112 protein-coding genes and 2 tRNA genes (2 of these 114 cut by a window edge) are annotated in these 115,343 nt (G+C 32.2%); 21 read left to right on the top strand and 93 right to left on the bottom strand.

Annotated features, from left to right (window positions below; translation table 11 throughout):
- Together WFZ85_RS04705 and WFZ85_RS04710 are read left to right on the top strand one after the other, a co-directional pair.
- Positions 1–1,743, top strand: the 3' portion of a protein-coding gene (locus WFZ85_RS04705; RefSeq protein WP_342695127.1) for a T9SS type B sorting domain-containing protein. It extends 3,357 nt beyond the left edge of the window; only the last 1,743 of its 5,100 coding nucleotides appear in the window; the start codon falls outside the window, past its left edge; the stop codon is at positions 1,741–1,743.
- Between the two features lie 2 nt (positions 1,744–1,745).
- A complete protein-coding gene (locus WFZ85_RS04710; RefSeq protein WP_342695128.1) occupies positions 1,746–2,663 on the top strand; it encodes an alpha/beta hydrolase in 918 nt (305 codons plus the stop codon).
- Between the two features lie 149 nt (positions 2,664–2,812).
- On the opposite strand, the gene typA is transcribed toward WFZ85_RS04710, so the two are convergent.
- A complete protein-coding gene (gene typA / locus WFZ85_RS04715; protein ID WP_342695129.1) occupies positions 2,813–4,609 on the bottom strand; it encodes a translational GTPase TypA in 1,797 nt (598 codons plus the stop codon).
- 152 nt (positions 4,610–4,761) lie between these two features.
- Here typA and WFZ85_RS04720 point away from each other — a divergent pair, with 152 nt between their 5' ends.
- Together WFZ85_RS04720 and WFZ85_RS04725 are read left to right on the top strand one after the other, a co-directional pair.
- Positions 4,762–6,480 (top strand): PAS domain-containing sensor histidine kinase, encoded by a 1,719-nt coding sequence (locus WFZ85_RS04720; RefSeq protein WP_342695130.1) that lies wholly within the window; start codon positions 4,762–4,764, stop codon positions 6,478–6,480.
- Positions 6,481–6,491: 11 nt separating this feature from the next.
- Positions 6,492–6,905 carry a response regulator gene (locus tag WFZ85_RS04725; RefSeq protein WP_342695131.1) on the top strand — a complete coding sequence of 138 codons (414 nt, stop codon included), beginning with the start codon at positions 6,492–6,494 and terminating at the stop codon, positions 6,903–6,905.
- 68 nt (positions 6,906–6,973) lie between these two features.
- Here WFZ85_RS04725 and rpsT read toward each other — a convergent pair whose 3' ends face one another.
- From rpsT to proS, 3 genes are all read right to left on the bottom strand, one after another.
- The gene (rpsT, locus tag WFZ85_RS04730; protein ID WP_342695132.1) at positions 6,974–7,225 is read right to left on the bottom strand and encodes a 30S ribosomal protein S20; all 252 of its coding nucleotides are present in this window, start codon (positions 7,223–7,225) and stop codon (positions 6,974–6,976) included.
- Positions 7,226–7,249: 24 nt separating this feature from the next.
- Positions 7,250–7,321, bottom strand: a tRNA-Glu gene (locus WFZ85_RS04735).
- A 78-nt stretch (positions 7,322–7,399) separates the two neighbouring features.
- On the bottom strand, positions 7,400–8,878 hold the full coding sequence (gene proS, locus WFZ85_RS04740; RefSeq protein WP_342695133.1) for a proline--tRNA ligase: 1,479 nt from the start codon (positions 8,876–8,878) through the stop codon (positions 7,400–7,402).
- A gap of 100 nt (positions 8,879–8,978) precedes the next feature.
- Between proS and WFZ85_RS04745 the strand changes: the two genes are divergently transcribed.
- From WFZ85_RS04745 to rimO, 3 genes are all read left to right on the top strand, one after another.
- Positions 8,979–9,878, top strand: a complete 900-nt coding sequence (locus tag WFZ85_RS04745; protein ID WP_342695134.1) for a hypothetical protein — start codon at positions 8,979–8,981, stop codon at positions 9,876–9,878.
- A 61-nt stretch (positions 9,879–9,939) separates the two neighbouring features.
- Complete coding sequence (locus WFZ85_RS04750; RefSeq protein ID WP_342695135.1) at positions 9,940–11,481, top strand: OmpP1/FadL family transporter; 1,542 nt, start codon at positions 9,940–9,942, stop codon at positions 11,479–11,481.
- A 130-nt stretch (positions 11,482–11,611) separates the two neighbouring features.
- Positions 11,612–12,913: a 30S ribosomal protein S12 methylthiotransferase RimO gene (rimO, locus tag WFZ85_RS04755; protein ID WP_342695136.1), complete on the top strand. Its 1,302-nt coding sequence runs from the start codon at positions 11,612–11,614 to the stop codon at positions 12,911–12,913.
- A gap of 56 nt (positions 12,914–12,969) precedes the next feature.
- Here rimO and WFZ85_RS04760 read toward each other — a convergent pair whose 3' ends face one another.
- The 11 genes from WFZ85_RS04760 to WFZ85_RS04810 form a co-directional block, all read right to left on the bottom strand.
- Entirely contained in the window at positions 12,970–14,511 is a 1,542-nt protein-coding gene (locus tag WFZ85_RS04760; protein ID WP_342695137.1) for an acyl-CoA carboxylase subunit beta, read from the bottom strand.
- Positions 14,512–14,620: 109 nt separating this feature from the next.
- The gene (locus WFZ85_RS04765; protein WP_342695254.1) at positions 14,621–16,063 is read right to left on the bottom strand and encodes an acetyl-CoA carboxylase biotin carboxylase subunit; all 1,443 of its coding nucleotides are present in this window, start codon (positions 16,061–16,063) and stop codon (positions 14,621–14,623) included.
- A gap of 80 nt (positions 16,064–16,143) precedes the next feature.
- Positions 16,144–16,629 (bottom strand): acyl-CoA carboxylase biotin carboxyl carrier protein subunit, encoded by a 486-nt coding sequence (locus tag WFZ85_RS04770; protein WP_342695138.1) that lies wholly within the window; start codon positions 16,627–16,629, stop codon positions 16,144–16,146.
- A gap of 150 nt (positions 16,630–16,779) precedes the next feature.
- A complete protein-coding gene (locus WFZ85_RS04775) occupies positions 16,780–17,325 on the bottom strand; it encodes a YceI family protein (RefSeq protein WP_342695139.1) in 546 nt (181 codons plus the stop codon).
- 10 nt (positions 17,326–17,335) lie between these two features.
- Positions 17,336–17,683, bottom strand: a complete 348-nt coding sequence (locus tag WFZ85_RS04780; RefSeq protein WP_342695140.1) for a hypothetical protein — start codon at positions 17,681–17,683, stop codon at positions 17,336–17,338.
- Between the two features lie 2 nt (positions 17,684–17,685).
- Positions 17,686–18,549 (bottom strand): DUF5777 family beta-barrel protein, encoded by an 864-nt coding sequence (locus WFZ85_RS04785; protein ID WP_342695141.1) that lies wholly within the window; start codon positions 18,547–18,549, stop codon positions 17,686–17,688.
- A gap of 12 nt (positions 18,550–18,561) precedes the next feature.
- Positions 18,562–18,945: an OB-fold protein gene (locus tag WFZ85_RS04790; RefSeq protein ID WP_342695142.1), complete on the bottom strand. Its 384-nt coding sequence runs from the start codon at positions 18,943–18,945 to the stop codon at positions 18,562–18,564.
- Positions 18,946–19,458: 513 nt separating this feature from the next.
- Positions 19,459–21,666 carry a B12-binding domain-containing radical SAM protein gene (locus WFZ85_RS04795; protein ID WP_342695143.1) on the bottom strand — a complete coding sequence of 736 codons (2,208 nt, stop codon included), beginning with the start codon at positions 21,664–21,666 and terminating at the stop codon, positions 19,459–19,461.
- Between the two features lie 78 nt (positions 21,667–21,744).
- Positions 21,745–22,137, bottom strand: a complete 393-nt coding sequence (locus tag WFZ85_RS04800) for a hypothetical protein (RefSeq protein WP_342695144.1) — start codon at positions 22,135–22,137, stop codon at positions 21,745–21,747.
- A gap of 17 nt (positions 22,138–22,154) precedes the next feature.
- Positions 22,155–22,571, bottom strand: coding sequence for an RDD family protein (locus WFZ85_RS04805; RefSeq protein ID WP_342695145.1), 417 nt, complete (start codon positions 22,569–22,571; stop codon positions 22,155–22,157).
- A 30-nt stretch (positions 22,572–22,601) separates the two neighbouring features.
- Positions 22,602–23,042, bottom strand: a complete 441-nt coding sequence (locus tag WFZ85_RS04810) for a hypothetical protein (protein WP_342695146.1) — start codon at positions 23,040–23,042, stop codon at positions 22,602–22,604.
- 192 nt (positions 23,043–23,234) lie between these two features.
- Here WFZ85_RS04810 and WFZ85_RS04815 point away from each other — a divergent pair, with 192 nt between their 5' ends.
- Positions 23,235–23,597 carry a helix-turn-helix domain-containing protein gene (locus WFZ85_RS04815; protein WP_342695147.1) on the top strand — a complete coding sequence of 121 codons (363 nt, stop codon included), beginning with the start codon at positions 23,235–23,237 and terminating at the stop codon, positions 23,595–23,597.
- 99 nt (positions 23,598–23,696) lie between these two features.
- Here the strand turns inward: WFZ85_RS04815 and WFZ85_RS04820 are convergent, their stop codons facing one another.
- The 13 genes from WFZ85_RS04820 to idi form a co-directional block, all read right to left on the bottom strand.
- Positions 23,697–24,071, bottom strand: a complete 375-nt coding sequence (locus WFZ85_RS04820) for a hypothetical protein (protein WP_342695148.1) — start codon at positions 24,069–24,071, stop codon at positions 23,697–23,699.
- Between the two features lie 464 nt (positions 24,072–24,535).
- The gene (locus WFZ85_RS04825) at positions 24,536–25,249 is read right to left on the bottom strand and encodes a DUF4369 domain-containing protein (RefSeq protein WP_342695149.1); all 714 of its coding nucleotides are present in this window, start codon (positions 25,247–25,249) and stop codon (positions 24,536–24,538) included.
- A gap of 103 nt (positions 25,250–25,352) precedes the next feature.
- Positions 25,353–27,212, bottom strand: a complete 1,860-nt coding sequence (locus WFZ85_RS04830) for a M61 family metallopeptidase (protein WP_342695150.1) — start codon at positions 27,210–27,212, stop codon at positions 25,353–25,355.
- 178 nt (positions 27,213–27,390) lie between these two features.
- Positions 27,391–27,666: a TIGR03643 family protein gene (locus WFZ85_RS04835; protein WP_342695151.1), complete on the bottom strand. Its 276-nt coding sequence runs from the start codon at positions 27,664–27,666 to the stop codon at positions 27,391–27,393.
- Between the two features lie 96 nt (positions 27,667–27,762).
- Positions 27,763–28,587 (bottom strand): sterol desaturase family protein, encoded by an 825-nt coding sequence (locus tag WFZ85_RS04840; protein ID WP_342695152.1) that lies wholly within the window; start codon positions 28,585–28,587, stop codon positions 27,763–27,765.
- 31 nt (positions 28,588–28,618) lie between these two features.
- Positions 28,619–29,221, bottom strand: coding sequence for an alpha-ketoglutarate-dependent dioxygenase AlkB family protein (locus WFZ85_RS04845; RefSeq protein WP_342695153.1), 603 nt, complete (start codon positions 29,219–29,221; stop codon positions 28,619–28,621).
- Between the two features lie 73 nt (positions 29,222–29,294).
- Complete coding sequence (locus WFZ85_RS04850; protein ID WP_342695255.1) at positions 29,295–30,206, bottom strand: DMT family transporter; 912 nt, start codon at positions 30,204–30,206, stop codon at positions 29,295–29,297.
- Between the two features lie 109 nt (positions 30,207–30,315).
- Positions 30,316–30,389: transfer RNA gene (locus tag WFZ85_RS04855), tRNA-Thr, on the bottom strand.
- 78 nt (positions 30,390–30,467) lie between these two features.
- Positions 30,468–30,734, bottom strand: a complete 267-nt coding sequence (locus WFZ85_RS04860; protein WP_342695154.1) for a hypothetical protein — start codon at positions 30,732–30,734, stop codon at positions 30,468–30,470.
- Positions 30,735–30,789: 55 nt separating this feature from the next.
- Positions 30,790–31,758 (bottom strand): type I phosphomannose isomerase catalytic subunit, encoded by a 969-nt coding sequence (locus tag WFZ85_RS04865; RefSeq protein WP_342695256.1) that lies wholly within the window; start codon positions 31,756–31,758, stop codon positions 30,790–30,792.
- Positions 31,759–31,772: 14 nt separating this feature from the next.
- A complete protein-coding gene (locus WFZ85_RS04870; RefSeq protein ID WP_342695155.1) occupies positions 31,773–32,222 on the bottom strand; it encodes a peroxiredoxin in 450 nt (149 codons plus the stop codon).
- 2 nt (positions 32,223–32,224) lie between these two features.
- A complete protein-coding gene (locus tag WFZ85_RS04875; protein WP_342695156.1) occupies positions 32,225–32,632 on the bottom strand; it encodes a 6-pyruvoyl trahydropterin synthase family protein in 408 nt (135 codons plus the stop codon).
- A 50-nt stretch (positions 32,633–32,682) separates the two neighbouring features.
- The gene (gene idi, locus WFZ85_RS04880) at positions 32,683–33,210 is read right to left on the bottom strand and encodes an isopentenyl-diphosphate Delta-isomerase (RefSeq protein WP_342695157.1); all 528 of its coding nucleotides are present in this window, start codon (positions 33,208–33,210) and stop codon (positions 32,683–32,685) included.
- Positions 33,211–33,371: 161 nt separating this feature from the next.
- On the opposite strand from idi, the gene WFZ85_RS04885 reads away from it, so the two are divergent.
- On the top strand, positions 33,372–34,481 hold the full coding sequence (locus WFZ85_RS04885; protein ID WP_342695158.1) for a bifunctional methionine sulfoxide reductase B/A protein: 1,110 nt from the start codon (positions 33,372–33,374) through the stop codon (positions 34,479–34,481).
- A gap of 30 nt (positions 34,482–34,511) precedes the next feature.
- Here WFZ85_RS04885 and WFZ85_RS04890 read toward each other — a convergent pair whose 3' ends face one another.
- The gene (locus WFZ85_RS04890) at positions 34,512–36,092 is read right to left on the bottom strand and encodes an NADP-dependent glyceraldehyde-3-phosphate dehydrogenase (RefSeq protein ID WP_342695159.1); all 1,581 of its coding nucleotides are present in this window, start codon (positions 36,090–36,092) and stop codon (positions 34,512–34,514) included.
- A 172-nt stretch (positions 36,093–36,264) separates the two neighbouring features.
- On the opposite strand from WFZ85_RS04890, the gene WFZ85_RS04895 reads away from it, so the two are divergent.
- The 3 genes from WFZ85_RS04895 to fic all read left to right on the top strand — a co-directional run bounded on the left by WFZ85_RS04895 (position 36,265) and on the right by fic (position 38,778).
- Positions 36,265–37,158, top strand: a complete 894-nt coding sequence (locus WFZ85_RS04895; RefSeq protein WP_342695160.1) for a hypothetical protein — start codon at positions 36,265–36,267, stop codon at positions 37,156–37,158.
- Positions 37,159–37,595: 437 nt separating this feature from the next.
- Entirely contained in the window at positions 37,596–37,955 is a 360-nt protein-coding gene (locus WFZ85_RS04900; protein ID WP_342695161.1) for a hypothetical protein, read from the top strand.
- A 265-nt stretch (positions 37,956–38,220) separates the two neighbouring features.
- A complete protein-coding gene (fic, locus tag WFZ85_RS04905) occupies positions 38,221–38,778 on the top strand; it encodes a protein adenylyltransferase Fic (protein ID WP_342695162.1) in 558 nt (185 codons plus the stop codon).
- Between the two features lie 341 nt (positions 38,779–39,119).
- On the opposite strand, the gene WFZ85_RS04910 is transcribed toward fic, so the two are convergent.
- The 4 genes from WFZ85_RS04910 to WFZ85_RS04925 all read right to left on the bottom strand — a co-directional run bounded on the left by WFZ85_RS04910 (position 39,120) and on the right by WFZ85_RS04925 (position 42,371).
- Entirely contained in the window at positions 39,120–40,679 is a 1,560-nt protein-coding gene (locus tag WFZ85_RS04910) for an NAD(P)/FAD-dependent oxidoreductase (RefSeq protein WP_342695163.1), read from the bottom strand.
- Between the two features lie 13 nt (positions 40,680–40,692).
- On the bottom strand, positions 40,693–40,959 hold the full coding sequence (locus tag WFZ85_RS04915) for a type II toxin-antitoxin system RelE family toxin (RefSeq protein WP_342695164.1): 267 nt from the start codon (positions 40,957–40,959) through the stop codon (positions 40,693–40,695).
- Positions 40,956–41,207: a hypothetical protein gene (locus WFZ85_RS04920; RefSeq protein WP_342695165.1), complete on the bottom strand. Its 252-nt coding sequence runs from the start codon at positions 41,205–41,207 to the stop codon at positions 40,956–40,958. Before WFZ85_RS04920 ends, WFZ85_RS04915 begins: the two co-directional genes overlap by 4 nt.
- Before the next feature lie 111 nt (positions 41,208–41,318).
- Positions 41,319–42,371, bottom strand: coding sequence for a DUF2891 domain-containing protein (locus WFZ85_RS04925; RefSeq protein WP_342695166.1), 1,053 nt, complete (start codon positions 42,369–42,371; stop codon positions 41,319–41,321).
- Positions 42,372–42,428: 57 nt separating this feature from the next.
- Between WFZ85_RS04925 and WFZ85_RS04930 the strand changes: the two genes are divergently transcribed.
- Positions 42,429–42,665, top strand: a complete 237-nt coding sequence (locus tag WFZ85_RS04930) for a hypothetical protein (protein WP_342695167.1) — start codon at positions 42,429–42,431, stop codon at positions 42,663–42,665.
- A 52-nt stretch (positions 42,666–42,717) separates the two neighbouring features.
- Here WFZ85_RS04930 and recQ read toward each other — a convergent pair whose 3' ends face one another.
- Entirely contained in the window at positions 42,718–44,913 is a 2,196-nt protein-coding gene (gene recQ / locus WFZ85_RS04935; RefSeq protein WP_342695168.1) for a DNA helicase RecQ, read from the bottom strand.
- Positions 44,914–44,999: 86 nt separating this feature from the next.
- Between recQ and WFZ85_RS04940 the strand changes: the two genes are divergently transcribed.
- From WFZ85_RS04940 to WFZ85_RS04960, 5 genes are all read left to right on the top strand, one after another.
- Positions 45,000–45,965 carry a KpsF/GutQ family sugar-phosphate isomerase gene (locus WFZ85_RS04940; protein ID WP_342695169.1) on the top strand — a complete coding sequence of 322 codons (966 nt, stop codon included), beginning with the start codon at positions 45,000–45,002 and terminating at the stop codon, positions 45,963–45,965.
- Positions 45,965–46,789 (top strand): twin-arginine translocase subunit TatC, encoded by an 825-nt coding sequence (gene tatC / locus WFZ85_RS04945; RefSeq protein WP_342695170.1) that lies wholly within the window; start codon positions 45,965–45,967, stop codon positions 46,787–46,789. Before WFZ85_RS04940 ends, tatC begins: the two co-directional genes overlap by 1 nt.
- Positions 46,773–47,123, top strand: coding sequence for a carboxymuconolactone decarboxylase family protein (locus tag WFZ85_RS04950; RefSeq protein WP_342695171.1), 351 nt, complete (start codon positions 46,773–46,775; stop codon positions 47,121–47,123). Before tatC ends, WFZ85_RS04950 begins: the two co-directional genes overlap by 17 nt.
- A gap of 173 nt (positions 47,124–47,296) precedes the next feature.
- Positions 47,297–48,037: an LPS export ABC transporter ATP-binding protein gene (gene lptB / locus WFZ85_RS04955; RefSeq protein ID WP_342695172.1), complete on the top strand. Its 741-nt coding sequence runs from the start codon at positions 47,297–47,299 to the stop codon at positions 48,035–48,037.
- A gap of 3 nt (positions 48,038–48,040) precedes the next feature.
- The gene (locus WFZ85_RS04960; RefSeq protein WP_342695173.1) at positions 48,041–48,271 is read left to right on the top strand and encodes a DUF5808 domain-containing protein; all 231 of its coding nucleotides are present in this window, start codon (positions 48,041–48,043) and stop codon (positions 48,269–48,271) included.
- Here WFZ85_RS04960 and WFZ85_RS04965 read toward each other — a convergent pair.
- On the bottom strand, positions 48,268–49,005 hold the full coding sequence (locus WFZ85_RS04965) for a CDP-alcohol phosphatidyltransferase family protein (RefSeq protein WP_342695174.1): 738 nt from the start codon (positions 49,003–49,005) through the stop codon (positions 48,268–48,270). The two genes, WFZ85_RS04960 and WFZ85_RS04965, sit on opposite strands and share 4 nt — an antisense overlap.
- A 105-nt stretch (positions 49,006–49,110) precedes the next feature.
- Here WFZ85_RS04965 and WFZ85_RS04970 point away from each other — a divergent pair, with 105 nt between their 5' ends.
- Together WFZ85_RS04970 and WFZ85_RS04975 are read left to right on the top strand one after the other, a co-directional pair.
- Positions 49,111–50,187, top strand: coding sequence for a putative type IX sorting system protein PorV2 (locus tag WFZ85_RS04970; protein WP_461782267.1), 1,077 nt, complete (start codon positions 49,111–49,113; stop codon positions 50,185–50,187).
- Positions 50,188–50,193: 6 nt separating this feature from the next.
- Positions 50,194–51,309 carry a lipoprotein N-acyltransferase Lnb domain-containing protein gene (locus WFZ85_RS04975; RefSeq protein ID WP_342695175.1) on the top strand — a complete coding sequence of 372 codons (1,116 nt, stop codon included), beginning with the start codon at positions 50,194–50,196 and terminating at the stop codon, positions 51,307–51,309.
- Here the strand turns inward: WFZ85_RS04975 and WFZ85_RS04980 are convergent.
- The 34 genes from WFZ85_RS04980 to WFZ85_RS05145 all read right to left on the bottom strand — a co-directional run bounded on the left by WFZ85_RS04980 (position 51,289) and on the right by WFZ85_RS05145 (position 87,408).
- A complete protein-coding gene (locus WFZ85_RS04980) occupies positions 51,289–52,677 on the bottom strand; it encodes an exopolysaccharide biosynthesis polyprenyl glycosylphosphotransferase (protein WP_342695176.1) in 1,389 nt (462 codons plus the stop codon). The two genes, WFZ85_RS04975 and WFZ85_RS04980, sit on opposite strands and share 21 nt — an antisense overlap.
- 49 nt (positions 52,678–52,726) lie before the next feature.
- Entirely contained in the window at positions 52,727–53,737 is a 1,011-nt protein-coding gene (locus WFZ85_RS04985) for a glycosyltransferase family 4 protein (RefSeq protein WP_342695177.1), read from the bottom strand.
- Complete coding sequence (locus WFZ85_RS04990; protein WP_342695178.1) at positions 53,709–55,052, bottom strand: O-antigen ligase family protein; 1,344 nt, start codon at positions 55,050–55,052, stop codon at positions 53,709–53,711. Before WFZ85_RS04990 ends, WFZ85_RS04985 begins: the two co-directional genes overlap by 29 nt.
- On the bottom strand, positions 55,052–56,125 hold the full coding sequence (locus tag WFZ85_RS04995) for a glycosyltransferase (RefSeq protein ID WP_342695179.1): 1,074 nt from the start codon (positions 56,123–56,125) through the stop codon (positions 55,052–55,054). The genes WFZ85_RS04990 and WFZ85_RS04995 overlap by 1 nt, the downstream gene beginning before the upstream one ends.
- Positions 56,122–57,240, bottom strand: a complete 1,119-nt coding sequence (locus tag WFZ85_RS05000; RefSeq protein WP_342695180.1) for a glycosyltransferase family 4 protein — start codon at positions 57,238–57,240, stop codon at positions 56,122–56,124. The genes WFZ85_RS04995 and WFZ85_RS05000 overlap by 4 nt, the downstream gene beginning before the upstream one ends.
- Positions 57,237–58,571, bottom strand: coding sequence for a hypothetical protein (locus WFZ85_RS05005; protein WP_342695181.1), 1,335 nt, complete (start codon positions 58,569–58,571; stop codon positions 57,237–57,239). Before WFZ85_RS05005 ends, WFZ85_RS05000 begins: the two co-directional genes overlap by 4 nt.
- Entirely contained in the window at positions 58,568–59,698 is a 1,131-nt protein-coding gene (gene rffA, locus WFZ85_RS05010; RefSeq protein WP_342695182.1) for a dTDP-4-amino-4,6-dideoxygalactose transaminase, read from the bottom strand. The genes WFZ85_RS05005 and rffA overlap by 4 nt, the downstream gene beginning before the upstream one ends.
- Positions 59,699–60,499, bottom strand: coding sequence for an acyltransferase (locus WFZ85_RS05015; RefSeq protein ID WP_342695183.1), 801 nt, complete (start codon positions 60,497–60,499; stop codon positions 59,699–59,701).
- On the bottom strand, positions 60,489–61,415 hold the full coding sequence (locus tag WFZ85_RS05020) for a glycosyltransferase family 2 protein (protein WP_342695184.1): 927 nt from the start codon (positions 61,413–61,415) through the stop codon (positions 60,489–60,491). Before WFZ85_RS05020 ends, WFZ85_RS05015 begins: the two co-directional genes overlap by 11 nt.
- Before the next feature lie 13 nt (positions 61,416–61,428).
- Complete coding sequence (locus WFZ85_RS05025; RefSeq protein WP_342695185.1) at positions 61,429–62,430, bottom strand: glycosyltransferase family 2 protein; 1,002 nt, start codon at positions 62,428–62,430, stop codon at positions 61,429–61,431.
- Position 62,431: 1 nt separating this feature from the next.
- Entirely contained in the window at positions 62,432–63,973 is a 1,542-nt protein-coding gene (locus WFZ85_RS05030) for a glycosyltransferase family 2 protein (protein WP_342695186.1), read from the bottom strand.
- A 12-nt stretch (positions 63,974–63,985) separates the two neighbouring features.
- A complete protein-coding gene (locus WFZ85_RS05035) occupies positions 63,986–64,789 on the bottom strand; it encodes an FkbM family methyltransferase (RefSeq protein WP_342695187.1) in 804 nt (267 codons plus the stop codon).
- Positions 64,786–65,928, bottom strand: coding sequence for a glycosyltransferase family 4 protein (locus tag WFZ85_RS05040; protein WP_342695188.1), 1,143 nt, complete (start codon positions 65,926–65,928; stop codon positions 64,786–64,788). Before WFZ85_RS05040 ends, WFZ85_RS05035 begins: the two co-directional genes overlap by 4 nt.
- Before the next feature lie 57 nt (positions 65,929–65,985).
- Positions 65,986–67,068 (bottom strand): glycosyltransferase family 4 protein, encoded by a 1,083-nt coding sequence (locus tag WFZ85_RS05045; protein WP_342695189.1) that lies wholly within the window; start codon positions 67,066–67,068, stop codon positions 65,986–65,988.
- A complete protein-coding gene (locus WFZ85_RS05050; protein WP_342695190.1) occupies positions 67,044–68,447 on the bottom strand; it encodes a hypothetical protein in 1,404 nt (467 codons plus the stop codon). Before WFZ85_RS05050 ends, WFZ85_RS05045 begins: the two co-directional genes overlap by 25 nt.
- A 12-nt stretch (positions 68,448–68,459) precedes the next feature.
- Positions 68,460–69,857 (bottom strand): glycosyltransferase family protein, encoded by a 1,398-nt coding sequence (locus WFZ85_RS05055; RefSeq protein WP_342695191.1) that lies wholly within the window; start codon positions 69,855–69,857, stop codon positions 68,460–68,462.
- A gap of 132 nt (positions 69,858–69,989) precedes the next feature.
- Positions 69,990–71,117 carry a UDP-N-acetylglucosamine 2-epimerase gene (gene neuC / locus WFZ85_RS05060; protein WP_342695192.1) on the bottom strand — a complete coding sequence of 376 codons (1,128 nt, stop codon included), beginning with the start codon at positions 71,115–71,117 and terminating at the stop codon, positions 69,990–69,992.
- A complete protein-coding gene (locus tag WFZ85_RS05065) occupies positions 71,118–72,158 on the bottom strand; it encodes an N-acetylneuraminate synthase family protein (protein ID WP_342695193.1) in 1,041 nt (346 codons plus the stop codon).
- Between the two features lie 7 nt (positions 72,159–72,165).
- Positions 72,166–72,834 (bottom strand): acylneuraminate cytidylyltransferase family protein, encoded by a 669-nt coding sequence (locus WFZ85_RS05070; protein WP_342695194.1) that lies wholly within the window; start codon positions 72,832–72,834, stop codon positions 72,166–72,168.
- A 93-nt stretch (positions 72,835–72,927) separates the two neighbouring features.
- Positions 72,928–73,935, bottom strand: a complete 1,008-nt coding sequence (locus WFZ85_RS05075; protein WP_342695195.1) for a glycosyltransferase family A protein — start codon at positions 73,933–73,935, stop codon at positions 72,928–72,930.
- 1 nt (position 73,936) lies between these two features.
- Positions 73,937–74,866 carry a polysaccharide biosynthesis protein gene (locus WFZ85_RS05080; RefSeq protein WP_342695196.1) on the bottom strand — a complete coding sequence of 310 codons (930 nt, stop codon included), beginning with the start codon at positions 74,864–74,866 and terminating at the stop codon, positions 73,937–73,939.
- Positions 74,863–75,564 (bottom strand): NAD-dependent epimerase/dehydratase family protein, encoded by a 702-nt coding sequence (locus tag WFZ85_RS05085; RefSeq protein WP_342695197.1) that lies wholly within the window; start codon positions 75,562–75,564, stop codon positions 74,863–74,865. Before WFZ85_RS05085 ends, WFZ85_RS05080 begins: the two co-directional genes overlap by 4 nt.
- Positions 75,565–75,606: 42 nt before the next feature.
- The gene (locus tag WFZ85_RS05090; protein WP_342695198.1) at positions 75,607–76,272 is read right to left on the bottom strand and encodes an FkbM family methyltransferase; all 666 of its coding nucleotides are present in this window, start codon (positions 76,270–76,272) and stop codon (positions 75,607–75,609) included.
- Positions 76,273–77,511, bottom strand: a complete 1,239-nt coding sequence (locus WFZ85_RS05095) for a glycosyltransferase family protein (RefSeq protein WP_342695199.1) — start codon at positions 77,509–77,511, stop codon at positions 76,273–76,275.
- 1 nt (position 77,512) lies between these two features.
- A complete protein-coding gene (locus WFZ85_RS05100) occupies positions 77,513–78,430 on the bottom strand; it encodes a glycosyltransferase family A protein (RefSeq protein WP_342695200.1) in 918 nt (305 codons plus the stop codon).
- Entirely contained in the window at positions 78,427–79,326 is a 900-nt protein-coding gene (locus WFZ85_RS05105) for a glycosyltransferase family 2 protein (protein ID WP_342695201.1), read from the bottom strand. Before WFZ85_RS05105 ends, WFZ85_RS05100 begins: the two co-directional genes overlap by 4 nt.
- Before the next feature lie 58 nt (positions 79,327–79,384).
- Positions 79,385–80,413, bottom strand: a complete 1,029-nt coding sequence (locus tag WFZ85_RS05110) for a glycosyltransferase family 2 protein (protein WP_342695202.1) — start codon at positions 80,411–80,413, stop codon at positions 79,385–79,387.
- A 6-nt stretch (positions 80,414–80,419) separates the two neighbouring features.
- Positions 80,420–81,484 (bottom strand): GDP-mannose 4,6-dehydratase, encoded by a 1,065-nt coding sequence (gene gmd, locus WFZ85_RS05115; RefSeq protein ID WP_342695203.1) that lies wholly within the window; start codon positions 81,482–81,484, stop codon positions 80,420–80,422.
- 3 nt (positions 81,485–81,487) lie between these two features.
- Entirely contained in the window at positions 81,488–82,306 is an 819-nt protein-coding gene (locus WFZ85_RS05120; protein WP_342695204.1) for an alpha-1,2-fucosyltransferase, read from the bottom strand.
- Entirely contained in the window at positions 82,306–83,481 is a 1,176-nt protein-coding gene (locus WFZ85_RS05125; protein ID WP_342695205.1) for a DegT/DnrJ/EryC1/StrS family aminotransferase, read from the bottom strand. The genes WFZ85_RS05120 and WFZ85_RS05125 overlap by 1 nt, the downstream gene beginning before the upstream one ends.
- Positions 83,478–84,410, bottom strand: coding sequence for a GDP-L-fucose synthase family protein (locus WFZ85_RS05130; protein WP_342695206.1), 933 nt, complete (start codon positions 84,408–84,410; stop codon positions 83,478–83,480). Before WFZ85_RS05130 ends, WFZ85_RS05125 begins: the two co-directional genes overlap by 4 nt.
- A complete protein-coding gene (locus tag WFZ85_RS05135) occupies positions 84,403–85,173 on the bottom strand; it encodes a class I SAM-dependent methyltransferase (protein WP_342695207.1) in 771 nt (256 codons plus the stop codon). Before WFZ85_RS05135 ends, WFZ85_RS05130 begins: the two co-directional genes overlap by 8 nt.
- 85 nt (positions 85,174–85,258) lie before the next feature.
- Complete coding sequence (locus WFZ85_RS05140) at positions 85,259–86,542, bottom strand: ABC transporter ATP-binding protein (RefSeq protein ID WP_342695208.1); 1,284 nt, start codon at positions 86,540–86,542, stop codon at positions 85,259–85,261.
- Complete coding sequence (locus WFZ85_RS05145; protein WP_342695209.1) at positions 86,542–87,408, bottom strand: ABC transporter permease; 867 nt, start codon at positions 87,406–87,408, stop codon at positions 86,542–86,544. The genes WFZ85_RS05140 and WFZ85_RS05145 overlap by 1 nt, the downstream gene beginning before the upstream one ends.
- Positions 87,409–87,747: 339 nt before the next feature.
- On the opposite strand from WFZ85_RS05145, the gene WFZ85_RS05150 reads away from it, so the two are divergent.
- Complete coding sequence (locus WFZ85_RS05150; RefSeq protein ID WP_342695210.1) at positions 87,748–88,485, top strand: tyrosine-protein phosphatase; 738 nt, start codon at positions 87,748–87,750, stop codon at positions 88,483–88,485.
- Here the strand turns inward: WFZ85_RS05150 and WFZ85_RS05155 are convergent.
- From WFZ85_RS05155 to WFZ85_RS05270, 24 genes are all read right to left on the bottom strand, one after another.
- A complete protein-coding gene (locus tag WFZ85_RS05155; protein ID WP_342695211.1) occupies positions 88,468–90,861 on the bottom strand; it encodes a GumC family protein in 2,394 nt (797 codons plus the stop codon). The two genes, WFZ85_RS05150 and WFZ85_RS05155, sit on opposite strands and share 18 nt — an antisense overlap.
- A gap of 1 nt (position 90,862) precedes the next feature.
- On the bottom strand, positions 90,863–91,642 hold the full coding sequence (locus WFZ85_RS05160) for a polysaccharide biosynthesis/export family protein (protein WP_342695212.1): 780 nt from the start codon (positions 91,640–91,642) through the stop codon (positions 90,863–90,865).
- A gap of 47 nt (positions 91,643–91,689) precedes the next feature.
- Entirely contained in the window at positions 91,690–93,633 is a 1,944-nt protein-coding gene (locus WFZ85_RS05165) for a polysaccharide biosynthesis protein (protein ID WP_342695213.1), read from the bottom strand.
- Positions 93,634–93,684: 51 nt separating this feature from the next.
- Complete coding sequence (locus WFZ85_RS05170) at positions 93,685–94,821, bottom strand: DegT/DnrJ/EryC1/StrS family aminotransferase (RefSeq protein WP_342695214.1); 1,137 nt, start codon at positions 94,819–94,821, stop codon at positions 93,685–93,687.
- Positions 94,822–94,833: 12 nt separating this feature from the next.
- The gene (locus tag WFZ85_RS05175) at positions 94,834–95,385 is read right to left on the bottom strand and encodes a sugar transferase (RefSeq protein WP_342695215.1); all 552 of its coding nucleotides are present in this window, start codon (positions 95,383–95,385) and stop codon (positions 94,834–94,836) included.
- A gap of 2 nt (positions 95,386–95,387) precedes the next feature.
- Entirely contained in the window at positions 95,388–96,026 is a 639-nt protein-coding gene (locus WFZ85_RS05180) for a NeuD/PglB/VioB family sugar acetyltransferase (RefSeq protein ID WP_342695216.1), read from the bottom strand.
- Positions 96,027–96,034: 8 nt separating this feature from the next.
- Positions 96,035–96,640: a sugar transferase gene (locus WFZ85_RS05185; protein ID WP_342695217.1), complete on the bottom strand. Its 606-nt coding sequence runs from the start codon at positions 96,638–96,640 to the stop codon at positions 96,035–96,037.
- A gap of 2 nt (positions 96,641–96,642) precedes the next feature.
- Positions 96,643–97,608, bottom strand: coding sequence for a sugar-transfer associated ATP-grasp domain-containing protein (locus WFZ85_RS05190; protein WP_342695218.1), 966 nt, complete (start codon positions 97,606–97,608; stop codon positions 96,643–96,645).
- Positions 97,609–97,643: 35 nt separating this feature from the next.
- Positions 97,644–98,768, bottom strand: coding sequence for a hypothetical protein (locus WFZ85_RS05195; protein ID WP_342695219.1), 1,125 nt, complete (start codon positions 98,766–98,768; stop codon positions 97,644–97,646).
- A 12-nt stretch (positions 98,769–98,780) separates the two neighbouring features.
- On the bottom strand, positions 98,781–99,998 hold the full coding sequence (locus WFZ85_RS05200) for a glycosyltransferase family 4 protein (protein ID WP_342695220.1): 1,218 nt from the start codon (positions 99,996–99,998) through the stop codon (positions 98,781–98,783).
- Between the two features lie 12 nt (positions 99,999–100,010).
- Positions 100,011–101,063: an NAD-dependent epimerase/dehydratase family protein gene (locus WFZ85_RS05205; RefSeq protein ID WP_342695221.1), complete on the bottom strand. Its 1,053-nt coding sequence runs from the start codon at positions 101,061–101,063 to the stop codon at positions 100,011–100,013.
- 22 nt (positions 101,064–101,085) lie between these two features.
- Entirely contained in the window at positions 101,086–102,222 is a 1,137-nt protein-coding gene (locus tag WFZ85_RS05210) for a glycosyltransferase family 4 protein (RefSeq protein ID WP_342695222.1), read from the bottom strand.
- Positions 102,222–103,139, bottom strand: coding sequence for an NAD-dependent epimerase/dehydratase family protein (locus WFZ85_RS05215; RefSeq protein WP_342695223.1), 918 nt, complete (start codon positions 103,137–103,139; stop codon positions 102,222–102,224). Before WFZ85_RS05215 ends, WFZ85_RS05210 begins: the two co-directional genes overlap by 1 nt.
- Positions 103,140–103,238: 99 nt before the next feature.
- Positions 103,239–104,354, bottom strand: coding sequence for a glycosyltransferase family 4 protein (locus tag WFZ85_RS05220; protein ID WP_342695224.1), 1,116 nt, complete (start codon positions 104,352–104,354; stop codon positions 103,239–103,241).
- Positions 104,355–104,363: 9 nt separating this feature from the next.
- A complete protein-coding gene (locus tag WFZ85_RS05225) occupies positions 104,364–105,368 on the bottom strand; it encodes a glycosyltransferase family 4 protein (RefSeq protein ID WP_342695225.1) in 1,005 nt (334 codons plus the stop codon).
- 11 nt (positions 105,369–105,379) lie between these two features.
- Positions 105,380–106,393, bottom strand: coding sequence for an ATP-grasp domain-containing protein (locus WFZ85_RS05230; RefSeq protein ID WP_342695226.1), 1,014 nt, complete (start codon positions 106,391–106,393; stop codon positions 105,380–105,382).
- Between the two features lies 1 nt (position 106,394).
- Complete coding sequence (gene asnB, locus WFZ85_RS05235; protein ID WP_342695227.1) at positions 106,395–108,287, bottom strand: asparagine synthase (glutamine-hydrolyzing); 1,893 nt, start codon at positions 108,285–108,287, stop codon at positions 106,395–106,397.
- 1 nt (position 108,288) lies between these two features.
- Positions 108,289–108,678 carry a serine O-acetyltransferase gene (locus tag WFZ85_RS05240; protein ID WP_342695228.1) on the bottom strand — a complete coding sequence of 130 codons (390 nt, stop codon included), beginning with the start codon at positions 108,676–108,678 and terminating at the stop codon, positions 108,289–108,291.
- A gap of 167 nt (positions 108,679–108,845) precedes the next feature.
- Positions 108,846–109,979, bottom strand: coding sequence for a CapA family protein (locus WFZ85_RS05245; RefSeq protein ID WP_342695229.1), 1,134 nt, complete (start codon positions 109,977–109,979; stop codon positions 108,846–108,848).
- The gene (locus WFZ85_RS05250; protein ID WP_342695230.1) at positions 109,976–111,082 is read right to left on the bottom strand and encodes a polysaccharide (de)acetylase; all 1,107 of its coding nucleotides are present in this window, start codon (positions 111,080–111,082) and stop codon (positions 109,976–109,978) included. Before WFZ85_RS05250 ends, WFZ85_RS05245 begins: the two co-directional genes overlap by 4 nt.
- Positions 111,083–111,084: 2 nt before the next feature.
- On the bottom strand, positions 111,085–112,251 hold the full coding sequence (locus tag WFZ85_RS05255) for an EpsG family protein (protein WP_342695231.1): 1,167 nt from the start codon (positions 112,249–112,251) through the stop codon (positions 111,085–111,087).
- Positions 112,252–112,308: 57 nt separating this feature from the next.
- Positions 112,309–113,409 (bottom strand): glycosyltransferase, encoded by a 1,101-nt coding sequence (locus WFZ85_RS05260; RefSeq protein ID WP_342695232.1) that lies wholly within the window; start codon positions 113,407–113,409, stop codon positions 112,309–112,311.
- Entirely contained in the window at positions 113,402–114,322 is a 921-nt protein-coding gene (locus tag WFZ85_RS05265) for a hypothetical protein (RefSeq protein ID WP_342695233.1), read from the bottom strand. The genes WFZ85_RS05260 and WFZ85_RS05265 overlap by 8 nt, the downstream gene beginning before the upstream one ends.
- A 1-nt stretch (position 114,323) precedes the next feature.
- Positions 114,324–115,343, bottom strand: the 3' portion of a protein-coding gene (locus WFZ85_RS05270; RefSeq protein ID WP_342695234.1) for an MBOAT family O-acyltransferase. It continues 417 nt past the right edge of the window; only the last 1,020 of its 1,437 coding nucleotides appear in the window; its start codon lies beyond the right edge, outside the window; it ends in the stop codon at positions 114,324–114,326.

The raw sequence follows: 115,343 nt of genomic DNA on the forward strand, positions 1-115,343 counted from the left end.
AGTATTTTTGCAAGAGTTGAAAATAGCAATGGCTGTTTTCGTGTGGCTAGAATTGACTTATTAGTTGCTGTAACCCAAATCCCAGCTAGCTTTGCAGTACCCAATCAATACTTGTGTGACGATTTTCTTGATCTTGTAAATGACGATAGAGATGGAATTTCAGGTCCGTTTAATTTTAGTAGTATTACTAGTAGCCTTTCGGCAATTTTACCGAGTACAGTTACCATTCAATATTACAAAACGGAAGCCGATTTTGATGCCGAAACCGATGCCTCAGGAAATTCTTTAGCCATAACAAACACTACAAATTATAGAAATATTGGGTTTCCAAATTCGCAGACCATTTGGATACGTGCCGAAAGTACGATAGACAATTCTTGTTTTGGATTTAAAACTTTTAACGTAGTTGTTGAACCGTTGCCAGTTGCAAACCCAGTAAATGCAAATAATTTAATTCGCGGTTGCGATGATGATCAAGATGGTATTTTTGGTTTTAATACTGCTGGAATTGAAGCCACTGTTTTAAACGGACAAACAGGCGTAAATGTTCGCTATTTCAGAGCCAATGGTGCACAGATAAATCCGTTCCCTAATCCGTTTTTTGTCACAGGTTCAGAAACGATAACAATTAGAGTTTCTAATAACACAACACAAACCACAGGGCAACCTTGTTTTGATGAAGTACAACTTCAGTTTATTGTGGACGATTTGCCCGAAGCATTTGCTATAAATCCAAATCTAACAACAGTATGTGATGATGAGCCAAATCCTATTAATCAGGACGGTCTTTTTGATTTTGACACTTCCACGTTTTTAAGTACAATCATTGGTGCACAAACGGGCGTTAATGTATACTATTATGACGAAAATAACGTACTCATTCCAAGTCCAACTCCAAATCAATTACCCAATCCTTTTAGAACTGCAACGCAAAATGTAAAAGTAATTGTAGAAAATCCAATTAACCCAACGTGTACAGCCGAAATCACCATTCCTTTCATCGTTCATCCTACTCCAAAAATAGACCAAGAGGAAACGGTAATTATTTGCCTTCCTGATACGCAAGCATCTATTGACGCTGGAATTTTAGATGGCACACCAACTACTAATTATTCTTACCAATGGTTCTTTAACAACGCCATCATCAGTGGTGAAACAAATTATACACTCACTGTAAATACACCAGGTATTTATAGTGTAATTGTAACTAATGCGTTTAACTGCTCAAAAACTCGAACTATTACAGTGGTAGGATCTGAAATTGCAACTATTGAAAGTATCGATGTAGTTGATTTATCTGATACCAATTCTATTTTAGTGAATATCACAGGTTCAGGACTATATGAATTTGCACTTGATGATGTTAACGGACCATACCAAGAAAGTAATTTTTTCCCTAATGTTCCTATTGGTTTCCACGAAATTTACGTACGCGACAGAAATGGTTGCGGTTCACTTGGTCCAATTTTAGTGGCTGTACTTGGCATTCCAAAATATTTTACACCCAATGCCGATGGATATAACGATACATGGAATGTAAAAGGCGTTAACGAATTGTTCAACTTACGTTCAACGATTTATATTTTTGACCGGTACGGAAAATTGTTAAAACAACTCGGAACGACTGGCACTGGTTGGGATGGAACTTATAACGGCCAACAAATGCCTGCTGATGATTATTGGTATTCTATTCAATTTGAAGATGGTAGAAGTGCTAAAGGGCATTTTACCCTTAAAAGATAAGAATGAAAACTAGTCTATTACTCGCATTTTTTTTGATGGCTATAATTTCAAACGCACAATTGGAAAAAGTATCTAGCGGAAGCATCCAACATTTTGAAAATTTCAAATCCAGCTATGTAGACTCTCGCCATATGGCAGTTTGGCTTCCTGATGGCTATTCGGATAAAATAAAATATGCGGTACTCTACATGCACGACGGTCAAATGCTTTTTGATGCGACGATTACTTGGAATAAACAAGCGTGGAATATTGATGAAATTGCTGGAAAATTAATTGCCGAAAACAAAGTTCGACCGTTTATTGTCGTTGGAATTTGGAATAATGGCGAAAAACGTCATCCAGAATATTTTCCGCAAAAACCTTTTGAAAGCCTTTCAAAAACCGAAAAAGATACGGTCACCGCACAACTTCAAAAAGCAGGAAGAACCAAAAAAGAATTTAAACCCTATTCCGATTTATATTTAAAATTTCTTGTAAACGAGTTAAAACCATTTATTGACTCTACTTTTTCAACGAAAAAGGACAGGACCAATACTTTTATTGCAGGTTCAAGTATGGGCGGATTGATTTCATTGTATGCCATTTGCGAATACCCAAAAATATTTGGTGGTGCTACTTGTTTATCAACACATTGGCCAGGAACTTTTCAAGTAAAAAACAATCCCATACCGGAAGCTTTTTATGACTATTTGGAAAAAAAGTTACCTAATCCAAAAAATCACAGAATCTATTTTGATTATGGCGATCAAACGTTAGATGCGCTTTATCCAACTTTGCAAAACCAAGTTGACACTATAATGACAAAAAGAGGATTTAGTAATCAAAACTGGTTAACACAGTTTTTTCCGGGAAAAGACCATTCAGAAAAGTCCTGGCAAGAGCGACTTCATATACCGCTTGAATTTTTATTGAAAGACTAATTCCTAGCCCGGATTGCAGTGGAAATCATCTTTATCCAAGCGTTTAGCTTTGATAAAGATATTGAAACGAAAAGCCGGATTAGCTCCAAAAAAAAATCCCAAACTCTAATAAATCAGAATTTGAGAATTTTTTAAATTGGATAACTATTTTAAATTTTAAAACGTTTTCTATCATTTTCATTCAAATAGATTTTGCGCAAACGAAGTGATTTAGGTGTTACTTCTACGTATTCATCTTTTTGAATATATTCTAATGCTTCTTCAAGCGAAAATTTAATGGCTGGAATAATCCTAGCTTTATCATCAGCACCACTTGAACGCACATTTGACAATTTTTTAGTTTTGGTAACGTTGACCGTCATATCATCTGAACGTGTGTTTTCACCAATAACTTGACCTTCATAAATATCTTCGTTTGGATCAACAAAGAATTTACCTCTATCTTGCAATTTATCAATTGAGTAAGGAATGGCTTTACCGTTTTCCATAGAAATCAATGAGCCGTTATTACGCCCAGGAATTTCTCCTTTATAAGGTTCATAACCAATGAAACGGTGTGCCATAATAGCTTCACCAGCTGTAGCAGTTAACAACTGATTTCTTAAACCTATAATTCCTCGGGATGGTATATTAAATTTGACAATCATTCGCTCACCTTTTCCTTCCATTGAAAGCATTTCACCTTTTCTAACTGAAACAAATTCCACTGCTCTTCCTGATAAATGCTCAGGTAAATCAATAGTTAGCTCTTCTATAGGTTCACATTTTACACCATCTATCTCTTTAATAATCACCTGTGGCTGACCGATTTGCATTTCATATCCTTCTCTCCTCATGGTTTCAATCAAAACAGATAAATGCAAGACACCGCGACCAAAAACCATAAATTTATCTGCAGACTCAGTATCACCTACTTTTAAAGCTAGATTTTTCTCTAATTCTTTAGCTAGTCTATCTTTAATGTGACGGGAAGTTACAAATTTACCTTCCTTCCCAAAAAATGGTGAGTCGTTAATAGTAAATAACATACTCATGGTTGGTTCATCGATAGCTATAGTTTGTAATGCTTCTGGATTTTCAAAATCAGCAATAGTGTCGCCAATTTCAAATCCTTCCACACCTACAATTGCACAAATATCACCAGCAATAACTTCTTGAACTTTTTTACGACCAAGACCTTCAAAAGTATGCAACTCTTTAATTCTTGATTTTAATATTTTTCCGTCTCTTTTCACTAATGAAATTGGCATTCCTTCTTTCAAAACACCTCTTTCTAAACGACCAATCGCAATACGACCAGTAAACGACGAAAAATCTAATGAAGTGATAAGCATCTGTGGCGTTCCTTCGGATACTTTTGGCGCAGGCACATTGGCCACAACCATATCCAGAAGAGGTTCGATATTTGTAGTCAAATTATCCCAATGATCGGACATCCAATTGTTTTTTGCAGAACCATAAACAGTTGGAAAATCCAGTTGCCATTCTTCTGCACCTAATTCAAACATTAAATCGAAGACTTTCTCATGTACTTCTTCTGGCGTACAATTTTCTTTATCCACTTTATTGATAACCACACAAGGTTTTAATCCTAAGTCGATAGCTTTTTGTAGTACAAAACGCGTTTGTGGCATTGGTCCTTCAAAAGCATCTACTAACAAGCATACACCATCAGCCATATTCAATACTCTCTCCACTTCACCACCAAAATCAGCGTGTCCAGGAGTATCGATAATATTAATTTTTGTTCCTTTATATACTACCGAAACATTTTTTGATGTAATAGTAATCCCTCTTTCACGCTCTAGGTCGTTGTTGTCAAGGATTAAATCACCGGTATTTTCGTTGTCACGAAACAACTGACAGTGATACATAATTTTGTCGACTAGTGTTGTTTTACCATGGTCAACGTGAGCAATAATAGCAATGTTTCTAATAGATTCCATCTGTGTTTTTTTCAAGGTGCAAAGGTACACTTTATTTTTACATAAAAAATTAGTTTGCCTTGATAATGGAAATGGACCAAAAGTTTATAAAATGTTTAATAAGTTTTGGTTGAAATTTTTATTCTAAAACGAATTTATATATATTTGGAGTAATGAAAAAGTATTCTAATAAAATAACATTAATATACCTTGTTATTCTGATTTCCTTGGCTGCCATTGGTCAATTTGTTTTCTTTAATAATACCAAAAATTCATCTGATAGTTTAATAAATAGCTTTTACTTAAAGGATGTCTTTTATATTGTAATATCAACATTGCTCTTTGTTTTTCTTCTCAGGCTAAAAGACAACAGAAACGTTGCTATTTTTGAAAAATTAAAAATAACTAATAATGAAATAGCTGAGTCAAACGAGCGTTATGATATAGTTGCCAAAGCCACCAGTGATACAATTTGGGATTGGAAAATTGAGGACGATAGTTTTGTATGGAATAAGGGAATACAAGGAGTTTTTGGTTACAAAAAAGAAGATGTTGGTAAGACTTCAAAATGGTGGTTTGATAGAATTCATCCAGAAGATAGTTTAAAAATGTCAGTAAAACTATACTCTTTTTTGGAACAAAAAACAGAGAAATGGCAAGATGAATATCAGTTTCAGTGTGCTGATGGAAGCTATAAATATGTTTTAGATAGAGGATTTCTTATGAAAGACAGCGACGGTAAACCCATAAGGATGATTGGAGCTATTCAGGATATAACTAAACAAAAAGCAGAGGAACAAAGACTACGATTACTGGAAACAGTTATTACGCAAACGAAAGAAGCCGTAATGATTACCGATATAGACACGTCAGATAATGTAATTCCTAATATTATCTATATAAATTCTGCGTTTACAGATATCACTGGATACGATGCAAAAGATGTTATTGGGAAATCTCCAGTTTTACTATTTGGAAAGAAATCTGATGTTTTAGAACTTGAAAAATTAAAAACTGCTATCCAAGATTACAAAGAATGCATGATTGAAACCATTTGCTACAAAAAAAATAACGAAGAATATTGGGTCAATTTATCTATGATACCAGTCACAAATAGTGAAGGAGAGCATTCACACTGGATTTCTATACAAAGAGATATTACCGAAGAGAAAGAAAAGCAAAGAGAGAGAGAACAACTAATTAGAGAATTGACGCAAAATAATAAAGACTTAAAACAATTTTCTTATATTACATCGCACAACTTGAGAGCACCACTATCTAATCTTACTGGATTACTCAATTTAGTTGAAGATATGACTATAGAAAATCCAGAGCTAAATGAAATTATAAATGGATTTTCAAAGTCAACTCACCTCCTGAATGAAACTATTAATGACTTAGTCAAAGTTGTAATTATAAAAGATAATACTTCAATTCACAAAGAAAAAGTTAGCGTTAAAGAAATTTTTGAAAATGTGTTTAGTCAATTAAGTTTCTTAATCAGCACGCATAAACCTATTTTAAAAATTGATTTAGAGGATATTACCATCTTAAACATCAACAAGTCTTACTTGGAAAGTATTTTTTTAAACTTACTAACCAACGCTATCAAATACAAGGAACCAACTAGACAGTTACGGGTTAGCATCTCGTCAAAAGTTATCGGTGATAATTTATTACTTACATTCAAAGATAATGGAATTGGTATTGATATGGAAAGAAATAAAGATAAAATATTTGGGCTATATCAACGATTTCACAATCATCCAGACAGTAAAGGTTTGGGATTATACTTAGTTAAATCGCAAGTTGAAGCCATGGGAGGAACTATTTCAGTTGCGAGCACAGTAGGAAAAGGAACAACATTCACCATCACCTTTAAATACAATTAAACTGCAATCTAATGTTAGAAAAAATACTTTGTGTAGATGATGACCCTATTACCTTGATGCTATGCAGAAAAGTTATTGAAAGAGCTTCATTAGCTAAAGAAATACTTGTGTCCAACAATGGTGAAGAAGCATTTCAATATTTTAAAGAATTAGCTGAAAAACACAAAACTAATACTAGTTTCACTTATCCAAGATTGGTTTTTTTAGACCTGAACATGCCAATTATGAATGGTTGGGAGTTTTTAGAGATTTATACTAATAATGGCTATCCCAATATTTTTAAAGAAGCAAAAATTATTGTTTTATCGTCAACAATTGACCCTAAAGATGTTGAACAAACCAAAAGCTACTCAGTTGTTATAGATTTTTTATCGAAACCAATCACAAAAGATATGCTTGAAAAACTGAAACAAACTTTTTTTTGAAAAGCCAACCAAAATAAAAAAGCATCTAAAATTAGATGCTTTTTGTTATAATTCGGAAAAAAATTAGTTTACAAACTTGTAACGTGCTTCGTTAATTTAGACTTTAAATTGGAAGCCTTATTATCATGAATTATGTTCTTTTTAGCTAATTTATCAATCATTGAAATCACAGAAGCCAATTTAGAGGAAGCTTCATTTTTATCAGTTGCTAGCCTTAATGCTTTGATGGCATTACGGGTCGTTTTATGTTGATATCTGTTTAAAACTCTTCTTTTTTCGTTACTTCTAATTCTCTTTAAAGCTGACTTGTGATTTGCCATTTTTTGTGTCTTTTATTTAAATTGTAGCCCGTAGGGGAATCGAACCCCTCTTACCAGGATGAAAACCTGGCGTCCTAACCGATAGACGAACGGGCCATCTTTCTTAATGCGGATGCAAAAATACAACTATTTTTTACTCTTGCAATAGTGTATATAATTTTTTTTTACTTTTTTTTAGTATGCTTTTGCAAATAGCACTCTACCAGTAGATTTCTCTCCCGAAAAAACGCACTTTCCATTCACTTTTTCTTGACTTAAAGGAATACAACGTATTGTAGCTTTAGTTAATTCCTTTATTTTTTCCTCAGTTTCTACTGTTCCATCCCAATGCGCTGAAATAAATCCCGTTTTATTCTCTAAGACATCTCTAAATTCTTCAAAAGTATTTACTTCGGTAATATGATTGTCCCTAAATTGTAATGCTTTATCAAACAAATCCTTCTGTATTTCTTTTAATAAAGTTGCGACATATAAGTCAATTGCACTAACACTAACAACTTCTTTTGTTAAGTTATCTCTTCTTGCTATTTCAAAAGTTCCATTTTCTAAATCTTTTGGCCCAATTGCAATTCTAATTGGAACACCTTTCAATTCCCATTCAGCAAATTTAAAACCTGGCTTTTGGGTATTTCTATTGTCAAATTTCACAGAAATTCCCAACTTTTTTAATTGCGAAACTAAATCATGGGCTACCGTTGAAATCCGTTCAAACTCATCAACAGTTTTGAAAATTGGCACGATAACCACTTGTATCGGCGCTAGATTAGGTGGTAAAACTAATCCGTTATCATCAGAATGTGTCATTACTAAAGCACCCATCAGACGAGTTGATACGCCCCAAGATGTTCCCCAAACATATTCTTGTTTTCCTTCTTGATTTGCAAATTTGACATCGAATGCCTTTGCAAAGTTTTGTCCCAAAAAATGAGAAGTTCCCGCTTGTAAGGCTTTTCCATCTTGCATAAGGGCTTCTATGCAGTAAGTCTCTTCTGCACCAGCAAAACGTTCAGTTTCTGTTTTTAAACCTTTGATTACCGGAATCGCCATAAAATTTTGAACAAAATCAGCATAGACATCCATCATTTTTTTAGATTCTTCAATAGCTTCTGCTTTTGTGGCATGGGCAGTATGACCTTCTTGCCATAAAAACTCAGCTGTTCTTAAAAACAGTCGAGTTCTCATTTCCCATCGAACTACATTTGCCCATTGATTTATTAATAAAGGTAAATCTCTATAGGATTGTATCCAGTTTTTATAAGTAGACCAAATAATTGCTTCACTAGTCGGACGAACAATTAATTCTTCTTCAAGCTTAGCATTAGCATCAACCATCAATTTTCCTGGCTTATTTGGATCGTTTTTTAAACGGTAGTGTGTCACAATAGCACACTCTTTAGCAAAACCTTCCGCATTTTTCTCTTCGGCTTCAAACATACTTTTTGGAACAAAAAGAGGAAAATAAGCATTACTATGACCTGTCTCCTTAAACATTCTATCTAATTCTGCTTGCATTTTTTCCCAAATAGCATAACCATATGGTTTAATTACCATACAACCTCTAACACCTGAGTTTTCAGCTAAATCTGCCTTTACAACCAGTTCGTTGTACCATTTTGAATAATCTTCACTTCTTGTCGTTAGGTTCTTGCTCATACAATATAGTTTGGCATAAAAATTGTTTAACTTTTTTTAACTAAATAGTTTGGCAAAACTAACTATTTTTGTATAGTCCAACAATAAAAATGCTATAGATATGAAAACTAATTATTCTTCCAGTCAAAAAATATCCTTTAAATTACTTCTAGGATTAATTTCTATTACAATGCTCTCTTCATGTGGTTCTTACCAAAACAGTTCTTACTATGACAATGATGGTATTTACGCAAGTGCTCAAAATCAAAGAAGAGAAACAAATTCAGGTCAAAATTCGCAAAGCAATAAATATCAAGAGTATTTTAGTGATTTAAATGACAATGCTCAAAATTTCACTAATTTAGGTAATAATAACGTTACTAGTAATGATACTGTCTCAAGAAATGCCGGCTGGGGAAGTAATCCACAGAGCGTAACAGTAAATGTTTATGATAATGATTGGGCATGGAGTAATTGGAATAATTGGTGGTATGGTGGTTATTGGGGTTGGAACAATTGGGGTTGGGGAATGGGACTTGGCTGGAACAACTGGGGTTGGGGAATGGGTTGGAACAACTGGGGTTGGGGAATGGGTTGGAATAACTGGGGCTGGAATAACTGGGGAATGGGATGGAATGGTAATTATTTTAACAACTATTATCACTCATACAGTGGTGGAAGAAGAGGTTCATCATTTACTGGAAACGCCATTAACAATAGAAATGCATCCACAAGAACTTCCAATTTCAATACTGTTCGTAACAATAGTGTTTCCCCAAGAAGTAATAGTAGCGTCAGGTCATTTAATAACTCAACTAGAAACTATAACAACAGTAATTCTGTGAGAACCAATACAAATTCAACTAGAGGAAATGTAAGAAGTCAAAATTCTTCACCAACTCGATCTTATTCACCGAGTTCAAACTATGGTGGTGGTCGTTCGTCTGGCGGTGGTCGTTCATCTGGTGGTGGCGGCTTTGGTGGCGGTGGCGGAAGATCATCTGGTGGTGGAAGAAGATAACAATTTTTGTGAACGAAATCTTTGTAGTGATTTGTAAAATTAACTCTGAAAAAAAAACAACATGAAAAAATACATTTTTTGCAGCCTAATAGTGATGTCGCGTTTTTTTGGCTACTCACAAGAAATATCAGATGCATTGCGGTTTTCGCAGGATAATTTAAACGGAACAGCAAGATTTAGAGCTTTGAGTGGAGCTTTTGGCGCACTAGGCGGTGACTTGTCATCAATAAATGTAAATCCTGCTGGTTCAGCCATTTTTGCAAACAACCAGTTTGGCGCGACGATTAGCAATTTTAATAAAAAAAATAATTCAAATTATTTTGGAACAAATACCTCAGAAAATGATACCAGTTTTGACCTAAACCAAGCGGGGATGGTTTTTGTTTTTAACAATAAAAATTCCAAAAGCGATTGGCGTAAGTTCAGTATAGCTTTAAATTATGAAAATGCAAATAATTTTGATAATTCAACTTTTAGTGCTGGTGTAAACCCAACGAATTCTATAGATCGCTACTTTTTGTTTTATGCCAATCAAAATGGTGGTGTTCCGCTCGGTGATTTACAACTTCAAAGCGGAGAGACTATATCCTCATTGTACTCTTTTCTAGGTTCTACAAGTGGATTTGGAGCTCAACAAGCATTTTTGGGTTACCAAGCTTTTGTAATCGATCCTGCAGCAAATTATGATGATTTAACCAACAGAAGTTATGTATCTTTGGTTCCCGGTGGAGGCAATTACTATCAAGAAAACTATTTTACCTCTGACGGATACAACGGAAAAGTGAATTTTAATTTTGCCACACAATACAAGGATTTTCTTTATTTGGGTATAAATTTAAATTCTCATTTTGCGAACTACTCGCAGTATACCAATTTTTTTGAACGAAACAATCAAGAAGGTGACCAGTTTAGAATAAATAGATTACAATTTGAAAACAGATTGTCTACTTATGGAAATGGTTTTTCATTTCAAGTTGGAACTATTGCTAAAGTTACTAAAGAACTACGCGTAGGTTTAGCTTATGAGTCGCCAACTTGGTTTAATTTAAATGATGAATTAAGTCAATCTCTTATTGGTGTACGCAGTACTAATCTTGTTGAATTAGCGCCAGATGTTGTAAATCCTAATGTCATCACGATTTTCGAAAGGTATAGACTTCAGACCCCAGATAAAGTCACAGGAAGTTTTGCCTATATTTTTGGAAATCAAGGTTTAATTAGTATTGATGTTGCATTCAAGAATTACAGCGAAGCTACGGTGCGCCCGAATAATGATTTTAGAAACTTAAATACTGCTATCTCAAATACCTTAACAAACTCTACTGAGATAAGAATTGGTGCCGAAAAAAAGATTAAACAGCTAAGTTTGAGAGCTGGATATCGTTTTGAAGAAAGCCCATATAAGAATACGGCTATCATGGGAGACCTTACTGGCTATTCGGGTGGAATAGGTTATAATTTTGGTAATACCAAAGTAGATTTATCCTACTCACATTCAAAAAGAAATTTTCAACAACAATTTTTCTCGCAAGGATTCACAGATAGTGCCAGAATTCAAGAAATTATGAACAATATAAGTTTAACATTCCTCTTCGAATTATAGTTAGCATCATAATTATGCAAAGCCACTTTAATCGAGTGGTTTTTTTTTGTTTTTAAAAAGAACTGTAAACTGTAGAATTGAAATAAAAAGAGTAATTTTGCACTCCTTTCAAATAGTCACGATTAATCATATGAGAACTAAGTCTTTAAAGAAAAATAAAATCAATGTAATTACCCTTGGATGTTCCAAAAACACTTACGATAGCGAAGTTTTGATGGGGCAATTAAAAGCCAGTGGAAAAGACGTTGTTCACGAACAAGAAGGAAATATTGTAGTAATTAATACGTGCGGTTTTATTGATAATGCCAAAGCAGAGTCGGTAAATACTATATTAGAATACGCTGATAAAAAAGAGCGTGGTATTGTCGATAAAGTATTTGTGACCGGATGTTTATCAGAAAGATATCGACCTGATTTAGAAAAAGAAATCCCAAATGTTGACCAATATTTTGGTACGACAGAATTACCACAGTTATTGAAAGCATTGGGTGCCGATTATAAACATGAATTGCTAGGCGAAAGAATTACAACAACACCAAAAAACTATGCCTATCTAAAAATTGCTGAGGGTTGCGATAGACCTTGCAGCTTTTGTGCTATACCGCTAATGCGTGGTAAACACGTATCACAACCTATTGAAAAATTAGTTAGAGAAGCGGAAGGTTTAGCAAAAAATGGGGTAAAAGAACTAATCCTTATTGCACAAGATTTGACTTATTATGGATTAGATTTATACAAAAAAAGAAATCTTGCTGAATTGTTAGAAAATTTAGTAAAAGTAGAAGGAATTGAATGGATACGTTTGCATTATGCTTTTCCAACAGGATTTCCAATGGATGTTTTAGACTTGATGAAACGCGAACCAAAAATATGTAATTATTTAGACATTCCATTGCAACATATTTCAGATAACATTCTAAAATCAATGCGTCGCGGAACAACCAAAGAAAAAACCACAAAACTCTTAAAAGAATTTCGTGAAACCGTTCCTGGCATGACTATTAGAACCACATTAATTGTTGGTTATCCCGGAGAAACCCAAGAAGATTTTGAAATCATGAGAGATTGGGTGCAAGAAATGAAATTTGAAAGATTGGGTTGCTTTACCTATTCGCATGAAGAAAACACTCACGCCTATTCACTTGAAGATGATATTCCTGAAGAAGTAAAACAAGCTCGTGCCGCTGAAATTATGGAAATACAATCTCAAATATCTTGGGATTTAAACCAAGAAAAAATCGGGCAAACCTTCAAATGTGTAATCGATAGAAAAGAAGGGCAACATTTTATAGGAAGAACAGAATTTGACAGTCCCGATGTAGATAATGAAGTGTTAATTGATGCTGCTAAGTTTTATGTGAAAACGGGAGATTTTGTAAACGTGAAGATTATAGATGCAACCGAATTTGATCTTTATGGTGAACCCGTATAAATAAACAATTAACGCTGTAAATAAATCAAAAACTGCCTTTTCAGGCGGTTTTTGATTTATAAAGGAATATTTCCGTGTTTTCGTTTGGGCAATATTACCTCTTTATTTTCAAGCATACTGAATGCTTTAATCAATTTTCTTCTAGTATCTTTTGGCAAAATCACCTCATCGATAAATCCTCTTTGAGCTGCTGTATAAGGATTGGCGAATAATTCGGCATATTCCGCTTCTTTTTCTAATAATTTTGCCGCAGGATCAGCTGCTTCACTAATTTCTTTTTTGAATATAATTTCTGAAGCTCCCTTTGCTCCCATTACTGCAATTTCCGCAGTTGGCCAAGCAAAATTCATATCGGCTCCAATATGTTTGGAATTCATTACATCATAAGCACCACCATAAGCTTTTCGGGTAATTACAGTCACTTTTGGAACAGTAGCTTCACTCAAAGCATAAAGTAATTTTGCTCCATGAACAATAATACCATTCCATTCCTGATCTGTTCCTGGTAAGAAACCTGGAACATCAACTAATACTAGTAATGGAATATTAAAACAGTCACAAAAACGAGTAAATCTGGCCGCTTTTATAGAACTTTTCACGTCTAAACATCCTGCCAAATACTTCGGATTATTAGCAACAATCCCAATACTTCTTCCACCAAGTCTAGCAAAACCAACTACTATATTTTCAGCATAAGCAGCATGAATTTCAAAAAAAGAATCTTCATCAATAATTCCTTTGATAACATCATGCATATCATAAGGTTTATTGGCGTTTTCAGGAACTATAGTATCCAATTGCTCTCGGTATTCATCACCTAAAACGTAATTCAATTTAGGTGTTACTTCTTTATTATTTTGAGGAATATAAGTCAACAATCTTTTTATATCTTCCAAACATTCAATACCATTAGGTGAGGTTGTATGTGCCACACCGGATTTAGTAGAATGAGTTATCGCGCCACCTAATTCTTCTGAGGTCACTTCTTCATTGGTTACCGTTTTCACGACATTTGGACCGGTTACAAACATATAACTATTGTTTTCCACCATCATCGTGAAATCAGTCATGGCAGGAGAATAAACAGCACCTCCTGCACATGGTCCCATTATGGCAGAAATTTGTGGAATTACGCCACTAGCTTGTACATTTCGATAAAAAATATCAGCATAACCGCCAAGAGAACGCACGCCTTCTTGAATTCGCGCACCACCAGAGTCATTCAAACCTATCATTGGTGCACCATTTCTAACGGCCATGTCCATTACTTTACAAATTTTCTCAGCATGTGTTTCGGATAATGCACCACCAAAAACAGTAAAATCTTGTGCAAAAATATAAACTATACGTCCGTTGATTGTTCCATAACCCGTTATGACTCCATCGCCATAATAGATTTCTTTTTCCATTCCAAAATCAGTAGTTCTGTGAGTAACCAACATTCCAATTTCTTCAAAAGAACCTTCATCAAGTAAATATTCTACTCGTTCACGAGCCGTTAATTTTTTCTTTTCGTGTTGTTTAGCAATTCTTTTTTCACCTCCGCCTAATTTGGCCAAAGCAATTTTATCGTTAAGTATATCTATTTTATTTTCCATTTATTCTGAACTTGTTTCAGAATCTTTCCAAAAAGATTCTATTATTTTTTTTACTTCAATTTTCATGTTAAAGATTCGTCTTAATACTTAATACTAAAATCTTAATACTTTACTCTATTGGCAATCTCAAAACTTGTTTATCTGCAATATACTTTTGCAATGCAATCATAGCAGCTATTTCGGCTTCAACATCTAAATTAGCTTTCAGCTTTTCAGGACTGTAATACGCTTTTACAAAACCCGTATCAAAATTCCCTGAACGAAAAGCTTCATGTTCCATTACAAATTTCCCGAAAGGCAATGTAGTGGCAACACCTTCTATATGATAATTATCTATAGCCTTTATCATCAACTCAATTGATTCTTCTCTAGTTTTCCCATAAGTCACTAATTTAGATAACATTGGGTCATAATAAATTGGCACATCCATTCCTTCTTCTATCCCATTATCTACTCGAATTCCTTCGCCTACTGGAATTTTGTATGTGCTTAAAAAACCCACATTCGGCAAAAAATCATTCATCGAATCTTCAGCATAAACACGAAGTTCCATGGCATGACCATGAATGACTAAATCTTCTTGTTTGATGGTTAATGCTTCTCCACGAGCTATACGAATTTGTAATTCTACCAAATCCAATCCAGAAATCATTTCGGTAACTGGATGTTCCACTTGCAAACGGGTATTCATTTCGAGGAAATAAAAATTGTGCTTGTCATCCATCAAAAACTCAACTGTTCCTGCACCAAGATAATCACAAGCTTTAGCTACTTTAACAGCGGCTTCACCCATTTCTTTACGTTTTTCGGGTGTTAAAATTGATGATGGCGCTTCTTCCACCACTTTTTGATGACGACGTTGAATGCTACATTCTCTTTCATGCACATACAAAATATTCCCGTGACTGTCTGCCATGATTTGAATTTCGATATGACGCGGTTTGGTAACATACTTTTCAATAAAAACCGAACCATCTCCAAATGCCGAAGTAGCTTCACTAATGGCACGATTCATTTGCGATTCGAAATCTTCTTCTTTCTCAACTATACGCATTCCTTTTCCGCCACCACCAGCAGACGCTTTTATCAGAATGGGAAACCCAACTTCTTTGGCAGTTTTTTTGGCTTCGTCCAAATCCGTAATGGCATGATCAACACCTGGAACCATCGGAATATTGTATTTCATTACGGCTTCTTTGGCGGCCAATTTACTTCCCATCGTTTCAATAGCTTTGGATTTTGGCCCTATAAAAATGATATTATTTTTTTCACATGCTTCAGCAAAAGTGGAATTTTCACTAAGGAAACCATATCCTGGATGAACTGCATCAACGCCAAGTTCAATACAAACTTCAATGATTTTATCGCCACGCAAATACGATTGACTTGAAGCTGCTTCACCTATGCAAACCGCTTCATCGGCATATTTTACATGAAGGGCATTTCTATCGGCAGTTGAAAAAACGGCTACTGTTTTAATGCCCATTTTCTTTGCCGTTTTCATTACTCTGATGGCAATTTCACCGCGATTGGCAACTAATATTTTTTTGATTTCTTTCATTTATATTGAATTTATTTCAGCATCTACACTTTTTGCAAAGCCTTAATACTTAATACTTTTATCTTAATACTCTATTCAAACTCAATTAATAATTGTCCTTTGTCAACAGCGTTTCCTTTTACAACTGCAATTGATTTGATTACTCCATCACGAGGTGAAAGAAAACTGTTTTCCATTTTCATCGCTTCAAGAATTAACAAAGAATCATTTTCTTTTACGGATTGTCCCACTTCTACGCTGATTTCGAGAATTAATCCAGGCATTGGAGCTTTAATAGCATTAATAACTTTTGTTCTACCTCTCTCTATTCCCATGCTTTTGATAAGAATATCTAAATCGTCTGAAATGGCTACTTCATACCTATTGTTATTTACCTTAATGGTGTATTTTTTGGCTAAAAAATCGGCAGAAACGATTTCTGCTATATAAGGAATATGATTTTTTAAAACATGGAACTTGTCTTTTTCCACATCAACAACATCAAAATTTTTGAGGTTACTTTCAGATAAATCAATTGGAGTATTATGATTTACAGTTAGCTTATATTTATTGCTCATATTAATTGGTTATTATTGGAAGTAAATTTAGGAAAAGAAAACGTTTTAGTAACTGATAATTATCAGATATTTGGATAAATAATATAGTTTTTAAAGGCAAAAAACTCCAACAATAAAGTTGGAGTTCTGTTAATAGTTTGTGATAATAAATTATACTTTCTTTTCTAAATCGAATTTTAAATCAATTTCTACAGATTCTGCGATTTTACTTTTAACCACTGATGGTATTTTGATATTGTAATCTAATGGTTTAACTTTAAAAGTAGAAGTTGCAACAAGCTTTTCACCAGATTGTAAAAATGTGATTTTGATTTTTACTTTTTTAGTTACTCCATGTAAAGTCAAATCGCCTTCAACATCAAAAGTTGCTTTACCAGATGACAATTTAGTTTCATCAAAATTGGTCACTTTTCCTTTAAAAGTAGCTTTTGGGAACTTATCACTTTCAATGTAATTTTCATTAAAATGCTCTTCCATTAAAGGCACTTTGAATCGGAACGCTTTAACCAAAGCCAAAGCAGCAATTTCGCCTGTTGATTTGTCAAAAATGCAAGATGCTGTATTGTTTTTGGCTGCAACCTCCTCAAAAGCGGGCATTGATGCTTCAAATTTTATTTCTCCAGAACGAGTAATCATCTTTTGAGAAAACAAGTAAGTAGAGAATAACAGTCCAACGAATAATAACATCTTTTTCATAGCATTTTTTTTAATTTGGATAACCGTTAGCAACCCATTTTTTTATTGTATTTATTCTGTTTTGTGGCATTCTACCTGATTGCGGCATAACTCCTCCACAGGATTGGTCATCAATTCTACAAATCATATTTCCATTTTCTGCAGCATCTCTTACTTGAGCATAGGTTTCCATTGTAGGTAATTCAGCAGCAACTGCACTATGACATGCTAAACAATTGTTCTCAATAATAGGCTTTACATTTTTTGTATAGGTTGGATTAGCAACTTCTCCAGAAATTTCTTCATAAGTTTTAGAATCACATGAGAACCCGATAATGCATACAATCATGAATACGATTAAAAATTTAAATGTTTTCATATTTAAAATACTCTATATAAGTTAAAACCAAAATAAATTCCTTTCCCTCCTGTTATTCCGTTGGCAGTAGTAAAATAACTAACGTCATTCATAGCTTGACTATTTGAGAAAAGCAACTGAAATACATGTCCACCAGTTTCAATATCTATACCAATTGTTGCAGGATTGTGATAAAAACTAGTTTCTCTTGCATTCAATCGAGCAGCATATTCCATATTCAAACTAATTCTTTTAGACAATTTATATCTTCCACCAAGAGCCAATAAAAAATTATCTTTTTCTTCATATAAAGGTTCGTAAAGATTTTTATGAATATAAATCGGATTTAATTCTAAAGAAAGACTATTAGAAAACTTTCTCGATATTGGAAATTGTGTACTAAAAGCAAATCTATTTGATGGTTCCAATTCTGGAAACTCGTCTTTACTCAACTTAGAGTTGATATCTATTGTGTTATAACCAACAATAGTTACAGGAAAACCATCAACTTCTTGGTCAGCAAACTTATATTTAGCTGATAATTCATATATTTTATTCAAAGTGTGCCGAGAAAAACCTAAGGTTAACCAATCGCTTGCTCCATACAAAACGCCGATTTTAGTTGAAGCATTGTCCAACCCGAAGAAATTTTCAAAACCATTCGTTAAATCACCAAATTTGTGTGATACTAAAAAATACCACTCGCCTTTGGCGGCAAGCTTTGTAGATTGCATAGAACAAACTTGTAATCCTTTGAAAGCTGCAATTTCAATTTCTTTTTTTCCTTTGCTAACAGAATCTAATTCATTCAATAAATCATCTTGTGCATTCGAGAAACCAAACACAAAAAGAAAAAATACAGAAAAAGCAATTTTAGATAAATTCATTTTTATTTATTACTATTTTATTAAACAAAGGTCTAATTTTAATTCTTCTAAAAGATCATCATAACCTGTGACACGACCTTTAATATTAATTTGACTGCCAACAGCAACTTTTTTTGAAACTTGTAATTGACAAGAAACTTTCTCATCTAACGTAATAACATTTTCACCAATATTGGTAACTTTCCCAGAAACTTGTACAGTTTTGTTTAAGTATTTTTTGGTTGCAACTTCAGAATTATTTGAAAACTCAGTAAAAATGTCAGTTGCTGTCTTGGTAAACTCAGATTTTTCAGTTTGAATATCTCTAGCACCACCAGTCATTATATAATTGTATCCAAAATAACCTAGGGCAACTATAACAATTAGTCCTATTAAAAATGTTATTTTTTTATTCATGTTTTTAAAAAATTTATAGTTTACAATTGAATAAACTTTATTGATTACATATTTTTTATTCTTTTAATTAAAAATAACCTTTTTTCCAAGACTTCTGAGAATCATTATGCAATTTAAAAAAAACTCCAGAAGAGTCTTAACACTAACTTCAACTCCGTTAGAATTATCAGCAACTTCAATTGATTTAACTAAAACTCTAGGCACAAAATGAAAAATTCCGATACTATACCAGTCTCAGGGTCAAACCAATTTTGACACCACAACAAAGAAGCTGCTTTATTATGCAAAAGCAAAATTAATTGGAGTAATTAGTAGTACAGATAATTTTGCGTTTTTTCTTAATTACAAATTTATTAATTTTTATCACATATTAATTGTTTATTAAAAATAAATCGATACCAAAAATGAGTTTTAACACTCTTAGTTTTGTATTTAATGATTCGTATTTTCAATAAATAAATTATTTTAAAAAAAGAGAAAAATGAGAAGAAAACAGTAAAAGTATGATAGATTTTATAAACCCAATAACCCAAAATCTTTTAAAGTATTCATTGGTTTTGAATACCAAAATAGTTCAAAATCTTCAAAACGAATTTCAAAATCGGTTTTTAGTTGCGCAAAGGTTTGGTTTTTATTTTGGAAAACAGAAAGTGATTCTAAGCTTGTAACAAGCCATTCTGCTTTGTCTTTATCCAAGGAAATTTCAATAGTATCTCTTTTGTCATGAAAAATTAATTTTATCATTTGACGTGAACTTCCTTTTTTAGACTTAGTAAAAGTTTCTGTTAACGGCTTTCCTCCTATCCATACAATTTTTGCTGAAGGCTTGGTATTGAAACTTTCTTCCTTCTTCAAACAAGAAACGATATAATCGGATGGAATTTTAGTATTGGGAATTTTAAAATCAAACCAATCTTGAAGTTTGTAATCGAAGCAGATTCCGTGCATGAAATTAAACAAGGATTTCTTCAATCCAAAACTAAATTTATCGTGATTAAAACCAGTTTTGTCTTTGAATTGGATGTCATTATTAGCAAAAGTGATTGTGTTTTGTTCTGGAATTACACCAAATTCCTCTGGAAACATGCCTACTGGACTGTGAGCCGTCATGGCAAATTGATGCCAAAATCCCGATTGAATAACGCCCAATTCAAATAGTTGTCGTACCATTTCCAGACTATCGACAGTTTCTTGCACGGTTTGTGTGGGATAGCCATACATCAAATAGGCATGAACCATAATACCACTTTCTGTAAAATTTTGAGTTACTTGTGCCACTTGTTCCACAGTTACTCCTTTTTTAATCAATTCTAATAATCTATCAGAAGCTACTTCCAATCCACCAGAAACAGCAATACAACCAGAAGCTTTTAATAGTAAACACAAATCGCGCGTGAAACTTTTTTCAAAACGAATATTCGTCCACCACGTTACTGTTAATTTCCTGCGAAGAATTTCCAAGGCCAATTCTCGCATCAAAGCCGGTGGTGCGGCTTCGTCTACAAAATGGAACCCATTTTCGCCCGTTTGTGCTATCATTTCTTCCATCCTATCGACCAACGTTTTTGCCACAATAGGTTCATATAATTTGATATAATCCAGAGAAATATCACAGAAGGTACATTTTCCCCAATAGCAACCATGAGCCATAGTCAACTTATTCCAGCGACCATCGCTCCAAAGACTGTGCATTGGGTTGGCAATTTCGATGACCGAAATGTATTTATCTAAAAGCAAATCAGAATAATCGGGTGTGCCAACTTGAGATTGTTTGTAATCAGAACGAGTGGTGTTGTTTTTATAAACGACTTCGTTGTTTTCTAATATAAAGGTTCTTTTAAATTCGCTAGAAGAGATTCCTCCTTCGTCGGAATGACAAACTGCTTTAAATAATAATTCAATAGGCAGTTCACCATCATCTAAGGTTATAAAATCAAAGAATTCGAAAACTCTTTTGTCTTTCAAATCACGAAGTTCCGTATTAGGAAAACCGCCACCCATGGCAATTTTTATAGTTGGAAAATGTTTTTTTATGTATTGCGCACAACGAAATGCACTATACAAATTTCCTGGAAATGGTACAGAAATACAAACTAATTTAGGTTGCGTTTGCTTAACTCTTTCTTGAAGGATTTTGAGTGTAATTTTATCAATGTATGTCAACTCATTTTGCAAATGTCCATACATTTCGTCAAAAGAATTAGCACTTCTTCCTAAGCGTTCCGCATAGCGACTGAAACCAAAATTTTCATCGACACATTCTACTATAAAATCAGAAAGGTCTTCGAGATATAATGTGGCTAAATGTTTGGCTTTATCTTGCATTCCCATAGAACCAAATGCCCATTCCATATCGTCTAATTGGTCAAAACGGGAAGCTTCGGGGAGAAAATTACCGGAGCAAATTTGTCGAGCTAGGGTTTGGTTTTTTCCTTGTAAAAAAGCTATAACACTGTCGATGGTATTGATGTAATCTTGGCGGAGAGAATAAATTCGTTGCGAATTTTGGTTGCGGATTGTGGGCTGCGAGTTGCGAGTTGCGTGTTCGAAAATTGCTGTTATGCCCTTTTTAGAAAAAAGTTCTAGAATAACCTCTATACCCAAATCCATTTGAAAAGCACTAATGCTTTTCGTGTTCAAAAAACCTTTTATATATGCCGTTGCAGGATAAGGCGTATTGAGTTGGGTGAATGGTGGCGTGATGAGAAGGAGGTCTTTCATTTGGATTTTGAAAACAAACAAAAGTAACGGATTAGCTTATAATAAAAAAATCCCAAGCTATTAACTTGGGATTATGGTTTAATCATCTTTTATGGTTATGATTACTTCTTCATCAAATTTGTATTCCCCTTTTTTGTAGATGTCTTTGTTGGGTAATACCACTTCGTATGTATAAATGCCTTTGGGTAATACAAAAAGACATTCTTTACCATCTTTCGGGACGACGAGTTCTTTTTTGATATCGTCTCCTTCCTCATTTTTGCCTGTTATCCTGAAAGTGATTTTGTCAACCAATTTGTTTTTAACGCAAACACTTTCTACTACCTTGCTGTCTGCTCTGGGAGCTGACTTTGCTACTTTTAAAACAGATAATCCATTTAATAATAGTTCACCACCTCTAAGAACATTTTGCAGATCGGATTGCGCAAAGGAAATAATAGGAAATAACAATAATATTAATGTATTTTTCACATTATTAATTATTAACATCAACTTAAAGTTACATCAGTTTTCAAAATATTATCATACAATACTTCATTTTTGAAAAAATAAAATACTAAAGTTACAGGAATGAAAATAGAGAAAAGTAAAAACGACTTAAGGGATGATCTTAAAACTCTTACTTGTAATTTTGGAGTCGATTGATTTTTCTCAATTTTCAAACCCACGAACCTTTTGCCTAATGATGAACCATTTGAAATAAAATCGAATATAAAAAAATATAGAAGAGTTATAAAAAAATTGACATTATAACCAACAACCCACTTTCTATTTAAAAAATCAATGTTCCCAATTTTTATAGAATTTAAATCAATAATTGTTAGAAACATTGATGCTGATAGAGATATAAGTAAAATATCAATTATTAAAGCATAAACCCTTTTCTTTAAAAATAACGATTCCATATTTCTGATATAAATTAATTACAGCCAATATTACTTATTTTTTTCGAATTTCAACTGAATAAACCTATTTTTTTCTTCATTTACTTGAATAGGATAAAAATCCCTCTTTAAAGTGTAAACTCCATCTTCTGTCTCAATAGATCTTTCGTTATAAACTTCAAGTTTACTTTCTTCAATTTTCTTACCAAGTTTATTTTCAATTTCATCAATCATAACAAATTGATAAACTGTATCTGGAACTGATCTCTGTTTTGATTTCACTTCAAAACAATAAGCTCCCCCATATAAAGGACTCGGCGCACAGCATAATGTCACCTCCGAAGTCATACTAAATACACCTACATTGATACCAACAGTCCATACTCTACAACCAAACGGCCATCGAGTGGTACCTCTATTTTCGCTTTCTTGCGCACTGACATTAAGCGATAGCACTATTGTGGCTATTACTCCAAAAAATAATTTTTTCATTTTTAATTGTTTTTAAAATTATACATTTTTTTGTTATTCAAAATTTTTCTCGAGATATTTTGACTTGGTAAAGTTGCATAATATACCTCCACATAACAATGTGATTTTTATACATATATGTAATTTTTTGAGCATATATGTGTAAGATTAAACATAATTTATTATTTTTATAAATTAAATAAAACTAATGCTATGAAAAACGTCCTATTTTTGCCAAAAGAAAAGCTTAAAAAAATGAGAATAGCAAAAGGATATAAACAAATTCCTTTTGCAGAAAAAGTCGCCATGGATCAATCGCAATATAGTAGAAGAGAGTCTGGGAAAGTTCCAGTTTCTGATGCTGAATGGGAACGTTTTGCCAGAGCTCTTGATGTAGACAAGGAAGAAATTTTTGAAAGTGAGTTGCGCACTATTAATATTGTCAATAATATTGACAATAAAGATAATTCGATTAATGCTTTTGAAATAACCATTAAAGCACCCAATCATTTATTTGAAAATCTAAATAAAAAAATAGATTTGCTACTGACAAAGTTTGAACAAACTCAAAGATAGTTTTTATAAACTATGAGATTGACAGATAAAAAATAATAAAAAAATCCCGCCTTTTTTATAAACAAAATGAGGCGGGATTTTATTTTAAGTTATCAAAAATTACGGCTTTTGTTTGGGCACCTTCTTAGTGTCATCAACTACAAAACCATAATCGCCTAAAACTTTTGGGTTCTTGGCATAAATTCCTTTAAGTACAGAAGCACTGTTTTGTACAATAGCTTTGATAGCTGGCAAATCAATATCGCGCTGACGATAAAGTTGCTCCGCTAGCTTAGTAGCGGCCTCTGCTTCAACATTATTTTGCATGCAAGGTGCCACTTTTGGACCATCAACAGCCCAACTAAAATCTTGCATAGCATTCAGTGGTGATGCAGCACCGTCTGCTAAATGTTTGTCATAAATTTTGCCTGCTAATTTTAGCAATTCACCTGGATTTTTTGGGATAATGACACGTCCCGAGGTTCTTCCTGCCATAATTCAAATTTTTAGGGGTTAATAACTAATTTTATATAAGACTAAAGTAGAATTTTTTGTTAAATTAATGAATTATTTTAACTGTTATTTAGCAAAAAAAAGTGTTTTATTATTAATTTATAAATATAAATTTAAAAATATTGAGATAACACTATTGATTTATCGACAATACATAATTAATATATCAATTTAAAAGTTAAAAATTAAGTATTCATACATCAAGATGTAACATCTATATATAAATATCACTAATCCATGTATGCAAATGTAATATCCATATATAATTATATAGTATTTATATATAAAAATTATAAATTCATATATAATTATCTAATATTCATATATAACTATGGGATGTTTATATATGAAGATATGGCATTTCAATTTGAAGATATGGTATTTGTATTTAAAGATAGGGTAATTGTATTTAAAGATAGGGTATTAAGAATTAAAAAATTAAATTCTTATTTTCCTTCCTTTTTTCTTTCGGCTATAAATTCGTTCAACTTTTTACCATATTTAGATTGGGCCACTTTTGGTGTCATCGATTTTTGGATGGTGTCTAAATAAGTCAAGTTGATGTCATAAATTTCGGCTAGCGTTACATAAGGTGCTACTTCGTGAGCGCCATTGTTCACAGCAAAATTGGTAGTGTATAAATATTTTCTTTTGGTAATTTTCTTTTGTTCTTCTTCAATTTTTGCTATTTCGGCGGTGTTATTTGCTTTGTATGCTTTGAATTTTTTTTGAATTAAATCCAAATCTTGGTCAATAAACCTTGACGTAACTTTTTTATATTCGTCATATAGTTCTTGATTTTTTGAACCTGTAATTTTTACATCGGCAGTAAAAAAATCTAGTGATGTTTCCAAATTCATAGTGCCTTTTTCGGCAAAAAATGCTATGTTGTTGTCTAGCGAGTTGGTCACACCACGATCAAGAAATAAGAAAAACATTTCAGGCGAATCGATATTAAATTCGCAGGTAAAGCGCGATTCGCCATTGATAACAATAGTGTCGATAGGAATTAAAACAGTGTCTTCCACCCTTTGAAGGTATAACGTTCCGCTTTTTAATCCTTTTATATTGCCGTTTAACACAAAGTTTTTAGTCGATTTTTTTTCAGAACAAGAAATAATGGTGAAAAATAGTACTAGCGCTAGAAATGATTTGTACATAATTTTTTAATTTTAACTCCGTTGGTTTTGCGTGGCAATAGTACAAAAAAAAATCCTCAATAGGCGAACCAAACTGAGGATTTCAATGAAGTATAACCTTTAATTATCCTTTTAACCAAGCCGTATGCAGGCGTTCTTTTGAAGTATCAGTAAATTTGTATCCCTCGGTCTCTCCCATCGATAATTTTACTTTTCCTTTTATAATCTGCTCTTTACCATCTCTAGAAATTGTTACAGTTATTGGGTCATCCACTTTCCAGTTTTGACTTTCCATAATCATATCATAAATGTTATCGAGATTGTATTTTTTGTCATTTATTGATACAATAACATCGCCACCTTTCAATCCTAAATTAGTCATAAAGTCGTTGAGTTCAGTGCTAGGAATAACCATGATTTCCTTGGTTGTTGGGTTTACGGTGATGTAAGGTGTAGATTGATCTTTCAAAAAAGGATTAATTGGAGTTTGGAATTTTGATTTTGTAACGCCTACTTTTGCGAAGAAATCATCATAAGCTATTGGCGTATTGCCAGCAACATGCGTGTTTAAAAAAGTGCCGACTTCTGGATATGTCAACGACACTATTTTTGCAAATAATTCTTCGTCATCAAATGGTTTTTCGGTTCCATATTCTTTTGATAACTTTTGCATCATGTCTAGAATTCCTCTTTCACCGTTGCTTTTTTCTCGGATAATGATATCGATACACATGCCTATTAAAGCGCCTTTTTCGTAAACGTTTAAGTATTGGTCTTTATAGGGTTGTACCAAAACATTGGCACTCATTTCAGTAAACGACATCGTGTCGTTTAAAGTGGATGCATTTTGAATTTTGCCCACCATTCTTTGATAAAACTCATCAGTAGTAATTAAACCTTGATTGGGTTGAAATAAATTGGCAAAATATTCTGTTACACCTTCATACATCCATAGATGTTTTGACATTTTTGGATTGTTATAATCAAAGTACTGAATTTCTTTGGAATGAATACTTAATGGTGTTACAATATGGAAAAATTCGTGTGATACTACGTCTTTCATTTGCTCTGCTAAAGCTGCTGCAGGCATCATTTCAGGGAAAACAACAGTAGTAGATGTATGATGTTCCAATGCTCCAAATCCTTTAGCATCAGGCTTTTGCATATCAGAAAGGTATAATAAAACAGTGTAGCGTTTATTATTATTGATTGGTCCTAAAAACTTTTTTTGGGCACGCATTGTTTTCTCCAAATCGGGCATAATTGATTTGGCCGAATGCGCACCTGATGGTGAATATACACTTAATAAAATTTCCATTCCATCGACCATGAATGTTTCATAATCGGGCTTAGCATACATGATTGGGTTATCTGTGATTTCAAAATAGCGTGTCGCGATGAAATTATCACTTGTATCACTTTTATCGTTGTCGACCAATGAAGTTGCTCCAAATAAATTAGCTGGATGATTGATGGTAAGGTTGTATCTCATTTCGGTATTATTATTGAAATAACCTATAAAACAGTGCAAATTCAACATAAAATTTTCACCTGCTGCAATATTGCTTCCCGCTGGCGAAAAAATATCTTCTTTACCAAAACCGCCACCTTTTTCTGAGTCGTAGGTATCGTTAACCCAATAGGTTATTTTTGCAAGCGATTTGCCGTTACTGATTTTCCATGAATTATCATCGGTTTTAGCAACGTTTAATTCTTTTCCATTGGTTCCAAAAGCTTTAAAATCGTCTACTAATTTTCCATAATTATCGGTAGAATAAGTTCCGGGAACTGTTTTTGGAAGTTGAAAAAGCACTTCATTTGAAGTAAATTTTGGTGGTGTAACAGTAACCATTACTTTGTCATCCTTTACTTGATTTAAATCGATGGTTACTTTAACTTCTGCAATAGCTGCTTTTTTTTGTGCAATAGCGTTATTACTGCATAAAGTTAAGGCAAAAATGGCACTTAGAATAAGTCTTTTCATTTCTAAAATTTTAAGTTTTGTAAATAAGTCATCAAATGTAACCAATAGTTACAGAAACGTAATTTTATTTTGAAATGATTAACTAAAATAGCGTATCACTTCATTTTACATCACAAACTTCATGGTACTATTTGAAACAATAATGCAAAAAAAAACTCTTGAAAACAAGAGTTGTACTTTAGTCTAATTTATTTTTTATATAATATTTACTATCTAAATCATCATCGAAATCATCAATAATTGGCTTCGGTTTTGGTTTACTTCCCACGGCTTTCTTTTTCCAAATTTCAAATTTATCTTTGGATAAGCGTTTGCGCATCAATTCTGTCACTTCATTCTCCGAAAGACCAAATTCTTCTTTTATTACTTCAAAAGGTTTTCTTTCCTCTTGCGCCATACTGACAACTCTTTCTATTTTTTCGTTGTCAAAATCTGCTAGCTTACTTTTTTTCATTTCTGTAAAAGCTTAAAAAAATGTATTGTTATCTACTAAATTGTATTCAATATTACTAAAAATTGTTTACTCCGCAAAACAAATCTCTTTTTTATACTAAGTTTTTGGTAAACGATATTTTTGAAATGGAATTAGCAATAAATTCGATAATTTATTATTCTCCTCCGGTTTCATGTGTGTGTCAACGCCATAAATTAATTTTTCTCTATCCAACGTTTTGAATGTTCCAAAAAGTCGATCCCAAACAGAAAATATATTTCCATAATTGCTATCAGTATAAGGTAAAACATAATGATGATGCACTTTATGCATATCAGGAGAAACAATAAAATAACTTAGCAACGTATCGAATTTTTTAGGTAGCACAATATTAGAATGGGTAAACTGTGTTGCAACAACGGATAAGGTTTGGTACAGAAAAACCAGCCACATTGGACTTCCAATTAGTAAAACTCCGAAAGTGGTAAATATAAAACGGATAACGCTTTCGCCAGGATGGTGTCTATTGCCTGAGGTTGTATCGATATAAGTATCGGTATGATGAATGAGATGAAAACGCCACAGAAACTTTACTTTATGTTCGACTAAATGGGCCAAATAAGCGCCAATTAAATCCAAGAGTAAAAGACCAGCGATGGCAAATAACCAAGGGTTAAAATCGGGTAACCAATTTAGAATACCAAAATTATTCTCGGTTGTCCAATTAGCGGTTTTAAGTAAAACTAATGCCAAACTAAAATTGACAATTATTGTAGTTATCGTAAAAAATATATTAATTCCTGCATGCTGCCATTTATTATAACGAAATCTAACAAAAGGAACTGCCGATTCAATTAACCAAAATAAGGCAATTCCACCAGCCAAAATCATAGCTCTGTGTGAATAAGGAATTGCTGAAAAATAATTAATTATCTCATTCATTTGCTAAGATTTTATTCAAATGTAAAATATATTATTTAATTATTCTAAAAGTCAAGTTGATTCTTGGACCAATGGGTTTTGCTGTTTTCGGAATTTGATGTTTCCAAAAATGTTGCGTTGTGCCTTTCATAATCAATAAACTTCCGTGCTCGAGATTGATTTTTAGCTTTTGCTCTTTGATGGTATTGTGTTGCAAATGAAAACTTCGTTCGGCACCAAAACTCACCGAGGCAATTACAGGATTTCTGCCGAGTTCTTTTTCATTATCAGCATGCCAACCGTTGCTGTCTTTTCCATCGCGATAATAATTGAGTAAAACTGTGGTAAAATTTTCTTCGACAATTTCCTCAATTTCACTTTTGATAAATTGCAATAAGGCATTCCACGGATGAGGTTGCATTACAATATTAGAATAACTATAAGGTTTTCCTTCGTTACCGTAAAGTGCAGTTAATCGCGGTTGTGGATATGTTTTTCCAAAAACAGTAATATCATCTTGTTGCCAAGGAATTTCGGATTTTAATTTTTCAAAAAGTGTATCGGCTTTCTCTTTGCCAAAAAAATCAGGGTAATAAACGATTGCTGCATCAGGCAAATCAAATTGAATATTTTCTGTTGGAAAAAGTGAACTCATAAAACAAAAATAAAGAGAAAAAAATGAAAAACTTCACTCCTTTCTCTTGACTTTTTTAAATTTTTACCAGCTTTTATTTTTTACCAAACTTAACATTCATTAACACTATGGCAGAAATAATTAAAATAATACCAATCCATTGAGATAAAGCCACAACCTCATTTAGAAAAAAGTAAGCCATTAAGACCGAAACAGGTAACTCAAGAGCAGCAACGATACTACCTAAACCAATTCCAGTTAATGGAAAACCTGAGTTAAGGAGCATTGGTGGTATTACAGTGCCAAAAAGTGCAATTAAAATCCCCCATTTGAGGAAAATATCGTAATTAAAAGGAGTGGTTTGAGTAGCTAAAGCGAAAATTAAAACAATTACTGCTCCACCCAATAGCATGTACAAACTTCGTTGTGCAGATGAAATGCTCAAAGCTACTTTATTGGCGGCAAACATAGTTGTAGTAAATGACGCTGCTGCCAAAAGCCCAAGAACAAGTCCACGCCAATCTAAATCTATACTTTTGCTGAATAAATTAGTTGCTAAAGCGGTTCCTAATAGTACAATTAAAACCGCAAAAACTTTGATTTTTGATGGTAATTTTTTTTCTAAAAACATTTCTAGAACAACGCCCATCCAAACGGTTTGCATCAACAAAACGATACCAATCGAAACGGGAATATATTTTACGGCTAAATAATAAAAGATACTAGTTAATCCTGTTGAAGTTCCTACCAGCATTAGCTTTCTGATATCAGTTGTCGTAGCCTTTAAAACAACAGCACCATTTTGGAATTTTTGAAAACCATTGATGGCTAAAACAAATATAATTCCGAGTAGAAACTGCGAAGTAATGACTTCCGCAGGAGTATAATGCAATCCCTGCGAGCTAATATCAGCATACGCTAGTTTTACAAATGTGGCTAACATACCATAACTTGCGGCGCCTATTCCTACTAAAAAAACACCTTTCAGCACTTTATTTCCAAACATCATTTAAATTTTTAAAAAGCCGACAAATATAGAATTTTACTCTTGCAATCAAATAAGAATTTTATATAAAACAAAAAACCATCCCGAGAACGGAATGGTTTTTAAACTGAGCCGGCAGAGGGACTCGAACCCACGACCTGCTGATTACAAATCAGCTGCTCTAGCCAACTGAGCTATGCTGGCAACTCAACTTGAGTGCAAATATAAAAGTGAATTTCAAATCACCAAAATATTTCCACATTTTTTTAGCAATTTTTATAATTATAGTGCGTTTATTTTTTCAACCAATTGATTGGCAGTTTGTTCTAACTCTACATTAATTTGTTTGAAGTGCGCTTTTTTGTTTTCTACGTTTTTAGCATTCACTTTTGTAATCAAACCATCAAATGACTCAATAGCTTCATCAATAATTGCGCTTGTTTTTTCAGAAGGTTTTCCCGAAGTCGTCATTTCATAAATGTAAACCGCTTCAATAATATCTCCTAATACAAAATTGATGTCTTTTTTTAAATTCTTAACACTTGGCATTTTCTTTTATTTTTAAAATTTGATGCAAAACTACATTAAATCTTTAGAATTCAAACTACGAAATATAAATTTCTAAGAGTGATGCACTTCCTGCTAATTGAAAATCAGTTAGAGAAGCAGGAACTAGCACAGTATCTCCTTTTGAATAGCTATAAATAGCATTGTTGTATAAAATTTCAAAATCGCCCTCAACACACATATAAACGGTAAACGAATCTGCATTTTTTGAAATCATGCTACTTCCATTGAGCGGGATAAAATTGGTTGTAAAATAAGGACAGTTTACGATTGTATTGGAATGATTTTCATTTCTTGAGTACACTTTTTGAGTTTCTACTGTGTCATAATTTATAGCTTCCAAAGCCAAATCATTATGCAATTCACGAGTGTTTCCATGGGCATCAACTCTATCAAAATCATAAACGCGATAGGTAACATCCGAAGTTTGCTGGATTTCTGCAATAACAATCCCTGCTCCAATAGCATGTATTGTTCCAGTTTCAAGAAAGAAAACATCACCTTGTTTCACTTTTTTAGTGTCTAATATAGAAAGTAAGGTCTTGTTTTCTAAATGATGCAAATAATCTTTTGGAGACGATTTTTGTTTAAAACCAACGATTAGTCGCGCTTCCTCATCGGCTTGCATGACATACCACATTTCTGTTTTTCCAAAAGAATTATGACGTTTTTTAGCTAGTTCATCATTGGGATGCAATTGTATGGATAAATCTTCTCGGGCATCAAGATATTTGAATAATAGTGGAAACTGCTTACCAAATTGAGCATGAACTTTAGTTCCTAAAATGGCTTCCGGTAATTCATTGATTAAGTCATTTAATGATTTTCCTTTCAAAAAACCATTTTTTACAATGCTCACATCATTTTCAACTGTTGCTATTTCCCAACTTTCTCCTGTTAAATCTGATGATATCGATTTGTTGAGATAGGATTTCAGTTTTGTTCCACCCCATATTCTTTCTTTTAAAATGGGTTCAAACTGTAGTGGATATAGTTTCATCTTGATAATTTAGCGCAAACTTATATTTTTTTTAAAATTTGAAGCGCTTTATCGATGTGAATTTTACTTGACATACTGTTAAAAACCAATCGAATAATTCCTTCTTTGTCTATTACATAAGTAACTCTTCCTGGTATTAATCCCAACAAATCATTGGGAACACCAAAAAGTCTGCGTAGTTTTTTACTTCCATCCGATAGCAAAATAAAGGGCAATTTATAGCGAGAAGCAAACTTTTTGTGTGATGTCTCATCGTCACTACTTATTCCGATTACCTCCGCTCCAAGTGCTTTAAAATCTTCATACTGATCACGAAAAGTACAAGCTTGAATAGTGCAACCTGGCGTATCATCCTTGGGATAAAAATAAATCACCAATGCTTTGCCGGCAAAATTACTTACATCAAATAATTGACCATTACTATCGGTAGCTGTAAATAACGGCATTTTATCGCCTACTTTGAGTGCCATCGTTATCCTTTGAAGGTTACAAAATTGCGAGGTGTTTCATATAAAACCACCTCTAAATCTTTAGTAGTGTCAATGTTTTTTCGTAGTTTTTGCCAAATTACCACCACAATGTTTTCTGCTGTGGGATTTAAATCGGCAAAGTCAGGTACATCCAAGTTCAGATTTTTGTGATCAAAAGCGTTTTCTACATGCTCTTTAATTAAATCCGCTAGAATTTTAACATCCATAACATATCCCGTTTCCGAATCAATTTCTCCTGTAACCGAAACAATCAGCTCATAGTTATGCCCATGAAAATTGGGATTATTGCATTTTCCAAAAACAGTATTGTTTTGTTCCATTGTCCAATCTTTGCGATACAAACGGTGTGCTGAATTGAAATGCGCTTTTCTCGATACGGTTACTCTCATGTTTTATTGTTATAATTGATGCGGTTTAATTTTACTCTTCGTTACGTTTATTACAGTTTATGCTCTTCTAAATAATGATAAAACTCGGCAAAAATTATTTTGAACCAAATAGTATACAAATCAGGGTTTTGTATCATGTCTTTACGAACTTCTTCAATACACATCCACTTCCAACTTTCAACTTCTTCTGGATTGATCTGCGGTTCATCGTTATAATAACCAATCATTACATGATCTAACTCATGCTCTGTTAAACCGTTGTCAAATGGTGCTTTATAAATAAAGTGAAATAATTCTTTGAGTTCTGTTTTAAAACCCATTTCTTCATACAAACGGCGCGTTCCTGCCTCAACATTTGTTTCTCCATCGCGTTGATGACTACAACAAGTATTTGTCCAAAGTAAAGGTGAATGGTACTTTTGATGCGCACGTTGTTGCAGCATGATTTCGTTTTTACTATTCAATATAAAAACGGAAAAAGCGCGATGTAAAACGGCTTTCTCATGCGCTTCCATTTTATTCATCAAACCTATGGGTTCGTCTTTTTCGTTGACTAAAATAACTTGTTCTTCTCTCATAAAATACAAAGGATTGCCAAAAATACGAAAAAATATAACCCCAAGTGTTTACGCAACTCGAACAAGCGTTAAACTTTACTTAAATCAATTCAATTTGACATCTATCGGACAGCAATTGATGAAAATGAAGTGTAAATTTGTTGCTACTTTAAATTAGTGCTATGAAAAAGTCTATTATTAACCTATTTTTTTTGCTCCCAATGTTCATATTGAGCGCTTGCGGACAAAACAATAAAAATCAAAATACAACAACAAATACTACTACCATGGAGAATGTCATCAGTAAACCTGAAAATCCGTATTATTCGAATACCGACACTAAAAAGTTAAATGTGCCCAATTCTGAATGGAAGAAAATCCTATCGCCTGATTTATATGCCGTAGCACGTGAAGCCGACACCGAAAGAGCGTTTACGGGAACAATGTGGAAAAGTGAAACTAAAGGAACGTATTATTGTGCGGCTTGTGGAAATAAACTATTCAAATCTGACCAAAAATTTGTAAGCAGTTGTGGCTGGCCTAGTTTTTTTGAGCAGGAAAATAAAGAGAGTATCACGTTTAAACCTGACAATTCCTATGGAATGCGACGAACAGAAGCCAATTGTGGACGATGTGACGCTCATTTAGGCCATCTTTTTGATGATGGACCTGAACCAACTGGAAAAAGATATTGTATGAATGCCATTTCGCTGGATTTTGTTCCTGAAGGGTTGACCTCAACTGGAAATACTGGTAATTTAGAAACTATTGTTTTGGGTGGTGGTTGTTTTTGGTGTGTGGAAGCGGTATATGAAAATCTGGATGGTGTAGTAAGTGCTGTTTCTGGTTATGCTGGCGGAACGGTTGAAAACCCTAGCTATGAAGCAGTTTGCACTGGTAGAACTGGCGCTGCCGAAGTTATTGAGATTACGTATGATAAAACCAAAACTAATTTGGACGAAATTTTTCAAGTATTTTTCACCGTTCACGACCCAACTACGCTAAACCGTCAAGGTGCTGATGTAGGAACACAATACCGTTCGGCTATTTTTTATAAAAATGAAAACGAGAAAAAAGCTGCCGAAAGTTTGATTAAAGAACTTAATGAAAAAGTGTTTTCTGGTAAAATAGTGACCACAATAGAACCTCTTGAAAAATTCTATAAAGCCGAGTCGTATCATCAAGGGTATTATCAAAACAATAAAAACCAACCCTATTGCCAAATGGTAATTCAGCCGAAGCTTGAAAAATTTGAAAAGGTTTTTAAGGAAAGATTGAAAAAGAAGCAATAAAAAAAGTCCCGATAAATCGGGACTTTTTTGTTATAAAATATAATCCGTATTAATAAAATTAGACTCTTTACTATTCAACAACGCTTGAAGGATTTCATTATTATAAGCATTGTCTTTTGAAGCAACAAAAGTTCTAATGGAGAAAGAACGCAACGCATCATGAATACTTAATGTTCCCACCGCTGAATCTTTTCGTCCCGTAAACGGATACACATCGGGACCACGTTGACAAGAACTGTTTAAATTCACGCGACAAACTAAATTGACTAAAGTATCAATTAATGGCGCAATGGTTTTAATATCTCTACCGAACAAACTTACTTGCTGACCATAGTTAGACTCTGCCATATCGTTCAACGGTTCTTGAATATCTTTGAAAGTCAATATCGGAATAACAGGACCAAATTGTTCTTCGTGATACACCCGCATTTCTTTATTTATTGGATATAAAACCGATGGAAAAATATAGTTTTCTGTTCGTTCTCCACCTTTTGTATTGATGATTTTTGCACCTTTAGCTGTTGCATCGTCAAGAAGTTCTCGAATGTAATTGGGTTTTTCTGGTTCGGGTAATGGTGTTAAGGAAACGCCTTTTTCCCATGGATTACCAAAAGGTAGCGCATCCACTTTTTCGGCAAATCGCTTGTTAAATTCTACGGCAATTGACTCGTGAACATACAGGATTTTAAGAGCGGTGCATCGTTGTCCGTTAAAAGATAAGGTTCCTGTAATACATTCTTGAATGGCCAAATCCAAATCAGCATCAGCTAGAATAATCGCAGGATTTTTGGCTTCTAATCCTAAAATTAACCGCAAACGGTTTTTATTTGGATGTTGGTCTTGCAGCGCGATTGCCGATTTACTATTGCCTATCAACGCTAACACATCAATTTTTCCTGATTTCATAATTGGCGAAGCCACATCTCTACCTCTACCATATACAATATTGATAACTCCTTTTGGGAAACTACTTCTAAAAGCCTCGAGCAAGGGAGAAATTAATAAAACCCCGTGTTTCGCAGGTTTAAAAATCACAGTATTTCCCATAATAATTGCAGGAATTAATAACGAGAACGTTTCGTTTAAAGGATAATTATAAGGTCCGAGACACAACACCACACCCAATGGTCCACGTCGCACCATAGCATTGACACCTTGACTTTTAGTAAAACGAGCATTGTTTCTGTCTAGCTGTTTATAATCTTCAATCGTATCATAAATATATTCCACTGTTCGGTCAAACTCCTTTTCCGAGTCGGGTAATGATTTGCCTATTTCCCACATTAAATATTTTACTACTTCGGAACGTGTGGTTTTCATTTGAGCAACAAAATGCTCCATACATTTAATTCGGTCACTCACTTTCATGGTAGGCCAAATTCCTTGTCCTTTATCATAGGCTTCTACAGCCGATTTTACTACTTCATCCGCAGCAGATTCTCCCATAGTGGGAATCGTTCCTAATAAAGTGGGTGCATAATTTTCAGTGGAAGATATAGTAGAGAAAACTTTAGACGTTTCGCCTGTCCATTTTTTTAATTCGCCATCGACCAAATAAGCATCTTGGTGAAGCAACGTATTGATTTGATATTCTTCAGGTATTTTGTTCATTATTTTATAGCGTTATTTTTTTTAAAATTTATAAAAAACATGGTTATTAATTGAATTCAAGTCATTATCGAAAGTTGTGCTAATTGCTTTATTATCAATAATGAGGTAAAACTACAAATTAATTTTGTATCATTGTGTTTAATTTATTTTAATTTTAGTTAAACAAAAGTACATGACTCATTCCACTAACTTTTTTTCATCGCTTTATAACTATTTTTTATCCGAAAAAGTAAAAAATAAAAGTGAATTGGTCATAATATATATCGCCATCATTAGCTTTTTACTCCACTTATTGTTAATAGGTTTGGTTAATCTAGAAATCATCACCGTCGCCGATCATATAAAATTATTGAGTAACCCTATCGCGGCAATTTACACTCCGTTTTCCTTTATATTAATTTATGAAGTATATCTATTATTATATTATTTACCCAAATCGACTTCGATTTACATTGGCAAGCAATATGAAATCATTGCTCTAATTGTAATACGAAGAATATTTAAAGACCTGTCAAATTTAGAAGTGTCGTTGAACTGGTTTTCGATAAAAAATGACCTTTTATTTACAGCAGATTTGCTAGCTATCGTACTGCTTTTTTTCCTGATTTATATTTACTACCAATTAGTAAAGAAAAGCAAGACCGAAAAAACAACCCTAATTACCCCGGAAATTTCAAGGTTCATTTCGTTAAAAAAAACCATGGCAACTTGCTTAGTACCTGTCTTTCTGGTTTTATCAATATATAGTTTGGGACATTGGTTGTATGAAAGTTTCTTTTCCTTCAGCAAAATCGTTACTGATATCAAAGACATCAACAAGATATTTTTTGACGATTTCTTTACCGTATTAATATTGGTAGATGTGCTATTATTATTGTTTTCGTTTTTACATTCTGATAAATTCAATATCGTTATCCGCAATTCTGGCTTTATCATTTCTACAATATTGATAAAACTATCATTCAGCACCGAAGGAATAATGAACATCGTGCTGATTGTAACCGCAGTTGTATTTGGTGTGGTGATGCTAAAAATTCACAATTTGTATGACTCGATTGAGAAATGATTTCTTCAAATAATATCCCCTTTTTCAAATTAAAATACTGTCTTTTGGTAACTAAAAGCTATCAGTAGCTAGTTTTTACTTAACCGTAGCTAGTTATTACTTTACTACAGCTAGTTTTTACTTAACCGTAGCTAGTTTTTACTTAACCGTAGCTAGTTTTTACTTAACCATAGCTAGTTTTTAATTAACTGTAGCTAGTTTTTACTTAACCGTAGCTAGTTTTTAATTAACCGTAGGTAGTTTTTAACTTACCATAGCTAGTTATTACTTAACCATAGCTAGTTTTTACTTAACCGTAGCTAGTTTTTAATTAACCATAGCTAGTTTTTACTTAACCGTAGCTAGTTTTTACTTAACCATAGCTAGTTTTTAATTAACTGTAGCTAGTTTTTAATTAACTATTTGATTATTTTTACTGCATTAAAAAAATTTTTAACATGAAAAAAAGCAAATACAACATCAATACTGGGAGAATGTTAGACCACTTTCTGCGAAAAAATAACATTGCCAAGTCCAGTTTGGCGAGTGACATCAATAGAAATAAAGTATCGGTATTGCAATACACCGAAAATGTAAGTATCCAAACAGGAATTCTTATCGATATTTGTTACGCATTGAAATACAACTTCTTTCAAGATTTGGCTAATGCCTTGCCCAAAGAGTTTAATCACGGAGTAGTTATTGAGCCTGAAAAAGCAACCAAAGAACAAGAGCAACAAGCGTTACTGGCGCAACTGCAAGAAGAGAATAAAGTATTGAAAATTCAAAACGAACTTTTGATGAAAATGAAGTTGTAGGTAGTTGCGTTTTCTTTATTTCAGAATTGTTGCAACCTTCAGCGCACATTTTCGACAAATAAAAACATCAATTATTTTGATATATTTCTTGTATCTATATTATTATCTTTGAAAAAGATTGTGGGAGTTTCTTCATGGTCTGAGGTTTGTGGCAAGAGTACAAGAGTAGATAATCTGTGCGATTCTAGTTAAAAAAGAAATCTAAAGTGTAACTAAACAACAAATATTTAGATTATTTTTGAGAATGAGTAATTGTTAATTTGTTATGAAAAATAATGATAGAAAAAGTATAGAAAATGCCTTTCGTTTGATCGAGTCAAATGACATAGAAAGAATCGAAATTGGAACTACAAAAGGCTTAGTACAAATACATCATTATCTATTTGATGGATTATATGATTTTGCTGGAAAAATCCGAACAGTAAATATCTCCAAAGGCGGTTTTAGATTTGCAAATGCTCTTTATTTAAATGAAATTTTAATCAAGATTGAACAAATGCCAGAAAACAGTTTTGAAGAAATAATCTCAAAATATGTTGAAATGAATATCGCTCATCCATTTATGGAGGGAAATGGCAGAGCCATGAGAATATGGCTTGATTTGATTCTAAAGTCAAGACTAAAAAATTTAGTAAATTGGCAGTATGTTGATAAATCGCTTTATTTACAAGCTATGGAAAGAAGTCCTATTAATGATTTGGAATTACGAACTCTTTTAAGCCAAAACTTAACAGAAGAAATTGAAAATAGAGAAGTTATTTTTAAAGGAATAGAGCAATCTTATTATTATGAAGGTTATAAGAAAGAGGATAATGATGACTAATTTATAATTTAAAAGAACTGCTACTTCCAACAGCAGTAACTACTAAACATTACTCCAAAAAAACTGATTTCTTAAAACAATTTCAAAAACCAACTTATTTTGTAAATCAAAAACTGCACCTCACAAACAAATTGGGCGTCATGCCCAAAGAATAAAAATTTTGAACGGTATATTTCGGTACGGTGTAATCAATTAAATCTACATAAACTCGCTGTATATCTTTACTGATGATTACCCTATTGTTATAGATATTGTAAAAAGAAATACCCATTTTAATGGACGTATTATTTACTAAGACAACTCATAGTAACAAACACCCTACTTTTTTTTGAAAAATATATTTATCGTAAAGAATTCGCAACCTTCAGCGCACACTTCTCACCATCAATAGCGGCAGAAATTATCCCGCCAGCAAAGCCAGCACCTTCGCCACATGGATATAATCCTTTTATTTGTGGATGTTCTAAAGTTTCATTGTCTCTTGGAATTCTAACGGGTGACGACGTTCTACTTTCTGGAGCGTGAAGAATAGCATCATTGGTCATGTAGCCACGCATAGTTTTACCAAATTCTTTAAAACCTTCGCGCATAATTTGAGATAAAAAACCGGGGAAAACTTGTCCCATTTCTACCGAAGTGGTACCGGGAACATAAGAGGTTTTTGGAATAGCAGTCGATACTTTATTTTGAGTAAAATCGACCATGCGTTGTGCTGGAACTTTTTGAGTTTCTCCTGCCAAATGCCATGCTTTTTGTTCGATAGCTTTTTGAAATTCCATTCCAGCTAAAGCACCAAATTTGGCAAAAGGCTTGAAATCTTCCAATTTTAATTCGACTACAATACCAGAATTCGCTGTAGCTTGATCGCGTTTGGATGGCGACCAACCATTGGTTACTACTTCACCTGGACTGGTTGCACAAGGCGCAATTACACCGCCAGGACACATACAAAACGAATACATGCCGCGACCATTAACCTGTTTCACAATAGAATATGGCGATGGCGGCAAATAGTCACCACGGTAATCGCAGCTGTACTGAATTTTATCAATTAATTCTTGTGGATGTTCTGCTCGAACACCTAATGCAAAAGGTTTGGCTTCGATTAAAATTTTCTTTTTGTCTAATAATTCAAAAATATCACGAGCGGAATGTCCAGTAGCTAAAATGACTTTATTGGCCGAAATTATATCGCCATTTTGAAGAACAACGCCTTGAATTTCGTTACTTTTTACAAGGAAATCGGTAACACGAGTATCGAATAAAACTTGTCCGCCACATTCGATGATTTTTTCCCGAATGTCTTGAATAATTTGAGGTAATTTATTGGTTCCAATATGCGGATGTGCTTCAACCAAAATATCATCGGAAGCTCCGAAAGCTACTAATAATCGGAGAATTCTATCGACATCGCCACGTTTTTTGGAACGAGTATACAACTTTCCGTCAGAATAAGTGCCTGCGCCACCTTCGCCGAAACAATAATTACTGTCTTCGTTGACAATATGGTCGCGATTGATGGCTTTTAAATCGCGACGTCGACCGCGAACGTCTTTTCCTCTTTCAATTACTATTGGTTTTAATCCCAATTCGATTAGTTGTAACGCTGCGAAAAGTCCGGCTGGACCTGCACCGACAACTATAACTTCTTGCTGGTTGGAAACGTTTTGATAATCAGGAAGAGCAATTTTTTGTGCTACAAATTCTTCATCGATTAAAAAAACCGAGACTTTTAGATTAATTTTTATGGCTTTTTGTCGCGCGTCTATGGAACGTTTTAAAATGACCACTTTTTGAACCAACTTCGTTGACACTCGGACTGTTTTTGCCACATAATCATAGAGCAAACTTTCATTGGCAGCAATTTCGGGCGAAACTTGTAGGTTTAATTCTTGTGGCATTGACTATACTATTTTAGGGAAACAATTTATAAATATCCTCACGTTTTACAAATCGTGACAGTTCGATTGTTTCGCCATCATAAAAAAAACCTAATCGATATTTTCCTATTCTAATTCTATATGCCTCAGGATGACCTTTCATTTTTTTGATGTTTGTCATTGCCAAAATAGAATCAGCATTTTCGAATTTTTCAATTATTTGAATAACGTCATGCTTCAAATGTACATCTTTAACTTTAGTCAAATCTTTTGAAAAAAGCTTTCCAAATTTAACAATCAAGGTTTCAAAATTTTCATAATTTCTTCTCTTGACACAAATTCTGTTCTATCAGCTTCTTGCATAAACATGAGCATTCCGATATCTTCTTTTTCTTCATCGGTCAATTTTTTGAGTCGTTCTAATTCCTTATCTTTTACATAAGATTTTACAGCATTTTCAATCAAAGATTTAACGCTAGAGTTTTCAAAGATTGAAATAAACTTCAGTTTCGTTAGTGTGGTTTCGTCTAAGTCAATTAGCTTTCTCATAGATACAAATATTTGAAACAAAAGTATATAATATATATTGTATATACAAAATAAAGTATTTTCTTTAATTAGAATTTGCAACGGATAGCACAACCTGTCTTAAAGGAAAAATTATTTCTTTTCTTCGAAGGATCGCAAAGCGAAGGAAGCCAGCCAATGTTCGCCTTCATAATTGCCATCAACCACAGATGGTAGCGAGAAATTGAGATGGTAATCGGCTAAGGTTTTAAGGTGTTTGAACTCGTTTGGATATTGATGGAGCAAATAATACATGTTCCACGCACGACTGAAATTTAGTCCGTCGAGGTGTACAAGATGACCATCAGTTCTGTCGGAAACGCGGGCAACTTCCCATTTGAAATCTTTTTTGAAAAGGTTAGGTATAAACTTTTTAAGCCAAGTTAGGAACTCATTTTTGGGTAAAATTCTTTGCATCAAAGCCATTTCTTCCATACAAGGCGAAAGGAAATCGGTACCACTTGGTTCCCAATTAAATGGACAGTTTTCGTCTTTTTGAAACAAACGAATAGCGTTTTCTTTGATGCTTTTTTGGAGTATTTCATTTTTTGAAAACACGGCATAATCCCAAGCATTGGTTAGTCCGAAAGCAGTATTGGAATGAGTTCCCACGCGAACTGGATAGAGTAATTTAGGCAAAAATTCGATATATTTTTCAACAATTAAATTAGAAAGTGGTTTTAGATTTTGGGCTAATTCTTTTGCAAAAGGTTCGTCACTGGTTTCGAGTTCGAGTTGTAATTTGAGTAACCAATTCCAACCGTAAGTTCGTTCGAATGATTTTTCATGTTTTTTGTTTAAATAATCAATTTCTACTTGAATATTTGCTGCAGAAAGGTTGGTTTTTAATTTCTGGATAATCTGTTCTTTGTTAGCAAGATTAGGGAATTTTTTTAGCAAATACACTAAACTCCAATGTCCGTGAACGGAGGAATGCCAATCGAAACAGCCGTAAAATGTAGGGTGTAATTTTTTGGGTGATTGAATTTCGGTGCTATCAATAAGCATTTGCCCCAATTTATTTGGATATTCTTGTTGCAAGCATTTTAATGGTAATGTGGCTAAATGATTGGCTTGTTCGAGTGTTAATTCTTGCGAAAAGCTATGGAAACAAATTGATAAAAATAAAACATAGACAAATTTCATGGTGTTGTTTTTTTCAAATGTAACAAAAACTTACCTTTGCCAAACTACTTTTATTATATGTCACGACAAATAAAATTAATTTGGGATTTTCGCGGTGAAGCTGCTGCAAAAACTGCCGAGCATCATGAAATTCATTTAAAAGAATTTATTGCTATTGAAAAATTACCTCTAAATATCACTGGTTTTGAAATCAAAAACGAAATGCACGCCATTGCTTATATGGTCGTAACAGACGAAAATATGATTATGGTTCGTGATACTTTAAAACCGCATCGCGGAGAACTATTTGTTTAGTATTCAGTCGCAGTAACAGACTTCTGTGGATGAAAACTGCGACTGAATACTTCTAATTAGCTACTTCACTAATGAACTTAATGCGCATTAATCGTAATTCCTCGATGTCATAATCTCCATCAAATTCTTTCAGCGCATTTTCTATATTGTCTGTCTCGGAATCCATAAAATAATCGTGAATTTCTTCTTGTTGCTCTTCATCCAAAATTTCATTAATCCAGTACTTGATGTTTAATTTTGTACCTGCATAAACAATTTGTTCCATTTCTTTGAGTAAAGCATCCATATTCATTCCTTTGGCCTTAGCAATATCTTCTAAAGATAATTTTCGGTCAATATTTTGAATAATGTATAATTTGTTGGCAGAGTTTGCGCCGGTTGACTTAACTACCAAATCATCAGGACGAATTATATCGTGTTCTTCTACATATCTGTCAATTAAGGCAACGAATGGTGCGCCATATTTTTTGGCTTTCCCTTCACCAACGCCGTGCACGTTACTTAATTCTTCAATAGTAATAGGATATTTTAAGGCCATATCTTCGAGCGATGGATCTTGAAAAACCACAAATGGTGGAACGCCGATTTTTTTGGCTTCTTTTTTTCTTAGATCTCGCAACATGTTCATCAAGACTTCATCCGCTGTTCCTGTAGATTTTGCAGCGGTAACAATGGCATCGTCTTCGGCTTCATTATATTCATGATCTTCCGACATCAAGAATGAATGTGGATTTTTAATAAATGCATGACCTTTTTCAGATACTTTCAAAATCCCATAGGTTTCTATATCTTTAGTTAGCATGCCATCCACCAAAACTTGTCGTATCAATGCCATCCAGTAGCGTTCCTCTTGATCGGTTCCACAGCCGAAGAAATTTTGTGTATCAGTTCGATGTGCTTTAATTGTTGCATTTACTCTTCCTATTAATGTGTATACAACTTCTTTTGATTTATAAAGATGTTTGGTATCGCGAACAACCTCCAATAATTTTTTGACGTTTTCTTTGGCTTCAACTTTAACTTTTGGATTACGAACATTATCATCCATATCGGCACCTTCACCTGTTTCACTATCAAATTCTTCGCCAAAATAATGCAACAAAAATTTGCGACGTGACATCGAAGTTTCGGCATAAGCCACCACTTCTTGCAACAAAGCAAAACCTATTTCTTGCTCAGCAACAGGTTTTCCAGACATAAATTTTTCCAATTTCTCTACATCTTTATAAGAATAATAGGCTAGACAATGGCCTTCACCACCATCTCTGCCCGCACGACCTGTTTCTTGGTAATAACTTTCCAATGATTTTGGAATATCGTGATGAATGACAAAACGAACATCAGGTTTGTCAATTCCCATTCCAAATGCAATAGTAGCTACCACTACATCAACGTCTTCCATCAAAAACATGTCTTGATGTTTAGCTCTAGTTTTTGCATCCAAACCAGCATGATAAGGAACGGCACTAATTCCGTTAACTTGAAGCACTTCGGCAATTTCTTCTACTTTTTTGCGACTTAAACAATAAATAATTCCTGATTTACCTTTGTGTTGTTTGATAAACCGAATAATATCAGACTCGATATTTTTTGTTTTTGTTCGTACTTCGTAAAATAAACTAGGTCTATTAAACGATGCTTTAAAAGTAGTAGCATCAGACATGTCTAAATTTTTAAGAATGTCTTCCTGTACTTTTGGCGTGGCTGTGGCTGTTAAACCAATAACGGGAACGTCGCCAATTAATTTAATGATAGCTTTTAAATTTCTGTATTCTGGTCTAAAATCATGTCCCCATTCTGAGATACAATGCGCTTCATCGATAGCTACAAAAGAGATGGTAACACTTTGAAGAAACTCAACATATTCTTCTTTTGTCAATGACTCAGGAGCAACATATAATAGTTTTGTAATTCCCGATGTTATATCTTTTTTTACTTGATTGATTTCAGTTTTTGTTAAGGAAGAATTCAAAACGTGGGCAATTCCGTTTTCAGATGACAAACTTCTGATGGCATCAACTTGATTTTTCATTAATGCAATTAACGGTGAAACTACTATGGCAGTTCCTTCTTGTATTAGTGCAGGTAATTGGTAACACAAAGACTTTCCGCCACCTGTTGGCATTATTACAAACGTATTATTTTTAGAAATTATACTTTTTATAACATGCTCTTGCAATCCTTTAAATTGGCTAAAACCAAAAAACTTTTTTAATTCCTTATGGATGTCAATTTCGTCTAAATTCATTCTTTGATAATGGTATTTTTACATAAATTTGCAATCATAAAGATACAACTTTCTACAATACACACAAATTTTATATTATTTCAATTTTGATTACTAGCAAAAAAATTCTTGAGACCGCAAAAAACACTGTTTTATCTGAAAGTAAGGCAATTGCCAAATTGATAGATTTTTTAGATGATAATTTTGTACAAACAATCAATATTATTTACAAGTCTAAAGGAAGATTAGTGATAACCGGAATTGGGAAAAGTGCTATCATTGCTCAAAAAATTGTAGCTACATTAAATTCTACGGGAACGCCTTCTCTTTTTCTACATGCCTCAGAAGCCATTCATGGCGATTTAGGAATGGTACAATCTAACGATGTTGTCATTTGCATTTCAAAAAGTGGCAACAGTCCTGAAATAAAGGTTTTGGTTCCGCTTTTGAAAAATTTTGGAAATAAATTAATCGCCATTACAGGTAATACTACTTCTTTTCTTGCGAAAGAGTCGGACTATATTTTAAATACATATGTTGACTCAGAAGCATGTCCGAATAACTTGGCGCCAACCAACAGTACAACTGCACAATTAGTTATCGGCGATGCGATTGCGGTTTGTTTAATGGAAATGAAAAGTTTTACTGCTGAAGATTTTGCTAAGTACCATCCTGGTGGTGCTTTAGGTAAAAAATTGTTGTTACGTGTGTGCGATGTGCTCGATGCAACACACAAGCCCATTGTTGCACCAGACTCGACAATTAAAACTGTAATTGTTGAAATTTCAGAAAAACGACTTGGTGTAACGGCAGTTGTTGATGATCATAAAGTAATCGGAATTATTACCGATGGTGACATTAGAAGGATGTTGAACAAGACTGAAGTTATTTCTGGATTATCAGCACAAGATATTATGACAAAAAATCCAAAAATGATACAGTCAACTGACTTGGTGAGTGATGCTTTAAACATCTTAGAAGACTTTTCGATTACACAACTGGTAGTTGTTGATAAAGGAGAATATAAAGGTATCATCCATTTACATGATATTTTAAAAGAAGGTATAATCTAATGGCGAAAAAAGCGTTGGCAGAAATGTCATTTTTAGATCATCTTGAAGAATTAAGATGGTTATTAGTAAGAAGTACGCTTGCAATAATAATCATTGCTTGCGCCTGCTACTTTATAGATGATTTCATTTTTGACACCATCCTTTTTGGTCCAAAAGACCCTAATTTTGTAACCTATCGTTTTTTTTGTGAATTGACCCGTTTTTTTGGAGTTGATGACTCTTATGCTTGTGCTACAGAATTTTCTTTTATCATTCAAAACACTGAAGTTGGCGGTCAATTTTCAATATATCTTTGGATACTGATAACCGCAGGGTTCATTTTGGGATTTCCATATATTTTGTATGAAGTTTGGCGTTTTATTAGTCCAGCGCTTTATGAAAGCGAACGCAAAAAAGCTAGCGCTTTCATTATTGTATCTTCATTGCTATTCTTTATTGGTGTTCTTTTTGGATACTTTATTATTCTACCATTATCTATTAATTTCTTTGGTAATTTCAACGTAAGCCAAGCCATTGTAAATCAATTTACCATAGATTCGTACATTAGTATGATTAAAACTTCAGTAATTGTTAGTGGATTAGTTTTTGAATTACCCATAATTATTTACTTTTTAGCAAAATTAGGGCTGGTAACACCCGCATTTCTCAGAAAATATCGAAGAGCCGCTATCGTAATCATACTAATAGTTGCAGCTATAGCAACACCACCCGATATTCCGAGTCAAGTGGTGGTTTCTATTCCCATATTGATTTTATATGAAGTTAGTATTTTAATCGCTGTTCTTGTAGTAAAAAAAGAAAAACAAAATGAGCAAATTAGTTGAAGAATTTAATGAATATCGTTCAAAAATGAACGAAAAATTATTGGCTGACAATAATAAAATTGTAAAACGAATTTTTAATTTAGATACTAATGCCTACGCTGATGGTGCTTTGGATGTTAAAACCAAAGAACTTTTGGGATTAGTTGCATCAACCGTATTGCGTTGTGATGATTGTATAAAATATCATTTAGAAACTAGTTACAAAGAAGGCATTACCAAAGAAGAAATGATGGAAGCTATGGGAATTGCCACCTTAGTTGGCGGAACCATTGTAATTCCTCATTTAAGGAGAGCTTACGAATTTTGGGAAGAATTAGAAGAAAGTGGTCAGTAATCAGATAGCAGTTTTCAGTTTTCGGTCTCAATGTGCAGTCGCAGTATTTAGCATGGTTTGAGAAGTGTAAAAATGAAATAACTGTTAAATGGTTGATTTGTTTATTTAGGAATTTGTTTATTTGCATAGAACATGAAAAATCAGCAGAGATGCTGAAATAAATTCATCATGACATGAAATTAAGAGCCGAAAATTTAGTAAAAACTTATAAAGGCAGAAGCGTTGTAAAAGGTATTTCTGTGGAAGTAAACCAGGGAGAAATCGTTGGACTATTAGGTCCAAATGGTGCTGGAAAAACGACTTCATTTTACATGATTGTTGGATTGGTAAAACCAAATTCAGGAAAAATTTTCCTAGATAATATGGATATTACTGATTTTCCAATGTATAAAAGAGCTCAAAACGGAATTGGTTATTTGGCACAGGAAGCATCGGTTTTTAGAAAATTGAGCATTGAAGATAATATTTTGAGTGTACTCCAGTTGACTAAGCTTTCCAAAGAAGAACAAGTAGCAAAAATGGAGAGTTTGATTGCTGAATTTAGTTTGGAACACATCCGAACTAATCGTGGTGATTTACTTTCTGGTGGAGAAAGACGACGTACTGAAATTGCGAGAGCTTTAGCTACTGACCCAAAATTTATCTTACTAGATGAACCTTTTGCCGGAGTTGATCCAGTAGCAGTAGAAGATATTCAACGTATTGTAGCCCAATTAAAAAACAAAAACATCGGAATTTTAATCACCGATCATAACGTTCAGGAAACCTTAGCTATAACCGATAAAACCTACCTAATGTTTGAAGGTGGCATTTTAAAAGCAGGAATTCCAGAAGAATTAGCTGCCGATGAAATGGTGCGAAAAGTATATCTCGGACAAAACTTTGAATTGCGTAAAAAGAAATTACATTTTTAAATTGTGGAAAGCCGAAATAAGGAAATACAGGATAATTGGCATAAAACTCCAAAAAACTGGAAATGGGGCATATTTTATTTCAATAAAAAAGACAAACGCATTTTTGTAGACAAACCCAATCTAAATTTAGGAACTACTCTAAATTTTGCTCATCCTAAATCTTATTTGGTGCTATTAATAGCTATACTTTTTTTTGGATTTATAGTATTCACGATTACGAAAAAAGCTTCTTAAATAGAAGCTTTTTTATTTAAAACATTATTTACAATAGAAAGTAAAACATATAAAATAATAATTAATGGCACAGCAATAATTTGAAGAAAAAGAAGCATCAAAACAGATAGTACTAAAAAGAAAATCTGCAACTTGTACTTGGCAAAACTGAAGTCCTTAATCTTTAAGGAAAACAAAGGAATTTCGGCGTTCATTATGTAAGCGCTTAAAAGTGTTAGTGGTATCAAAAATTTTTTTTCAAAAAGAAAAGAAGATAGTTCTGATAATGGCATACCTTTAATTATAACGGCCAAACTCATAAAAAACAAAGCATTTGCGGGAGTTGGCAAGCCAATAAAACTATCCAATTGTCGTGAGTCGATATTGAATTTTGCTAAGCGATAACAAGCACCAAGAGTTATAACAAAACCAATAAATGGGAGAAAATCAATACCATTTGCGTTATAATTTTCAATCGTAATTAATTGTATATTAAATAACAACTGATACACAACAAATCCCGGAACAACACCACTAGTTACCATATCTGCTAATGAGTCCAATTGAACTCCTAATGGTCCCGCTACTCCAAATTTTCGGGCAAAGAAACCATCAAAAAAATCAAAGAAAATCCCAAGACAAACGAAATAGAAAGCCAAATCAAATTTAAAATCAGCGACAAATACCAAAGCCACACAACCCGAAAACAAATTAAGCATAGTAAAGAAGTTGGGGATTTGTGCTTTTATATTCATATGGACTACTTTTTTTTAAGTTTTACAAATTTAATACAATATGTTAGTGCATTCTACGTTTTATATTACAGATTTTTATTTGATATTTGTAAAAAGAAAATTGCCTTGAAAATCAAAATTGCTCTAACGCTATTTTTTATTAGCACAACCATTAATTCTCAATCAGTTAGAAAATATTCTAACGAGTTCATGAGCATTGGGGTTGATGCTGCCGCATTAGGAATGTCTAATGCTGTTACAGCATATTCTGGTGATGTAAACTCCGGTTATTGGAATCCTGCAGGCTTATTAAAAATTGAAGATAGCGAAGCATCATTAATGCATGCTAGCTACTTTGCTAATATTGCACAATATGATTATGCCGCTTACGCTAAAAAAATTGACGATGAAAGTGCGTGGGGTTTTTCATTAATTCGTTTTGGTGTAGATGATATTTTGAACACCACTCAATTAATTGATAGTGAAGGTAATATTGATTACAATAGAATTAGTTTGTTTTCTACTGCTGATTATGCCCTTACATTTTCATACGCAAGAAAAATGAAATTAGAGGGATTTCAATATGGAGTAAATGCAAAAGTAATCCGCAGAGTAATTGGCGAGTTTGCCAATTCGTGGGGTTTTGGTTTTGATGCCGGATTGCAGTTTGATAGAAATGATTGGCACTTTGGTTTAATGCTTCGAGACATTACTACAACTTATAATGTATGGGCGATAGATGAAGATAAATATAACGAGATTAGAGATGCTGTTACGATTACACCAGGACAAAATCAAGAATTACCAGAAAGTAGCGAAATTACCTTACCAAAAGCACAACTTGGAATTGCTAAAAAGTTTGAATTTCACTACGATTATACGCTTTTGGCAGCAGTCAATTTGAATATGCAATTTGCCCGAACCAATGATGTGATTTCCACTGATATTGCGAGTATTGATCCGGCAATTGGCTTTGAATTTGGATACACAGACTTAGTTTTTCTTCGTGCTGGTGTGGGAAACTTTCAAAATGTAATGCAACTTGATGGTACACAACAAGTCAGTTTTCAACCTAATATTGGTATAGGTTTTAAGTATAAGGGAATTCAAATAGACTATGCTCTTACCGATTTGGGCGATCAAAGTGCTGCCTTATATTCCAATATTTTTTCTGTAAAAGTAGATTTGAGCATTTTTAGATAAAAAAATATGGTAAAAAAAACACTATTATTTCTTCTTTTTATTAGTCTAAATTCATTTTCACAAAATCCAAAACTATCGCAACAATCTCAAATTAGCGTTTTCACTTGTGGTCGCGGCGAACAATTGTATTCCACATTTGGTCACACAGCATTACGAATAAAAGATGATGAAAATCAGTTGGATGTGGTTTTTAACTATGGCGCATTCGATTTTAGAACTGAAAATTTTTATTTGAAATTTGTTAAAGGAGATTTACAATATTTCATGAATGTAACATCCTATGAAGATTTTATATTAGAATACCAAACAGATGAGAGAGAGGTAATTGAACAAACTATAACACTTTCAGCGGAACAGAAACAAGAACTCTTTACAACATTAAGCGAATCTCTATATACTTCTGAAAGATATTATACATATAAATTTATTGAAAGAAATTGCACCACTATGGTCGCTGAAAAACTAAACAATGCCCTGGGAAAAAAACTAATTCATAAAGTCGATTCGAAAAGCAACTCCTATCGTGAAGTGTTGTATCCTTATTTTGAAAATTATTTTTGGTATAAACTAGGTATCAACATAATTTTTGGCGCAAAAACCGATGCCAAATCAGAAAAATTGTTTTTGCCTATTGAACTTATGAATAGTTTGGAAAAAGCATCAGTAGGCACTAAAAAATTAGTTTCTGATAAAAAAACTATTATTCACGGAAGCAAAAATGAAATTAAATTTTCATTTTTTGATAGTATTTATTTTGTAATAGCTGTGCTGTTCGCTCTTATATTGTTGAACAAAAAATTCCTATTTCTCGGCTATTTGTTTGTGTGTGGAATTTTAGGAGTTTTCCTTTGTTTAGTAGGTTTGTATTCACAACATCAGGAAGTTTTATGGAATTATAATGCCCTACTTTTTAGCCCTTTGTTTTTGGCTTTACCTTTTGTAAATAAAGCTTGGTTAGATAAACTTTGCAATTTTTCGATTGTTATTTTATTTATCTACGCATTAATTATGATAAATAAACCGCATTTATTACTTATGCTTCCGTTTATAATTACTGGTATTTATATGTTATTAAAGATAAGCGGTAAAAACCCATTGAAACTATTGCCCTCTATAAAATAAAACGGTGCTAAGCGTTTTAAACATGATGTTAAAATCAAGAAAAAGGCTTCTATGCTTGATATAATATAAATCATATTGTAGTTTAATTAAACTATCCTCAATAGTTTCACCATAAGAATAATTTACCTGCGCCCATCCTGTTAACCCGGGTTTTATAACATGGCGTGTTTCATAAAAAGGCATTGAAGCAGCAATTTCATTAACAAAAACTGGTCTTTCTGGTCTAGGCCCAATAACTGCCATTTCACCCTTTAATATATTGTAAAACTGTGGAAATTCATCTATTCTAGATTTACGTAAAATTTTTCCAAATGGCGTTATTCTAGTATCATTGGAAGTTGCAAATACAGCTCCGTTGGTTTCGGCATTTTTAACCATCGTCCTGAATTTTATTATTTCAAAAACTTGACCGTTTTTACCGACACGTTCTTGTGTATAAAATAATTTCCCTCTGTTTCCAATAAGATTTCCAAGTATTACCATAGGAATTAAAACTAAACCAAAAGCTAATCCTATAATTGAAATAATAATTTCTAAAAATCTGATTATTAATATATAAAAGTGATTTTGATTACTCCTACTAAAAGGAAAGTAACGATAAAAATCACGCGACACATATTGAACTGGAATACGCTGAGTAATACTTTCATAAACTTGAGTGTATTCTCTAATAATATATCCATTTTCGAGGAGATGAATTAATTGATTGTAAAGGGTAACGGTAATACCATCTGTTTTTTGTGATGCAATTACTATTTCAGATATTGAATTCTCCTTTACAAATTTTTGAAGACCATCTATTGTAATATTTTGAACGTTATTTAGTTTTGTTTCATTTGAACTATCAGAATTCACAAAACCTAACACCTTGCAATGTGGATCAGCGCTTTCTAAGCCACTCACAAGCTCTTTAACTTGATCATTATCACATATCAGAATAACCTTTTTAGAAAATCTATTAGACGCAAAAAAACGTACATAAATCATCCGCCATGAAAATAGAGCTAAGAATATTGATATAAAAAAAATGAGTATCTGAATACGATTTGAAGGTAATACAGGTGTGTAAATAGGGGTTAATAAATAAACTAATACAGTTGTTGATGAAGTTAATATAATACTTTTTATAACCTGATATTGACTGCTGGCAACCTGTAAGTTATACATTTCAAATATTGAACCAATTATAATTAAATAAAGTCCAAGTACTATAGTCCAATAAAAGTTTGTTTTAGAAAAACCAAAATAGCTAAAATCAAATACTGTGCTAACGATATACAAAGAAAAAAGCACAGAAATGATATCAAAAATTCTTAAAAGAATTTTTCTTTCTGAGATTTCAAAGTGTATTTCTTTGTGCTTATTCATAGCGAAACTAAAAAGCCTAATAAAGTTGCAAGGTACAAATTTATGACATTCATGAAAGTAAATCTATCCACTGCCCACGAACAATTTTCCAATCAAAGTTTTTAATCGTTTTTTTTGCGTTTTCGCTCAAGTTGCAAGCAATATCAGGCTCGGTAAAAATTCTAGTTATTTGTTGGGTCATTTCGTCGCTATTATTATCAGAAACCAAAAGCGCGTTTGTGTTATGTTGCAGTAAATATGGAATGCCTCCAACATTTGTTGAAACCACTGGGATTCCCAGTGACATTGCTTCAATAACACTCACAGGAGTGTTATCAAAATGGGTTGTATTTATAAAAACGTTATAATTTTTAGAAAGGGTAATCCATTCTTCTTTTGATAATTTTCCTGTGAATTTTACGTCCACATTGTTTTGTTCGGCAAAAAGAATTGTTTTTTCATAACTATTATCTTTTCTTGGTCCTACCATGCATAACTCAGCTTCAGGAAATATTTTTCTTAAATTAATAAAAACTTCTATAGCCATAATAGGATTATAGATCGCAGAAAATGATCTTACCCAGAGTAGTTTCGGTATTTTAAACTGTTTATCATGCTGCGGATATAAATTTAAATCGATAGTATTCGGGATATATTTAATGTTTGTGTAACCTTGTTTATTAAATGCTTCAATAAGATAATAAGATGGTGAAATATTGATATAAGCATTTTTAAAAATTAAATCAGAAAGAAATTTTGATTGTACAATTCTTCGCGGTAAATCACCACCATGCAATTTGGGAATGTATCGTAAAGATAATACTCTAGATAGCTGTGATATAACGACAGCATACCAGAAATTTTTAGTGCTGTAGGTATCAATCAAAACATAATTAGCATTTCTAGCGTGTTTTACAATCATGAAAATCATTTCCATTAATCGCAAGAATTTATTCTTTTTCGAAGAAGCGTAATATACCTTAAATCCTTCATCTTCAAGAAATAATCCTAAAGTTTCAATTGAAGTCGAATTATAACCATGTGCAGCTAGCTTATTGCCTATGTACAGGATTTTCTTCATCTATATAAACTTTTAACAACGATAACGAATATACAAAAGCTGGAGCAGCAAGCCTCATTGCCGCGTGATTTATTGTCATTAACCAAAAAATCAAGAAACAAAAGATGTAGATATTCTGTTTATTATCTAAATATAAAAAAATTGGTGTAAAAAAAACAATCAATAAAGCAATAATACCCATGGTTCCATGTTCGGCAAACGTTCTTGAAATTTCGTTGTGCGAAGTAATTATTTCGCCTGTTTTTTCTTTTCGAATTTCTAATCCTTTCGCAACACCTATTCCAAATACAGGACTGTCCATAAAAGCATCAATTTCACTGGCTAAAATTTCCTCTCTACCGGTAAACTTGCTTTCTTTCGTTCTACCCATTGCGTCTTGATTAGCATATCTTTTGTCAATTAAACCTCCTGTTTGACTAGAAGTATAAAGCCAGGTTAAAACAAGTGCAAATGAAACAAATATAAACAACATATAAAGTTTTGCTCTAGCATAACTACCTATGTTTGTATATAATAATACCAAAAACAAAAAAATCATTACGAAACCAGTTAATATACCACCACGAGAAAAAGTGACCAAACCTCGATATAGAATGTTGAATAGTAAAATAAGATTTACAGCAAATAATAACTTTGATTTTGAGGCTAAAATTAATCTTGTAAAAAAAATAAAAACACCAAGACCTAATATTGTTGCCACTTGATTTGGTCCAAAACCACCAGAAGTAGCAGGATTGGATCCTGTACTGGTTAAAATTGTTCGTAAATCGGGTGTATATAAAATTAAATAAACAACGGTTGTAACTATTGGCAACCCTAAAGTTAACATCAAGTTATTAAGTTGAGAAAATGAAATTTTTCTGTTGTAGGTATAAATTGCTGCTACACCAAGACATGCTGGACCAGAAATGTTAAAAGCTATCGATGTACGCAGGTCAGACTCCAGATTTAAAGTTTCGGTAGCTACTATAACTCCTGGCAAAAGAAGTAATAGATAAACCCAAAATGGTATTGAGTTTTTAGAAAAACCACTGTAATACATTCCGAAAGCTAAAAAGAGCATTACACCATATTTTGAAAACTCATAAAGAATATTTCCGCCGGTCATTCTTAAAAAAACTTCACTACCAACAATATATGCTGATGCAAATAACACTTCATTGTTTCTGTTTTGTGTTTTGACAACATAGTATAATCCGTAGAGCAAAATAGCAAAACCATATAGCTTAGACAGTGGCTTTATATAAAATATTAAAACTCCTATTGCGACATGCAACAAGATAAGAGTTATATACTTTTTATCAATTTTGTCCATTATAAGCTTTCAATCCAATTTAAATACTTAGTAACAACACCTGACTCCGAATGATTTTCTATGACAGTTTGATACAAATTATTGCCAAAATTTGCTCTCAATTCATCATTTTCTATCAATTGTATTAATTTATGATAAAAGTTATGAGAGTCATTTACATCAACCATAAAGCCATTAACACCATCTTTAATTATAAGCGGAATCTCTCCAACATTAGTGACTACCACGGGTTTTTTCATTAAGCCATATTCAATTAATGCTACAGGTAGACCTTCTGATTTTGAGGTTAGAATAGCTATATCACTCTGATTAATGATGTTTGTAATATCGTTTTGTGAACCATAAATGCTAATAAAATGTACTAACCTTTTATTTTTAATTACTCTCAGCAATTGCATTGAATAATCGTCTTCAAAATCTTTACCTACGAGGTGGAATGTCCAAGCTGGTTTGGTTTTTTTAAGTAGTTCAGCAACTTCGAGTAATAAAAAATGATTTTTTTGATCTCGCAGATTAGCTACACAAAGAATTCGTTTTCCTTTTTCACCGTCTAATATAGTCTTAGCAGGCACATTATCATTGTTATTAGTAAAATTAGGCAGATAAACAACTTGTTTGCAATGCAACTCGCGTTGTGCCCACTCTTTTAATTTATAGTTTACAACAATAATACCTTTAAAAAAATGAGAAGCAATTTTAAGAATAAAAGATTTTTGATTGCTAATAAACTCGCTTAAGCCATTATGATCGTGCCAAATAATTCTAACTTTTGGATACACAATTTTAACAAGAATAGCAATAAAATAAGAACTACTGTGCGGTTGTATATAGTCTATTTTATTTAATTTACAATACCTCCGCAATCTAAAAACAGCACGAAAATCGATTATCATTTTTCTATTCAAAAAGAGATAAAACACTTCTTTATGGAGTTGATGTTTTAAATCTCCTTCTGCTCTTGTGGCAACCAATCCTGAAAACTCAATTTTTGTTGCAAGTGCATTTGCATAATTTACTGCCATTTTTTCTGCACCACCAGTTTCCAAAGAGTCAATGATTTGAACTATCCTCATGATTGTAAAATGGTTTTTATTTCTTCTTCAAAAACGTCTAAGGTGTAATTCCTAGACCATAGTACAGCGTTTTTAGTTTTACTGTAATACAAGCTTTCATCGTTAATTAATGCCATTATTTTTTTTACATCGTCTTTAATATCTAGTGTTAAAAGCAATCCTCTATTCCCGTTATCTAACATATTTGGCACACAAGAAACACTCGTAGCGATTGGTAAACAGCCCCAAAACATTCCTTCAGCAACAACTTTTGGCCAACCTTCGCTCATGGATGGTAAAATTACAAAATGATTATTTAAATAGGCTTCTTTTACGGTCTTTTGATTTTGATTTCCTTGCAAGAAAACAAAACTTTCTAGTTTCTTATCTGAGATATACTTTTCTAATTGTAGACGTTCTTGACCTTCACCATATAAATTCAATTGTACATCAAAACCTTTGTGGTAAATACGTTCAACAAGTTGTATAGCATATAATGGTTGTTTGCCATTAGAGAGAGTGCCAACAAATAAAAATGAAATTTTACTCTTTAAACTTCTTATTTTTATTTCAGTTTTATCGCTGTTGTAGTAACTAGCAGTAAAAAAAGGTTTAATATTTTTTGAGCTATTTTCCCATTCGCCATACACTAGGACGTTGATGTTTTTTGTCAAAAAAGTATTGCTTAAAATCCATTTTTGAAGACGGTAACTTAAAGGTTGTCTGGATTTTAAATCCCAATTTCCTGCATATTTAGCAGTTTTTGATTTGGAGGGAAAAAAAACCTGAACCATACAGCCTAATAATCCCATATTTCCGGGACATCTAAGATGAATATGGTCTGCTGCTTTCATGGCAAAATATATCTTAAAAACAACTTTTGGTAATTCAACTAAGGAAGAGAAAATAGCTTTTAAAGACAAAAAGTTAAATGAATTAACCTCATGAAAATCAATAGCTGACGATGTGTAATTAATTTCTATAGGAGTGATTTTTTGCAATTGTAAAGGCGCAACTAACACAATTCTATCTACATATTTTGACCAAATATTAATTTCCCTAACATATGGCGCATATGCAAAATATTTATTTGCATGGTAACCGTGAGGAACATGTGTTATGATGCAAAAAGTCATGAAGAATATATTAATCCATTTTTTATAAAAAACATCATATACAACAAAATCCCACAGATGAAACTAAAATTATAAATTAAAAACCTTGCCTTTATTGGCAATAACGAAATGTAATGAATTGCATAGTAGGTGTATAAAATCATGATTGGAATTACCCATCGGAATTCAAACATTTTTACGGCAATAAACGAAAAAACAATAATGCTTATAAAATGAAACAGTACTATAATTTTGTTTTTAGCAATACCATTTGGATTTTTATAGTTACAAGTTTTTAACCAAGAAATTCTTTTGCTATTTATAAAGGATAATAACATAATTGGAAAAAGAAAGTACATAAACCTGAAACTTGTATACATGGCCTTTACAAACATTCTAATCATTTGCCTAAAATATAATCCAGGTTCTTTCAACAGTAATTCTATTTGATTTTTTGGAAATTCAAAGTTTGGATTTTGTTTTTTAAACTCGATTACTTCAGCAGTCGAAATCCATTGCGAAGTAGGTATTTTATTAGAGTCCCAAAATTTTGCCATTAAGTAATTCTTTTGGAACCAATTAACACCAGTTTCTTCTGGAACTTCTTTGACGTCTAAAATAATTTTTTGTTGTTGAATTATAGGCAAAAAATTTATAAGCGATAAAAAGAACCCTAATGACAAAAGCATTACCAAATTTTCTTTGCAAAAAATTATTTTAAATCCTAAAATCAAAAACATCGAAGTATAAAACAACGCAATTAAAATTATGGCCGTTGGTCTAGAAGCAATTGAAATAGCGAATAACAAGCCAATAAAAACACAAAAATTTATACTTAAATTAATTTTTTTTAAATTTATGCTGTCTAGTATTATTAAAAAAGGCGGTACTAAAAAAACAAAAGATAAAAAATCTGATGTGCCAGAATACATCTGATTTGTTATGGCAATAGCACAGATAAAAAAAGTAATCTTATAAACCTTTTCGATGGCAGTACTTTGTATGGCTTTAATTTTTTTTATAAAAAATACAAGCAGTACCACAAAAAGAAGTAATGAAACTACTCGAGTTGACATCATTGGCTTACTTAAAAAATAGTCCACACAAGAACTTAAAAAAATAAACGGTTGCGAAGGCGTATAAAAAATATTGTTCAGCGAAAAAGAAGTTACAGTATATAAATTATATTGATAGTATTCATCTGCATTGCCTTTTTTGTTTAAAAAAAACATAAAAAATCCGCTAATGAAATAAACCAAATTAACAACGGAAAATAGAATGAAAAGAAATACAGTTACATTCTTGCTGTAAAAAAAATCAAGTTTCGTTTTTAGTTTATTGGCTATATTCATTTTTCAGTTATTTTATAAATTACATCTTCTACTTTCAATTCATAATACATAGGTAAACGAAGTAAACAATCTGAGAAAATGTCTGTTTGTTTTAGCACTGTATTAAAATTTTTGCCTTTGTAAAATTGGCTGCGATGCAAACTGATATAATGAAAGACAGATAATATCCCTTCACTTTTTAAATTATCGATAATCGTTGTTCTTTGCTTAAGATTTTTGCAAATAAGATAAAACATGTGACCATTATTTGTCGCATAAGAAGGGATAACAGGCAGTTGAATGAGGTTATCGCTCGTCCATTCTTGTAATTTTTGATGATAATTCTCCCAATGTGCTATTCTTACTTGTTGAATATCTTCAAGATTTTCTAATTGAGCCCACAGAAAAGCGGCAATAATTTCAGAAGGCAAAAAACTCGAACCAATGTCAACCCAACCATATTTATCTACTTCACCTCTAAAAAATGCTGAACGATTAGTCCCTTTTTCCCATATAATCTCGGCTCTTTCAGCAAATTTTCTATCATTGATGGCGAGCATTCCACCTTCTCCTGAAATGATGTTTTTAGTTTCATGGAAAGAAAAAGCCGCCAAATGTCCGATGGAACCTAATGCCTTTTTTATTCCATCTTTGCCAGTGTAAAAACTATCTATAGCTTGCGCAGCATCTTCAATAACATAAAGTCCATACTGATTTGCCAAGTTCATGATTTTATCCATATCACAAGCAACTCCGGCATAATGCACAGGAACAATAGCTTTAGTTTTTGAAGTTATAAGAGACTCTAGTTGGTCTTCATCAATTCCGGGATGATCTAATCTGCTATCAGCGAAAACAATTTTAGCACCACGCAAAACAAAAGCATTAGCCGTAGAAACAAAAGTATAAGAAGGCATTATAACTTCATCTCCTTCTTTAATATCTATTAAAATTGCTGCCATTTCCAGGGCATCAGTACAAGAGGTTGTTAGTAAGCATTTATTAAATCCATATTTGCTTTCAAAATATTTTTGACACAGTTGTGTATAATAACCATTTCCAGAAATTTTACCTTTCTTCACAGCATCTTCAATATAAAACAACTCTTTTCCCGTTAGATAGGGTTTATTAAAAGGGATATTAATCATTTATAGTGTATAAATTGGTGTAAATTTTGCTCTAGAAGGAAGTAAAAACTTCATAAAACTTATTTCGTTTTCACTACCACGTTTTGTGTAGGTTCTATCGGCAACATTAAAATATGAAAAATCGCGATTTGAAAAATCTATCTCAGCATTATCTGCTACTACGATAATATTTTTACAACCTCTATCCCATTGATTTAGGTAAGATTTCATTCGAGCGAGTTTATCTTCAATGCTAACTTTTTCAAATTGAAAACCTACTTTATCTGAAATAGATTTTGCTGGCGAACCGGCATAAATTTCATTAAAATTCATGTTTTTTGTCACTACAGAACCTACCATAGCCATTGACTTATCTTCTGCAATTATTGGAGAAACTATGCAATGCCCTACGAACCATACATCATTTCCTATTATCATTGGTTTTTCTGAGAGGAAACGACAACCTTCAAGTGTATCACCATATTTAATATGACTCCAAATTTGTGAATGTGCCCCAATTCCACAGTTATTCCCAATGGTAGTTCCACCAATAGAGTCAATAATTGTAAATTGACCAATCCAAGCATTGTGACCAATATGACAAGGCAAATATCCATGAATATTGGTATCGTGTTGTAATTTTGAATAATCTCCTAAGGCAAAATCATCGCACAATATTTGTACGTTTTCTCCAATATAACAATTATCGCCGATATTAATTTTTTTTGCTTTTCCGTTAACGCCTCTAATTTTTGCAGATGGCTCAATAATGGTATTTTTTCCTATGTATATTTCCTCGGCATCAATATTTTTATACATCATAGTTAGTTGTTTTTGCAATAATAAATGAATTTCTTCCTTTGGTTTGATCAAATATTTTACCGATATAAATACCAACAATTCCAATTATCGTAATGATAACACCCGATAAAAACCAAATAGAAACCATCAAAGAACTGTAGCCAAGAACACTAATTGCTCCTGTGCAATATCGAAAAACCGTTACTAATCCCATAATAAAAGAAATCAAGGAAATGGTCATTCCAAATTTTACAAAGAGCTTCAATGGCTTGTTTGAAAATGAAATAATTGTATTGAACGCTAAACTTAGTAATTTGGAATAAGTATAGGAAGTTTTTCCCGAATCGCGCGAGGCGTGCTCTACTTCTACTGTGGTTGATTTAAAGCCAACCCAATTCACGAACAAAGGAAAAGATTTGATATAATCATTCATTTTCAACACCTCTTTAATTACTTTTTGGTTATAAATTCCAAAATTTGCAATGGAATTATCAAACTTACTATCTGTAAGATAACTATAAACTGTGAAGAAAAACTTAGACGATAACTTTTTCAAAAATCCATCTTTTCTATTACTTCTACTGGCTAAAACTATATCAAATCCTTTTAATGCCTCATTATATAGTTTTTCTATTTCTTCTGGTTGATCTTGTAAATCGCAATCCATTACCACAATCCATTCACCTTGAGCTACAGATAAACCAGCGTTAATAGCGGGATGTTGACCAAAATTTTTGCTTAATTTTATTCCTTTAACTTTTGAATTACTAGCTGCAATCAACTCGATTACTTCCCACGATTTATCTGGACCACAATCTTCAACTAATATAATTTCATAATCACTAGAAATCAAAGCAACTGATTTTTCAATTCTTTCTACGAGTTTTGGGATGATTTTTTCAGCTTTATAGACTGGCGATACAATTGATAACTTCATAATAAACTACTTATTAAACCTTTACTTGAGGTTTATCTACAAACAAACTCAACCATCCTGAAATTCTTCCTAAAAATTCAGTAAAAGCTTCCTTTCTTTTGTTTGTGGTAAATATATTGCTAAATCTTATTACTATCAAAAATAAAGAGATTGCATTCCATTTCAATTTAGCCTTCAAAGAAGGATTAGGATATTTTATGCGCCAAACATACCAACCGTTTCTAGTAACCATTTTACCATATTGATATTTATTTGGTCTACCTGATGGGTCATGAAAGTGAAACAATTGCGCTTTTGTGGTTATAACATTTTTACCAAATTGCTGTGCTCTTATACTGAAATCGGCATCTTCATAAAGTCCGTATCCTTCAAAATATGAAGAAAACCGAATGTTATCAAAAACAACTTTTCGAAATGAAAACGACATACCTATTAATAAATCAACTTCATAAATTTTATCGTTTAACGGAAATCCGCAAGTTCTTCCATGTGAAAAATCAGGCATTCTACCTGGACCTAAATTAGACTGTAATCCTAAAAAATTTCGCATGATATTTCTTGAACCTTCGGGATAAATGTAATCTTCAAATTCAAAATACTTGAGTTTATTGTAATTTTTATTGGGTATCTTTTTTGTCCAACGATTTTCATTGATAGCAATTCCTGCCACACCTGTAATCTCATTATTACTTTGATAAGTAGCAATGATTTCCTCAAAATACATTGGTTCTAAAACTGTATCGTCATCTAAAAAACAGATTACCTGTGCATCATGGGATACTTTAGAAATTCCAAAATTTCTTTGTTTGGTTAAACCTCTATCTTCCTTTGAAACTTGATAATAGGTTAAATTTACAAATGAATTTTCATTAACAATAGCTTTCGTGTCATCGTTAGTTGAACCATCGATAATCAAAATCTCGTTGGGGTAAAGTGTTTGTGATTTGACCGAATTTAGTAAATCCAATAAAGGATTTGGTCGCATATAAGTGCAAATTATCAGTGTAAAATTCATGTTATTCCTCATTCAATTTATTGGCCCAATATTGACTTCTTTTCCATTTTTGATTAAAAATTCGATAATATTTGAATGGATTTTTGAGAAAGTTGCTATTAATATTCTTTAAAAAAATCGTTAGTTTGTAACTTAGTATTTGCTCAGTAGAAAAATACATTTGTTTGTATAACATAACTGTAGGCGAAGGTTTTGGCTCGATGATGTCATTGTCCCATTTAAGTTTTGGTTTTGTTCTAAAACCTCCCATTGGTGCTTTTAGATGTAAAATGGTTAAAGTAGAAAGGTATAAAAAATCATAACCTCTATTTTTTAATTGCATGCCAAAATCTGCGTCTTCTCCGTAGCCAAATTCAAGAGCCATATTAAATTTTAATCCTTTTAAACATTCACTTTTTACAAATGCGTGACAAGTTCCAAAAGCTAGAAACTGTTTTGGAGATTGGACTACTATTTTTTCATTTGCTAAATGAATTGCCACCAGCAAAACTTCATTACCCGTTATTTGAAAACTATGCAGCACTTTTTCAATCAAATCGTTTTCAAATACAATATCGTCATCAGCAAAAAAAACGAACTCACTTTCTACCAATTCTAAAGCTATATTTCTTGCGTTGCATGCACCTGCTTGATGCGTGAAATGATGCTTAATTTTAAATGGCCAACTTAAATTATCAATATAATCAAGCTCAGAAGTAGCATTTGGCAATGGATTTTGTTCAACGATAATAACATTAGTCGGTAAATGGGTTTGAGCAGCTAAGTTGTTTAAAACATTTAATAAATAGGGTTTTCTGCCAATAGTTGGGATTAAAATATCTATCGTTCCTTTATCAATAATCTTTTTGTTTGAATTCAAAACGATACTATCAATGTACTCCGCTTTGAAACTTCTTTTTTTATAAAAAAGTGAAGTCAAGAAGGCGAAGAAAGGAAAACGTTTTTCATAAACTACTAAATTAAAAAACAAAAGAAATATCCATCTCATTCGGTAATGCTGTTTAGTAAACCTAAAGAGTTGGTTTAAACCAGATTGTTGTAAAGGTTGTACTGATGAAATATTTTTTAGTAGTCTTGGCTCAGAATAACATAACAAGCCAAAAATCATGGCTCTTTTAGCAAATGAATTAAGAAAATAGTCAAAGTTGCCTGTTGTTTGAAGGTCATTTCTACATGCATTTAAAACTGAAGCATGAACAGCGCCAACAACACAACTCATTTGCCAAGTAGCATAGCGAGCTGTTTTATTAACCTTAATAAAAGGAGTATCCTCAATATAACCCAATTCACGATTAAAATAATTTCCTAAAAAAGGAGCATATGAAAAAAGAAAACGCTTGTGATGAAACATATCCTCAATATGTTCAATATTCAAATCGTGCCTTAGGCTTTCATGACACCAAACTAAAATCTCATCGTCATTATTTGCAGCAATTGAAAGTAGTATCGAAGCAATATTTTGATTTTGTTGATTTACAAAATTGTCAATCGATGATGAAACTACTTCTGTTACTGTTGATTTATTGTGATAAATAATAATCATATTTCGCTTTGATTATTTTAAATTATAACCTGCAAAAGTGATAATTTCATTCCCTCTAAATCGCACTGTTTTGCAGGGATAATTTATCGCTTTAAAAAATTGTTCCACTTTTATATAAGTCATTTCTTTATTGACTATATGATAAGATGCAATAGCAAAATTTGGTTTCAATTCTTTTATAGTATTAACACAACCAGCAAGAGCTTCTATTTCTGCACCTTCAATATCCATTTTTATAAAATCGAGTTTGTCAATATTGTTTGCTGCAACCCAGCTATCAATAGTTACTGCTTGCTTCTTTACACAACTTTCAGCATCAGGTTTCCAAATGGCAGAAGAACCAACAGTGCCAGCTTCGTGAAAGTCAATTAATTCATTTTTGTCCCAAAGCAATACCTCTTCAATTTTGATATTGTCAGCCAAATCGGGATTTAAAACTATGTTGTGTTTAATTCTTTCAATATTGAATTTATCAGGTTCAAAGGCGAATATTTTTCCATTTTGACCTACTAGCTTTGAAAAAAAAATAGACAAGTGTCCACAATTAGCTCCAGCATCAATGACGATATCGCCAGTCTTCACTTTATAAAAATGTTGGTAATAATTAAAATCATCAACTATAGGATATAAAGCTTCCTTTGTATATAATGAAATAGCATTGAAAGTCGTTTTATAAACAATAAAACCATTTTTTTCAACCAATTCAAATGCTATATTTTTTGATTTGAACAAACTATAATAAAATAATTTTAGTTGCTCTTTTTGATTTCCTTTTGGAACAATTTTGCTGATAATCTTTTTTATAGCTTTTTTCATTGGAGTATATTTTTATAAAAATCAGCACTTTGTTTTGCGACCACTTCAATACTAAATTTCTGTGTTACTTTGGTTCTAGCTGCAATACCAAATTGATTTCTCAAATCCTCATTTTCAAGCAATTGCACTATTTTCTCAGCAAAACTTTCATGCGCAGTTGGATGCACCAAGAAACCATTGATCGAATCGTCAATAACCTCAGCTGCCCAACCTATGTTGGAAGCCACGATAGCTTTTTGCATCGCCATAGCTTCTATCCAAGAAACGGGCAAAGCCTCGGCAAATGTAGGAAAAACACAAACTGTAGCACTAGCAATCGAGTCTTTTATTTCCTGATATGATTTGCTGCCAAGATATAGTACATTGTTGATAGCATTTTTATCAAATAAAGGTTGCATCATTTTCCATGTGGAACTATTTCCTGTAATGATATCAGAGGCATCACGACCTAATAATACTAATTTTACTTTATTATTTCGTTTGTATACTTCATTAAAAATTAATGGTAATTCTAACGCGCCCTTTTTTCTGATTAATGTTCCAAAATACAATAGTACATTATCTTGAACAGGAACTGAATAATCGTTAGAAAATTTTGTTAAATCAATACTGTTTGGGATAATTGCAAAATCTTTTTTTAATTGAAATAATTGCTTTGTAAGAGAAGCAGTATAATGACTGACGGATAATAGGGCTGTTGATTTTTGTAACGCTAGTTTTTCGTGAAATTTATTCAAAAACTTAACAGGTCTTTTGTCTAAGTAACAAAAATAAGTATCAGAACCATTAAGCCTAATGACAAGAGGACATCTGGGTTGAATTCGTGATGTCATTCCTGTCCAATCTGGAGCTTCAACAATATCTAACTGATTTTTTTTAACTAATTGATTGATGAGTTTTTCTATTTTTTTTTGGGTCAAAAACCTCGAAAATCCTTTAAATTTAACATTCTTAATCCGATAAAAAACAATCTCATTTTCAGTAAAAACTTCATCATCTGATTGTCCGTAAACCAATATAAATACTTGATGTCCTGCACTTGTTAGTCCTTTAGATAAATTGAAAATACTAGTTCCAATTCCTCCAGACGAACCTGTTTTTGGATGTGGAAATTCAGGAGTTAGAAAAGCAATTTTCATTTAAAAAATAGTGTTATTAAAAATTACTGAATACCAATGATACAACTGTAAATTAAATTATGATAGTAAATTGAAATGATTATTCACCATGGTCTCTAGAGATAATTGTGCAACTTCAGGCCTTTTGATTAAGCCATTTTCAATTTTAATCTCTTTGTTTACAATACGAACTAAAATTTCTTTTAACTGCTGTATTTGACCGTCTTTATATAAAAAACCATTTTCAGTATCTTTTATAAAACCCAATACATTTCCTTGATTGTTAGTAATTACAGGCAAATTACATAATAAACCTTCAACCACAGAATAACAAAATGTTTCACCTTGCGAAGGATGAATTAAATAGTCATACTGGCAGTAAATCTCATGTAGATTTGTAACGCTTCCTTTAAAGTTAAAATAGTTTTCGAGCGAATAATCTTGTATCATTTTTTCTAATTCCGCCTGATAATAGCCGCTTCCATAAATGTCAATACTAAAAACAAGTTTCTTGTCTTTCACTAGTTCTTGTACCGCTTGAATTAAGTCCTGAATTCCCTTTTCTAATCTTAAATGCGAAGCGACCATAAACTTATATTTCAACTCAAAATCCTCTTTTCTTTTGAATTTTTTTATTTCTAAACCATTAAATATAGTAACGGCTTTTGTTTTAAGCTGCTGTCCAAAATCTTTTATGAGTTCATTTTTGGAATAATCAGATACACCTACAAACAAATCAATGTATTTGGAATACAAAAGACCTTTCAAATATTTCTTTATTTTAATATTTAAAGGATAACCACCTAATGGTCTGGGATTATGGTCAATGACGATAATTTTTGCTTGAGTTACCTGTTTAATTTTTTTAAATATCGGAATGCAAATTTCTAAAAAGTGAGTAATCACATGAGTGTAAACAGGCTTATTAGCTCGGCAGTACTCATAAAAAAAATGCTCCAAATTATTATTCTCAGCACTAAATAGTACAAACTCTTCATAACCATTATGTCGTGTAGCATTTGGAAAAAACCAATCTACTTGAATATTATTTTCATAGCATTTTTGGTTGAACATCCAAAAAAAATAGTCCATGCCGCCAATGCGTTCAGGCATCAATCGATAATCGCAAATGACAGCTATTTTTTTTGGTTTACTATCCATTGTAATAATTCATTTGCAATGCGTTTACCTGTTCCATTAATTGGCTTACTAATCTGTAAATCAACTAACTTTTTTCTGAAATTACTATCTAAATTGGGATTCAACAAATAGTCATTTATAGCTTGAATTAATTCTACATCAGTTGTAGCTACTTTAGTAGATTGGCTATTTATTAGCTTTTTAATATGAATGTAGTTAAGAAATCGCTGGTCATTGTATAGCTTATTTTCATCATTTCCAAAAACAGTGTTAATGACTGGTTTATCAAACACCATAAAGTCCAAGCTCATTGTGGAAAGCATATTAATATTAATCGTTGAATATTCGGTTAAGGCTCTTAAATCTGTTACATCTTCTGTAATAGGAACTCGCTGTGACCAGTCTTCTTGATGTCCTTCACGAGACAAGTCCCATTTAGGAAAATTCCATATAATAAAAGGATATAAAGCTGCAACCTGTTGAAATCGAATTGGGTTTTCAGCTGGTGATGTTCTCACTATAAAATTTACATCAGGCAAAAGCTTTTTGATGATGGCTTTAGCAATAGTTTCGATGTATAATTCGTCATTTTTGCTGGTAGAAATATCGCCACAACTAAAACACAACGTTTGTTTAGAGTTATCCAAACCAAACTTTTCATAAAATTTGTCTTTTGAAATCTTATACCGATCTAAAAAATAGGGTTCAAACTGAGGCGTACCAACTACATTTACTGCATCTGCGGTTACTGATTTGTAAAAATATAAAAGCTCTTCTTTCATCAAATTACTCCACACTAAGTAGTAGTCAAAGTTAGCGGCCATTCTGCCCTTTGAGGCTAAATTATCCCAACTAAAAATGAAGGTAGCTGTTTTTACTTTTAATTTTTGAGATACATAAATTAAAGGTGCAATAAAAGAAGGTCTTTGGTGTGTAACAAAAAGTAAATCAATATTTTCTTTAATTAAAATATCATAATACTCTTTTGTAACTGCATCATTTTTAAAGGAAAATTGTTGTAAACTCGTATACCATTGTATCCATTTTTCTGTATGAAATAAATGTGTCCAATAGAAAGCCATATAGGTTAAAAAAGCACGAACATTCTTGGTTTTTGGGTAATTGGCATTGAGATTATCTAAAATTCCAAAGTTGTCTTTTTTATGCAAATGCAAATGGGCTAACTCTTTTGTTTTCCTGAAAAGCCAAGTAGTGATCTTCTCTTTAAAGACAGTAAGCTCGATTACTTTTACATTACTGGGTAAATTTGTGTAAACAGTAGAAGGCAAACAAGAAAAAATGACTAATTCATCAAATGAGTGCGACGCTTCAATTAAGAAATCACTCATCATAAAATTCCTATATCCAACGCCATCTGTGATAACAATACCTAGTTTCATAATTTCGTAAATTTATGTAATTATTGTTTTAATGGCAACCCAAATTCTCTCCGAAGCTAATTTGGCCGGATGATGATTAATTACTTCAAACCATGCTTGGGCATTTTGAATGGTTTTAGAAGTAGAACCACATAGTAACTGTTCAAACTTATTTTCGATTTCATCGGGTGTATTTAACCAAATTACGGCGTTTTTAGATGGCATTGACCTAAAATGAATAAAATTATATATTTTTTTAACTGACCATTTGGGATAATCTTTATTGACAACTTCATAGTTTATAAAAGCGCAAGGTTTACTGAAAGCTACAAAATCAAATACCATTGAAGAGCCAAGGTTTACAACAAATTCAGAATGATAAATAGTATTCATCTGAACCTTTAAATCTTCTACTGTCGGTAATGCAGTATTCCAGGTTTCTCCAAATTTATGCCATTTTGGTTCTATACTGACTATTGTATCTTTATACTTGTCTAAAACATGTTGATACCTTTTAGAAAAATCTACTGGACATCGTCGAAAAATAATGCCTAGGTTATTCCCTTTACTATTTAATAATTCAACAGCCTTTACAACGTCTAATAAATACTGTGGATCATTGGGCGAAGTTGTTACATCATCACCCGAAAAACAAATATATCTTTTTGAGGCATCCAATCTATATTCTTTAAAGAAAATCTCTTTAGATACTAGTAATGAAGTCTCAAAATGAGGCTCAAACTGTGGTGTTCCTGTTATAAAAATTTGATTATCGTTGATATGAGGATAGTAGTAACGAAGTTCACTTTTCATTTGCTCACTCCAAACAAAATAAAAATCAGTTTCGATAATTTTTGTTCCTTTAGGTAAATTATCCCACGAAAAAATAAAAGTTGCTGTTGGTATTCCTAAATCTTGAGCCGCAAGTAGTGATGAAACAGCGCTTGTTATTCTTTGATTAGTACAAAATACAAGAGCTGGTTTTTGTTCCTGAAGCGTGGCTAAGCTATCAAAATATAATTTTGTTTTTCTTTCATAAGTAGTAATTTTATTCCGAAGTCGTGTAACGCCTTGCTTGGAATTATTCCAAAAAATAATCCAATATACTATTCCAACTTTAAAAATTTCTTTGCTGTTCTTTTTTGAAAAAGGAAATCGATAAGAATTGTAAATAGAATCTTTTGACTTTTTTATATTTTGACTTAACTCAATTTGTATAAGCGCTTTTTTATAAAAATCAGTCATTGGATGCGTTTTAGGATTGATAATCTTAACTTCTTTAAAGCCTAAAACAGATAAATCAAAAGGTGTTGCATTCCAATAAGTAATATCAAATTCATTTTCAATTCCTAAATTGTGAAAATTTGTAAAAGCAAAGTTGCGTAATCCGATACCATCAGGTAGAAGTATAAATATTTTCTTTTTATGCATTATTATTTTTGAATTAATTTCTCAAACATTCTTTTTTTTAAGCAAAAATAAAAGCAATTGAAATTTTAAAGTCTTCTATTTGGAAAAAATATTTTTAACTATTCTAAAAATATTTTTTTTAAAAGTTGATAATCAGAAATTAATATTTTTAAATTCCTTTTGATGGTTAATTTCCCAAATTTTAGTTGACAATAAAAAATTTAAAAACAACTCTGCGCTTTTCCCATTTCCAAAGTCATTTATAACTGGGCATGTTTTATGAAACGTTACCGAGTGTAATGCCTTAATAATATTGTCTTTGTTGTAATCCACATTAATAATATCTGCATTTAATGATCTATTCTGTTGACGAGTTCCAATATTAATTATTGGAATTCCGTAATAGGGTGCTTCCCGAATCCCAGCACTACTGTTTCCAATTATAAATTTTGCGTTTTTAAGTAACACTAAAAAATATTCAAATCGCAACGATGGAAATATTCTGAACTTAGGATTGTCTTTAATTTTCAGATAAGAATTAATTATATACCTGCTTCCTAAATCATTATTGGGAAATATGACAACAAAATTTTCATCAACATCTAATAAACTATCTACAAAATCTTCTGAATATTGTTTCATCTGATTTGCCTCTGTAGTAACAGGATGAAACATAACAATACCATATTGCTCAAAATTGATTTTATAGTATTCCTTTACGCTTTGTTTAGTTGGTAAAGTATTAGAAAACATAATATCAATATCTGGTGAGCCTATAGTATAAATTGATGATTTGACTTCTCCCATTTGAAGTAACCTTTTTTTTGCTTCTTGATTGGAAACAAAATGAATATGACTTAATTTAGTTACGCTATGACGGATTAATTCATCAACAGTTCCTGATAATTCACCTCCTTCAATATGAGCTACCAAAATATTGTTTAATGAACCCACAATAGCACCAGCTAACGTTTCTACTCTATCTCCGTGAATGACAATCAAATCGGGTTTTACCGTTTTGCAATAACTTGAAAAGCCTACGATTGTTTTTGCCAATGTCAAATCCATTGTAGTTTCGTGCGTGTGATTCTCAAAGGAATGAACATTTTTAAAATTACACCTTTCTATTTCAATCAAAGTATATCCGTATTCATTTTGTAAATGCATACCCGTCACAAATACAAAAACTTCAAATTTCTGATGATTATCAAGAATAGAAATTAATGATTTTATTTTACCAAAATCAGCACGAGTACCTGTAAGAAATAGAATTTTCTTCATTTATTCAAAATCTGTGAAATCTAATTGTTCGTCGTTTGCAATGTCACGAGTTGCCATCTTTCCTAGCAAATCATCAAAATGTTCTGCTAAAATTTTTCCAGTCCCGGGACGTTTTACCCAAATATTTTCTTTGGACAATTTTTCGCCTTTTTTGATGTTTGCAATTGAACAAACCGTTGCAAAAGCAAAATCTATGGTGACCTGTTCTTCTTTAGCAGGGCCTTTTTGACCGCCACGCATTTGCCAAATTTCATTGGAAGAAACTATCAATTCAGAACATGCTTTTTCATCCATACTGCATACAATATCCGGTCCGGTTCGTTGCATGTAATCGGTAAAATGACGTTCTAAAATACTCCCGCCAAGTGCAACAGCACCAAGGCAGGCATTATTATTAAGTGTATGATCAGACAAACCAAAAACCTTATCAGGAAACGCTTCGTGCAATTGTGTCATTGCTCCAAAACGAACCAAATGAATTGGCGTTGGATATAAATTGGTTGTGTGTAATAATGCAACAGGAATTTTATGTTTGTCAAAAATAGCAACTGCTTTTTGAACACTATCTATTGTATTCATTCCAGTACTTAAAATTACAGGTTTTCCAAAGCTACAAATGTGTTCTAACAATGGATAATTATTGCATTCACCAGAACCAATTTTATAGGCTGGAATATCAAACTTCTTTAATCTTTCGGCTGCAGCACGAGAGAAAGGTGTAGAAATAAAAATCATTCCTTTACTTTCAACATAATTTTTAAGTTCTAATTCTTCGGTTTCATTAAGCGAACAGCGTTCCATGATTTCATAAATAGAAACATCTGCATTTCCCGGAATAACTTTTTTGGCTGCACCGCTCATTTCATCTTCCACAATATGGGTTTGGTGTTTTACAACCTCTACTCCGGCACGATATGCAGCATCAACCATTTCTTTGGCAACAGTAATCGAACCTTCATGATTAATTCCGATTTCGGCAATTACTAATGGTGGAAAATCTAGTCCAATTTTTCTATCTGCTATTTCAATAAAAGGGTTCATTTTCGATTTAAGTTTTTGATTTTTTTAATAAATATTCAGCATAATCAAAATCTTCTTTTGTATCAATATCAACAGTAGAAAAAACATGATTTACTTGATATGGAAAAGCATTTCTGGTAATTATTTCATCATTCAAAATAGCTTTCGTTTTGGTAATATATAACAATCCGTTTTCGAAATAAATCGGTTCCAAATCCTGACTTCTTTGCCCGATTTCGTAGTTAAAAGGAATATACTCGCTACCAACTATTTTTCCAAATTTTTGATGATTCCTAGTAACTGTAAACAAACTATCGCAACTCTTATCAGTATAAACTTCAAAAGTTTCCTGCAATAAATTCTCCGGTCGTAAAGGATTTGTTGGTTGCAACAGAATTACACTTTCGATTTCTTTGTCATTTATGATTTCTAAACAATGTTTTAAGGCGCATACAGTTGGTTCAAAATCGCCCGCTAATTTGCTTGGTCTGTCGATAACTTTAGCACCGTATTGTATTGCGATTTCTTTTATTTTTGCATCATCTGTAGAAACATAAACGGCATCAATAATAGCTGCGTTTTTTTGAGCAAATATAATACTATGCACAATCAGTGGAATACCATCGAGAAGCAAAATATTTTTATTGGGAAGTCTTTTTGAACCACCACGTGCAGGAATTATAGCAACATTCTTCATTAGTAAAATTAGTGATTGTAAAAATAATCGTTTTTGTAGTTTTCTATGTGTTTTACCACATAATTTGCTGTCTTTTTTATTGGGCTTTATAAATCAATAATTTCTAATCATTTCTTTGGGTAATCCAGCCCAGCTCAAAAACAATCTTTTAGTCCATTTAATGCTAATCATTTTTTTAATGAGTTTATTTTTAAAAAAATAAGTTGTGTCACTAATTTTTTCTCTCTTTGCAAACTTTAATTGTTCTACGTTACTTGGCACTATACTTTTTGAGCTCATTTCCATCCATTCTTCATAAATATTACCCATATGGTAAGCATAATTATCCTGCGTGGTAAGACGCCAATAATCTTTTTGTAACGCTTTGTCATCAATATACTCTTCACCTATACCAGCTGCTTTTTTTCCTCCAATAAATGTTATTAGTTCTTCAAATATGTCCTTTTTATAAGTAGCTACAAAGTGACCAGAACCTATAAAGCATTTTACTTTTTTGTACTCCAAACCTAAGCCTAATTCTAGATAATCTTTATTTAATTTTCCCCAACCGATGCTTTCATAAAAATGAAGCATGGCTTCTTTATTTTTTACAGGAATAAACTTCAATCTTTTACTGAAAAAATTATCAAATATGGCATTGCCACCTTTATAAGTGTACATTCTGATTTGAGGAACGATACCTACTACACCTGCTTTTGGAATTTCACGAAATATTTTCATAGTTTCTGATTGCCAACTAGCAAGAAATAGAACATCAGCATCAGCAATAGTAACCAACTGAATATTGTTTCCAGATAATCCTTTAAAAACGGCATTTATTTTTCCAATGTTATCTGTATGTATCAGTTCGTTAATTTTCTTCTCTGCAAAAAGCTGGTCTAGGTACGTTAAAACAGTATCACAACTACCGTTATTTACAATGGTAATAAAAGTTTTACTATGAATAGTATTAAAAAGTGAATTCAAACATAATTTCAAAATTTTGAAAGAGTCTTTGAAATAATCGTCCTCATGTGGAATATATACGGGTATTATAATTTGATGTATAAAAAACGACTCTTGTTGATTTATCTCTTTATTTGGATTGCTGCCAATTCGCATTCTAAGTAATTTTTAAAAGATTATTATTTTTTAATTTACCGTATAATTCTTCTCGAGAAACCACAACATCTTTACTAGAAAATTCTTCAAAATTTACATTTTTGTCGGAATAAATATTGTGATAATGCATCATGTATAAGTTTAAATCACTATCAAGGTATGTTCGCGGTACTTCTTCTTTCGCAATCATTATTTCGTGAATTTTTTCTGAAATTCTAGGAACACCTAATGTATAGTTTAATCCAAACTCTTGTTTATAAATTTCAAACAAATCTACAACCTTAAAACTTGGTATGTTAGGGATGATATTAAAACCTGTAAAATTAAACGAACTTTCTATTAAATCTACTGCTTGTTCTACGTCAATCATGAAGCGGGTCATTTCAGGATCGTATAGTTTAATTTCATATTTATTTTTTATGGAATCTAAAATCAATGGAATAATACTTCCCGTAGAATTCAGTACATTACCATAAACAGCTGTTGTTAAATTTACTGAAGATTGTTCTGCATTGACGATGAATGCTTCTCCACCTATAAATTTCATGGCACCATATAAGGTAGTTGCCGCTCTACTTTTGTCGGATGAAATAAAACAGGCAGCTTTAAAGTTATTTTCTTCGGCTACTCTTCTTGAATTAAGTGCACCGTTAACAATGGTTCTTATTGCCATTTCAACATTTTGGTCCACGGCTTCAATTTGTTTTAATGAAGCAGCAAAAATACCATAGTCACAGCCTTGAGCGGCTCTTTTCATTAGTTCATAATCAGCCACATCTCCTATAACACATTTGATAGAAGGAAATTGTTTTTTTAGATAATAATGTTTTGCTTCATCTCTACTGTAAATTATGATGTCTGCTTTATTATAAAAGCGTTTGACAATTTCTCTTCCCAAAAATCCTGCGCCACCAGTAATAAATAATCTCATATTTTGTAATTTTTATAGCTTAAAAAAGTTTGATACAAATCAAATTCAAAAGCATTATTGAAAATTGGAATTTTATTTTGTAAAAATAAAACTTTATAATTTTGCAGTAGTAAATATACTTGCTCTACAGTGATTGAAGTATGATTAAAAGTATTTTCTTCAAAAGTTGCTACCTTTTCACATACTTGATTGATTGAAATTAGTTTAACCTGATTTGTATTGTATTGAACTAATAAATTATTCTGAAGATTATAACAAAAAGTGGCTACAAACGAGGTGTGATTGGGCTTTGCATAAGGACCAAAAACATTGGGTAATTTATAGGATGTAAACTTTTTGTTTACTGATAAACAGTAGTTTCTAAATAATTCTACTCCGAGCCTTTTTGATCTGCCATAAGCCGTATCGAGTTCTTGATGAATCGATGACATATAAACGACATTACATCTGATATTATTTGATGTCAAACAGTTAATTGTTTTGTGATCTAATTCAGAATTTAATTCAAATACTTTCTCTTCAATGGGATGACGATGAAGGCATGCCGCGTGAATGAGCCAGTCTAAATGTTTAATTTCAGATAAATTGTTTAAATAATCTCTAGACAACTCAATTACTTCATATTTTAAAATATGTCTAAAATAATGGGTTAAATGAATCCCGATAAAACCTTTTTCTCCAGTAATTGCAATTCTCATGTAGTGATTAAATAAATTGGTATTTGAGTGAAGCTTGTTGAGTTATTTTGAAATAAAAAACAAATTTCCTAAATCGCCGTTAATTATAGACTTCCCAATTAAACGATAATTTTGTTGGTCTAAATATTTTGTTGTTTCCGATGAAATATCATTTTGTATCGAAATATCTGATTCTATGATGATTACTTTTGGCCTGTAAACTTGCCAATCGTTAGTTTTAAGCACTTCTAAATCAAAACCTTCTACGTCAACATCAAAAAAATCTAATCGATCATTTTTATCTAAATTAGTATCTAAAATTTCTTTAAGAGAATACAAGGGAATGTCAAATTGCTTAATAATTTTGGATACACCTTCATGTTTATTTACAAAGTCTTTACTAAAAGAGTTCATCGAACTTTCTTCAAACATATTGTAGGTAAGCGTAGTTCCTGTTTGACCAACTCCAGCATTGACGAAGTTATCTTTTGGTCTAAACTTATCATATAATACTTTCAACTCTGGATTTGGATCTATGCAAATTCCTTTCCATCCTCTTACATAAAAATAATAGGTATTTGATGCTTTAACAGGATGCCAACATCCAATATCGACATAAGCTCCAGGTGTGCGATTATTAATTAGTTTCATGAGTTGAATATCATCTCCCGACTTTGAAAAGCTAATGTTATACCTATTATAAATAAATTCTCTGATTTTATTTTCCATCTAAATTGCCGTTTGATTGTCTGATATAGAAACGCTTTCTGTTACCACCTTATTTAATAAAATTTTAAAATTTGTATCATCAAAATAATCTCCGAAAGGAAAAACTGGAGCATTTGAATTTATTCTATTGCTAATTAAATTCTCTAACTTACTTTTTATCTCGTCACTATCTGAATAAGTTGCTATAAACTGGTTGTCTTTGATAATGCTTCTCATTTCGCTTCTTTCAGGTGAAATTGAAAGTATTGGTTTTTGTATTGCTGCTAAAAAAGGTGCTTTACCTACCAAAATATTGCAATAAAGTGGTCCGTTTTCTAAAATAATATTGATATCAGACTCGTTCATTTGCTCAAAGCAAGAATTAGAAAAATTCAAAGTTGGGAATACTTTAATATTAGATATTTCTTTATATTTTTCTTTTAGTTTAGCTAGGTCTATTCCTTTTACTCTAATAACAAACTCGGTATTTTCTTTATACAACTTGTTACTTTCCACTAATTGCTTATATGCATCTAAAAGCACTTCTATATTCCTGCCAAATTGAATAGCACCATGGTAGGAAATCATAACTTTTTTATTTTTTTTCAAAACTTGATTCACATCGGAAAAATCGAAAACTCTCGAACTGTATTGATGTGGTAAGGTGTAAAATTTTTTTATTGTTCCATAAAGAAACTCCAAATCATTGGATAAAAAATGCGCTGCGCTCATACAAGCTCTTGCTTGAGAAACCACTTCCTGCATTTCCTTCATTTGAAACAGCTGTAAATTTGTTAATTTCTTTTGTGAACCACCATACCAAAATAGCGGATACGGATCATGAAAATTTAGTATAGCTTTTCGAAGGATTGGCAAATCTTTTGCACCTAAAATGGTTTCATGCGCTAATCCTGAACTTCTGATAAAAATATGATCATATTTTTTGTCATCAATTTTGGCAATATAATTTCTATACACGCCATTGATATGCTTTGTAACTAATGAAATATGAAAAATTCGCCAATAAAACCAATTTATTAGTTTTATAAAAAATGGAATTTTAAGATTTAGGACATATGTACTAATTGAATCTACAGGAAGTAAATTAAGTTGGTCATCACTTTCATGACTTTTAAGATAAACCACATCAATTAGCGCGTTTGGATAAGTCAGTCTTAGCTTTGAAAGAAAAGAGCGAGAAACAATGCCTTCACTAGTTCCTGAAATTCGTAAGTCTTGGGCAATAACTAAAAACCTCATACTATCTTTTTATTAATGACTTAACGCTTTGATTAAAAGCATTATTAAGTAATAAACAAAATCTTTTTACGTGTAAAGTAGATAAATATAGTAGGGTAACTTTGTACCAAAAATAAATGCTTTTTTTATCGTTTAACAAAGACTTTTCCAATTTTGAATATAGTATTTTTTGCTGACTTAAATTAAAATGTTCTCTTTTATGCTGAAGTAAATAATAGTAAAAGCCAAATGTAGCATTATTTTTAATTACCATGTCATGTTTAAAACTAGTGATATTTTTTCCACTAATTCTAAAATTTAAATACGAGTCTGTTATGGTAAATACAGAACCAAATTCAGAAAACTCTAAAACAGCTAAATCATCAGCATGCCAAGCAAGAGGAAGATTTTTAAAACCATATTTTTTTACATTTACTAGTTTAAAAATATACTCACTTAATGAGCTTCTTGTACCACCATTTAATCTCCTAAAAAGAAAATCAACAGAAGTCTCAATTTCAGGATGGGTAAATAATTCTGAAATTATTTTATCTTCTTCATTGATAATTTTTGTAGCATATCTAATAACTTGGATATCTATATTATCAATGGCTTCCAGATTTTTATAAAATAATTCAACAAAATTTTCTGCTAAAGTATCATCATCTCCTAAAATTTGAAGCCAAAGCTCGTCATTAATCATGCTGATACACCTTTCCCACTGCTTTACTAACGATTTACTTCCTAAATTATTTTCAAATTCTTGGTATTCAAAATCTAGCAACAATTTATATTTTTGTAATAAAGCAGTTGGATTTTCGGGACTTGCGTCGTTCCCAATATATAATTTAAATCTCTTATCTGTTTGAACAGCTAACGATTGTAGTGTTGCTTCAAAGAAAGTATATTTGAAATAAGGAATAACAATAGCTAATTTCAATTTCTAAATTTTTGGAGTATAATTTTCACAATTGGTAGCAAACCTAAATTTTTAAAAACCGATTTCACTTTCAACGCAAATCGATAGGTTAGACTGTTTTTTAGATTGGAATATTTGAATGCATTGTCTAAGTATTTTTGTTTGTAGAAATTTAATCTTTTTAGCAAAAACGCTTCATATTGGGCTGTTGACAATTCTTCTTTTATTAAAACTAAAGCTAAACTTTGACTTTCTACCATGTAACTAGCTGATTGTGTCATGCTTTTTTCATGTAATCTGTAACTCACCAATTGTTGATTAATAAAAGTAACATTATAAGATTTTTTAAAAAATTGAATCCAAAATAACCAATCTTCTTTTGCTTTTAGAATTTCATTAAACTGCAGATTACCCATTGAGCTTTTTTTAAACAACGCACAATGAATAGGAATAGTAAAATCAATATCCCATTGGTTTACAATTGTATCAAAGTTAAAATGAACATTTGATATATTATAAACTGGTGGTTTAATTTGTGAGTTTTTAATGTCCAGCATATTGTAATCTGTAATTACGACATCTAATGTAGTGTCGACGTCAAATAATTTAACGCTAAAAAAAAGTTTATCAGGCGCCAATAAATCGTCGGAGTCCAAAAACTGAATATAATCGCCTTTTGACAATTGTAATCCAGCATTTCGGGCAGAACTCAATCCTCCATTTTCTTTTTTAAAATAAATAAAACGCGAATCTTTCTTGCACCAGTCTAACGCAATTTCTTCGGTGGAATCGGGCGAACCATCATTAACTATAATACATTCCCAATCAGTATAAGTCTGATGATAAACAGACACAAGTGTCTCCTGGAGAAACTGACCTTGATTATAGCATGGAATGATTATCGTTACTAGAAACATACTAAATTTATTTAACTTGTTTTACTATTAAAATTATCATGAGAAAGAATATTTATATTTATTTTAAACTATAAAATAAAAATGATTTAGCCATTAGCTTAAACTCGTCTTTACTTTTTAACTTTACAGCAATGCTATATTTAATTTTTAAATATTGAAAATAGTTAATTGGATTATATTGTTTTCTATTTAGAAAATAGTTTTTGACAGAATTAAATTCCAAATGAATTAAAAATTCTTGGAATTTTTTGGATTCAAAAAAATGATTTTCATTGGCTTTTAGTAATTTATTTTTAATTTTTTGAAATAAGACAATATGATTGTAATGAAGAGAATCGTCATTTAATAACATTTTTTGTAGTGCCATTGATTCTTCTTCATTTTTTTCAAAAGGCAGCTGACTTAATAACTCAAATCGTACTTTTGAAGCCCCTTTTTTTTGCTTTTCTCTATTAAATGTTGATACTTGATGTGAATGAATTCTGTAATGTAGTAAAACTTCTTGAAGATTATGAAATTTGCCTTTAGTAAACAATCGAACCCATAAATCAAAGTCTTCAACTGGTTCTTTTGTTTCATCATAACAAATTGAAAGTTCATCGAATGCTTTTTTTCTTAGCATGAGTGATGGATGTACCATGCAATTATTTCTAAGTGAAGCTGCTTTTATGTCTTCATGTTTTTCAGGAACTAGAATACTTTTTTGTGTTCCTATTATGGTATAAAATGAACCACAAACAATAACATCAGGATTGTTCTCTAAAAAAGCTATTTGTTTTGCAAAACGTTCTGGTAAACTAATATCATCTCCATCCATGCGAGCCAGATAGTCACCTTTTGCTATTTTGAAACCTAAATTTAAACTCGTGGCGATACCCGAATTTAATGGTTTCTCTATAAGTTTAATTCGTGGATCAGTATAGTTTTTTATCCTAGAAACTGTATTATCGGTTGACAGATCATCAATTATAAGAAACTCGAAATTAGTGTAGGTTTGATTTAAAATACTTTCAATGGCTTCATTAATATATAATTCACAATTATATACAGGCATTAAAACAGAAATGAAAGGTTTATGCTTCAACACTGTTTTTTATTTTGTAAATAATTTGATATCCGACTCCACCATTTCTTGAACAATAGCTTTCAAATCATATTTAGGTATCCAACCCAAAACAGTTCTAGATTTTGTGGCATCACCAATTAATAAATCAACTTCTGTTGGTCTGAAATAGTTAGGATCTACTTTTACAACTACTTTTCCAACCTCTAATGAATACGATGGATTTGTACATGATTTCACAACTCCTATTTCATTTATATTTTCACCAATAAATTCTATTTCAATGCCACATTCTGCAAATGCCATTCTCACAAATTCTCTTACTTTAGTCGTAACCCCAGTGGCAATAACAAAATCATCTGGTTTTTCCTGTTGCAGTATAAGCCACATAGCTTCAATATAATCTTTGGCATGTCCCCAATCGCGTTGAGAATTTAGATTTCCAATATATAGGACATCTTGCAATCCAAGAGCTATTTTAGCAGTTGCCATAGTTATTTTTCTTGTCACAAAAGTTTCTCCTCTCAATGGCGATTCGTGATTAAACAAAATGCCGTTACAGGCAAACATATTATACGCTTCACGATAGTTTACCGTAATCCAATAGGCATAAATTTTCGCAACTCCATAGGGTGACCTTGGATAGAATGGAGTTTTTTCGGTTTGTGGAACTTCTTGAGCCAAACCATATAATTCTGAAGTTGATGCTTGATAGATTTTAGTTTTATGAGTTAATCCTAAAATTCTAATGGCTTCCAATAATCTTAATGCTCCTAATCCATCTACATTGGCTACATATTCAGGGGTATCAAAACTTACCTTTACATGCGACATAGCGCCAAGATTGTAAATTTCATCGGGCTGAACTTCTTGAATAATTCTAATCAAATTAGTAGCATCTGATAAATCGCCATAATGCAATATGAATTTCACATTCTCCTCGTGTAAATCTCTAAACAAATAATCTATTCTTTGGGTATTAAAAGAAGATGCTCTTCGCTTTACTCCATGAACCTCATATCCTTTATCCAATAAAAATTCAGCAAGATAGGCACCATCTTGTCCCGTTATTCCTGTAATTAATGCTTTTTTCATTTACTAAACTTTTAACCAAGAATCTGGTATAATATCGTTACTATTAGTATCATCGGTAAACCATTTTTGGGGTGCAATAACAATTTTATTTTCATTTTCATTCAACCATGCTCCCCACCAACTGAAACTACTATTAGTAATAATATTGTGTTGGCAGTTTGACATTAATATCAAATCTTCAAAATTAGTTATTACATCATTAAAATCGATAAAATTTGTTTCGAATTTTGTGGTTATATTTGATTTCACCCATTCAATATCATCCGAAAAAACAAAAAAAACAGGGTTGTTAATTTTGCTGTCAATAATAGCAATGGCTGATGTATAATAATCTTCCTTATCAGTATTATGTTTTTCATTAGTTAGATAATCACCTCTTCTAATATGTATTGAAACTGCATTTACCGTTTTCATGTAACTGATAGTTTCAATTGTTTTTGCTTTTAGTTTAGATTTTACTTTAAAATCATTTCTAATGACAGAAGCATGTTTGTTAAAATATTTTTCAGATTGAAAATATCCCTCTAAATAAATTGTATCGCCAGTCAGGTGGACAAAATTTTCATCAAACCCAAAATCAGTTTCGGTAAACTTGGTTTCTTTATAAAATAGGTTTATTATTTTCTCTAAGAATTTGTTTGCCTTTTTGTAATAGTTAGCTTCAATATTGAAATGTTGCAAAGAATAATTATGAAGTGTATAAGTGTCGAATGCTGAAATATCTAGTTTAAAATTTTGTTTTTTTTCTATTGACATCGATCTTGCCATGGCATATTGAAACATTTGATTTCCTAACCCCCCAATGATTCTAATAATAATCATTATTTCTTAAGTAAATTTTCAATTAGTACTAAATCGTCTTCCAATAATTCGGGATAATTACCACTATAAAAACCATTAGAATGCATCATTGATGCACCTGGCATATCGTATATTATCGATATATATTTTTTATAAAAGGGTTGTTCCTGCATATTTCCAGCTATCATTGGGCGTATCTCTACTCCTGCTGCTTGAAACTTTTGCAAATAGTAGTCTCGTAATTCTGGAGTTTTACAAACAAAAGGAAATGCAAAGGTAGAAAGTGTCTTAATATGACTGTGTTTTAGAGAAATAAAATCAGGATTGTCTTTTACTATTTTTTCAATTCTGAAATAATTTTGTTCTCTTTTTTGGATATTTTCTTCTAAGAACTGCATTTGATATTGACCTAAAAAACCCGTTATTTCGGTTGGTCTAAAATTATATGCCAAATCATAGAAAGTATATTTTGCTTGAAAATCTGATTCAATGCCATGTTGACTTCTCCATTTTTGTTGCTGCTCAGTTGTGAGATTTCTATCCCAACCATTGGCTCTAACCATAGTTAGCATTTCAGCAAATTCATCATCACTTGTACAAACCATTCCACCTTCAATTGTACTCATGTGATGTGCTACAAAAAAAGAAAAACTAGCACCAATTCCAAAATTTCCAGCTTTCCCTTCGGGTAATTGTGTCCCTAAAGATTCACAATTGTCTTCAATTAAAATAATATTTTTATCGATACAAATTTTTCTAATCACATCAATATCTCCAGTAAATCCAAGTATATTGGTGATAAAAAGCGCTTGCAAAACTGTAGTTTCTAATCGTTCAAGTAGATTTTCTGAGGTGGTATTGATTACATCTGGTCTAACATCGATAACTACAGGTATCATTCCTAATTGCAGAATAGGCATGGTGTTGGTAGACCAAGTCAATGCCGAAAAACCTATTTTATCTCCTTCTTTTAGTTTGCCTAGATTTTTTAAAGCTTGTAGCATTGCCAAATTCGCACTTGCTCCACTATTAAATAAAACAGCATGTTTAGAACCTTGAAATGCTGCAAATTTTATTTCGAATTTCCTACATTCTACGTCCATACTTAATCTATCGGCTGATATAATAAAGTTGGCCAGCGCTTTTTTTGTTTCTTCTTCTCTAAGAAATGCTTTTCGCATTAATGGTATTCTCATAGTATTTGTTTTTTATAACTTTCAATCACTTGGTCTATTCCTTTGTCAAGCGAAATTATAGGTTCAAAACCATGGCTTTTCATTTTTGAAACATCCATGCATTTTCGTAACATGCCATTTGGCTTAGAATCATCCCATAAAATCAAACCCGTATAGTTTATTTTATGAGCAATATGTATTGCCAATTCTTTAATACTGATATCAGTTCCTGGCCCAATATTGATTGGATTTGGATTATTATAATTTTCAAAAAAATACAATATAGCTTTAGAAAAATCGTCTACATGCAAAAATTCTCGGCGTGCAATTCCAGTTCCCCAAAGTGTTATTGATGATTCATTATTGTTTTTAGCATCAATAAATCTTTTGACCAATGAGGACAATACATGGGCATGACTGAGGTCAAAAGTATCATTCGGACCATACAAATTACTTGGAATTAAACTTATACCATTAAAGCTGTACTGTTTATGATAGGTCTCCAATAATTTTATCCCAGTAATTTTACCAATAGCATAACCTTCATTGGTGGGTTCCAATTTACCAGCCAAAAGATATTCTTCCTTCATTGGCTGAGGAGATTCTGCAGGATAAATACAAGAACTACCTATGAAAACAAGTTTTTTAACATTGTGTTTATAGGCCGAATGTATTACATTGGCTTGCATCATTAAATTTTCATACAAGTAAATTGCCGGATTATCTATATTTGCTTTTATACCACCTACTTTAGCTGCAATATGTATAACATAGTCAGGCTTTTCTTTTTCAAAAAAATTGTCAACTGCTTGTTGATTAGTTAAATCTAATTCAATATGTGTTTCAGTCAGGATATTGGAATATCCATTTTCTTTAAATAAATCTAAAGTTTTACTACCCAACATGCCACGATGTCCGGTAATGAAAATTTTAGAGTTTTTATTAATCATTTTTTCTTGCTAATACATGATAACCATGACATAATAATTCAGATGAATTTGAGTCATTATCAGATAAATTCTGAAGTAATAAATTTATTTCTTGAATTTTATTAATTTCATTTTTAGTAAGCACTATTTTGCTGTATTGTTTTGCGATATGAGGCAACCTCTTGATTTCTTGGGCTAAATATTCAAAAAAATTTCCATTAGGGGTTATTTCTATTATGCTAAATCCATTTTTCACTAATTCTGTCTCATAAAAAAATAGATTAAACCCTGTATAAAAATGATAAGGAGCAAAATGAGTTAAACTGCAAAACGGTGCAGTTATAATTAAATAACCTTCTTTTTTTAAAATTCTTGAAAACTCTTTAATCGCTTCTCGAGGATTGACAATATGTTCAAAAACCTCGGTACACATAATTGCATCAAAAGATTTATCCGCTACTGGAATAGATGCTATATCAGAAATAATATCAAGTTTACCATAATCCCAATTTTCCATTTGTAATCCATAATTCAAATCTTCTGGCTCGTATTGTGCAAAATCTTGAGAAACATATTCAAGATGGTTACAAAATTTCTTAAACTGTTGTTCGCCAGCGCCTGCATCTAATATTTTACTTCCTCTCGGAATATTTTTTAAAGTTTTTTCAAGCCAAACAACCCTTGTAATCTCGTTCGTTGAACCAACTAATGGATTAGGAGTAGTTTTTAAAAAAAATATTTTAATTTTTTTAATAATCTTTTTTATAGTTTTTTTTAAACTCATTTTAAAAATTTGTTTATTTAATATCTACTCATACAAAAAACAATTTGTTAAAGTATCTGTCTTTTATATAAATATATGCTTTTTTTTAAAGTTTTTGCCATTCTGGATTTAAAAACAAAAGACCCATCGATTTTGGTAATCTTCTAATTGTATAACTTCCACCATCAATTATTTGAAAAAAAATTGCGTTTTCAATATCATCAAAAATTTGATGTCCAGTTGTGTTTGTACTAGCAATACGAATTACATAATTACCAGGATATAACCGTATATCTTTTAATGATACTAAATACTCTTCTTCTTTTGTTGTATGATTTAATATATAATTAGAATCCCCGGCAATAAAATGATATATAGGCATATCATCCGCGGTTTTAATTTGTATGCCAACCTCAGATTTAATTTCATTGGAATTGTTTTTAATTCTGAAACGAATATTCAAATCATCTCCAATGGAAAATTCTTGTGTCAAGTTATGCTTATGATTACTAATCTCTAAAGACAAAAATTCCAAGTTTTTACTGCCCGTTCTTTTAGTATTCTCATTAAAAAATACTTTGCTTACTTTTGAACTAGTTGTTATAGTATAAGAATTCATAACCGAATTGATATCACCAATACTCTTAATCAATCCGTTTTCCAATAAAATTCCTTTTTGACAAAGTCCTTTTACAGCCGCCATATTATGACTCACAAATAAAACAGTTCTGCCTTCACCTTTACTAATATCTCCCATTTTTCCGAGACACTTCTTTTGAAATTCGGCATCACCCACAGCCAATACCTCATCTACGATTAAAATTTCTGATTCCAAATGAGCAGCAACAGCAAAGGCCAATCTAACATACATACCCGAAGAATATCTTTTTACTGGGGTATCAATATAGCGTTCAACACCAGAAAAGTCGATAATTTCATCTAGCTTCCTCGTGATTTCCTTTTTGCGCATTCCAAGAATAGCACCATTGAGATAAATATTTTCTCTTCCAGATAATTCGGGATGAAAACCTGTGCCTACTTCTAGTAAACTGGCAATTCTACCTTTGACCCTAATTTCTCCCGTTGTTGGGCTAGTTACACGAGATAATAGTTTTAATAAAGTACTTTTACCAGCACCATTTTTCCCAATAATACCAACTGCGTCACCTTCATTTATTTCAAAATTGATATCTTTTAACGACCAGACGATATCACTTTCTCCTTTTATACTTCTATCGTTAGTTTCTCCAATTTTTAGAAAAGGATCCTCCTTACCAAGAATTTTGGTAATCCAAAAACGCTCTAGATCACGCGAAATAGTTCCGGTTCCTATTTGCCCTATTTGATAAGCTTTTGATAAATTCTCAACTAGTATTACGGGTTTATTCATTAGATAGTATCAACGAAGTTTTTTTCTGTTTTATTAAAAATAAGAATTCCAATCAAAAGCAAAACAAACGTTATAATGGCGGAATAACCGACACTCCAAACAGAAAATTCCCCTTTACCTAAAAAGGCGTAGCGAAATCCTTCAATTATTCCTGTCATGGGGTTTAGCTCAATTAGATTTTTGTACTGAGCAGGAACTTCACTCAAGGGATAAATTACTGTTGTACCGTACATCATCAAATTTACACCAAAGGTGACCAAAAATGTTAAATCTTTGTACTTAGTAGTAATAGCCGTAATAATTAAACCTATTCCAAGTCCAAGTAAGGCCATTAAAATAACCAATATAGGAAAGAAGAAAATAGCATTTGAAACTGCGAAAGTTGCTCCTTCCATTGGTTTCAAATAAAAATAAACCATCATCGTAAGTAACAGTAAAAGTTGAACACCAAAACGGACGAGGTTACTAACGATAATACTTAACGGCATAATTAATCGGGGAAAGTAGACCTTTCCAAAAATCGAGGCGTTATCTTTGAAAACAGTACTAGTCTTTGTTAAGCAGTCAGAAAAATACTGCCATGCCGTAATTCCAGAAAGATAAAATAAATACTGTGGAAGACCATCCGTGCCGATAGCTGCTAGCTTTCCAAAAACGAAGCTGAAAACTATGGTAGTAAAAATAGGTTGGATAAAAAACCATAGTGGTCCTAAGACAGTCTGTTTATAAAAGCTGATAAAATCTCTTTTCACAAACAAAAACAATAAATCCCTATAATGCCAAATTTCCTTAAAACGCACATCAAAAAGCGTAGTACGACCTTTAATGACGAGATCCCATTGTTGTGCTGAATGTACTTCTTTCATTATTTTATATACAGGTAAATTTTGTATAGCGATGTTTGCAAATATATAAATTCGATATGGTAGAATGTAGCTTAGTAGTAATTAATTTCATTATTTTATAGTGTGCTACACTAAACTTTATTTATTATTGAAAGCCTACTCAACAGGAAATAGTAACAACTGAACTTTACAAAGACAAAAAAAGTAATCAAAACAAAAGTGTTGTATACTGGGTTTAAAAATTGTTTGAAATACTTGTATTTTTAGTGAATTAAAAAAATAGATGCTAATTTTTAGTGATAGATGTCTACTAATTTAGATAAAAACGATAGCTTTACAATTAATTAAACTTACTATAAATTGTTTTTCTTTTCAAAATTTAAACCATCACTACTTGAATGTATTCCTCACGAATATATTGATATTCATTCACATTTGCTTCCTGGGATTGATGACGGTGCAAAAAATATTGAAGAAACTATTTCTTTAATTTCTAAAATGAAAGAAATTGGAATAAAAAAAATAATTACAACACCTCATATTATTACAGATGTTTGGGATAATACTGAAAATTCAATTATTTCTACATTTTCGCAAACTTTAAATGCAATTCCAGATACTATTAATCAGGGAAATTTCAGTTGCGCTGCCGAATATATGCTTGACAGCTATTTTTTGAAAAGAATGGCTACCGAAAAACTATTAACATTAAAACAAGAGTATATTTTGGTAGAAATGTCTTATTTGTACCCACCTTTGCAACTTTATGAAATTATATTTGAAATTCAATTAGCAGGCTACAAACCGATTTTAGCACATCCTGAACGATACTTATTCTATCATAACAATTATAAAGAATATGATAAATTAAAATCATCTGGATGTTACTTTCAACTGAATCTACTGTCAACAGTAAACTATTATGGCCCAATGGTGACAAAAGTGGCAAATAAACTAATAAAAGATAACGTTTATAATTTTGTGGGAAGCGATATTCACCACGAGAAACATATAGAGTCTTTTAACAGAAAAATAGCAATCGATGACCAAAAACTACTCATTCAACTAATGGAAAAAAATTCATTTTTTGCCGAATAATTTTTCTTTCCATGTTGGTTTTACATTTTCTTCCAATCCATAGCCATAGCCATAACCATAGCCGTAACCATATGCATAACCATAAGATTTCTTTAAGTCGGTATCGTTTAAAACAACAGACAAATTTGGTAGTTTTTTCTCTTGATATAAATCTTGTATAAAACCTAACATTCTTTTATCTAGGTAATTAGCTCGAATAACATAAACAAAAGCATCCGCGTTTTTAGCAATCAGTAACGTATCAGTAACCAAACTAACTGGTGGCGTATCAACAATAATATAGTCGTACTCTTTTTTTAATTCGTCAAACAAATCATGTATTTTATTGGAGCTTAATAATTCTACTGGATTAGGTGGAATTACTCCCGACGGTAGTGCATAAAAATTATCATAATTGTCTAATTTAACAATATAATCATTGATGTTTTGTTCATTCTTGGCAAGATAATTAGTTAATCCTTTTGCAGGAATGTCGATATAGCTATTCAATTTCGGATTTCTAACATCAAGTCCAATGATGAGTACTTTTTTTGAAGTCAAAGCTATGGTTGCCGCAAGATTTACTGATACAAAAGTTTTTCCTTCTTTTGGTATCGATGAAGTTATAAAAATAGTTTTACACTTAGTTTCATCAATTGCACCAATTACAAAATCAAGATTAGTTCGTATCATCCGAATTGCCTCCGCTGAGCTAGAACGACTATCAACTTCAATAATCTTGTCACTAGTTTCAGATGACGGAATATCGCCCAAATAAGGAATAGTTACTACTTTTTCTATATCGCGTCTGCTTTTAACCTTAGTATCTATAAAATCTTTTATAAAAATAACCATAAAAGGAATGCCCAAACCAGCTAAAAGAGCAAAAATCTGAACCAAATTTCTCTTGGGAGAAACAGGAGATTTTGACACCAAAGCGGTGTCTATAATTTTAGCATTTGGTGCAGTAACAGCAAGTGTGATACCTATTTCTTCACGTTTTTGAAGTAAATAAAGATAAAGTGTTTCTTTAATTTTTTGTTGTCTATCAATCACTTTGAACTCTCTACCTTGACTGGGTATATTAGTTATTTTGCTATTTAAAAATTTTTCTTGCTTTTCTAAATCACCTCTTTTTATTTGTAATGTAGCACTTAAACGATTAAGATTTTCTGTTATATTTAATCGCATGTCGTTAATCTTATTATTTAGATTGACAACAGTTGCATTTTTTTCGGTGCCACCATTAGATAAGTTTCTGTTCTTTTGAATAACAAAACTATTATACTGACTTATTAATTCGCCAGTATTTGAGGCACTTCCATCGGAGGATACAATATTATTGGGTATAATCGCATCTTTTGGAGCATTATTTAAATACTCAATCATCGAGTTCACTACTTTAATCTGTGTCTCTGTTTGAATTAATTCCTGCTGAAATTCATTGGAATTCTGTACAAATGATTCAGCATTGCTTTGAATATCAGTTAATCGATTACTCTTTAGAAAAGTTTCACCAAGTTTTTCGACATCGCCTAGTTCTTCTGAAATAAATTTTAACCGTTCATCAATAAATTTCTGCGTATTTTTTGAAATATAATTCTTATCATCGATGGCATCTTGATTATAAATTGCAATAACGGCATTAAGAAAGTCCTCCGCTTTTTCAGGAACCGCATCTACAACCGCCAATTCTACCACGCTGGAATTTTTATTTAAGGGTGAAACCGACAATCTGTTTTTATAGCTTTGAACTACTTGCGCCATTCTATTAATGGTCATCTGAATAGAAAATTCTTTTTCTAGACCATCTCCGGGATTTATTGTGTTTTTTGTGATGACCATTTTAGAATAAGGCAAACTTATAATTGTTCCATATCGAAATGTCCCTAATTCGGTGCCATTCATGTTTTTAAGTTCAAAAGTTTGGTCTGTTTTGTAATCTACGGTAAAACTTTGTGGATTGGTGTAAAAACTGTCCTTTATTTCAAAAAATGAAACTCCGATAGGGTTGTTTTCATAAAGTTCTCGGGTTTTAACTCTTCCCTCAGCAAAAAATGTAATGTTGTAATTAAGTTTTTTGATAGCAGTTTCTACGATATTTCTCGATTTAATTACTTCAATCTCATTATCAACATTATTCTTAATGTTCATCAATCCAAGATCATTGAATGAACTCATTTCTGATTGAAAATTACCTTTTCTGTCATCTCTGACTAAAATGGTAGCGACAGCTTTATATTGAGGTTGCGTATATCTCAAATATATAAATGCAAAAAATAAAGTTACGATAACTGAAAATAAAAAATAGGGCCAATATTTTAGATAGCTTTCTACTTGTTCACGAAAATTTATGCTTTCGTCCTGAAACCTATTTTGAGTAAAATTTTCATTCATGCTATCTTGTTAATAAAATTATTAATGATAATGATGACACAACAAGTCCAGCTAATCCTAACAAAGCCTGCACATCTGGACCTATTTTAGAAGAATTAATCCTAGTTTTATTAGGCTCCACTATAACTACATCATTTTGAGTTAGATAATAAAAGTCTGAGTTTATAAAATCAGAATTAGTAATGTCTACTCTGTTGTAAGACTTAGTACCATTATTTTCTCGTATAATTAATATGTTATCTCTTTTTCCGAAAATAGTTAAATCTCCAGCGTTGGCAAGAGCTTCAAAAACGGTTATTCGCTCACTTTTCATCGTGAAAGTTCCCGGCCTTGTAACTTCACCTAAAACTGCAATCTTATAATTTAAGATACGCATGTTAATAGTTGGGTTTTTAATATAAGGTCTTACCTTTTCTGTCAGTTCATTAACTGCTTGCTTTCTAGTTAAACCAGCTAACGTTATTTTACCCAAAACTGGAAATTCGATTTGACCATAACTATCTATAAGATAAGTTCTAATATTTGATTGAGTTTCCTCTACTTGATAGTTTCCTTGTATTTGTGGGATATTAAACATGTAAGTAATTTCAGGATCGTCGGCCGAGACAATGATACTTAATAAATCGTCATTTTTTAAAACTGGTTCGTAAGATAGAGCATTTGCTGTTGTTTTTGTGTTCTCAATATCCTGAAGATAAACAACATCTTTTCTTGAAGCACACGATAAAAAAAGAAAGAAAATCAAAAATAAACAGAGTTTCGAAGAAAAGGTGATGGGCATAATGTTTTTTTTTGCAAATATAGTATAATGTAGAAGTAAATTATGACTTAGGTATCTAATGTTTCAAAAACTGAATTCATACTTTTAAATTCAGGAATTATTTTTTTCATTACGGCTACGATATCATCGTTGGATGAAAATTTTGCTGTTTGTAATAATTCTTCAATATCTAATTCTAAAATTTCAAAATTTTCTGCTTGCTCCAATCCTATCATAATTTTCTCATTGTGTGTGGGCAAAGTCTTCGCAGTATCGTTTAACAACTCTTCATACAATTTTTCTCCCGGACGTAATCCAATAATCTTGATTTTTATTTCTTTATCAGGAATAAATCCTGCCAATCGGATCATTTTATTAGCTAAATCTATAATCTTAACGGGTTTCCCCATATCAAATATATAAATCTCACCACCATTTCCCATTGCGCCGGCTTCTAAAACCAACTGACACGCTTCCGGAATAGTCATAAAATACCTAATAATATCAGGATGAGTTATAGTTATAGGACCACCTTCCTGAATTTGCTGACTAAACAAAGGAACTACTGAACCATTGGATCCTAAAACATTTCCAAAACGAGTTGTAATAAATTTTGTAGAACTATTTGACTTTTTTTGTAGTTTGAAATTATACGATTGGACATACTTTTCAGCTATTCGCTTGCTTGCGCCCATTACACTACTTGGGTTAACAGCTTTATCGGTAGAAATTAAAACAAATTTTTCTACTCCATATCTACCAGACAAATCGACTAAATTTTTTGTTCCCAAAACATTGGTAAATATTGCTTGAGCAGGATTTTCTTCCATCAACGGTACATGTTTGTATGCAGCGGCATGATAAACATAGTTAGGCTCATAATTTTTGAATACACTTTCTAATATTTCATAATTGCGGATATCGGCAATAATCGTTTTAATTTCTATTGATTTTGACAAAGTGTCGATTTCGAGATTTAAACTGTGGAGTGGTGACTCGGCTTGATCTAAAATAATTAAGTGATTTGGTTCATATTGCAGAATTTGCCGAACGATTTCGCTACCTATTGAACCAGCGCCACCAGTAATTAAAACCGTTTTACCGTTTATTTGAGATGAAATTCTTTTATTGTCTAATACAATAGGTTTGCGTTCTAAAAGGTCTTCAATATCAAAGTTTTTTAATTGATTTGAAATTTGCTTTTGGTCTTCCCAATCAGTAATCAATGGCACAGTAAATACTTTGAAATTATATTCAAGACATTCTTCAACTAAAGCTATTGTTTCTTCTTTTGTCAAGCTTTTTTCAGCAATTATTAATGCTTCAGCACCAACACTTCGCATAATGACATGAACACTTTTCGTCTGGTTGATGATTGGTAAATCTAAAATACTTTTAGATGTTTTTACTTGCTGAAATTTATCTATAAAAGCAGTGAGTTTAAAACGTGCTGGTTTTTCCGTTTTTAAAGCATTGGCAACAGAAATAGCATTGGCATCAGAACCATAAATAACAGCTTTAATTAAATTATTTTTATTGATAGCCTGAAAATAAGTTTCAAAAATATTTTTAACTAAAATTCTGAATAAAAAAAGAAGCAAAAACGATATGACGTAGGTGATAAATAGCCCAGTTGATAAAAATAATTTGGTACTATAAAAATAGTATATACTGAAATTAACAACCATCAAAAAGAGATACGAAAATGATGTTGCTATTAACAACTTTACACCGTCAATAAATGTAGAATGGCGTATAATTCCTGCATAAGTCCTAAAAAAAACAAAAAAACCAGCATTTACAAAAGCTACAATAATTGAACTTATTGGTCGATCAAGCGGACTTTCAAATGATACAGATAAACTATCTATAATAAGATAATTAATCAATGTTGCCACCAAAACTATTGAAATATCAATAACAAAAATGATCCAACGAGGAAGATAGCCAATGTTTTGGAATCTATTATTAAATATTTTTTTTATGAAGGTTTGAAGTATTGATGTTATCATAATGAATAATCTAACAAACAAATTTAAGATAAAATTAACAATAAAAGCATCCTATTTAAAAAATTCATCAAAAGCATTTATAATTCTTTCTTTATCGAAATATGTTAAGTTGGATCCAGATGGTAAACATAAACCTGTTGCAAATAAATTTTCGCATACAAAACCTCCATAATAAGGGTATTTTTTAAAGATAGGTTGTAAATGCATAGGTTTCCATAAAGGGCGTGTTTCAATATTTTTGGTTTCTAGAAATAGTCTAAGTTCGTCTGGACTTTTGTTTATTTTTTTTACATCAAAAATAATACAAGACAACCAATGGTTTGAATAATAATTCTCATTTGGTTCTTTAAAAACGGCTATTCCATCCATTTTTTGAAAATAATCAGTGTAAAAAGAATGCATCGCTCTGCGTTTCAAAATATGGTCATTTAAAACTTGCATTTGACCTCTGCCTATTCCTGCCGAAATATTGCTCAATCTATAATTGTATCCTATTTCTGAGTGTTGATAATGTGGTGCTACATCTCGCGCTTGAGTAGCCAAAAAAACGGCTTTTTCTTTCACTTTTTCCTCAGAAGAAACTAATGCGCCGCCACTTGAAGTCGTAATTATTTTATTTCCATTAAATGATAAAGCGGCTAAGGTTCCAAAAGTACCACACATTTTGCCTTTGAAATGACTTCCTAAGGACTCAGCACTGTCTTCTAAAACAGGAATAGAAAACTTATTGGCAACTTCCAGTACAGCATCTACATCAAAAGGCATTCCATATAAATGCACTGCAATAATTGCTTTGGGTTTTTTTCCTTTAGCAATTCTATCTAAAATTGCCTCTTCTAAAGCTTTTGGACAAATGTTCCAAGTACTAGGTTCACTATCTACAAATATGGGAATGGCACCTTGATATACAATAGGATTGGCAGAGGCCGAGAAGGTAAAACTCTGACAAATAACCTCATCACCTGCTTTTACATCCAGCAATAGTAATCCTAAATGTAAAGCGGCAGTGCCTGAACTTAAGGCAGCTACAAAAACTTCATTTCCAAGGAAATTTTCTAAATCTTTTTCAAATCCTGAAACATTTGGTCCAAGTGGCGCAACCCAATTGGTATTGAATGCTTCTTGCACAAATTGTTGTTCCGTTCCACCCATGTGTGGCGAAGAAAGCCATATTTTTGAATTATTCATTTGTAAAATTAGTTATTTTAAATGCTGTATTGTTCGCCATATAATAGTAATATCCAACCAAAAAGATTGACGGTAAAAGTAATCTAAATTCATCTTTACTTTATCGGGGAAAATTATGGTATCATTATATTCTTTTGGATTTTCTTTTCGAGCTAGAAGTTCATCTTCCTCTTTATATTTTAGTGAGGCTTCACTAGTAATTCCGGGTTTTAGTTGAAGAATTTTTCTGTTTTCTCCTTCTAAAGTATCATAATAGCCAGCCACATCAGGTCTAGGTCCAACGATACTCATATTTCCTATTAAAACATTAAAAAACTGCGGAAGTTCATCTATTTTATGTTTTCGCATCCATGCGCCAAAAGGGGTAACTTTTTGGCTTTTGTCATGCATTGATTTTAACTTAAAAATAGTAAATGGATTTCCAAACTGACCTATTCGTTGCTGGAGATATAACCCATTGGATTTAGATTGTATACTAGCCAGAATGTAAAAAACCAATAAAAATCCGATTAAAAAAAGTAGGATAACAGATGAAAATAGTAAATCAAATAGTCTTTTACTCAAAATTATGAAGTACTTGATTTCGCTGGAATACCTGTTACAGTGCTCGTTACTTTTATATCTTTAGTCACCATGGCTTGTCCACCTATTTTGCTGCTATCAGCAATACTAATTCCTTGTAAAGTACAAGAGCCAATTCCCATTTCAACAGCTTCACCTAACTTAGTATTTCCACCTAGGTTTACGCCAGGCGAAAAAGACGAAAAGGAACCAATAGCACAATTGTGACCAATGGCACAATTCATATTCATTACCACAAAATCACCAATAAATGTTTCATAATTTATCGAAATTCCTGGATAAAGTATCGCGCCTTTACCAATTGTTACTTCATTTGAAATCCAAGCGTTTTTTGAAATTAAAGAAGGAAATTCAAAATCTAAATTCTTGTATTTATCATACAATGTTTTTTTGACTTTAGGGAAAGCAATACCAAATACTACAGCAATTCCACTGTTAGTAAATTCGATTAACTTATCAACCGATCCCAATACAGGAATTCCCGAAATAATGGCATTGTGTTTAGTAATATCATCGTCTAAAAAACCAATGATTTCATAGCTTTCTATAAAATTATAGTTATTATATGCAATGAATTTGCCGACACTTCCGGCACCAATGATGATTAGTTTTTTATTTGCCATTGTATAATTTAATTGGTTCCATCAAAAGGTTGCATGGGTCGAGCATCACTTTGATTGACACCTTCTGTTTTTACTACTTTTATAAAAGTTTTCCAAAGTATTTTTATATCAAATAGAAAAGATAAATTTTCAACATAAAAAACATCTAACTCAAACTTTTTTGTCCAACTTATTGAATTTCTTCCGTTTACTTGTGCCCAACCAGTTATTCCTGGTCGAACATTGTGACGTCGCAACTGATTTTCAGAATACAAAGGTATATATTTGAACAAAAGTGGTCTTGGTCCAACTAAACTCATGTCGCCATTCAAAACGTTTATCAATTGAGGTAATTCATCTATGGATAGTTTCCTTATGATTTTTCCAGCTTTTGTAATTCGTTGATTATCGGGCAAAAGCTTTCCTTGACTGTCTTTTTCATCAGTCATCGTTTTAAATTTAATGATACGAAACGCTTTTTGATGCAAACCAGGTCGTTCTTGAAAAAAAAATACCTTTCCTTTATTTTGATACATTAAAATGAGTGCTGCAAGTAAAAGTAAAGGAAACGCAAGAAGTAAAACAACCATAGCAATTAAAATATCAAATAATCTCTTAAAAATCAATTGATACATAACTAACTTAAATGAGGTTTTAACAGTTCTTTTAATCCTTTTTTTGCTGGCAATTGCCATAATAATTTACACCAATCGTGATTGCCTTCGATAAATCCGGGACCATTTTCTGTAATGACTATATCCCAACCAATAGAACGATTTTGTGGATATTGTAACGCAGCTTTTTTCACCATTTCTAGTGTTTCCTTCCAAAAAGGAATTTGAAACCCTACTATAGCAACTCCGGTAACAGGATGCACTTCTTCATCTGGTTTTGTTATATCGCTATATACACCTTTTCCAGTTACAATTCCGGTAGTTTCATCAATAACCGCAGCCATATTTCCTGCAGCCATATTATCTACCGAAGAATTAACCGATATTCTTAGTCGACAACCTAAAAGGTCAACTTTATTGTTTTTATCCAATTGGGTAAAGATACGAACCGTATTTACGGCAGATGATGATAGCTTACTTAATTCGGGATGTTGTGTTATAAATTCTTCCACTAAATCGAACGAATTTTTTTCCATGAACGCTACCATAGTTGTGGGCATAAACTTTTCAGTATTTTCTATTTGAACATCGATACCACATTTACCATCGGCAACTTTAAAAACAATTTTTCCAGATGAGTTATCGATTAATTTTTGGGCTAAATCGTTGTTTTTTTTGAGTGCTTCAATATCGGCAACAGTGTGTACAAAATAATTTCCGTATTTTTTATAAAACTTTGTTTTGTCGTCTAAAATGGTTCTTTCGCTTTTGGGGTTCATTTTTAGTTGATATTCAAACATATATCCTGTTCCTGCCCACGTGCTTCGATCCAAGTGTGACTGTTCAAAAAATCGAAATTGAAAAAATTCTAAAATAGAAATATTATATTTAAAAACAGATAAAATGGCTTCAAAAAGAATACTGATTTTGTTACGACTAGTTTTTTGGGTTGTATAGTCTAGAAACAAATCTAGTTTTTTCCAATCCATTTGTTTTAGATAATATGCTAGATATAGAAATCGTTTCATGAAGTTTTGGTTATGTAGGTTCCTAATTCATCGGCAGACATAAACTCAACATCTGGCCATTTTTTTACAATAGCTTCAAGAAGTTCTTGTAATGTTTTTAATCCTTTTTCTCTATTACTTTCTTCAATATGACCACAAAAATTGACACGATGGGAGCTAATTATGGCAGGTTTATCCCATCGAAAAGCCGTTTCTATTTGTTTCATGGTAAACGACACCCAATCAATTCCTCTGTCTTCAGTAGGTTCAAAAACCACATTTCGAACCATGATAGTAAGTTTTTCTTTGGTTGATTTTCCTGTATAATTAAATGACTTTTTAAATCGGTTTTCGCCTTGATGTTCTTTTCTAAGTAGTGCTAAATCTATATAGTCAATACCATTTTCTTTTAAAGTAGCAAACAATGACTGATGAATACTAAAACCAGGTGGTGTAAAATAATTGCTTTGGTATCCAAAAACTTTTTCAAACTGGGTCAAACCATCTATGAGTATTGGTTTTAAATTTTCATTTTCGGAAACTTCCCAAAAATCAAAAGCGGCAAAACTTGACATCGTGGGATACTTGTCATCTGAAATACTAGTATACGACTTGTTTTGTAAAGCAGTCAGCAACTGCTGGTCTTCATTTTTTAATTTATCTTGAAAAATAGCTAAATTGAGGTGTTCCCTTCCATGAAATTGCGGTTTTAAAAATCCTTTTTGAATACCTTCTTGCCATTTTTCCCATGCACCAAGATAAGCTTCTGGTTGTTCTTTGGCTAATTTTGAATAGGTTTCGGGTAATAACTCATATTCATATTTTTGAAAACCATTGTCAGCTACTTTTTCAAAATTGATGTTACAAGGCAAAGCAAAAGGAGTAAATACGGCATTCCTTCCGGTTGCGTCTTTTACAGAATCTAAAACTTGGTACAATTGTTCTAAATCTTGCTTAGTTTCTAAAGTATCTAAGGCATCAAAACGCGAATACACCTTCATTCCCGCTTTATCCATATTGGTTCTTGAGGATTTAGAATTTAATCGAACATTGCCATAATCATCAACAGAAAAAACAATTATTTTTCTTTTGGTTTTCCAACCAATGCTGTTTTTAAGATTTTGAAAAATAATTTGTAACAACTTTTTTATCATTTAGACTACTTGTGCTTCAATAAAATGTAACGCATTTTCATACACCGTTTTGCTGTCACCTTGTTCAGCGGTAAGTTGAAGCGCATTGACTTTCATTGCACTTAAAAGTGCTTTGTCTTCATAACATCTAAGGATATTTTTAGCCAATTGTTCAAAATCGCTGGGATTATTGTGAAAACCAACTTTATGGTCTACTATTATTGATTTCATTTCGCTTTCTAAGGAGTTCATTATGGGTAAACCACAAGCTAACAAATCAAACAACTTATAAGTAACTGATTGTGTGGCTCCTTTTATATGTTGTGTTAAACCAATATCTGAAACATAGTATTCCTCCATTAACTTTTCTTTTGAAAGTCGTCCAAGATATTTTAGATTGCTATGTGTGGATTGATAATCTTCTATAATTGTTTTTTGTGGTCCATCACCAGCAATTATAAATTGAATTTGAGGCTGTTTTTTTTCAAGTATTTCAGCTGCTTTCAAAATCGTAGGTAAATCATAAGAAAAACCAAGACTTCCCGCATAAATTACTGTTAGAATGTCGTTTTGTTTTGTTCTTTTTGTTTTGGCAACTTCTAGCTGCTTTTTTATCTCTTCAAATTGAACTGCTGGATAAAAATAAGCCGATTTCTTTTGTTCTGTAGTATATTTTTTTGCCCAATCGATATACTGTTTTGAAATGGCCATTACAGCAGAAGAATTTCTGAATGCAATAGCTGTTTTTCTTTGTAATGGGGTTACACCAAGATGAACAATACTTCTTTTTATTCCTGCCATGTGTTGAATAAAAACATCCGGCCAAGGATCGATGATATCAATAATTGCTGGAATTGATTTCTTTTTTGCCCATTGAACCACTTCAAAAGCTGTAGAAATTGGGGGAAATGCTATAACAATAACGTCTGGTAATTCAGGCTGATTGTTAAAAGCTTTTATCATTTTTTTTCCCAAGTTAAAATGGGAAAGCATTCTTGAAAAAGAAATATTGTTTGAATAAGACTTCGCTTCAACAAATTTGACTTTTATATTTTCACTAATGAGTACTTCGTTATTGGCGAGAATGCGCTGCTTTTTAACATTATGTCTAAAGGTAGAAGACCAGAATGTAACTTGGTGATTACGGTTACTAGCTTCTTTAGCAATACTATTGTAGCGCGTGTTTAGATTGTCGTCAAGTGGTGTGTTTTCAAATATAGAAACTAACCAAATATTCATGCCATTGTATTTCTAATTTTCTCTTTGTATCCAAGCGTCATAAATTTCTTCAAAAGTGGTTTGCAGTGATTTAGTGATATCCCAATCTGGGTAATGCTCTTTCATTTTTCTTAAATCGCTGTAGTAACAAATATGATCACCTATTCTATTGGTCTCATCATATTTGTACTTCATTGGTTTTCCACTAATTTTAGAAATAATATCGAAGGCTTCCAAAATTGAACAAGTGTTGTCCTTTCCACCGCCAAGATTGTAAACTTCAGCAACTCGTGGCGCTTTTATAAACTCTTCAATAAAGCGAGCAACATCATAAGAATGAATATTATCGCGTACTTGTTTTCCTTTGTAACCAAAAACAGTATATTCTTTTTCCTCTAAATTACATTTCACTAAATAACTTAAAAAACCATGTAATTCTACTCCACTATGACTTGGACCAGTAAGACAGCCACCACGCAATACACAACTTGGCATAGTAAAATAGCGTCCGTATTCTTGAACCGATATATCAGCTGAAACTTTTGAAGCACCAAATAAAGAGTGTTTGCATTGATCAATTCTAAATGATTCTGGAATACCATGCGCGTAAGTAGCATCTGCATAATCCCATCGTGTTTCTAGTTCTTGCATTGCTATTTCATTGGGTGCATCGCCATACACTTTGTTTGTTGACATGTGAACAAAAGGAATATCTGTTCGATAACGACGCGTTGCTTCTAATAAATTAAAAGTGCCAACAGCATTAGTATCAAAATCTTCAAAAGGAATGGCTGCTGCTCTGTCGTGGCTGGGTTGTGCTGCCGTATGAACTATAGCATCAGGTTGAACGTTTTGAATTAAATCTATAATTCCTTGACGGTCTCTAATATCTACTTCGTGATGTACAAAGTTTTTTATTTTTGATGCTAATCTACTTTGATTCCATCGCGTATCACCACTGGGTCCAAAAAATACCGCACGCTGATTGTTATCAACTCCGTGAATTTCCCAACCCAATTGGGCAAAATGTATGCACACTTCTGAGCCAATTAATCCTGATGAACCTGTTACTAGTAGTTTTTTCATATAGTTATTTAAGTGTGTTTTTTTATGTTAGTATTTTCAACAAAACATGAGCTGCATTGGTTACTCGCTCCTCGTAGCTTTCATAAATGGGTGATGGTATGGCTGAAAAATCTTTGCTTATTAATATTTCGCTTAGTTCTGTTGCATTGTGAGCAGAGAAATAAGTCCCTTTTTCTTTTAATTGTTCCACATTGACCGATAAATTAGCACAAATTACAGGTTTTTGCAACGAAATAGCATCTTCAATAACAGTACTCCATCCTTCAAAAAGACTCGGCTGTAAAATAGCATCAGCATGACGCATTACCGACAATTGCATATCTCTTGGAATAACCCCTAAAAAAGTGACTTGATTGTGAAGTTCGTTTTCATCCAAAATTTTCTTTAATTCATTGATGTACTGCGAGCCTGAGTCTTCTGGTAATTTCCCTGTTAGTACTAAGTGAATTATTTGACCTTGTTTTTTTAATTTTGCAATAGCTTTGAAAGCTACTTTATGATTTTTGTGTTTGTGGAATTGATTACTGATAACAAAATAATTATCGGGTAAATTGAATTCTTTACACACTTGTTCTTTTGTATAAGTAGGAAACTTATCCACTATGGAAACAAAATGATATACGTGAAACTTAACATGATTTGGTATGTCAAAAAACCGATAAAAATCACTTTTTACATCATAACTAGAAACTACCAAATCCTTAGTGTTTCTTAAAATAAATTGCACTCTTAAATAGCGTTCGAACCGTTTTATATAAGAAAAAAAAGAAGGATAATGTAAATGTTGTAAATCAGCAAACCAAGATATCAGTTTACAGTTTGTTTTCGATTGTACAGGATAATCGTGTAAGGGGAAAATGGTATTGAGTTTATATTCTGAAATTAAATTAGCTACAAAAAGATTTTTTTGCAATAAAAACGACTTGATGAAAGTGGAGTAAACGGAAGGATAAGGTCTTTCTATTTTATGCAAATAGGGATAATCCAATTCATCTACAAAGCGTTGTAAATTGGAATTGTAAAAAAGAAATAGTTCGGGTTTGTCCTCATCTTTTAGAAAATTTAGCACTTTGACGATATTCAAAATATAAATAACGCCACCCATCCATTTTGGACTAAAATGATAAAGTATACCTATTCGTTTCCTTTGCCTTTCCATTAATTCCAATTAGTGATTAAGTCTTTTATTCCTTCTGTAATGGTCCATTTAGGTTCCCAACCTGTTTTTTGTTTGAGTTTACTCACATTGGCTAACAAGTGCATCCGTTCGACTTTTCTAGTTCGGTTAGGATCGATATTTATAGTTATTTTTTCGTTAAGCAATGTTTCAAAAGTGTCTACAATTTCGGTTACGGCATATTCTATTCCTCTTCCAAGGTTAAAGGTATCATAACCTGTGTTTTTTAAATTAATTATAGCCGAAACGGCGTTTGCCATGTCATGCGTGTGAATAAAATCGCGCTTAGGTGTTAAATTTCCTAGAGCTATAGTACGATGTCCTTCACGCAATTGTCTTTCAATTTCTGGAATTAAATGCGGATTGGTTTCATTAGGTCCAAAAGCATTAAAAAATCGGCAACAAATCGTATCGATTTTTGTTTCGAGATAAAATTTCTCCATAAGTTGTTCGCCAGCTAATTTACTTAGTCCATATATATCTAAAGGTCTAAGCTCATCAGTTTCTGAAACAGCGTTATCAGAAATGGGATAAACCGCTGCAGTCGAGGCAAAAAACACTTTGGTTAAATTACTAACTTTTTTAGCAGAATCTAAAATATTCATTGTTCCTCTGATGTTGATATCAGACGCTTCAAAAGGGTGTTCGTTGCAATAAGGAATAAAATGAATGGCTGCCAAATGAATAATAACATCGGGATTTATAGTAGCAATGGTTTCATCAACTTTTTTAGCATCTCTAATATCACCTAGAATAAAGTGATCATCGTCAACTGAAATAAAAGTTCTATTTCCAAAACTCAAATTATCATATACAAATACTTCGTATCCCTCTTGTTGCAGTTTTGGCACCACAGCAGAACCAATAAATCCAGCACCTCCAGTAACTATTATTTTCATTTATTTTAAGTGTTTTTTTTTGAGAAACTAAAATTTTTCAATGGGTTGCAAATATAATTTAAATCAAAGACCTTACTTCAAAGTAGTAAGCAATTATTATTACTTATTTAAAACTTCTTTAAATACTTTTATTTGATAGTTGGGATTATAAAAGGTATCAATTTTTTGATAACAATGATTTCTAATTTCTTTTCTATCCTTTACATTGGTAAACCAATTTGTAATCACTTGACCTAAATTATTCTCTTTCAAACTGTAAAAAGTTCCTGTTTTTGACTCCTCAACAGCACCTACTTCGGGCATTTGATTGGTAAAATCATCATGAGTACAAACAGGTGTGCCAAAACTCATGGCATGAATTCCTGTTAGTCCAACATTTCCCGGAGAAACACACAAATCGGCGTTGGCAAGTAATTTTGCATTTTCAAGTTCGTCATAACAGCTTCCATAAAAATGAATAAACGAATTGTTATCATTAGCTTTTTCCATAAGTGCATTACGTTCAGGTCCATCGCCAATAATCATTAAGTTTAAATGTAAACCCTGATTGTTGAGTTGTTTTACCGTTTCTATTACCAAATCAATTCGTTTAATTTTTGTCAATCGTCCAATGAAAATTAGAATGGGTAATGAACTGTTTTTAAAAAACTTTTTTTTCTGGTAGTAATCACTGTCTACTGCTTCTGACCTCATCGCTACATGATTTTCATAATCGAGTGAATTATAGATAACGTGCAAACTGTTTGGATTTATAGTATAATTTTGAAGTAGTATTTTTTTTGACCAATCAGAATAGATAAAAGCACCATCAAGCGTAGAGAAAAAAACTTTATAGTATAATTTTTTTAAAAAAGTTTCTCTACCATTGGGTCCATGATTCCAGATAAGTACCTTTTTTTTGGTAAACAAACTAAGTAAAATAAAAATAGTATCACTAAGAAAGAAGGGTTGACCTGTTAACACATAAGTAGAATATTTTTTTGAAAACAATAAACCTATTTGTCCTTTCATCCACGCAATTCGATTGAAAAACCAAATTGTTTGTAACTCTTTAATTGAAAAATCAATAACGTCAAAATCAATTTTTTTGATATCAACTCTAATTTTGTTACCACAATAAATAGCACAACTTGCCTCTTTAGTCAATCGCTCAAAAATTGTTTTCCGATAATGTGGTGCATAATTGAGAATAAAACAGGTAGTAGAAGACATCATGTGCGGTTACTAATTTCTTTTTTTCTTTTTAATTTCTTCTAAAATTATGTTGATATATTGATTTACAATAGTATCTATGTTGTAGCGTTCCACCGCAAGTTTTCGGGCATTGGCTGCATAAAAATTGTAATTAGTTGATATCTTAATTACTGCATCTATTAATCCTTGGTAATCTGGAGTGTCTAATTTCCATGGATTTCCACCATAATCTACAATTATTCCAGAATCGTTTGTAACTAATTCCTTTAATGCACCAGTGTCAAAACCTACAACTGGTGAACCTGATGCTAAGGCTTCGGCAACGGTGTTTGGACAGGCGGCATTGATATCTAATGACAAATAAATAGCGTTTTTTAAAGCTGATGGTACATTTTCTCTAGGTATTGAACCATGATAGTTTATCTTTTTATCTATTTTTTGTTTGTTTTTAAGATTTTCAAAACTACCATATAGGTCGATAGTAAAGTTATTTGGCAAAGAAAATGCTACCTTATTTATTAAATCTATAGCATAAGGCGTATAATCTATAGTTCCTTCAAGAATTACTACTCTATGGCTACTTTCAGGTAATTGATTTTCGGCATTAAACTCGTTTAAATCAACACCATTATGTATGCAATTGAATTGAGTAACTTTTCTTAGTCCAGCGCTATTCCACCAGTTTTTTACAAATTCACTTTGATATATGATGGAGTTCGCAATAAATGCATGAATTAATTTACTATTTATATTTCTGTATTCATCAACGAGGTATTTTTTCACACCATAAGACTTCATTTTATGCAGCCAGTTTATGCCATCCAATCGATAAATAATGGGAACTCCTTTTATCTTCATTTGTAAAAGCCAACCTATTTTTTTTGTTCCACCAACGATAAAAAGTACATCAGGTTTTTTGACACTTGTAGCGGCATAGCAAATTGCTATATCTCTTTTTAGCAATGCTTTTTCAAAACGAGTTTGAAAACTTCCTGGTCCGCCTTTTCCTGGTTTATGTGGAAAACATACAATCATTGTAGTAAACTTTATGATTTTAACATTAATTCAACCATCCAACCATAGGGATTGAAGGAACCTTCATGCCAATTTAATTCCTCATCCCAAAACCCTGTGCAAGGATTATAAACTTTGTTGGCAAAACCGTAGCTTATTTCTACAAGCAGCGGCGTATTGTTTTCATCAAAAATATAATCATAAGCAACACATTGAGCATTTAATTTTTTAGTATAATCAAAAGAAAGTCGAACACATCGTTCATCAAACTCTTCTCTTTCATATCTGAAATGGCCACTTCCTGAAGCTCTGAAATCATTTTGTCGGACCATGCGTTTTAAGGCAAAGGCTTTTCCGTCGATAACAATAATCCTTGTATCAGAGTCATTATTGGGAATGAACTCTTGGAAATAAATATATTCCATTTCATTTCCCATAACTTGAGCATAGCGCGGTGGAATAAAAAGCCGAACGATACCTTTTACAACATCTTTAAAATGAGTTTTACCCAATCGCCAACGTCTTATCCTTTCTTTCAATCCGCCAACACTTTCATAAGGCGAGAAACCGCTACCAAAAGCTTTTCGTACCAATTTTTTTGCCTGAGATGGTGTGTGAACTAATTGCACGTTTTGTGAACCTGCGCCACCACGAAGTTTAAACACTTTTGGAAATTTAGTTTGATCAACCCATTGTAGTGCCGAATTGGCATCATAAAAAACCCACGTCGGAACAAGAGCAATGTTGAGTGCTTCTAAAAGGTATTTTTGACCTACTTTATCATCAAAATGCCAAGCCGTATTAAAATTTGGAAAAACCTTGAAACCACTTTGTTCTAATGAAAAAAGTAATGGTTTTGCCATCACAAAATCTTTGGCATCTGCTTGATAAAAATGCCACATTAAGCAAGAACAACCCTCTAATTGTTGAATAATATCAGTAGCATAAACATCAACTAATTTGTAAACTATTTTATTTTTTTCACAATAATCTATCCAACGATATTGAAAAGATGTTGTCCTTTTTTCATTATGTATTGCTATCATCTTAATCTAAATACTGTTGCGCCCAAGTTTCAAACCCTAATAACAACCAAATGGTATCTAATTGTTCAGGCGAGGCTTTTTTTATGTTTTTTACTGCAACCGAAAGTTCATTCAATTCAAATAAATCTCTTTTTCGTAAGCCAGGTTCAATAGTGCGTTCCCATTTTTCTTGAAATACTTTGGTAGTCATAAATTCTCGCAATGGAATTCCAAATCCTTGTTTGTTTCTAAATGCAAAATCGTCTCCAAACTTAGTGGCACAAATGTTTTTAAGTACTTTTTTTGCCTGCATTTTATTTTTAAATGGTGCTAATAAAGCATCAGAAGGAATGGTTAATGACATAGATACCATTTCGTTATCTAGAAAAGGAACACGGTTTTCTATAGAATGTGCCATCGACATTTTGTCTTGTCGCATCAATAAATCAGGAAGATAGGTTAACAATTCATATTTGCGTTGGCGCAAATTAGTGTCACCGCTCAATCGCTTTATAGTTTTGATTCTTTCCTTAATAGCATTGGCAAGATTGAAATCGGGTTTTAAAGATTTTGAGGTGTCTATACTTCCAAAAGCGGTTTCCATGATCATTTTTTTATCTGGATTAAAAGCATAAATCAAATAATCAACTATAGACCGTTTATTTTTTTTTAAACCACTGAAGAATAATTTACTGAAAATTTTATTTTCCTTTGCTCTTATAAAACGACTATATCCAGCTAACGACTCGTCAGCACCTTCACCGCTTAATAACACAGTAACGTGTTTCTTTGCTTGCTGACTTAAAAGATAGATGCCAATGGTATTAGGATGATTCAAAGGATGTTCAAAGTGCCAAATGGCTTTTTCTAAAACTTCAAAATAGTATTGAGCATCCATTTCATATTTATGAGCTTTGAGTGATAATTTTTCGGCTACATAATTGATATATTTTTCCTCTGAAAACTTAGGATCGTTAAAAGTAATCGAAACAGTTTCTAAATTTCCTTTACCTACTTTTTCAGCTGCAAAATAGGTTACAAGCGAAGAGTCAACTCCTCCAGATAATTGACAACCCAATTTCACGTCGCTAATCATTTGTGAATTGACACTTTTCTGAAGTGCTTGGGCTAACATTTCTTGCGAGTCTTTAGCTAAAATAGTACTACTTCCTTCGTTATTAATATCGTAGAAAACAGTGGTCTCAATAGTTCCTCCTTTAATAGATAAGAAAGTTCCTGGTGTACAATTGCTTATGTTTTTAAATAAAGTAGTGTTGATTAGATTTCTGAATAGCAGAAATTCGTCAATTCGACTAAAATCGGGTTCAAATCTAAAATTAGGTAACGGCTTAAAACTCTTCATTTCTGAGGCAAAAGCAATTCGATTATCTTCTTTTAGAATATATAAAGGTTTTATTCCAAATCGATCACGAGCGAGAAATAATGTGTCTAATTCAAAATCATAAATAGCAATGGCAAACATCCCATTGAGCATTTTAATCATTTTTTCCATACCATACTCCATGTACAAATGCAGTACTATCTCAGTATCAGAAGTGCTTTTAAACGAATGACCTTTTTGCAATAACTCATCCTTGAAATCAAAAGCATTATACACCTCACCGTTCATCATTAATACTATTTTTTTGTCGGGAGAAATCATCGGCTGATGACCATTGGGTGATAAATCTAAAATGCTTAACCTGTTAAATCCAAAAATCAAATTTTTAGGTAAAGTGAAATTTTCACTTCCATTTGCATGTACTTCTTCATACTCTTGACTACTTGTGTTTATTCCAACAATTCCCGAATCATCTGGTCCACGATGTTTTTGAATAGCAATCATATCTCTTATAACGCTAGTGGTTGTGTCAAAAGTGGTAGCAAGAGTAAGATATCCTGTAAATCCGCACATATTATTGTAAAAGTTGTTGATTAATATATCCTTCGGTAGCGTTTTTATTTTCAATGATTTTTGCTGGATTTCCTACCACGATAGAATTTGATGGAACATCAAAATTTACATAGGAGTTTGGGGCTATTAAAACATTATTTCCTATAGAAATTTTTCCCACAACAACACTACCAGTTCCAAACCAAACACAATTGCCAATAGTAGGTGAACCTTTTTTCGCTCCTCTATTTTGTCTGCCTATGGTTACATTATGATTTATATTACAATTTTGACCAATTATAGCGTTTTCATTGATAACTACAGTCCCAAAATGACTAAAATAAAGACCTTTTCCAATGATTGTATTGGAAGGTATCTGAAATCCAAATTTATAGGAATAATGACGCATCATTATCCGAGAAATGAAATACAACAAGGGATTTTTTTTATAAAAAAAACTAACTCTTAAAAAGAATAAATATCGAAATCCTTGATTTCTGTAGGCTTTGAAAAAATTAAGAATTGATATTTTTTTTCCAATGACTCGGTAGCAATCGTGATTTATATAATCTAAAAACATTATTTTTTTTTGTTTTTTAGTGTACCCAATAAAATATCGCGATGTGCTTCGCAACGCATCAAATTAGAATATAATAAAATTTTACTTTTAGAAAGTAGCGACGGTAATAATCCTTTTTTATATAATCCTGGTAAATAATTGCCACGATAAGGTTGCAGCCAAGTATTCATTACGGGTTTCCAAGTTTCGATATAGTCATTAAATTTTTTTTCTAATAAAAAATCATCTTGAATAATAGCGTTTATCTCTTCTACCTTTTTTTGGACTATTTCTTTATCCTCTTTCAACAACAAATACAAACCCAATTTAGCATTATTTTGGGTAAAATATGCAATATCAAAAGCAACTGGTTTATTTTTTTCAAAATGTAAACTTACCATCATCCCTTTATTCCAAGGCAAATTTTGCAAGCCATTCCAATCAAAACAAAAATTCCCTAAACTGTAAAAAATGGGTGAATTTTTATAAACTTCATACCCTGAAAAAATATGAGTATGGTGACCAATAACAGCAGTAGCTCCTGCATCGACAAAAAAGCGATACCATTTTTTCATCCTCGGACTAGGCAATTCATAGTGCTCGTGTCCGCCGTGGGCAATAATAATAACAAAATCAGCTTGCTTTTTTGCTTCTTGAATTTGATTAAAAACAGTAACTAAATCCATGGAATGACAACCTGGCGACGAGTCATCGGTTGTACTCCATTCATTTTCGGCTACATTGATAAAAGCAAAGTTTAAATCATCTTTTTGCCAATAAAAAATTTTTGAGGCTTCCTCAAAATTTTGGCCACTACCTAACCATTTTATACCGTGTTTACTCAAGGTATCGTAGGTTTCTTTCATACCTTGCCAACCGTAATCTTTAAAATGATTATTAGCAGTTGCAACTACTTTACAATTCAAATGATGTAGAATCTCAGCGGTTTCTGGCGCTGCTTTAATATGTGGACCCGTTTTTTCTATAGGAGCATTAGCCGTGGTTAAAGGACATTCTAAATCAAGAATATTCAAATCATTTTGAGTAAAAAAAGGCTGAACCGATTCAAATAAAGGTTTCCAATTATTGGCTTTAAACTGCTGTTCTACACGAAGCCAAGGACAAAAATCGCCTGTAAATCCTATTTTAATCATACGTAGCTATCTAATTGATCTGTAGAAATAAAAATGACATCGGGCCATTTTTTTATAATTTTTTTTAATAAACTATCAAGGTCTCTCAACCCTCGTTCTCTGTTTTTTTCGTTGATAAAACCAATAAAATTAATTCGATGAGAACAAATTACTGCTGGTTTAGATAACAAAAAAGCGGTTTGAATTTGAGCCAAGCAACTGTCTACCCAATTTTTGCTGGGTAACATACTAGGTTCAAAAAAACAGTTTCTAATGTTGTATTGCAATCCATTGTTTTCCTGTCCAAAACAATGACGAATGGGCGTATAGTTTCCAAAACTTCCTGTGGGTTGCAATTGAGGACGCAAACCTTGTATCCAATGTATTCCCATCGATGCTAAAAAAGGTTCTAATCTAGAATCCCAGTTATAACATGGCGCAATGAAGGTTTTTGATTTGAACCCAAATGTATCTTCAAAAATATGTAATCCTTCACTAATGATTTGTTTATGTTTTTCAATATCTGATGGAACATCCCAATCAAAAGACTCCATGAAACTATAATCGCCAGCACCAGAGAATGTCGTTCCAAAGTCAAATAATTCTCTAACACGTCCTGAATTTCCTCGTAATGCACTCATCCAACGAATAATGTTTACATGTTCTCTACCATGAAATTGAGGTTGAAAAACACCCAAATCCATTCCTTTTTTCCATAGAGATAAATTATTTTGATGTTCAGGATAATGCTGAAAAGTGGTATAAAACGGTTCCCAAAAGTAGTTTTGAAAATCGTTTTCTTTAATTTTCTTAAAATCAGGATTAGCCATGATAGCATTCGCCGTAAACTTGGCTGATTGACCATCGCCACCTTTATACTTTTGAAGCACACTAAAAAGCATTTCTAAATCAGTTTGCGATTCTAAAGCATCATTTTTGTAAATACTTTTGGAAACATCGATGCTGTTTTTTTCAAAATACGCAAGTATTTCCTTTGAAGGTGTACGAATTGCGCCCCAATCATCGGACTCTATGATAACAAGTTTTTGTTTCACAGACAATCCCTTGGCATTGACACGAGCGGCACTAAGGTAAGATTTAAGTATCGTTAATTGGTCTTTCAAAATTATTTAATTAAATCAATTAGTGGTACAGGTGTATCGATTATGGTAGACAAAATCGGATTGGTGAGTAAGCTCATTAAAGATATAGTATCAAAAGCTTTTCGAAGACACACTATAATGTAAAATAGTAATAATGGACTGCAAAAATAAACAGCTTTTTGAAAAGAACTAGACGAATATTGAATATAAAAAAGCAACAAAACAGCTAACCCAAACATTTGTGCAATTAGTAAATAACGACCTCCAGAAGGTAGCGACGACAAGAGATTTCCGACAGCTAAAAAAAGTAATGAAAAATTCATAAAATTGACAAAATACTTATTCTCCAGATACGTTCTGAGTTTTCCAAAATGGATTACAGTGAACAAAAAGAATACAGAATAATTAAGTACGGCTCTAAAGTATTGTACATACCAGTTGGTCGCTTCTTTTTGTACAGCATATCCCTCTAAAAACTCTTCTCCCGTGTAACTCTTGGCTTTAGGGAGTAAAACTTCTGGAAGAACACTTTCAAGAAAAACACCTACTGTACTTACATTAAGTGAACTAACAAAAAAACTCGCCACATACAAATAATAGAAAATACGATGAGGTAACTTGACCAAATAATAAACAAAAAATAGTCCAACTGGCAAAGCAAATGAAAAATGGATAAGCGGTGTCAGTAAAATATAGATAAAGCCTCTTTTGTTTTCTTTAATTAATAAGATATAAACGCCATAAAATAAGACATGCGCAGCCGTCCACATTCGAACGCCGTTGAGTTCCCAAAATCCAATAATGGAAACAAAAGAAAAAAATAACGCCCAAAAAGCTTTAGGTAAAGTAGCTGTTTTAACTTCGGAGAGTATTAACCAAATATTCCTTGAATAAAAATAACCATAAACCAGTCCAAAAAAGGCAAATAATACATTCCCGTTGTCAGTAAAAAGTGAGACAAAATTGGTAATCAACGGTTGATAGATATCAAAAGTGACATTGCCGTCAATATCTACCGAAAAAAAAGTGGAAAGGAAAGAGTCCCAACTTCGTGGACTTTCTGTTAACTCTTTTAATTTTAACACATAGCGGTAACTGTCCATTCCCATTGGCCGAAACATGGTGTAACCATAAAACACCACAAACAACCACACCATATTTTTAGCCCAAGGTAGCTTGTAATTTTTCATTGCTTGTATCAAGCCGAAAAAGGGAAAAACTAAAAAATAAAAAAATGCGTTTTTCATCTAGGGGATTAAGGCAACGAACTTTGCTGCCACATTTTCTATTCTATAGTTGTTTTTATCAGGAAGAACCATCTGGCTAGTGTAATCATTTTTGAGAAAAGCAGCAACCACGGCCTCGTTTAGCTGACCATACTTTATACTTAAAACAGGTTTATCAACAATCAAATAATCTATTAACTTACTTGGTGTTTGTGTGTTGCCTACATTTTCAAAATTCACAAGAAAATTCATTTTCGATAATTCATAAAGCAGCTTTTCACGGGGAACCAAGTCCTTTAAAACAATTCGACTAGTATTCTTGATGTAAGGCAGAACAAACTGTGGCGTAGTCGTGTAAATGTGAAATTCAAACGGAATAGCAGAAGATAATGAATTTAAGAACTGCAAAAACTCAGAGGGATCACGTCGTCCGGGAATAAACATACCAGCATATCCAAAAACTAGTTTAGAGTTGTCTTTTTCACCTTGATACAATTGGATATCTTCAAAACGAAAACCTTGCGGTATTACTTTTATTTTCGGATGAAATTGAGAATAATAACCGCCGATTGAATTTTCGGTAGGCACAGTCAGATAATCTACTTTCTTACAAAACCATTTTTCGACCCAACCGAAATAAAATAGTGGTTTGAAACTGTCATTTTCTTGACCCATATAAGGATCTCCACAATCGGCTATCCAGACTTTGGCAATTTTTTTTGACCATATACTTGCAACACCCCAATGAATGGGATAAGGCACTGCTACTGAAATCAATGCATCATATCCACGTTCCGTTTTCAATGCTTTTTTAACTAAAAAAACCAATTGAATTTTTGGATATTCTAAAAGCAACTGACTAAAACGGGTGATAATTCGGGTGAACAAGCGAATCACTCCTACTCCTTTTACTTTGGGTGATGCCCAAGTTAAATTTCCTAAACTCTTGAATGTAATACCATTTTGACTACAAAAGGTAGCAACGCCTGGTCTAGGATGAGTAATTACAGTGACCCGATGTCCTTTACGGGCTAATTCTTTAGCCAATTCTGTGGCACGAAAAGAACGAGGTGAATTTTCTGGATAAAAACCGTTGGTAACTACTAGTATTTTTTTAGTCATTTTGTAATTCTAGTTTCTTAAAAACAAACTTACCTAATTCTCTAGAAAATAGTTCAGCACCGTTTCGTTTTAAATGTGTTTTATCAAAAAAATAGTCTTTGTTGGTGTAAATAGGATTGGATTTGTCAAACACATAATAATGAACATTTTTGGGTGTTCTTGATTGAACTATTTTAAAAAAGTCATCTCTTTGATAATCATACAATGGAGGTGACACTAACACTAATGGAATTTTATTTTTTTGACACATAGCTATAATCTTTTCAAAAGCCACTACTTTAACTTTCTCCTCCCTTTTCTGATCATATACCGAAAGTGTATCAATCTTCCACTTTTCCTTAGAGTCAGAAAAACTTATTGGCATGGAGCCAAGTTTAGAAATTGTATCTTTAGCATTAAACTTTTTTTGTTGGATATCGAAATTTGATTTACTGAGTTTGTGTAAATAAAAGAATTGCGACAAGTATTCATTTTTTTCTCCACGAGAAATTAATTCATCTACAATTGCATCATATTTGACCAATGGATACAGTCGATCCAAACGAAAATTTAAGGCAGGCGCAGGAAGAAAGGTCATCGCATTATCGACACATAAAATAATAAGTTTTGGTTTTTTATTATTTGATAATGCCGTTCTAACTAAAAACTCGTGAAACTCAATCGATGAACCAGGATAAGATAAATTATAAGCAGATAGTCCCGTGCTAATCTCTATTTCCTCTGCCATAATGTTTCGTGCGCCACGAGATGAACCAAAAATTAAAATATCCTGATTTATTTTGCCTTGCAAAAGATACTCTAGACGTTTGTCTACCTCTTTTGTTGGCGATATATTTTCTAATGGATAAAATAGCTTATCTGCTGCAAAAAAGACGACACCAAAAACTAGGAGTTTAATCAGGAATTTTTTCATATCAAAATTGGAAATAAATAAATTCTTGTTCTTTAGTTGCAAAAAGAAACAAACAAATAATTAGCAAAACATACATGAACCATCTGAAAAATCGATGCCATTTAAAACCTATCGTTTTTAGACCATATTCTTCTCGTCGTCCCATCCATTCTACACAGAGCATAATACCAATAAAAATAAAACTGATTTTAGGAAATATAGTTGGAGTAGTAAGTATTGAAGCAGAGAATAATTCTTTTATATAAACTAATGCCATGGCTATACTTTCAGACCTGAAAAAAATCCATGCAAAAACAGTAGCACAAAACGTTATAATAATAGAAATCAAATCTTTAAAGGAAGGTAACAAACTGTTTTTTGCTACAATTTCGAGGTTGTTTCTATTCGTACTCAAAATGATAGAAGGCATTATATAAAGTGCATTTAAAAAACCCCAAGCTATAAATGTCCAATTAGCTCCATGCCAAAAACCGCTAACTAAAAAAATAATAAATGTATTTCTAATCTTCATCCACATGCCACCTTTACTTCCGCCTAATGGAATGTATAAATAATCTCGGAACCAAGTAGATAAAGAAATATGCCATCTGCGCCAAAACTCGGCAATATCTCTTGAAAAATAAGGAAAAGAAAAGTTTTTCAATAATTCAATTCCAAATAATCTTGCGGTTCCTAAGGCAATATCAGAGTATCCTGAAAAATCACCATAAATTTGAAATGTGAACAATAAAGCACCAATTAATAATGTACTACCTGATTGACTTTCAACATCGCCAAATATTTGGTTCACATAGACCGCGCATTGGTCGGCGATAACTATTTTTTTAAACAATCCCCAAAGTATTTGTCGCAGTCCATCTACAGCTTTACTATAATCAAATGTTCGTGCCTTCTTAATTTGTGGAAGTAAATGAGTAGCTCTTTCTATTGGACCAGCAACTAAAAGTGGAAAAAAACTAACAAATACGGCATATTCAGTGAAATTTCGTTCAGGTTTTATTCTATCTTTGTAAATATCAAT

This window comes from Flavobacterium aureirubrum, from assembly GCF_038739835.1.
In the GTDB taxonomy this organism is placed as follows: Bacteria; Bacteroidota; Bacteroidia; order Flavobacteriales; family Flavobacteriaceae; genus Flavobacterium; species Flavobacterium aureirubrum.

What these genes read in the sequence shown, in the direction of transcription:
- proS (WP_342695133.1), bottom strand. Translation starts at nt 8,878, where the DNA reads ATGAGCAAGAACCTAACGACAAGAAGTGAAGATTATTCAAAATGGTAC.
- WFZ85_RS05085 (WP_342695197.1), bottom strand. Translation starts at nt 75,564, where the DNA reads ATGAGAATTGCAATTACTGGAGAAAAAGGTTTTATCGGGATTCATTTA.
- WFZ85_RS04745 (WP_342695134.1), top strand. Translation starts at nt 8,979, where the DNA reads ATGAAAACTAATTATTCTTCCAGTCAAAAAATATCCTTTAAATTACTT.
- WFZ85_RS05255 (WP_342695231.1), bottom strand. Translation starts at nt 112,251, where the DNA reads ATGAAAAATTACAAGCTACCTTGGGCTAAAAATATGGTGTGGTTGTTT.
- WFZ85_RS04995 (WP_342695179.1), bottom strand. Translation starts at nt 56,125, where the DNA reads ATGAGGATAGTTCAAATCATTGACTCTTTGGAAACTGGTGGTGCAGAA.
- neuC (WP_342695192.1), bottom strand. Translation starts at nt 71,117, where the DNA reads ATGAAGAAAATTCTATTTCTTACAGGTACTCGTGCTGATTTTGGTAAA.
- WFZ85_RS04845 (WP_342695153.1), bottom strand. Translation starts at nt 29,221, where the DNA reads ATGAGTTCACTTTTTCCAACAGAAAATATTCAATTTGATTTGCCTGAT.
- rimO (WP_342695136.1), top strand. Translation starts at nt 11,612, where the DNA reads ATGAGAACTAAGTCTTTAAAGAAAAATAAAATCAATGTAATTACCCTT.
- WFZ85_RS04795 (WP_342695143.1), bottom strand. Translation starts at nt 21,666, where the DNA reads ATGAAAGACCTCCTTCTCATCACGCCACCATTCACCCAACTCAATACG.
- WFZ85_RS05025 (WP_342695185.1), bottom strand. Translation starts at nt 62,430, where the DNA reads ATGAATTTTACACTGATAATTTGCACTTATATGCGACCAAATCCTTTA.
- WFZ85_RS04885 (WP_342695158.1), top strand. Translation starts at nt 33,372, where the DNA reads ATGAAAAAGTCTATTATTAACCTATTTTTTTTGCTCCCAATGTTCATA.
- WFZ85_RS04990 (WP_342695178.1), bottom strand. Translation starts at nt 55,052, where the DNA reads ATGGACAAAATTGATAAAAAGTATATAACTCTTATCTTGTTGCATGTC.
- gmd (WP_342695203.1), bottom strand. Translation starts at nt 81,484, where the DNA reads ATGAAAAAAGCATTAATTACAGGAATAACGGGACAAGATGGTGCCTAT.
- WFZ85_RS05220 (WP_342695224.1), bottom strand. Translation starts at nt 104,354, where the DNA reads ATGATGTCTTCTACTACCTGTTTTATTCTCAATTATGCACCACATTAT.
- WFZ85_RS04910 (WP_342695163.1), bottom strand. Translation starts at nt 40,679, where the DNA reads ATGCCACAAGAATTAAACCTACAAGTTTCGCCCGAAATTGCTGCCAAT.
- recQ (WP_342695168.1), bottom strand. Translation starts at nt 44,913, where the DNA reads ATGAATTTAGACGAAATTGACATCCATAAGGAATTAAAAAAGTTTTTT.
- WFZ85_RS05260 (WP_342695232.1), bottom strand. Translation starts at nt 113,409, where the DNA reads ATGACTAAAAAAATACTAGTAGTTACCAACGGTTTTTATCCAGAAAAT.
- WFZ85_RS04825 (WP_342695149.1), bottom strand. Translation starts at nt 25,249, where the DNA reads ATGTACAAATCATTTCTAGCGCTAGTACTATTTTTCACCATTATTTCT.
- WFZ85_RS05095 (WP_342695199.1), bottom strand. Translation starts at nt 77,511, where the DNA reads ATGAGGTTTTTAGTTATTGCCCAAGACTTACGAATTTCAGGAACTAGT.
- WFZ85_RS05000 (WP_342695180.1), bottom strand. Translation starts at nt 57,240, where the DNA reads ATGACTTTTTGCATCATAACACATGTTCCTCACGGTTACCATGCAAAT.
- WFZ85_RS04985 (WP_342695177.1), bottom strand. Translation starts at nt 53,737, where the DNA reads ATGAAGAAAATCCTGTACATAGGCAATAAGCTAGCTGCACATGGTTAT.
- WFZ85_RS04950 (WP_342695171.1), top strand. Translation starts at nt 46,773, where the DNA reads ATGAGCAAATTAGTTGAAGAATTTAATGAATATCGTTCAAAAATGAAC.
- WFZ85_RS04815 (WP_342695147.1), top strand. Translation starts at nt 23,235, where the DNA reads ATGAAAAACGTCCTATTTTTGCCAAAAGAAAAGCTTAAAAAAATGAGA.
- WFZ85_RS05265 (WP_342695233.1), bottom strand. Translation starts at nt 114,322, where the DNA reads ATGAAAAAATTCCTGATTAAACTCCTAGTTTTTGGTGTCGTCTTTTTT.
- WFZ85_RS05155 (WP_342695211.1), bottom strand. Translation starts at nt 90,861, where the DNA reads ATGAATGAAAATTTTACTCAAAATAGGTTTCAGGACGAAAGCATAAAT.
- rpsT (WP_342695132.1), bottom strand. Translation starts at nt 7,225, where the DNA reads ATGGCAAATCACAAGTCAGCTTTAAAGAGAATTAGAAGTAACGAAAAA.
- WFZ85_RS05040 (WP_342695188.1), bottom strand. Translation starts at nt 65,928, where the DNA reads ATGAAAATTGCTTTTCTAACTCCTGAATTTCCACATCCAAAAACAGGT.
- WFZ85_RS05205 (WP_342695221.1), bottom strand. Translation starts at nt 101,063, where the DNA reads ATGAAAAAACTACTAGTAACAGGTTCATCAGGATTAATTGGCTCAGAA.
- WFZ85_RS05075 (WP_342695195.1), bottom strand. Translation starts at nt 73,935, where the DNA reads ATGCGAATTGGCAGCAATCCAAATAAAGAGATAAATCAACAAGAGTCG.
- WFZ85_RS04830 (WP_342695150.1), bottom strand. Translation starts at nt 27,212, where the DNA reads ATGAAAAGACTTATTCTAAGTGCCATTTTTGCCTTAACTTTATGCAGT.
- WFZ85_RS04725 (WP_342695131.1), top strand. Translation starts at nt 6,492, where the DNA reads ATGTTAGAAAAAATACTTTGTGTAGATGATGACCCTATTACCTTGATG.
- asnB (WP_342695227.1), bottom strand. Translation starts at nt 108,287, where the DNA reads ATGTGCGGATTTACAGGATATCTTACTCTTGCTACCACTTTTGACACA.
- WFZ85_RS05015 (WP_342695183.1), bottom strand. Translation starts at nt 60,499, where the DNA reads ATGATGTATAAAAATATTGATGCCGAGGAAATATACATAGGAAAAAAT.
- WFZ85_RS05170 (WP_342695214.1), bottom strand. Translation starts at nt 94,821, where the DNA reads ATGAATAATTCAAAAATATGGCTTTCTTCGCCACACATGGGTGGAACG.
- WFZ85_RS04975 (WP_342695175.1), top strand. Translation starts at nt 50,194, where the DNA reads ATGGTAAAAAAAACACTATTATTTCTTCTTTTTATTAGTCTAAATTCA.
- WFZ85_RS05070 (WP_342695194.1), bottom strand. Translation starts at nt 72,834, where the DNA reads ATGAAGAATGTTGCTATAATTCCTGCACGTGGTGGTTCAAAAAGACTT.
- WFZ85_RS04750 (WP_342695135.1), top strand. Translation starts at nt 9,940, where the DNA reads ATGAAAAAATACATTTTTTGCAGCCTAATAGTGATGTCGCGTTTTTTT.
- WFZ85_RS04875 (WP_342695156.1), bottom strand. Translation starts at nt 32,632, where the DNA reads ATGAGAGTAACCGTATCGAGAAAAGCGCATTTCAATTCAGCACACCGT.
- WFZ85_RS04925 (WP_342695166.1), bottom strand. Translation starts at nt 42,371, where the DNA reads ATGAAATTTGTCTATGTTTTATTTTTATCAATTTGTTTCCATAGCTTT.
- WFZ85_RS05215 (WP_342695223.1), bottom strand. Translation starts at nt 103,139, where the DNA reads ATGAAAATAATAGTTACTGGAGGTGCTGGATTTATTGGTTCTGCTGTG.
- WFZ85_RS04785 (WP_342695141.1), bottom strand. Translation starts at nt 18,549, where the DNA reads ATGAATTTATCTAAAATTGCTTTTTCTGTATTTTTTCTTTTTGTGTTT.
- WFZ85_RS05240 (WP_342695228.1), bottom strand. Translation starts at nt 108,678, where the DNA reads ATGATGCGTCATTATTCCTATAAATTTGGATTTCAGATACCTTCCAAT.
- WFZ85_RS04760 (WP_342695137.1), bottom strand. Translation starts at nt 14,511, where the DNA reads ATGGAAAATAAAATAGATATACTTAACGATAAAATTGCTTTGGCCAAA.
- WFZ85_RS05145 (WP_342695209.1), bottom strand. Translation starts at nt 87,408, where the DNA reads ATGAAAGAAGTACATTCAGCACAACAATGGGATCTCGTCATTAAAGGT.
- WFZ85_RS05245 (WP_342695229.1), bottom strand. Translation starts at nt 109,979, where the DNA reads ATGATTAAAATAGGATTTACAGGCGATTTTTGTCCTTGGCTTCGTGTA.
- WFZ85_RS05130 (WP_342695206.1), bottom strand. Translation starts at nt 84,410, where the DNA reads ATGATTAATAAAAACTCTAAAATTTTCATTACCGGACATCGTGGCATG.
- WFZ85_RS04920 (WP_342695165.1), bottom strand. Translation starts at nt 41,207, where the DNA reads ATGAGAAAGCTAATTGACTTAGACGAAACCACACTAACGAAACTGAAG.
- WFZ85_RS04850 (WP_342695255.1), bottom strand. Translation starts at nt 30,206, where the DNA reads ATGTTTGGAAATAAAGTGCTGAAAGGTGTTTTTTTAGTAGGAATAGGC.
- WFZ85_RS04805 (WP_342695145.1), bottom strand. Translation starts at nt 22,571, where the DNA reads ATGGAATCGTTATTTTTAAAGAAAAGGGTTTATGCTTTAATAATTGAT.
- WFZ85_RS05135 (WP_342695207.1), bottom strand. Translation starts at nt 85,173, where the DNA reads ATGAGTTTAAAAAAAACTATAAAAAAGATTATTAAAAAAATTAAAATA.
- WFZ85_RS05210 (WP_342695222.1), bottom strand. Translation starts at nt 102,222, where the DNA reads ATGGAAAGGCAAAGGAAACGAATAGGTATACTTTATCATTTTAGTCCA.
- WFZ85_RS05005 (WP_342695181.1), bottom strand. Translation starts at nt 58,571, where the DNA reads ATGAATATAGCCAATAAACTAAAAACGAAACTTGATTTTTTTTACAGC.
- WFZ85_RS05045 (WP_342695189.1), bottom strand. Translation starts at nt 67,068, where the DNA reads ATGGATAGTAAACCAAAAAAAATAGCTGTCATTTGCGATTATCGATTG.
- idi (WP_342695157.1), bottom strand. Translation starts at nt 33,210, where the DNA reads ATGAGAGAAGAACAAGTTATTTTAGTCAACGAAAAAGACGAACCCATA.
- WFZ85_RS05035 (WP_342695187.1), bottom strand. Translation starts at nt 64,789, where the DNA reads ATGAAAAAAGCTATAAAAAAGATTATCAGCAAAATTGTTCCAAAAGGA.
- WFZ85_RS05140 (WP_342695208.1), bottom strand. Translation starts at nt 86,542, where the DNA reads ATGAATAAACCCGTAATACTAGTTGAGAATTTATCAAAAGCTTATCAA.
- WFZ85_RS05180 (WP_342695216.1), bottom strand. Translation starts at nt 96,026, where the DNA reads ATGGCAAATAAAAAACTAATCATCATTGGTGCCGGAAGTGTCGGCAAA.
- WFZ85_RS04780 (WP_342695140.1), bottom strand. Translation starts at nt 17,683, where the DNA reads ATGAAAACATTTAAATTTTTAATCGTATTCATGATTGTATGCATTATC.
- WFZ85_RS04720 (WP_342695130.1), top strand. Translation starts at nt 4,762, where the DNA reads ATGAAAAAGTATTCTAATAAAATAACATTAATATACCTTGTTATTCTG.
- WFZ85_RS05125 (WP_342695205.1), bottom strand. Translation starts at nt 83,481, where the DNA reads ATGAGAATACCATTAATGCGAAAAGCATTTCTTAGAGAAGAAGAAACA.
- WFZ85_RS05080 (WP_342695196.1), bottom strand. Translation starts at nt 74,866, where the DNA reads ATGAGATTATTTATTACTGGTGGCGCAGGATTTTTGGGAAGAGAAATT.
- WFZ85_RS05230 (WP_342695226.1), bottom strand. Translation starts at nt 106,393, where the DNA reads ATGATAGCAATACATAATGAAAAAAGGACAACATCTTTTCAATATCGT.
- WFZ85_RS04870 (WP_342695155.1), bottom strand. Translation starts at nt 32,222, where the DNA reads ATGGCACTCAAAGTAGGCGATAAAATGCCGTTATTTACAGCTACCGAT.
- WFZ85_RS04790 (WP_342695142.1), bottom strand. Translation starts at nt 18,945, where the DNA reads ATGAATAAAAAAATAACATTTTTAATAGGACTAATTGTTATAGTTGCC.
- WFZ85_RS05030 (WP_342695186.1), bottom strand. Translation starts at nt 63,973, where the DNA reads ATGATTATTATTTATCACAATAAATCAACAGTAACAGAAGTAGTTTCA.
- WFZ85_RS04900 (WP_342695161.1), top strand. Translation starts at nt 37,596, where the DNA reads ATGAAAAAAAGCAAATACAACATCAATACTGGGAGAATGTTAGACCAC.
- tatC (WP_342695170.1), top strand. Translation starts at nt 45,965, where the DNA reads ATGGCGAAAAAAGCGTTGGCAGAAATGTCATTTTTAGATCATCTTGAA.
- lptB (WP_342695172.1), top strand. Translation starts at nt 47,297, where the DNA reads ATGAAATTAAGAGCCGAAAATTTAGTAAAAACTTATAAAGGCAGAAGC.
- WFZ85_RS04895 (WP_342695160.1), top strand. Translation starts at nt 36,265, where the DNA reads ATGACTCATTCCACTAACTTTTTTTCATCGCTTTATAACTATTTTTTA.
- WFZ85_RS05185 (WP_342695217.1), bottom strand. Translation starts at nt 96,640, where the DNA reads ATGTATCAATTGATTTTTAAGAGATTATTTGATATTTTAATTGCTATG.
- WFZ85_RS04980 (WP_342695176.1), bottom strand. Translation starts at nt 52,677, where the DNA reads ATGAATAAGCACAAAGAAATACACTTTGAAATCTCAGAAAGAAAAATT.
- WFZ85_RS04840 (WP_342695152.1), bottom strand. Translation starts at nt 28,587, where the DNA reads ATGAATGAGATAATTAATTATTTTTCAGCAATTCCTTATTCACACAGA.
- WFZ85_RS05190 (WP_342695218.1), bottom strand. Translation starts at nt 97,608, where the DNA reads ATGGATTGGAAAAAACTAGATTTGTTTCTAGACTATACAACCCAAAAA.
- WFZ85_RS05200 (WP_342695220.1), bottom strand. Translation starts at nt 99,998, where the DNA reads ATGAATATTTGGTTAGTTTCTATATTTGAAAACACACCACTTGACGAC.
- rffA (WP_342695182.1), bottom strand. Translation starts at nt 59,698, where the DNA reads ATGATTAATATCCCTTTTAATAAACCCTATCTAACGGGAAAAGAGTTG.
- WFZ85_RS05020 (WP_342695184.1), bottom strand. Translation starts at nt 61,415, where the DNA reads ATGAAGTTATCAATTGTATCGCCAGTCTATAAAGCTGAAAAAATCATC.
- WFZ85_RS04930 (WP_342695167.1), top strand. Translation starts at nt 42,429, where the DNA reads ATGTCACGACAAATAAAATTAATTTGGGATTTTCGCGGTGAAGCTGCT.
- WFZ85_RS04965 (WP_342695174.1), bottom strand. Translation starts at nt 49,005, where the DNA reads ATGAATATAAAAGCACAAATCCCCAACTTCTTTACTATGCTTAATTTG.
- WFZ85_RS04820 (WP_342695148.1), bottom strand. Translation starts at nt 24,071, where the DNA reads ATGGCAGGAAGAACCTCGGGACGTGTCATTATCCCAAAAAATCCAGGT.
- typA (WP_342695129.1), bottom strand. Translation starts at nt 4,609, where the DNA reads ATGGAATCTATTAGAAACATTGCTATTATTGCTCACGTTGACCATGGT.
- WFZ85_RS05225 (WP_342695225.1), bottom strand. Translation starts at nt 105,368, where the DNA reads ATGATTGTATGTTTTCCACATAAACCAGGAAAAGGCGGACCAGGAAGT.
- WFZ85_RS05090 (WP_342695198.1), bottom strand. Translation starts at nt 76,272, where the DNA reads ATGGAAAATAAAATCAGAGAATTTATTTATAATAGGTATAACATTAGC.
- WFZ85_RS04775 (WP_342695139.1), bottom strand. Translation starts at nt 17,325, where the DNA reads ATGAAAAAGATGTTATTATTCGTTGGACTGTTATTCTCTACTTACTTG.
- WFZ85_RS05165 (WP_342695213.1), bottom strand. Translation starts at nt 93,633, where the DNA reads ATGATAACATCAATACTTCAAACCTTCATAAAAAAAATATTTAATAAT.
- WFZ85_RS04810 (WP_342695146.1), bottom strand. Translation starts at nt 23,042, where the DNA reads ATGAAAAAATTATTTTTTGGAGTAATAGCCACAATAGTGCTATCGCTT.
- WFZ85_RS05120 (WP_342695204.1), bottom strand. Translation starts at nt 82,306, where the DNA reads ATGATTATTATTAGAATCATTGGGGGGTTAGGAAATCAAATGTTTCAA.
- WFZ85_RS04835 (WP_342695151.1), bottom strand. Translation starts at nt 27,666, where the DNA reads ATGAAAAAAAGTAAGCTAGCAGATTTTGACAACGAAAAAATAGAAAGA.
- WFZ85_RS04890 (WP_342695159.1), bottom strand. Translation starts at nt 36,092, where the DNA reads ATGAACAAAATACCTGAAGAATATCAAATCAATACGTTGCTTCACCAA.
- WFZ85_RS05055 (WP_342695191.1), bottom strand. Translation starts at nt 69,857, where the DNA reads ATGCATAAAAAGAAAATATTTATACTTCTACCTGATGGTATCGGATTA.
- WFZ85_RS04770 (WP_342695138.1), bottom strand. Translation starts at nt 16,629, where the DNA reads ATGAGCAATAAATATAAGCTAACTGTAAATCATAATACTCCAATTGAT.
- WFZ85_RS04710 (WP_342695128.1), top strand. Translation starts at nt 1,746, where the DNA reads ATGAAAACTAGTCTATTACTCGCATTTTTTTTGATGGCTATAATTTCA.
- WFZ85_RS05105 (WP_342695201.1), bottom strand. Translation starts at nt 79,326, where the DNA reads ATGTTTCTAGTAACGATAATCATTCCATGCTATAATCAAGGTCAGTTT.
- WFZ85_RS04860 (WP_342695154.1), bottom strand. Translation starts at nt 30,734, where the DNA reads ATGCCAAGTGTTAAGAATTTAAAAAAAGACATCAATTTTGTATTAGGA.
- WFZ85_RS05065 (WP_342695193.1), bottom strand. Translation starts at nt 72,158, where the DNA reads ATGAACCCTTTTATTGAAATAGCAGATAGAAAAATTGGACTAGATTTT.
- WFZ85_RS05050 (WP_342695190.1), bottom strand. Translation starts at nt 68,447, where the DNA reads ATGAAACTAGGTATTGTTATCACAGATGGCGTTGGATATAGGAATTTT.
- WFZ85_RS05160 (WP_342695212.1), bottom strand. Translation starts at nt 91,642, where the DNA reads ATGCCCATCACCTTTTCTTCGAAACTCTGTTTATTTTTGATTTTCTTT.
- fic (WP_342695162.1), top strand. Translation starts at nt 38,221, where the DNA reads ATGAAAAATAATGATAGAAAAAGTATAGAAAATGCCTTTCGTTTGATC.